The organism is Paenibacillus sp. FSL R7-0331, assembly GCF_000758645.1.
Taxonomy (GTDB): Bacteria; Bacillota; Bacilli; order Paenibacillales; family Paenibacillaceae; genus Paenibacillus_AQ; species Paenibacillus_AQ camerounensis.
The window spans coordinates 3,520,309-3,635,651 of the sequence record NZ_CP009284.1; the positions used below are offsets into that span (position 1 = coordinate 3,520,309).

Genomic DNA, 115,343 nt, shown 5'->3' on the forward strand with positions numbered 1-115,343 from the left:
CGGAGAATTGTTTTTATAGATGTTGATGGGACATTAGTTGATGATAATGGGAACGTGCCTGAATCCGCGCAAAAGGCCTGTAAGCAGGCCAGAGAGAACGGACACCTGCTCTACCTGTGCACTGGACGCTCTAAGGCGGAAATTTATGATGATATCTGGACTATCGGCTTCGACGGGCTGATCGGGGCAGGTGGCGGTTATGTCGAGTCAGGCGGCGAAGTCCTGTATCACAAAAAGGTGACAAAAGAGGATGTACGCCACATGGTCGAGTTCTTTGACGCCGCCGGCGTTGATTATTATCTGGAGTCCAATTCAGCGTTATATGGAAGCCGGAATCTGAAGGCTCATCTGGAACGGCGAATTTATGGCGATATTGAAAATGACCCTGCAGCCAGAGCGAGAATGGAGCTAACACCGCATCCTTTCATAACCGGCCTTACCTACGGCGAGGCTGATTTAGTTAAGGATGACGTAAATAAGGTATGTTTTCTGGAGAGCGACCTGCCCTTCGAACAGATCAGTCAGCAGTTTAAAGGGAAATTTGAGGTTATCCGGTGTACCGTTCCCCTCTTTGGAGAAGGCAGCGGGGAGCTAATGATACCTGGTATTCACAAAGCGGTTGCCATAGCTGATCTGCTTGTGCATCTGCAGCTAAAACAGGCAGACAGTCTGGCTATCGGAGACGGCATGAATGATGCGGAAATGCTGGAGTATTGTGCAGTGGGTATTGCAATGGGCAATGCCAAGCCGGGGCTAAAGCAGATTGCCGACGATATTACGGGGACGGTTGAAGAGGATGGACTGTATTACAGCTTTGTAAAATACGGATTAATTAACACTTGATCTCTAATGTTAATAAGAATATTGTCCATCACAAACCGTTTATCCTCAATTGCCAGTCCAGCGGATATCCTGTAGACTTCTACTGGATAATCACCGGGAAGGCATCCCGTCCCTGTGATTCAATTTCGCAATAGGGAAGGATTCGTAAATGACCTATAATCCGGATAATCAGCTTCCAGCTAAACTGACCATAACCATGTGGGATTTCTCCTGGTATACCATGACGCTCCCCGGGGAGCCTTATCATGATCTGGCGCCCCGGTTCGCCGAAGCGGTGGAGCGTGGTTACAACACTATCCGCATCTGCGCCATGCCGTTCCTGCTGTTTACCGCAGACGGCCCGCGGCCTGGTCCGCTGAAGTTCGGCAGTCTGGGCAAGGTTGGCCAGCGTACCAGATGGTACAACTGTCTCGGCGGAGCCGAGCTTGATGGACATGCCCATCTGCTTGAGCTGTTTAAGCAAGCCGAGGCACATAACTGCTACATCATGCTGTCTTCGTGGGAATATCAGCAGAGCCCGAGCTTCTTAGCCCATCCGCAGCTGCGTGACGAGCTGGCGGCAATTGCACCTGAGGACCGGTTCATGGCGATTGCCAAGTCCATGAGCCAGCTGATCCATTATGTAAAAGAGGCCGGCTACGGTAAACAGATTGTATATGCGGAGCTGCATAACGAGGTGGAGTTCGGACAGCTGACCGCTGTAGGAGCTGCCCAGGGCATCGCGTTCGAGAATGTGCCGGCTAACCTGAGAATTATGCAGCCATACATTGAGGAAGCGGTAGGGTACCTGCGGGAGAGTCATCCCGATACACTGATGACTGCAAGCTACACTGTAAATGAAGAATATCCAAAGGCTTATGTTGCCCGCAATATGCAGGTCGGACATTATCACCTGTATATCAAGGGTGTGCTGAATGAGCTCATGCTGACTGCGGGTCTGGATGATCACAGCATTCCTTTCCCGGGTCCCTTTGTACAGTCACTGCTACGTGAAGATGCTCCGCCTTTTGAAGAGTGGACCCTGCCTGCCGGACAGGAGTGGCGGATGGAAGGAAATCCGGTCGGTATGCGGCTGATCTATCTGCATGACTGGGCTGATCCGGACAAATGGGACCTGTTCCTGTATGACAGATACGGTGCCCACAAGATTGCGATGCTGCAGAAGGCAGACAAAGCCTTTGATGAAATTCATGAGTGGGCGGGACAGGCAGGTGTGCCGCTTGTAATCGGAGAAGGGTATGTCGGCTACACGCCGCTTATGGCCGGGTTTGAAGAAGGGCCTGTAGGCAAATTTATTGCTGAATATGCTATAAGCAAGGGGATGGCGCTGGGCTTCTGGGGGATGACGCTCTGCTCCAACTGTGCGCCGCATCACCCGTTCTGGGACGACATCGCCTGGCAGCAGAAATGGAACCGTTATATTATGGAAAGCTAAGTTAGACAGCGAGAATATAGGGCGGCTGCGCATGTTCAAGAATGGATGAACATGTGCAGCCGTCCTTTTTGAAAATATAAGAATTATATGTTTTACGCTATCAATAATCCTTATATTTCTCGCAGGAACGGTTACCGCCTTCTCTGAAGGACGGCATAGCCGTTTCTACTTGTCGCATTAAGCTTAATTTGCGTGTTATGAAGTATAATTCCGGCCCAGACCCAGCTCGGTTAACAGCTGTCTATAAGCGATGGAGGTGCGGTCAGCCGGAATATGGGCTTCAGCAGTCAGATCCAGCGGCAGATCCTCTGGTGTCTGGGCTTCAACCATGTCCCTGTCTTCCGAGAAGATCTGCAGATTGAATTTTATCGTATCCTCAACAGGCACGGTCTTATCGAAATTCCGGGAGATCGGGCAGAACAGCCGTGTATAACGGGCAGATACCGGAGAGGCGCAGTTCAGGATCATCAGCTTCCCGTCCTCCGGAAAATGTACCGTAAGCGAGGCGGCGAAGGGTGGGAATACCCGGAAGGCACGCAGCCACATGAAGCCTTCCGGCGCCGGATTCTCCTGGCCTTTGCCGTAGTTGCTGACGGTGCTCCAGTAATCCGCGAACAGCTCATTATCTTCCCGTCTTACCTTGTACTGCGGAACCTCGGTGTTGTCGGGATCAGCGAATGAATTGGAATGGACGTAAGCGAAATGGGAAACATCCAGAAAACCTTCCATCTGGCGGCCGGAAGAACCCGCGATGTCAAAGCTGGGCGGCAAAATATTAATGAAATCAGGGTCATCCCAGCCGGGAAACTCAGGGATTTGCTCTTCAGTACCGGCCAGCGACGTCCAGATTAACCCGTAACGTTCAATCGCTGGGTACGTGATTAGTTTAAGCTTAGGAGATATTTTGGCGTTAGGATGGGCTGGTACAGAGGTACAGGCTCCTTCGCAGTTATAGCGGAACCCGTGATACGGGCAGACGATTTCATCATTCTCGACCCAGCCCAGGCTTAGCGGAGCTCCTCGGTGAAAGCAGAGGTCACGGGCGATTACAACCTTGCCGTGGCTGCGGTAACAGACAAGCTTGACATCAAGCAGCTTCACGGATACCGGCTTATCCTGAATCTCATCAGCAATGGCTACCGGGTACCAGTACTCAGACAGAACCTGCCAGTCACTTGGTGTAAACGTACAGTCACGGGGAAGCTGCATTTGGAATTCGGCAAGCGCATTAGTTTTTGTCATGTAAGGTTCTCTCCTTTGAAATGAAGGTATGATGATGCAAGAAACCCCAGGCAGAAGAGGCGCAGTGCGATATAGATCCGTATTCAGGAAGTGCGAATACAGCTCTAACAGCCTATGCATCCTCTTGTAGCCTGGGGCAATTTACGGTTGCCTGGTCGAGACGCCCACTCCGATTAATGGGCTTATACAAGATGACATATGTTATTTAATGTGACATTTATCATATAAATCATAATAATTCAGCATGCTTGTTCTTGTCAATGTTAAATTTAATAACATATCATTCGCTGATTTTAATGAATGACAGTATAGGAATACAAAAAAATGCCCGCAGATTCTTACTGTTAGCTGTGCTGCTAAATAAGCTAATCAGAATAATCCGGGGCAATGCTATAGCTGTTTACCTGCTAGTTAACCCGTGGTGCAGCAAGCAGACTTTCTACAATATAATCGAGCTGTGCATTCAGCGAATAGATATCACTGTAATAGGACAAGCCGAAGTCGATGTTGATTAACCGGCCCGCTTTCACCGCAGGAATGCTGTTCCAGATCGGGTCCTGGGTGAGATCAGCCATTCCTTCATAGGAAGAGCGGAACATATAATCCCCGCTGTAGTCAGCAAGCACCTCGAAGGATACATCTTCACCAACAGCCTCCGTAGACGTTTCAACCTTCTCCTGAATGATTGCCGGAGCTTTCATGCCCAGATATTCATAGATAACCTGCGAGCCGCGTCCAAACTGCTTGCTTGTAACAACAGCCATGCTTCGCTTGCTGCCGCCCTCCATGATGGAGACGGTATGGTCTAGAATGCCTGCTTCCTGCAGCTTCTGCTTGCTCTCCGCAACCTTGGCATGGAATCCTTCGAACAATGTTTTTGCCTCGTTCTCTTTACCCAATGCTTCTCCGATAAAAGCTACCCGTTCTTCAGCTGACATTGTCTCATAAGGGACCATTACAGTAGGCGCGATATCCTTAAGAACCTCATAGGTTTCGTCTGAAGGAACGATGATCAGGTCCGGGTTAAGCGACAGTACTGCTTCGGGACTGGCTTCAAACCAGGTGCCCAGCTTTTGCACATCATTTAACTCCTTTTCAAAGGCGGCACCCTCCGAGACATCGGATACGCCGATCGGCTTAACTCCGAGGGCCAGCACATCGCCCAGAAGATAGAGAACTACTACACGTTGCGGATCAGCGGGAACCTCAATATCTCCTTTTACCGTAGTGATGGTACGGGTCTGTGCCTCAGATGAAGGCGTATCGGTGGCCGCAGGGGCGGTGCTTGCTGAAGGTGACGGGGACGTGCTGTTACTGCCGGATGCTGTATTGGTGTTCCCTGCCGCACAGGCGCTGAGTACAATGCTGAAGCATAACAGTAGGGTAATAAGTAATGACGGTCTCGCAGATTTAGACATGAATGACGCTCCTTCTGATTTGTATTGATAATGATTATCAACACTATACCCAAGAGAAGACGTGCGGACAATGTCAAAACCGGACGCCTCCGATGTCATTTCCGGCCAGGAGGCATCGGCTTTTACTGAGTTTTTATACCGTACAGGCGAAATCCCGAAATGCTTTTTAAACATCCGCCCGAAATAATAGGCATCCGGATGACCGATGGCTGTGGCGATATCCTGCAGGCTGGCGTCTGTACGGAGGAGCAGCTCACGGGCTTTTTCCATACGCAGGCTGATCAGATACTGGTTGGGACTGGTATGAAGCTTCATCCGGAATAGTCTGGACAAGCTCCGCGGGCTGCTTCCGGCAGCTTCGGCCAGCTTGTCCAGGCTCACAGGAAGGCTGAGATTATTCTCCATATAACGGATTGCCGTCTCCAGCACATCCGGTTTCAGCGGCTGAACACCCTGCACATGCAGCTGTCTTAACAGCTCATACACCCATTGATACAGCATTGTTTTTACATATAACTGCTCCAGCCTGCCGCCATTAAGCCAGTACTCATGCATAATCCTGAGCTTGTCGAGCAGCGGAAGCGGAGCATCCGGGCTGCACAGGTATTGGAGCTCGAACGGATTCTCACGGTCCATGATTGACAGCAAATGTTTCCGAGCAGGAAGGGCGAGCCTGGCCCTGTAAAGGATCAGATAATATTCAATAATCTCCTCAGCTTGCATCAGCTCAAAGGTTAAACCCTTACCGCCGTGGATTACATTTCCTTCGCTTATTTGATGACGGAAACCGTCCAGCGAAATCACTGCTTTCCCGCGGACTATGCATATAAAGGCGCTGCAAGGCAGGCGGTATCGGATCGTTTGCTCACCGGGGCTGTATGTACTTAGGCGGATATCCATAATTTCTACCGCAGCATGAGTCCAGAGTACAATATGTTCCTTCAGATTCATATAATTGTTGAGCCCCCTTGCTTTGTATAGAAAGTATAACTGATAATGATTATCAGCGACAACGGGCACAGGCATAATCTTTTTAAAAAAGAAATATCCTTAGTTCATTCCAAATAAATAGTTTATACTGGAGTGGCATTACCCAAGATTATCCATACCTTGTCTGAAAAGTAAGATTCCAATCGAATTTAAGGAGGTACAACTGTACATGCTGCTAGCCCCGGAAGTCGTAATTGAAGAATATGAACCCTTAAGACACGCCAAATCAATCGCCGAGATGTGGAACAGAAGCTATGAAAGCTGGGGAGGCGACAACTCCTACCAGACTGAACAAAGTGTCATTGAAGAGCACGAGAACGGGACCCATCTGAAGCTCTTTCTTGCCGTAGCCGGCGGCGAGGTTATCGGTTACTGCAGCTTTTCCCACTACAAGGAAGATTCTGGAGCGATGTATATCCCGCTCTTGAATGTACGGCCGGATTATCACGGGCGCAAAGTCGGCAAACGGCTTGTCCTCCGTGCCCTTGAGGAGACGATCTCCCTGGGCTGGCCCCGGCTTGACTTGTACACCTGGCCAGGCAATACGAAGGCAGTGCCGACGTATAAGAAAAGCGGGTTCTTCTGGGAAAAACGGGATGATTCCACCCATTTGATGAACTTTATCCCCTCTGTCCTGCAGACTGCAGCCGTAAAGCCGTTCTTTGAAAAGCTTGACTGGTATGCGGACAGCGTGCGTGAAATATCTGTTATGCCTGATGGACGTAAAGAAAACGGGTTTGACTACTTTACATATGAATGGCAAAAGGATGACCTGAAGCTAGTAATGGAATATGAACGGACCGGACGCGGCTTACGCCTGATTGAAACGGAGGATTACCGGATTCAGGCTTCTATTCCGCTGCAGCATCAGCTTCCCTTTGGCTGCAGCTATCCGGTAATCTATGAGGCTGTGAACAAAAGCGGCAAACCGTTAACCCTGCAGATCAAAGGAATCAGCAATCCGAAAATCAGCTTTGAGCTGGAGGACACACGGAGCGTAGAAGCAACGGAAAAGATCGAAGGGCAATTCTTCGTTCATCCGTTAGAAGAAGAACAGAATCCGTACCAGACACATCCGGTTATCGAGGCAGAGCTGCTGATCAACGGCTTGCCAGCGGTATTCAAGCTGGGAATTGAGCCGAAGTATCCGGTTAAGCTAAAGCTTGCTCTGCCTGACCGGTCCATGCTCTATAAAGGCGAAGCCTTTGAGCTGGATGTAACGGCGGAAAATGAGTACGCTGCAGAGACACAATTCACCTTCACCCTTCCGCAGGACTCTATTCTGGCCTTCAGCAGGCCTGATGTACAGATCACAGTTCCGGCGAAAAGCCGCACAACCGTGGCGGTTCCGGCGGTTCTTAAGGAATATGGCATCTGGAATCATAAGGCGGAAATCACCGCTGCTGCAGACCACAGGGAGCCTGCGGTTATTGAGCAGGAGGTCAGTCTGGTATTTGCCGGTACACATTCAGCCTTTGGCGGCAGAACGGAAAAAGGATGGATAGTTAACAGCGGGCGCTACTCGGTAAGACTGGATAAATTCAGCAATACACTGGAGCTTTTTGAAGAAAGCCAAAAGGCCATCAGCCTGCCGTTTCCGAAATTCGGCCACCCGTATACGAATGAGTTCAACAAGCTGACCGCTGAGCAGGTCACTCATTGTATGGAAGGTGAAGCTATTGTGCTGGAAGCCCGTTACAGGCTGGATGCTTTACGCAAGGGGCTACAGTTAACGATGCTGGTCAGACTGTACAAAAACGGGATTATAGAGCGTGTTCTTCAGATCCGTAATTCAGCTCAGACGGATTGGGCGGAGCCGCTCTATCTCAAGGAAAGCTTCGGCTTCAGTCTGGAAGGAGGCGTCATTCCTTACCGCGGCCGGTTCATTGATCTGAAGCACGGTGTGGATGCATCCAGTCCTGATTACTGGGATGTTCACGGACTCACAGAGAATTGGCTGTATGCGGATGACGGTTCGCTGCCGAGGGGTATCACCTGGCCGGCTGAACGCAGCTTGATCAAGGACAGCTGGCTGTATGCTGTTGAGCACCCGCTCGGCAACCTTCCTTCAGGCAGTACCATCCGGACCGAACCGCTGCGGATTGCACTGGGCACCTGGAGCAGCTGGAAGGATTTCCGGTCGTTTGCCCAGCTTCGCGGTTTGCCCCGTACTGAACAGCCCGGTACCGAACGGCAGCTCCGGCTAAGCCTGAACGGCGGGAACCCGTTCATAAGCGGGTCTGCCGAGCTGGCGCTGCATGAGCAGAAGATGAGTTTCTTAGAGGGGGAGATCATCCTGTCTTCCAAGGTGGACACTGCCTTCAAACAGAGTCTCACGGTCACCGCAGAGCAGCAGCTGGCTGAAGCCGTCCTTACATTCACACCCGCAGAGAATGTACAAGCGGATCTGCTTCAGGTACAGCTTGATATGGAAACCTTTGAGTCTTCGGAGAGCTATCTGATGTTACCTGTTAAGGGCAATGGCGTCGGGCAGAACAGCAGTCTGACAGAGCACGGCGAGGTGCTCACAGCAGATAACGGAATCATACAGATTCAGGTTAACAGCAGCTTTGCGCCTGCGCTGTATTCCTTGCAGGTTCAGGGAGAAGAATGGCTTGACTCCGCTTACCCGGTACCTCAGCCCAAGTCCTGGTGGAATCCTTGGACCGGCGGCGTGTTAGCCGGAGTAGAGGGGCTGTCACCGCGCAGTCTGCTGGAGGAGCCGCGGGAAGCTGCTTTTGCCGGGTTGACTGACAGCAAGGGCAATGCTTGGTCAGGTGTACGGGTTAGCATCAAGATTACTCATAACCGCAAGTTCCAAGGGCTTACACTCAATCATTACTTTTTGCTGCTGCCGGGTGTACCGGTGCTTGCTTCTGTAGTTCAAATCGTGCAGAATACAGGTGCACCGCTTCAACCCCTGACACTGCAAACAGCAGGCTTCTATAAAACCGGCAGCGTGCTGAAGAGCAGCAGGGGGACGGTGAAGAATGAGGCTGGTGAAACCATCACATACAAGGCCGGGAGAGTTCAAAATGAAACAAAAAGCTCGGGCGGCATCATTCATTACAGCTCTAATGAGCGGAGGCAGCGGCTGAGTCTGGCTTCCGGTCCGGACAAGGCAGCACCCGAGCTTCTGGTTAATACGCATGTTATTTCCTCTTTTATAACAGAAAAGCTGTTCATGAGAGACGGGGATACGTTATTCAGCACACCGCAGTTTTATATGATCTCTGATCTGGATATTCCGGATGAAGCCTTCCGGGATCTGTTATCCATCAAATTTAATCTGTAGCTATAAGAAAGGGACTATTCTATGAAAATCATCGACGCGCATGTCCATTATTCCAATATTGCGTCTTTTCACGAAACAGCACAGGAGCTGGCGAATATTGATTACTCGGAAAAGGGGCTGCTGGAGGAATTCCGGCGCTCCGGCGTTATCGCAGGTGTGGGAATGGGGGTTACGGAGACAGTAGCTGGAGCTTTTCCCGATAATGAGGCCTTGAGCCCGATGCTGCTGGATCTGACCGGACAGCTTCCGGGTAATCTGTACACCTGTGTCGGTATTAATCCGCTAACCCTGCATCAGAACGGGCAGCTGGAAGCGCTGGAGCAATCGCTGCGCCAAGATAATGTAGTAGGGATCAAGCTCTACGCCGGATACTACCACTTTAATGTCGGTGATGAGATTTATGCTCCGGTCTACAGGCTGGCGTCTGAATATCAGATGCCGGTAGTGATTCATGGCGGCCTTACGTATTCGGACAGAGGGCTGTTAAAGTACTCTCATCCGCTGTCGATGGAGGAGACATTCCTGAAGCACCGGGACATCACCTTTATGCTATGTCATCTGGGTGATCCCTGGGTAATGGATACTGCAGCACTGCTGGAGAAAAATCCGAATCTGTACAGTGATCTGTCCGGCTGGATTGTTGGCGACTCCGCCAAGGTAGACCGGCTGCTGGCCGAACAGACCTATACCGATCATTTCCGCAGGGCGATTGTATTCGCCGAGAAGTATGACCGGCTGGTGTTCGGCACCGACTGGCCGCTTGTGCCGCTGGAGGCGTACATCAAATTTGTGAAGCACCTGATCCCGGAAGCACACTGGGAGGATGTCTTTTACAACAATGCCTTGCAGGTGTTCCCTAAGCTGGAGCAGCTGATCGGCAATCTGAAATAATTCCGGCATATGCAGCCATACATGCCTGTTAAGAGAGGAAATCATCATGAAGAAGGTCATCATTATCGGAGCAGGTATTCTGGGAGCTTCAACCGCCTATCAGTTGGCTAAGCTCGGTGCAAAGGTGCTGATTATCGACCGCAAGGACAAGGGGCAGGCTACGGATGCCGCTGCCGGGATCATTTGCCCCTGGCTGTCTCAGCGGCGTAATCAGGTATGGTACCGGCTGGCTAAGGCGGGGGCGCGCTTTTACCCCGGACTGATCAGTGAGCTTAAGCTGGAGGGTGAAACCGAGACCGGATATGCCCGGGTTGGTGCGCTTAGTGTCCATAGGGACACGGACAAGCTTAAGCAGCAGGAGGAACGGGCAAGAAAGCGGCTGGAGGATGCGCCGGAGATTGGCGAATTAACCTGGCGGACGGAGCAAGAGACTCTTGAACAGGTTCCGCTGCTGGCTGAGGGCTATCATTCTCTGCAGGTCAGCGGTGCTGCGCGGGTGGACGGCCGTGCGCTGCGCGATGCGCTGCTGCGGTCAGCCCGGCGAAGCGGAGCCCGGCAGATAGATGGGGATGCTGGCCTGCAATTTGCCGGAAACTGCGTTACCGGAGCGGTGGTTGACGGGGAGATTTTCGCCGCAGATACTGTAATCGTCTGTGCCGGTGCGTGGGCAGCTCCATTGTTGCAGCCGCTCGGTATTAAGCTTAAGGTCAGCTATCAGAAGGGCCAGATCATGCACGTAAAGGTAGCAGAGCATACGGACACCGGCTCATGGCCTGTAGTTATCCCGCCTACGGATCAATACCTCCTGTCCTTTGATGGAGGCAGAATCGTCATCGGAGCAACACATGAGAACGATATTGAAGGCTATGATGCCAGTGTGACAGCCGGCGGGATTCAGGAGGTTCTGAACAAAGGGCTGGAGCTGGCACCCGGACTGGCAAAGAGCTCTGTTCAAGAGGTTCGGGTGGGCTTCCGGCCTTTTACCCCCGGATTTCTTCCCGTGATCGGTGCAGTACCGGGCTGGGAAGGCCTGCTTGCTGCCAACGGGCTGGGGGCCTCCGGATTAACGATGGGGCCGTTTATCGGAAGCCAGCTGGCGAAGCTGGCACTGGGACTGATCCCGGACATAGAGCTTCAGGATTATGATCTAAGCAAAGCCATAGAACAGCAGGGTTAGTATAAACAACAAGGAGGGCGATTCAGTAATGAGCATCGTGGATATCATCAAAACCCGGAGAAGTGTCAAGCAGTTCAATCCAGATCCGATCGGAGAAGCGGACCTTCTATCCTGGTTAGAGACTGCAAGCTATGCGCCCAACCACCGGATGAATGAGCCGTGGGAAATTGTGATGGTTGGAGCCGAAACAAGAGCGGAGCTGAAGCATAAGACGGACTTCGGCGGTGCGCCGGTTGTTCTTGCACTGTTGTCCAAGGCTGCGGCAACCCCGTTTGAGCGTGACGAGAACGTAATGGCGGTTTCTTGTTTTGCCCAGAATTTTCTGCTTGCCGCACATGAAGCCGGAGCAGGTGCTTATTGGGCTTCGTTAGGTGCACTTCCTCATAATCGGAGTATTCTCGGTGTGCCGGAGGATTATGATGTGATCGGGGTCTTTGGAGTCGGTTATCCGGCTGACATTCCGCCGCTCAAGCCGAGAACACCGGTATCCGTCAAAATGACCACCCTTCCTTAGATTTAAAAGCCGTGCTCAGCGCGGCTTTTGTGTTATTTGCCGGTTGTGGGGAGTTTTCTTTTTCTCCTACAGGATAACAATTGTTTTCATGAATTCGAACCTTCACGGGAACTCTAAAGATTGAGGAAACGCTCAAATTCTAAAGAGAATGAGGACGGTATTCATGAATCAGGCTTCAGGTAATAGTGATGCACAGGAAAAGAAACTGAAATGGTGGCAGTTAAGCTTATTGGGCGTTGCCGGCACAATCGGTACTGGTTATTTTCTGGGCTCAGGACTGGCCATTTCCATTGGAGGCCCGGCAGTGCTGCTTGTGTATCTGCTGGCGGCTGCCGGTACATATGTTGTTTTTGATGCGCTGGCCCAGATGACCGCACAGCATCCCGAACAGGGCTCCTTCCGCTCCTATGCCAAAAAAGCATTCGGGAGCTGGGCCGGCTTCGGCAGCGGGTGGGTATACTGGTTCTCCGAGCTGCTGATTATGGGCAGCCAGCTTACCGCTCTGTCGATTTTCTCACGGTTCTGGTTTCCAGCAGTGCCGATGTGGACCTTTGCAGCGGGTTATGCCGTGCTGAGCCTGGTCATCGTCTTTTTTGGAAACAAGGGGTTTGACCGGGTGGAAAATGTGCTGGCTGTGATCAAGGTGTCAGCGATCCTGATGTTTCTTGTGCTGGCTGCAGCGTTTCTTGCCGGCTGGATTGGCGGCGCTAAGTATACGCCGGACATGCCTAACGGCTTTAAGGGCTGGCTTCCTGCTGGAGGCATCGGCCTGTGGTCGGCCTTTATTTTTGCCTTCTATGCTTATGGGGGAATAGAAGTGCTTGGCATTATGGCGAACAGGCTGGAGAACCCCGAAGAAGCACCCAAGGCTGGAAAGGTAATGCTTCTCTCGCTTGCTGCAGTATATGTACTGTCTATTGGTCTTGCCGTCATTATGGTTCCTCTTAGCGCCTTTAATCCTAAAGAAAGCCCGTTTATGCTGGCGCTGAGCAGCGACCGGCTGGCTTTTGTGCCGCATCTGTTCAACGGCGTGCTGATTATTGCCGGCTTCTCGACAATGACCGCTTCACTGTATGCGATTACTTCAATGATGATTACACTGTCGCAGGAAGGGGATGCCCCCCGGATATTCGCCAAGAAATGGAAGGATAAATATCCGTTTCTTGCCCTTTGTCTGATTGCAGCCGGATTAACCGGTGCCATTATGATGTCGCTGTGGCTGCCTGACAGGGTATATGAATATATCACAACAGCTGCCGGGCTGATGATTCTCTATAACTGGTCATGGATTCTGCTGTCTTCCGGAAGGCTGCTTAAAGGAGGCAAGCTAAGCGGACTGAAACGCTGGAGCGGACTTGTCCTGATCGCTGCTGCGGTTGCGGGAACCCTGTTCCATAAAGTCAGCCGTCCGGGTTTCTACATCAGCCTGCTGATTGTAGCTGTAATTGCGCTCAGTGACTTTATTGTCCAGCGGGTGAAGCGCAAGCATGCGGTTTCCTCTGCGCAGAAGGATACAGAACATCTGGATGTTGAAATAGCCGGACATCACAGTCTCCCGGGCTCTGAATTCAGGATAAAAGGGATCAGGCTGCGTAAAAGCAAGGTCTAGTGGAAGAACAGCAGCCGGGCAGCCTGTACCCCGAAGTACAGGCCGAAACCGATGAGCGACAGGCCGGATAATACGGAAATAGCCCGCAGCACACGCGGAGTCAGTAGTCTGCGGAACATGCTGGATGCGGCAGCCATCGAAAAATCCCACAGCAGGATGCCCAGCACAATTCCTCCGCTATATATCAGCAGCTGCTGCATTGGGAACTCGCTGGCTGCTCTTGCCAGCACAGAACCGTAAATACCCAGCCAGAACAGGATGGAGAGCGGATTGAACAGGGACATCAGGAAGCCGGACAGAAAGGATCTGAACAGCGAAGTATCGCTGCTGTCTCTTAGACTGGCTGTCGATACCTCACCTGAGCTCCGGATGCCGTCGAATCCCGTGTAGACAAGCACGAAGAAGCCGAACAGCCACAGAAACGCTTTGACATACGGCGCATCCAGCAGATGAATCATGCCGAAATAAACGAGCAGCATATAAATGATGTCTGCACATACAGCGCCAAGCCCGAGTATCCAGGCGTGCAGGAATCCGCCGCGCAGGCCTTTATCCAGCTGGGCTGCATTTATAGGTCCGAGGGGTGCGGAAAGGGATAAGCCAAGCAGCATATACGAGACGAATGAATGAATATTGTCCTCCTCCTTTACTAGTACTAGCCTATTCGGAAAAAGATAATAATTGACAGAATCTTTTCCTCTATTATCGATTGCTGTTCAGAACGTTAGTTCGTATAATAAGGATTAATACGAACTAGCTGAAGAAGAGGTGTTTGGATGAAAAGGAGTATTATGGCTTATTGCCAGGGCAAGCAAGGGGCGGTCAAGGAGTATCCCTTCGGTCCGGAACCGGAGGTTTATAAGGTGGGCGGTAAAATGTTCGCGTTTATTTATGAAGGAGAGGGGGATACATTCAGGATTAATCTGAAGTGTGATCCGGTTATAGCCGGGAATCTGCGGGAGCAGCTTGAGTCCGTCAAGCCGGGCTACCATATGAACAAAAAGCACTGGAATACCGTTATCGTTGACGGCTCCCTGTCCCTCACAGAAATTCATGATATGATCGACCACTCGTATAGTCTTGTAGTCAGTAAGCTTCCAAGAAGCCAGCGGGATCTGCTGCAGGAATAGCAGTAATGGCGCCTGTCTCTGCTCAAGTGCTGAGTAAGGCTGAACGTATCCGTTTATATGTACATATACAGAAGGCGGATGACAGGAAGTCCGACAACAAGAGAGCCGAGGTGCATTCGATTGAAAAAGAGAACCGCTGTATCCCTGCTGGCAGTCTTGTTGACAGCAGGCTGCTCGGCTGCGGCAGACGAGCAGCAGCATTCGTCAGAAGCCCGGCAGGAGAGCCCGGCTGATCAGCATACCTCTGCACAATCCGCAGCACCTGTCACTCCTGAGACATCGGACAATGCGGGAGCAGCGGTTAATGAGCCTGAGGTTGTGGCCGCAAATCTTGAAGTGCCGTGGTCCATTGCCAAAGCCGGCGATATCTTCTATCTGACCGAGCGTCCCGGAAATATTGTCAAAATAGACAACGGGCACGTTGAACGGCAGGAGGTGCAGCTGGTTAAAGAAATCGCGGCTGCCTCAGAGGCAGGGCTGCTGGGGCTGGTGCTTGATCCGGATTTTACCGGCTCGGGACTGGCGTATGCCTATTACACCTATACTGACAGCTCAGGTCAGTTCAACCGGATTGTGACGCTTAGACAGGATAATGGAATCTGGAAGGAGGAGGAGCTGCTTCTCGATAAGCTTCCAAGCGGCTCTGTTCACCATGGGGGAAGGCTTGCCCTTGGGCCGGACGGCAAGCTGTATGCTACAGCAGGAGATGCCGGTGACAGAGATAGTGCCCAGGACACCGGTTCATTAGGCGGCAAAATCCTTCGGCTGAATACCGACGGTTCGGTGCCGGAGGATAATCCGTTTGCGGGTTCCTATGTCTACAGCTATGGGCACAGGAATGCCCAGGGGCTTGTCTGGACCGGAGCCGGCGTGCTGTATGCAAGTGAGCATGGCCAAAGCAGCCATGACGAGGTGAATGAGATAGAGGCCGGGCTGAATTATGGCTGGCCTGTGATAGAGGGCGATGAAGCGCGTGAAGGCATGGTCACTCCGTTGTTCACATCAGGCAGTGACCATACATGGGCTCCATCCGGGATGGCTTATGCAGAAGGCGTTTTATATACAGCAGCGTTGAGAGGGACTGCCGTTCTTGCATTCGACCTCGAAACGGGCGAAGAACGTGAGGCCATAACCGGATACGGCCGGATCCGCGACGTGATGATCGACGGTGATATGCTCTATTTTATTAGCAATAATACCGACGGGCGGGGAAGTCCCGCGGATGAGGATGATAAGCTGTACCGCGTGCCGCTGCCGGCATTGTGAGTGGCTGATTGAGCTGATCGGGGCATGTGCGCTATTCATGAATAACAGCCGCCCGGATGCTCAGATTACCGGAATAACCAAGGTCATGAATTGACCTTGGTTTCTTTTTTGAATATAAAAGGCTCAGCATCAAAAGTTGCACTCCGTTAGCGCACATCGCAACCTACTCCTCCATCATTCCGGTTATATAGCTATCCTTCAGCGACCTGTCCGCAGATTCCTTGTTCTGACTATAGGAGCGCTTGTAAATGCAGGAGTAGATCACATTTAATACATATTCGAAGGCCATTTGCGAAGAAAAGGTGCCGATCTTCGCATGCTTTACTTCATCTCCGGGAACATATATACAGGCTGTGCTGAGCTTCGCCAGCTCACTTTGATCAGAGGCTGTAATGGTGATAATGGGAACCTTCTGCCCGGCGAGATGCCTGGCTGCTTTTAAATAAATCGGCGAATTCCCGTGATAGGTCAGAAAAACCGCACAATCCTCCTCCGTCAAATTAACGGTGTGGTAGGCCCATTCGTACAGCTCGGTGGCAATCACAACGTATTTATTGATTTTGATCAGCTTATTCTGCAGGCTTCTGGCCCGGATCTGCGAATCCCCCAGCGCATAAATGAAAATCCGCTTCGCCTGATCCAGCATTTCTGCTGTCTGCGCCAGCACAGCATCATCCATATACGCGAAGGTTTTGCTGATGGTCTCCTTCATTAATTCGGCGATTTCCCCGGCTACCTGGAGCGGTGATTCCTCATGGCCAAAGGGATAGTTGGGATCGACCGTCGACGGGAGCTGATTCTCCTGCTGGAATTCACGGGCAAGCTTCAGGCTGAATGCCTTGAACCCGGACAAGCCGAGCTTGTGTGTCAGGCGGGTGATCGCCGAGTGGGAGGTATAGGTAGCTTTTGCAAGCTCCTGAATGCTTAGCTGCAGCATATTTTCCTTGTGCAAAAGGATGTAGGCTGCAATGCTCTGTTCGTTAGGTGTAAAATCCGGCATATCTGATAATTGCTTCAGCAGCTTCAACAAAGATCACCTCATTAAACATTTTGTTCAATCCTGGACGGGGCTGGATGCACCGTTTTGGTCGTTTGTACCGTTTTGACCGGAGAAGCTTCACACCTGTACAAGTTCCTTTATAATAAACGAAAAAGAACCCAGGGGGAATCAACATGCTAACCATCGGCTACATCGGCAACGGTAAAAGCACCAACCGCTATCATCTGCCTTTTGCCCTGAACCGGGATCACCTGAAGGTAAAAACCATATATGCCCGCAATCCGCACAAAGCCGAGTGGGACAAGGTTCCCGGTGTACTGTATACAGATGAGCTGGCTGCAGTGATGAACGATCCGGACATTCAATTGGTGGTTGTATGTACACATCTTGATACGCACTACGAATATGCCAAAATGGCGCTGGATCACGGCAAGCATGTGCTGGTCGAGAAGCCGTTCATGATGAGTGCAGAGGATGCGAGGTCTATTTTTGAATATGCCCGTGACAAGAAGCTGATTATCCAGTGTTACCAGAACCGGCGGTATGATTCCGATTTTCTGACAACGAAGCAGGTTATGGAATCGGGCAAGCTTGGTGAGCTTCTGGAGGTAGAGATGAATTACGACTACTACCGCCCGCAGACGCCGGAGTCGGTTACCAGTTTCTCCAAATACAGCAGCTTCTTATACGGGCATGGCGTACACACGGTAGATCAGGTCGTTTCAACCTTCGGGACGCCGGACCGGGTGCAGTATGATGTACGGCAGCTGCTCGGCAACGGCAGAATGAATGATTATTTCGATCTGGATTTCTACTACTCTTCGCTCAAGGTATCGGTCAAATCGAGCTTTTTCCGCCTCAAGCCGCGTCCGAGCTTTGTTGTATACGGGAAGAAGGGGGTGTTCGTCAAGCAGACGATAGACCGTCAGGAGGAGCATCTGAAGCTGTTTTATCTGCCAAAAGGGCATGACGACTTCGGGCTGGATACGCCGGAGCATTACGGTACGCTCACCTATCAGGATGATGAAGGCCATTATCACGAAGAAAAAGTAGTGTCGGCAAAAGGGGATTACGCCCGGCTCTATGATGATATTTATGAGACGATTGTGAACGGCGCTGATAAGTCGGTCGCTGACGATGAAACCATCGCCGTCATGGAATTGCTTGAGCAGGGGATTGAGGGGTGCAGCTGAGATGAAGCTTGGAATTGCAGGTGCGGGAAATATTGTTCAGGATTTGCTAAGTTTTGTGCAGGAAATACCCGGAATCAGTCTGGAGGCCATTTGCTCAAAGCCGGAGCATGAGGACAAATTATTAATGCTGCAAAAGAAACACGGTATCTCACGCATCTATCACAGCTATAACGGTATGCTGGCGGATGACGACGTGGACACTGTCTACATTGGTCTGCCGAACCACCTCCATTACACCTATGCCAAAGAAGCGCTGCTAAGCGGCAAGCATGTAATCTGTGAAAAGCCGTTCACCTCCAATCTCGAGGAGTTTCTGGAGCTTGAGAAGCTTGCCGTGCGCAGCGGGCTGATTCTGCTTGAAGCGATCTCCAACCAATATCTGGGCAGTTACCTGCTAATGAAGGAATATCTGCCCAAGCTGGGTCCGGTCAAAATAGTAGAATGCAATTACTCGCAGTATTCCTCAAGATACGATGCCTTCCGGGCTGGAGAGGTGCTGCCGGCCTTTGACCCCGGGATGTCCGGCGGAGCGCTGATGGATATTAATATTTACAATATACACTTCGTGGTCGGCTGCTTCGGCAGTCCGCAAAAGGTGCAATACTCCGCCAACATGGACCGCGGAATAGATACTTCAGGTGTCCTGCTGCTGGACTACGGCGGATTCAAATGTGTCTGCATCGGAGCCAAGGACAGCACTGCACGTAATGCTGTGAACATTCAGGGAACAGACGGGTATATTCACCTTTCGGGCTCGGCGAACAGTGTGGACGGTTTTGAATATGCTGCGAACAGGCAGCAGCCGGTCAAGGTAAACAGGAAAAACCATGAGCACCGGATGTACGATGAATTTATGGCGTTTGAAGCGATGATCCAGGGTAATGACAGGGAATCAGCGAACCGGATGCTGGAGCACAGCCGCAGGGTTATGCAGGTTGTGGAGCAGGCGAAGCAGTCGGCAGGCCTGGTGTTCGGGTCAGATCAGAGCAAATAGAGATGTAAGCCGTGCGGGCAACCGTACGGCTTTTGGCTGTAATGCTAAGATTGTATCTTTGTTAGTGTTGTTATTGTTATTATTATATAAATTGATAACGACACAGTGACAGGCTATAATGATACCCAGGACTATATATGATTAGGAGTGGGATTCTTGCATACTATGATCAATCTTGAAGGCAAGTGGAAGCTGCAGCTGGATGCAGACAAACAAGGGCTGGTATTGCCGTTCTCCGATACCATTGATTTACCGGGAACGACGTCATATGCGCGTAAAGGGCCGAAGAATGAGAAGACTCTGATCAGTGCCCTGACGGATGAATATCTGTTCGAGGGGCAAGCCTGGTTCTCCAGGGAAATTGAAATACCGGAAGAGCTGGCCGGCAAAAGCTGCAGGCTGTATTTGGAGCGGACCCGGATGACAACGCTTTATCTGGACGGTACGGAAATCGGCAGCCGGGATAGCCTGAACACCGCCCATATCTATGATTTGGGCAAGCTGGCGGCGGGCAGTCATACCGTGACTGTCTGCGTCAGCAACACAGGATATCCCACCAAAGGCGGGCATTTAACCTCAGAGGATACCCAGACCAACTGGAATGGCATTACCGGGCGGCTGGAGCTGCAATTTTTCGGGGAATCTTACTTAAGTGATATCCGGCTTACTCCTGATGTAGCTAACCGTTCAGTCCGGATTACAGCCATACTTGATGGAAGCGCTGAGACTGAGCTGAATATTTCTGCTGCAAGCTTTAATGGGGCTGAGGGAGCCGGTCATTCGGCCGCCAGCCAGTCCTACACCGTTGAACCGGGACCATTCAGCATTGAATATAGCCTGGGAGCAGATGCGCTGCTCTGGAGTGAGTTTGCGCCGAATCTCTACAAGGTGAATCTTACATTGAACAGCGGGGATAGCGCTCCGGAGGACCGTAATGAGCTGATCTTCGGCTTACGGGAGTTCAAGGCGGACGGCGATAAGTTTGCAATTAACGGACAGAAGACCTTTCTGCGCGGCAAGCATGACGGCCTGATCTTTCCGCTGACCGGCTATGCGCCGACTGATGTGGAGGAATGGGTGAGAATTCTTGGGATTTCCAAATCTTATGGAATCAATCATTACCGGTTCCACACCTGCTGTCCGCCGGAAGCGGCCTTTACGGCAGCAGACCTGCTCGGAATCTACATGGAGCCTGAGCTGCCGTTCTGGGGCACCATTACGGAACCGTCTGACGATAACCACAATCAGGCTGAGCAGGATTATCTGGTAAGTGAAGGTTATGCCATTCTGCAGGCATTCGGAAACCATCCGTCCTTTGTAATGATGTCTCTGGGTAATGAGCTGTGGGGCAGCAGAGCCAAGATCGACTCCATTTTGAAGGAATATAAAGCCTTTGACAGCAGACCGCTTTACACGCAGGGCTCGAATAATCACCAGTGGGTGCCGGAAATTCTGGAGCATGAGGACTTTTTCTGCGGAGTCCGGTTCTCCAGAAGCCGCTTGTTCAGAGGCTCGTATGCGATGTGTGATGCGCCGCTGGGTCATGTTCAGACCGCTGTTCCAAGTACGATGAAGGATTACGACGACCAGTTCGTTCCGCCGGCGCAGGTTAAGGGTGGAGACGAAGGCGCAGGAGCCGGCGGTGAGATCCAGATCCAATACGGCACTGAAGCCAAAACCGTCCAGGCGGACGACACCTCAGGTGAATGGATTCCGCATATTCCGGTTATCTCGCATGAGATCGGCCAATATGCGACCTTCCCGGATTTTGAGGAAATCGCTAAATACAGCGGACCGCTTAAAGCTAAGAACTTTGAAATCTTCCGGGAACGGCTGGAGAAGAACGGCCTTGGCCATCTTGCGGCCCAATACTTTGCAGCTTCAGGGAAGCTTGCGGCAGCCTGCTACAAGGAAGAGCTGGAGGCAGCCTTCCGGACCAGACGGCTTGCCGGCTTCCAGCTGCTGGATCTGCAGGATTTCAGCGGACAGGGTACCGCACTAGTCGGTATACTGGATGCTTTTATGGACTCCAAAGGGATGATCACGGCGGAGGAATGGCGGACCTTCTGCAATGATGCAGTCCTGCTGGCGAGATTCACGAAATTCAATTATGTGAGCGGAGAGCTGTTCCATGCGGATGTTGAGCTCAGCTGGTTCCGCAGCGCTGCGCCTGACAGACTGGAGCTGAACTGGGAGCTTGGCGGAGACAATGGAATTTTGGGAAGCGGCACTGTTGTAGCGGATAGTGCAGCTGAAGCCAATTATTATCAGATTGGTGTGGTTAAGTTGATGCTGCCTGCTGTTGCTGCAATGACAGCCGTTAAGCTGAACCTGCAGATTGCCGGTACAGACATCCATAAGAGCTATGACCTGTGGATCTATCCGGAACTGAACAGTACCGGACTGGACGGAGTGCATGTATTCAAGGAACTGGGAGCTGAAGCACAGGCGCTGCTGGAGCAGGGCGGAAATGTACTGCTGATGCCTAACCCGGATTCTCTGAACAATGCCGTTCAAGGCTTTTATAGTACGGATTTCTGGTGCTACCCGATGTTCCGCTCCATCTCTGAGAGTATGAACCGGCCGGTGCCGGTCGGCACGATGGGACTGCTGATTGATAACAGCCATCCCGTGCTCCGCAGCTTCCCGAGTGAAGAGCATTCAACCTACCCGTGGTGGAGCATCATCGAGCATTCGAAATCACTGATATTGGACGGCACGGATCAAAGCTGGAGTCCGGTTGTCCGGACGATCGACAATTTTGAACGCAATCATAAGCTTGGCTTCCTGCTGGAATGCCGTGTAGGTACCGGAAAGCTGCTAATCTGCCCGCTTGATGCCGATAAGGCAGCAGAAACACCTGAAGGCAGACAATTCCTGTCCAGCCTGACCGGTTATATGGGCTCTGAGGAGTTTAATCCTGCATATGTGTCAACGATAGAGGAGCTGCAGCGGATTATTCAATAAACGGATAGTGTCGGCTGAGGGTGCAGGAATTATTCCAGATCCTTGCCGCATAGTCCGGCCTGGTGCCATTTACCAGTTCTATGCCTGCGAAATAGTGTTAAGGTAGAGGACAGCAATGGATACGAGGTGATAGGTTTATGATTAAGAAACACTGTTTGTTCTGTGATGCGATTGTTCCCATTGAACGTGAAGGGGAATACGACCGCTATCTGGATTGCTCCTGCTCGCCTGGCGGGTACTATGATCTGCGTAAGGACAGCTATGATGAGATCAACGCACTGCCGCATTCCGCCAAGCGGGATTTGCTGCACATCATATCGGCTTACATTAGAGAGAAGACGGATCGCGGCGAGGCAGTATATTTGTCGGCCGGTGATCTGGAGCCAATCGCAGGCAGCCCCCGAACCCCTGTGACTATTGAGGATAAGGGGAGCCGGCTGCTGCAGTTTCTCTACAGGCATTCGGATGCTCCCGGTGATCCGGTTATGATTCATCCGCTGTCGTCCAGCTATAACCTGACCTATTCCCCTAATCTGCAGGAATTGGTCTATATCATAGACAAGCTTGGTACTGAACAGCTGCTCGTCCGCGAAGGGATGAATTTTCAGCTTACACAGCAGGGCTGGAATGAAGCCGCTGCAAGTGCAGGCGGGAAGAAGCTGAAGCCCTGCTGTGTGCTGCTGGGCGGAGATGAAGAGCATTACAGCCTGTGGCAGGATAATCTGCTGCCCGTAATCAGCCAATATGGTTATCTGCCGGATATTCTCAGGCATCCGGCCCCGACGGAGAACGGACAGTATACGCTGGGACAGCTTGCAGAGAGCCGGCTGATTGTTGCGGATCTGACCGGACGGCCTGCCGGTGTCTACTTCGCCGCCGGCTATGGGCTGGGGCTTGGTATTCCGGTAATCTGGACTGTGCACAGCAGCAGTGCCGCACAGCTGGATGTCCTGCTGCAGGACATCCGTCCGCTGGTATGGGATACAGCGGAAGAGCTAATTGTGCTCATCCGGCAGAAGCTTACTAAGTAACAATGGAACCGGTAAGATAGCCGGCTTAAACGTAGAACAGCCAGTATCGAATCTAAGAAGATTCGATACTGGCTGTTCCTCTATATCTTGAGTAGAACAAGTCAATAATTGAAGGAGGCGGAGGGGGGCGCAGTTATTAATTCAATTGCCATTCATGAAGCAGCATGATTGCAGCACCAGTCGCCACGGCTTCATCCCTTAGAGCGCCTTGCGTGAATACGGGACTGTATTCAGGATAACGGTACGTATTCTTTTTGGCTACTTCTACGGCTGTGGTGAACACCAGCGGATCTGCATTGACCAGCGGACCGCCGAGAATGACATATTCCGGATGGAAGGTATTAATCAGATTGGCCAGTCCGATGCCCAGATAATGCGCCGTTTCGGTAAACTGCTCCTTAACAAGGATATCGCCCTGTGCAAGCGCCTCAGCCAGTACAGGGAACGTAAGCCGCTCAGGAGCAAGGCCGGAGAGCAGGCTGCTGCGGCCTCCGGCAAGCTGGCTGCGGATGCGCTCCTCAAGTGAGGGGATGGATACATAGGCTTCCAAAGCACCGTAGTTTCCCTTCTCCCGCAGCCGCGGGCCTTCCGTACGGATAATCATTTGTCCGACAGCCCCCTCGGTGTCAACAGCACCACGGATAATTTGGCCGCCGGACATCAGGCCGGAACGGATATTAACCCCGGCATGGACATAGAGCGCATGCTCCACCTTCTCTTCACGGAAGGCCCAGTGCTCGCCAATCAGAGCCGTATTCGCACCATTGTCGAGTCTGGCCGGAACACCCAGCCGTGCAGTAAGCAGCTCACATACCGGAACATTCTTCCAGGAGGGGGAAGGAAACAGCTCGGGTTCCAGAATGACTCCGTTTTTTTGGTCAAGCGGGCCAACGGCACCAACACCGATCCCCAATAGCTGATCTGGTGTAATGCCTTCTCTGTCCAGAAACGTCTCAGCCGCCTCTCCGACAAGCTCTACCAGCCGCCCGGGCGTCATATGGGTATCCATTTCCCAGCGTGTCAGCGACAGTGTCTTCAGATGCAGATCGTATAGCCCAAGCTTGGAGTAGAGCCGTGATATTTCAAGCCCCAGCAGGTAGCGGTGCTTAGGGTTGGTCTGGAACAGAATCGGCTTTCTTCCGCCGGTAGAGCTGCCAAATCCCGAGACAATGATCAGCCCCTGGGAGATCATATCTTCAAGCAGCCGGGTCAGGCTGCTGCTGGCTACTGCGAAATGCTGGAGCAGATCGGCCTTCGAAACGGTACCATGCTCGAATATCCGCTCATATACCTGTTTTTTGATTGAAGGAGCAGTGTGCGTAATCATATGTATTCATTCTCCATTTCCAAGTCAAATAGTCGGGTTATTTCAAGTATAGCCGGGGACATCCGTTTTTTCTAGTCAATCCGCTGAAAGCTGTAAAATTTGCTTATTAAAAAAAGGATTTTCAGAAAATTTGTCGAAATTTTTCGGGTAGAGGGACATTTGTCATTGCAAACTCTGCCATTCCCTACTACATAATACGCATTTGCGCTGCGCGAAAGGAACGTCTCCATGTTTGCTTTTATCCGTACAAGTCTGATTGCCCGGATTCTCTGTGTCACAGCAGCCGTTATTCTGTGTATTACAGCCGGGAACATCGCCATTCAACGGGCGAACACCGGGTCTGCCGTTCAAGGGACCATCAGCAGCTACAACATGAGCATTGCCGGCAGTTATGCCGCACAGCTCGATGCCGAAAGGTACAGCAGCTTTCTGGCAGATCCGCAGGAGACGGACCTCTATTGGTCGCTGCGGAACGAGCTGGACCAATTCCGTGAATCCATCGGAGCCCGCTATGTATACTTTGTCAGGTTTGATGAAGCCGGCCAGCCGCTGCTCATGATTGACGGCAGGCCGGAAGGAGATCCGCTGGCCTCACCGATCAATGAGCAGACAGACATGCCTGCATCTGCGGTAGAGGCTGTACAGGCTGGAGAGAATGCCAGCTCAGAGCTGATCAAAAATCCGGAATACGGGGATTATATTTCAGCCTTTGTTCCGGTCAAAAATGATCAGGGTGAGCTGATCGGCGCACTGGGGATCGATACAGATGTGTCTGTCCTCAGCACTTTAACCGGAGATGTGCTGCTCCAGAGTCTTCCGCTCTACGGTATTATTCTGGCTGTTTCCCTCACTGCGCTGGCCGTTCTCGCCTGGTTCGTGACCCGGTCGCTGCGCCCGCTGCATACGATAACTGCAGGTGCAGAAGCGATGGCTGCCGGGGATCTGGCAGAAGCCTCCCTGATCCTGCACGGCCGGCCAGTCACCTCCAGGGATGAGATCGGTACTGCTTATCAGGCAATGCTCAAGATGTCGGAGGAACTGAATACAAGGGTAAGCGGTATGGTCTCCAACGTGTCCACAGCCTCGGATTACCTGTACGGGACATCGGAGACCTTCAGCAGAAATGCTGATGATGTGCTGCGGATGAGTGAGACGATCAACGGTAAGATCAGCGATATATTTGCCGGAGCCAATACCCAGACAGAAGGTGCGGAGAGCAGCGCACTTGCGATGGATGAGATGGCACAAGGCATTGCCAGGATATCGTCTGCGGCTGCTTTTGTATCCGGCTCTGCTGTAGAAGCGCTGGATAAGGTCAATACTTCTCAGGCAGCGGTGTCAGAGATGAACCGGCAGATGAAGTCCATCGCTGAATCTGCGGATGAGACACTGAATATGGCCGGCTTGCTCCAGAGCTATGCAGCAGAGATTGAAGGAGCGCTTGCTGCTATCAGGCAGTTCGCTGACCAGACCAAGCTGCTGGCGCTTAATGCATCCATTGAGGCTGCCAGGGCCGGCGAGCATGGGCGCGGCTTCACCGTCGTTGCCGGTGAAGTGCGTAAGCTGGCGGAGGGCTCCTCGGCTGCAGTGGAGCGTGTTGCGGATCTGCTGACCCAGATAGGCAACGCCTCTTCGGGTATCGGTACACGGATGGCTGAAGCCTCCAGGGAAGTAACGGAAGGTGTACATATGTCAGCCGGGGCGGAGGCTGCGCTGCTTAAGGCCTCCGATGCATTCCGTGAAGTGGCGGAGCAGATCATTGATGTCTCTGCTACAGCCCAGCAGCTTTCTGCGGGCTCAGAGGAGGTTGCCGCCGCAGTGGGAAGCATGGCTATGATTGCCGGAGGTGTATCAGAGCAGACCCGTCAGATCCGTGAGTTGACGGATCTGCAGCTTGAGAAGATTAGAGAGGTATATGAGGCCTCAATGGTAATTAGTACGAACACCAGCGATATGCGGGAAGCAATCCGCCAGGTCCGGGTGTAAGTACCGGAATCTGTCTATTGCTCTACGGCTGCAGCCTCCCGAACAGGAAGGTGCAGCCGTTTTTATATACCTGCCCGGCGCGTTTGTGTGCGTCCAGTCCGGTATTCACTTCAGGCTGAGCATGTTATAGTAAACTTTGGGAAACGGCAAACCTATCATTGCCGATAACAATAACAGGAGTGGATTCCATTTATGATCTCTCGCAAAATTTACCGGGGAATATGGAAAGAGGGACAAGCGGCGGACGGCCTTGCAGCCCTGCAGGAAGATTCTGCAGCCAAACAGCTGGTTGAGGAAGGCAAGCTGATGACAGTAGCTGCGTTTTCCTGGCAGAACAACGTTTTTCTCTATTATGAATGCACCGGAACAGAGATAGAGCCTGCCTTGGTGGCTGGTACAGCCGGACCCTATCTGATTGACTGGGAAGGAGAGGCGGCTCCCCGGAAGTGGATTGAAATGATTGATGTCTTTCACTTCAATGAACCGGCCGGCTATGAGCATTGGCTGCGTAAGGCGGCAGTGGAGCGTCGCGGGGGCAGAGTTGCCCATCTGAAGCGTGAAAAGGCAGCCAGCTATATTTATTATCATTACCAGCTGCAGGAGGAGCGGGCATTCCACGGTAATAAATACGATATCATCGCTATGCATGAGAATCTGCTGTTCGGCTATCAGGAATTTCCGTCAGTAGTGGAAGAGCCTGTAGTCCCGGGAAGACTGAATACCACAGGAACCCCGGTACCGTGGGAAGACTCCCGGATGGATCTGCATTTCCAGCCCTGGGAGGACGACGGCTATTTGTATTTTAAACCGGTTGAGACCGTATTCGCCTACTACATAGAAGGCTAAGCCTCGAATAGAAGAGTTGTAACCGCTTCATATATTGCTGCAGGAGGTCGATCGGACAGATGAATGAGAAGATGAGCAGCTCCAGAGTCACAGGTTTTCTTAGGGCAGAGGGCAGAACGGTTGTGAACGGCAAGGGCGAAGAGGTGCTTCTCACCGGCTGGGGGCTTGGCAACTGGCTGCTTCCGGAAGGCTATATGTGGACTACTGATGGCAACAGCAGATTTGACCGTCCGGCACGGATTGAAGCTGTAATTCGTGAACTGACGGGGACGAAATATGCAGAGCAGTTCTGGACAGTATTCCGTAACCGTTACATCACTAGAGATGACATCAGGCTGATGGCAGAGCAGGGCTATAATTCTGTGCGTATTCCGTTCAACTGGCGAGTTCTAATGGAAGAGGAGCCGGGAATCACCTGGAAAGAGGAGGGGTTTCGGCTCATTGACCGTTGCCTGGACTGGTGCGAGGAATATAAGCTCTATGCCTTTCTGGACCTGCACGGGGCTCCGGGCGGCCAGACCGGTGCGAATATCGACGACTCCGTTGATGATGTGCCGAGACTGTTCACGGATACGGACAGCTGGAACAAGGGGATCGCTCTGTGGGGACAGCTGGCAGAACGGTACAAGGACCGCTGGATTGTCGGCGGCTATGACCTGCTGAATGAACCGATCAAAACGCCGTCTGCCGGACAAGATTTCGATTATCTGGTTCCACGGCTTGTCCAGTTCTATGAGGAGGCTGTTGCCGTTATCCGGGCAGTGGATGATAAGCACATGCTGTCTATCGAAGGGCATCACTGGGCGACGGACACAAGTATTTTCCATAAAAAGTATGATGACAATATGATCATTCATTTTCACCGGTATGCCTGCTACCCGGATCTCAGCTCCTTCACGGAATTCCTTGAAGTGTCTGAGAGATTGAATGCGCCGTTATGGCTGGGGGAGAGCGGTGAGAATCTGAACGAGTGGTATACCGCCATCTATCCGCTGGCTGCGGAACTGAATATCGGCTACAACTTATGGCCGTGGAAAAAGATGGACAACACCAGCTCGCCATATTCCGTGCATCTGCCTGAGGGATGGAACTTGCTGATCGATTACACGAGAGGCGGTGCCCATCCCGGTTACGAGCAAGCCCATGCCATTCTGGATCAGTATCTTGAGCATATCCGGGTTGAACACTGCCGGTATAATGCCGATGTAACCTATGCTGTGTTCAGAACGCCGGGCTGTACCGTCCGGGCAACCGATTTTGACCAGCTGCCGGGCAAAGGGGAGGCGTTCAGCGGGCTGCGAATAGAAGGAAATCCCTTTAAATACCGGACAGGGACCGGGATGCAGATTGTCGAGGAAATCGGGCGGAAGGATTTGACTAAACGTTTCTTCTTCGACATTTTGTGGGACCGGTTCGCTCTTGAGCTTGAAGGCGGAGAATTCGCCGTCTACACAATCAATGATACCCGGGAAGAAAGCAGCGTCTCCTTCACCTATAGCAGTGATGAGCCTGCGGATGTAGCTCTTTTTCAGGATGATCGGGAAATAGCTTCATTGACACTTCAGCCCGGGGAGAATAAGCAGACCATACCGGCGGTAGGGTTAACGGCTGCGGGAAGCTCAAAGGTCATGATTCAGGTCATATCAGGAACTATGCGGCTCGACCGGATTATTTTTGCATAAAAAATAAGCAGCGCTTCTCCGTCATCAGGGGAAGCGCTGCTGTGCGCTGGAATGTTACGTAGTAGTATGTTGCCGCCGCTGAAAGTACAGTCTGATAGGCAGCCTATTGCATAAAGCGGAAGCTTTTTTGACGGCCGTCTCCGAAATAGAGGATGTTATCCAGCTCTGAAGCCTGAAGTCCGCCTTCCTCATTCAGTACATCTCCGGCAACATACCGGCCCTTAATTTTAGCGAGAATGTTAGTAATTCCCTTGAACTGGTCATGCTCTATAACATCGATCAAAGTGCATTCAATCGCAACCGGGCATTCCCGGATAACAGGTGCGTTGACGGTATTAGCCTGCTCATGTGTCAGATCAACATGGTCAAATTTGCTGATGTCCTGTCCGGAATGCGCACCAACGTAGCTGACAGCGTCCATAAGTGTACGGCCTGGGATATTAATGACGAAATCACGAACCGCTTTGATCTGGTTAACGGCAAACCCTTTGCTGCTGAAGCCCAGCATCATCATGTCCTTAAGTGAATAAGAAGAGGAGATCGGCGTCACATTCGGCTTACCGTCCGCATCATAAAAGCTTACAAGGATAACCGGGAACCCATAGTACATTTTCTCATAATCAACAGCTACCTTTTCCATTTATACAATCCTCCTGAATATGTATACCGCGTAGAGCGGCTTCTATACAAAAGGATAGCGCAAGCCGGAAAGAAGCAAGGGTGACCAGACGCACAGGTCTAATTGTTCTCCAATTGCAAAGCCGGACCAAAGAACTCGTAATGAATCTGCTCTTCCTTCATCCCGAGCGTAATCAGCTCCCGGATCATGGCTTCCATGAATGGAACAGGTCCGCACACATAAGCGTCTCCGGTAACATCCACATAGCTTTTCAGGATTTCGCCTGTAATCACACCGTCAGGTCCGCCGGACAGGAAGGTCTTGGTCTTGGCGTTGCTCATAGCGGCTGCGTACTTCTCAACGTCATCTCGGAAAGCGGCGAGGGCTTCGTTGCGTGCAGAATGCAGGAAAACAACCGGACGGTCAGGTGTAGCTGTGGCAACCGTTTCGAACATACTCATCATCGGGGTAATGCCTACGCCGCCGGAGATGAACGCTACAGGTGTGGTTTTGGAGACATCGAGCATGAATTCACCGGCAGGGGCGCTGACTTCTACAGTATCGCCTTCGTTGACCTGACTGTGCAGGAAGACAGACACGACTCCATTTGGATCGTTTGCTTCCTCACGTTTTACGGAAATGCGGAATTCATCCGCTTTTGGCGCCTGGGACAGACTGTACTGACGGATCATCGTATATTTCTCGCCGGGAATTAGCACACGCACAGAAATGTACTGGCCTGGCTTGTAATCCGGAACATTGGAGCCATCCGCAGGCTTCAGATAAAAGGAAGTGATATTGCCGCTCTCCTGCACTTTACGGGCAACCTTGAACGGTTTGAAGAAATTCCAGCCGTTTTCCTGCTCACGGGCTTCTTTATACATGCTGTCCTCAACCCCGATAAAAGCGCCGGCGATAACGCCGTAAGCTTCTTCCCAGGCCTGCAGAATCTCAGGTGTGGCAGCTTCGCCGAGTACTTCCTTAATCGCTTTCAGCAAAAATTCACCGACGATCGGATAATGCTCCGGCTTGATGCCGAGGCTGACATGCTTGTGGGCAATCTGGACTACCGCAGGCAGAATGTTCTCCAGGTTATCAATGTGTACGGCTGCAGCATACACTGCGTTCGCAAGTGCGGCCTGCTGACGGCCCTGGGCCTGGTTGGCGTGGTTAAATACATTTAACAATTCCGGGTGGGCTTCGAACAAATTACGGTAAAAGACAGTTGTGATGGTTGTTCCGTGTTCTGCCAGTACCGGCGCTGTCGACTTAACAATGTCACGTGTGTGCTGTGATAAAATAATGTTCATCCCCTCTCAATTCATGCAGGATTAATATATACTGAATTTTAATTAAAAGATATATTTAAAATACCACTTTAACAAAATAGACAAATTTATTAATATTGTTTGTAACATATATCACTTACTAAACACGCGGATCGGAGGCAGGACATGAGGCTGACTTTATATACAGACTACTCCTTGCGGATTCTTCTGTATCTTGGAGCGAAGGAGCGGGAGGAGCTGTCAACGGTACAGGGTATTTCGGATGCGTATCAAATCTCTAAGAATCATCTGATGAAGGTTTCCCATGAACTGGGTAAGGCGGGATTTATCGAAACGGTAAGGGGAAGGGGAGGCGGAATACGTCTGGCGAAGGACCCCTGCCGCATAAATATCGGGGAGGTCGTCCGGCGGATGGAAGATGATCTGTATCTCGTCGAATGCTTCCAGCCTTCAGGCGGGCATTGTCCGATCTCCCCGGTGTGCGGTCTTAAAGGCGTACTGGGCAAGGCGCTCCAGGCCTATCTGCAGGTGCTTGATGAATATACACTGCAGGATTTACTGATAAACAAAGATGACTTGCGGGCTCTTCTTGTGCAGCCGGATCAGGCTACTTCTCCCCGAACAACAGACGCTCCTCATCCCGGCTATGAACAGCATTAACAACCAGCAGGGCGTGGAGCTGTTGAAGCACTTCCGGTGTGAGTCCTTCCTGCGCAAGAAGGGCTTTGGTATCACTGACAATAATCCGCATTAATTCATGATCACGGGCAAGCCGGATAACCGCGTCCTTAAGGCTCGGCTGCTTCTCTTCCATCTCCTGATAAAAGCCGTCCTCCTCCGCATCAGCGTGGCTGAGAATCCGAGTCTCCCAGTATTCCAGCAGATGCTCAGCCGCCTGGCGGGCCACCTCGAATTCTTTTGCCTCAAGCAGCTCCTCTACTTCCTCGGTTTTACTTATTGCACCGGCCAGACCGCCCTCATGAATGGCATGATGGGCATGCTGCTGGCGTAATGAAGGTCCTCCCATGTCGTTCATCCTCTCCTTATTTTTGAATCAGTATAGCATATTCGCGGGTAGTGAAATCCCCGGTAAGGTATTCCCCGTACAACAAAGAGGGAACTCCCTATGCGGGCTTCCCGCAGTGAAGAAATAGGCTTGCAGCGGCGCATTTCCCGGCTTTGGGAGAGGCGTATTTGATGTTTCAGCAGATCAAGGGAATTCCCGTGGCGCAATAGGTGTTTCCCTAATGGGAACTGCCGGCCTGCAGATCCATAATGGTATTAATTGAATGATTGACTAGATTCGCTTCATTCGCAAAGGAGTGTTCGTAACCGATGAAGAAGAAATTCGGCCTTAACTTTTTTAAACCGATCGAGAGCTATTCCGGGAAATGGTCCATTCTTGAAGAGAAAAATAGAGATTGGGAAGATATGTACCGCCAGCGCTGGTCTCACGATAAAGTCGTCCGTACCACACACGGAGTAAACTGTACCGGCTCCTGCAGCTGGAAGGTGTTCGTGAAGAACGGAATTATCACCTGGGAAAATCAGCAGATCGACTATCCTTCCTGCGGTCCGGATATGCCGGAGTTCGAACCCCGCGGCTGTCCGCGCGGAGCCACCTTCTCGTGGTATGAGTACAGCCCGCTGCGTGTGAAATATCCTTATGTACGCGGTAAGCTGTGGCGGCTGTGGCAGGCTGCCCTTCAGGAGCACGGTAACTATATTGATGCCTGGGCAAGTATTGTCGAAGATCCGGAGAAAGCCAGCCAGTATAAAAAAGCGCGCGGCAAAGGCGGACATATCCGCGTAGCCTGGGACGATGTGCTGCATCTGATCTCGGCACAGCTGATCTACACGATCCGCAAGTACGGACCGGACCGGATCGCCGGCTTTACGCCGATTCCGGCCATGTCGATGGTCAGCTATGCTTCAGGCGCCCGCTTTATCTCGCTGCTCGGCGGCCAGATGCTGAGCTTCTACGACTGGTATGCCGATCTGCCGCCGGCTTCCCCGCAAATCTGGGGAGAGCAGACGGATGTGCCGGAGTCCTCAGACTGGTACAATTCCGGCTATCTGATCATGTGGGGCTCGAATGTCCCGCTGACACGCACACCGGATGCCCACTTTATGACTGAGGTCCGCTACAAGGGAACCAAGGTTGTCTCGGTTGCACCTGACCTGGCGGAGAATGTGAAATTCGCCGACAACTGGCTGGCACCGAATCCGGGCACGGATGCGGCAGTAGCCCAGGCCATGACGCATGTCATTCTGAGTGAATTCTACCAGGAGCGGCAAGAGCCGATGTTCCTGAATTATGCCAAGCAATATACGGATATGCCGTTCCTGATTCTGCTTGATCCGCATGAAGATGCCTGGAAGGGCGGACGCTTCCTGCGGGCAAGCGACCTCGGAGACAGCACGCCGCATTCTGACTGGAAGCCGGTCATCTATGATGAGGCAGCCGGTAAAGTGATTGTCCCTAACGGCACGATGGGCCAGCGCTGGGAAGAAGGCAAGAAGTGGAACCTGATTCTTGAGAATGAAGACGGCAGTAAGGTTGAGCCGGCCCTCAGTATTGAAGGCCATGGCGAGGAATGGACAGAAATCGTATTCCCGTTCTTCGACAATGCCGGCAACGGCACGTTCCGCCGGGTGATTCCAGCCCGCAAATTGCGGCTTGCTGACGGAACTGAACGTTATGTAGCGACTGTCTATGATCTGATGCTTAGCCAGTACGGGATTGCCCGCACGGACAGCCCGCTTAACGCCAAAGACTATTATGATGAAGCGTCCCATTATACTCCGGCGTGGCAGGAGAGTATTACGACGGTGAAAGCAAGCGTCGTAGTGCAGATCGCCCGCGAATTTGCACAGAACGCAATTGATACAGGCGGCCGATCCATGATTATCATGGGCGCAGGTATTAATCACTGGTTCAACAGTGATACCATCTACCGTTCCATTCTGAATCTGGTGGTCCTGACCGCTTCGCAGGGCGTTAACGGCGGCGGCTGGGCGCATTATGTCGGGCAGGAGAAATGCCGGCCGATTGAAGGCTGGTCGACTGTAGCTTTTGCGAAAGACTGGCAGGGTCCGGCACGGCAGCAGAATGCGACCTCATTCTTCTACTTTGCAACCGAGCAGTGGCGTTATGAAGAGAGCGGCACCGATTCGCTGAAATCTCCGACCGGCGGTGAGCTTGCCTACCAGCATCCGGCTGATTACAACGTACTGGCAGCACGTCTTGGCTGGCTGCCCTCCTTCCCTCAGTTCAACAAGAACAGCCTGCTGTTCGCGGAGGAAGCTGCACAGGAAGGCAAAACGTCCAACAGTGAGATCATCGGCCATGCGCTGGAGGAGATCAAATCACGGAAAACCCGCTTTGCAGTGGAAGATCCCGGCGCACCGGAGAACTTCCCGCGTTCGCTCTTTATCTGGCGTTCCAATCTGATCTCAAGCTCCGCCAAAGGCCAGGAGTACTTCATGAAGCATCTGCTGGGCGCTTCAGACGGACTGCTTGCCGAGCCGAATGAAGAGCAGAAGCCGGAGGAAATTATCTGGCGTGAGGATGTAGAAGGCAAGCTGGATCTGATGGTTGCGATGGACTTCCGGATGACGACCACTCCGCTCTATGCAGATATTGTGCTGCCGGCGGCAACCTGGTACGAGAAAACGGATCTTTCGTCCACGGACATGCATCCGTTCGTTCATCCGTTCAACCCGGCGGTCAATCCGCTGTGGGAATCGCGTTCGGACTGGGATATTTACCGCCAGCTATCTGAGGTGTTCTCCGAAATGGCGAAAACCCATCTGCCGGGCGTATACAAGGACCTTGTCTCATCGCCGCTCGGACATGACTCGATCAGTGAAATTTCCCAGCCGATGGGTCTGGTTAAAGACTGGGCTAAGGGTGAAGTTGAGGCTATTCCGGGCAAAACGATGCCTAACCTGAGTATTGTGGAGCGTGACTATACCAAAATTCACGATAAATATATATCGCTTGGACCAAATCTGGCTGTCGGAAAGGCCGGCGCGCACGGCGTCAGCTTCTCGGTTGCTGAAGAATATGAGGAATTAAAGAAGCTTAGCGGCGTTTACTTTGATGAATCGATCAAAAACGGCCTGCCGAAGCTGCAAACGGCCCGCCAGGCGGCAGATACGATTCTGCATCTGTCCTCGGCAACCAACGGACGTGTATCCCAGAAGGCCTACGAATCGGCCGAGAAGGATCACGGGGTTCCGCTGAAAGATATTTCAGCAGACCGTGCAGCGGAGAAGATTACCTTCCAGAGCATTACTGCACAGCCGCGTGAGGTCATTCCGACACCGGTGTTCAGCGGCTCGAACAAGCAGGGCCGCCGCTATTCGCCGTTTACTACGAATATCGAACGTCTTGTGCCGTTCCGTACACTGACCGGAAGACAGCATTTCTATATTGATCATGAAATTTTCCTGCAGTACGGGGAATCCCTGCCTGTATTCAAGCCGACACTGCCGCCGATGGTTTTCGGACCGCGTGACAAGGCAGTCAAGGGCGGCCAGGATTCACTGGTGCTGAGATATTTGACACCGCACGGTAAATGGAATATTCACTCCACCTACCAGGATAACCAGCATATGCTGACCCTGTTCCGCGGAGGCCCGACGGTATGGATCAACAATGACGATGCGGCAGCCCATAACATTGCCGATAATGACTGGCTGGAAGTATACAACCGTAACGGGGTCGTTACTGCACGGGCGGTGGTCAGCCACCGGATGCCAAGAGGCACCATGTTCATGTACCATGCCCAGGACAAGCATATTCAAGTGCCGGGGTCGGAGATTACCGATACCCGCGGCGGAAGCCATAATGCGCCAACCCGGATTCACCTGAAGCCTACCCAGATGGTCGGCGGATACGCACAGCTCAGCTACGGTTTCAACTACTATGGTCCGATCGGCAACCAGCGGGATGTCTACGTAGCCGTACGCAAAATGAAGGAGGTTAACTGGCTTGAAAATTAAAGCGCAAGTTGCAATGGTAATGAATCTGGATAAATGCATCGGCTGTCATACCTGCAGTGTTACCTGTAAAACGACCTGGACCAACCGCAAGGGTGCGGAATACATGTGGTTCAACAACGTGGAGACGAAGCCCGGGATCGGCTATCCGAAGCGCTGGGAGGACCAGGAGCTCTACAAGGGCGGCTGGCAGCTGCGCAAAGGCAAGCTTGAGCTAAAGTCCGGTAACAAGCTGTCCAAGATTGCCCTCGGTAAAATCTTTTATAACCCGGATATGCCGGAAATGAAGGATTACTATGAGCCATGGACCTATAACTACGAGCATCTGACTAACGCGGGGGAACAGAAGCACTCACCTGTAGCACGGGCGCATTCGGCTGTAACCGGCGAGAAGATGGATCTGGAGTGGGGCCCGAACTGGGAGGATGATCTGGCAGGGGCGCATGTTACCGGTCCGCTTGACCCGAACATCCAGAAGATTGAGGAAGAGATCAAGTTCAACTTCGAGAAGTCGTTCATGATCTACCTGCCCCGCCTCTGTGAGCATTGCCTGAATCCGAGCTGCGTCGCTTCCTGTCCTTCAGGAGCGATGTACAAACGGGACGAGGACGGCATTGTCCTGGTTGACCAGGAAGCCTGCCGCGGCTGGAGATACTGCATGACCGGCTGTCCTTACAAGAAGGTATACTTCAACTGGCAGACCAATAAGGCCGAGAAATGCACCTTCTGCTTCCCGCGTGTGGAGGCAGGGCTGCCGACGGTATGCTCTGAGACCTGTACCGGACGTATCCGCTATCTGGGCGTGCTGCTCTATGATGCTGATAAAGTGCTTGATGCGGCTTCTACGCCAAATGAGCAGGATCTGTACAAGGCGCAATGTGACCTGTTCATGAATCCGCATGATCCGGAAGTGATTGCCCAGGCGAGAAAAGACGGTATCTCCGAGGATTGGCTGGAAGCTGCCCAGAATTCTCCGGTCTACAAGCTGGCGATCGAGCACAAGCTGGCCTTCCCGCTGCATCCGGAATACCGGACACTGCCGATGGTCTGGTATGTACCGCCGCTTAGCCCGATCATGAACTACTTTGAAGGCAAGGATTCACTGAAGAATCCGGATATGATTTTCCCGGCGATTGAAGAAATGCGCACGCCGATTCAATATCTGGCTAATATGCTGACTGCAGGTGATACGGAGACGGTAAAAGAAGCCTTGCAGCGGATGGCAATGATGCGCTCGTACATGCGCGCCCAGTCGTCAGGCCAGGAGTTCGATCTGAGCCGTCTCGACCGTGTCGGCATGACTGCTCAGCAGACAGAGGAAATGTACCGGCTGCTGGCGATTGCCAAATATGAGGACCGGTTCGTCATCCCGACCTCACACAAAGAGCAGCATATGAATCCTTACCGTGCACAGGGTTCTGCGGGCTACGGCAACGGAATGGGCGATATGGGCACAGGCTCCGGCTGTGACGGCTGCGGTGCTGCCAGCTCCATCGGCGAAAGCCTGAAGACCGGCAAAGACATGTATGAGGAGAATTTCTACGGGGGGATTTGGCGTGATTGATCTGACCCAATTGTACAGCTACAAGGAATCCTTCGGTTATTTCGCCCTGCAGCTCATGTATCCCGAGAAGCTGGATTTTCATCCGGCTTTTCTGGAGGAGGCGTTCAGCCAGGATCATCCCGGCTACGCCCATGTGCACACGTACTGGACACTTATGCAGGACTACAGCCTGGAGGAGATTCAGGAGAGCTATGCAGCCACCTTTGATTTTCAGAAGGACTGCGCTTTGTATATGACATATTTCAAGTTTGAGGATGCCAAGGAACGGGGACAGATGCTGGCTAAGCTGAAGCTGCTCTATGAAATGTTCGGACTGGAGATGCCTGAAGGGGAGCTGCCCGACTTCCTGCCGCTGATGTGCGAGTTCCTGTATGCCGCAGAATGGCTGGACAATCCGGATGCACCGGAAAACTTCCGGATGCTGATAGCGATCCTGGAGGATGGCACGTTCCATCTGCTCAAGGCGCTTGAGAAAAGCAACAGTCCCTATTTCCATCTGGTGAAGGGGCTGCGCGTAACATTTAAAGCTTGTGCAGAACAGGAGGCCCTGAGCCAATGAATATGTACGGTCAGTTTTTATGGGTCATTTTCCCTTATATGTGCCTGGTGGTTTTTATATTCGGGCATATCTTCCGCTACCGCAAGGACCAGTTCAACTGGACGGCCAAATCCAGTGAGTTTATTGAGAAAAAGCAGCTGAAGTTCGGCAGCATCCTGTTCCACCTCGGGATTATGCCGGTTATTCTCGGCCATATCGGCGGTCTTGCCGTTCCTAAGTCATGGCTGGAGGCTGTCGGCGTCAGTGATCATATGTATCATATCGGAGCTGTGTATATCGGCGGAATCTTCGGTTTTGCTACACTGGCAGGCATGCTGATTCTGACCTCGCGGCGCTTTACGATTAAGAACGTCCGCAGGCTCAGCTCCGCATCTGACCTGATTGTCAATTCGTTGCTTCTATTTATAGTGTTTATGGGGATGTACTCCACCATTGTTACGAATGCCGTACAGCCGGAATTTGATTACCGTGACACGATTTCCGTCTGGTTCCGCGGACTGTTTATGTTCCGTCCGGACCCGTCCCTGATGACGGATGTACCGTTCTCCTTCAAGCTGCATATCCTATCCGGCTTTGCCATCTTTGCCTTTTGGCCGTTCACCCGGCTGGTCCATGTCTGGAGTGTTCCGTTGAATTATATAGGCAGAAGTTATATTCTATACAGAAGAAATAAAACGAATTAAAGGAAAGAATAACGGTAGTTCTTTCCCTGTTCAAATAGGAGTGGAAACGATGAGTAACAAGGTGGATTACCAGGGGGAGCTTGACGAGATCCGCATGGCGCTGGGGTATGACTTCATATCCCTGGCGCTTGCTGAACCGGCTGAATACGATTATGTGATCCGTTGGAAATACGCCTCCGGGAACACGAATGAACGTTACAAACGGATCGTTCTGCAATCAGGCAGAGGGATAGCGGGAATTGTGTTCAAGACCGGAAAACCGTTTCTGCTGCCTTCTGTAGAGAAAGATGTACAGCCGGACTCCTTATTTACTTTTCCCATTACCAAAATGGAGAATTTAAGCAGTATAGCCGCTGTACCCGTCTGGAGTGATGCCCGTGTAGCCGGTGTGCTGCTGGGCGGATTCCGAGGGGAGCGGCAGGTTACCCCGGAGATGGTGCAGGCACTGGAATTTACGGCACGCAGAGGAATCGGAGACTTGAACGGGAAGGAATTGTTGCTGAGTTGATTACACCCGGTAAAGATCTGACAAACCAGCTGATGAGCAGGCTCTTCGAGAACAGCACTGAAGCCATGTTCTTTTTTGACCGGGAAGGCAAGGCGCTCGCGATGAATCCGGCTGCTGAGAAAATTGTCGACCAGGATATTCTGAACCAGCTCAATCAGGGAAATCCCCTGGCTTTATGCGGTACCTGCCGGGGCTATACAAGCGAGACGGAGCTGCGTACCTGTCTGAACTGTTATTTTAATACACCGGATACGGATAACTTCACCTCTTATCAGGTTTATCTTGAGACGAGGGATAAGGGGATCGTCCCATACGCTGCCAGTTTTCATACCATTGATGCCGAGCAGGGAATTCGCGTTTTTATGCTCAGGGATTTAACGAGACAGTTCAAGACCCAGGAGAAGTTCTACCAGAACAAAATGATGAAGCATGTAATCGAAGCCCAGGAGAATGAGCGCAAACGGATCTCCCGGGAGCTGCATGACAGTGTAGCCCAGGAATTAATGAGTGCGGTCATTGACCTGCGGGTGCTTAAGTATATGACTGCTGACGAGCAGCTCCTGCGGAAGGTGAAGCAGACCGAGGTATCCATGACCCGGCTGCTCAGCGATATCCGCAATCTGTCTGTTGAGCTGCGGCCGGCGGCGCTCGATGATTTCGGGCTGGAGGCAGCCTTCCGTTCCCATTTCAAGCGGATGGAGCAGAGCTACGGGCTGATGATTGAGTTCGAATCCCGGCTGTCCGAGAAGCGCTATGGCAGTGAGATTGAAACCGTCGTCTACCGGGTATGTCAGGAGGCCGTGCTCAATGCGCTTAAGTATGCCCAGGTGGATAGTGTTAAGGTTACATTATCTGAACGGGACAGCTTCCTCCGGCTCCAGGTGGAAGACCAGGGCATCGGCTTTCATCCCGGCGACGAGCCCGCCGGAACCGGACTTGGCCTCTTTGGCATGCAGGAGCGTGCAGAGCTGGTCGGCGGAACGTTCAGCGTAGAATCGCAGCGGGGCCGGGGGACGAGGATTCTGCTGCTGGTTCCTGCAGGAAAGCTACAAGGGAAGGAAGGTGCGGCTGAATGAAGATCGTTATTGCTGATGACCATGCCATTGTCCGCAGCGGTTTCGCGATGATCCTAAATTTTCAGGATGATATCGAGGTGATCGGTACGGCGGCGGATGGCAGAGAGGCCTATGCACTGGTAGCCAAGCACCGGCCGGATATCCTGATTATGGATCTCAGCATGCCTCCGGGCGAGAGCGGGCTGATTGCAACCGGAAAGATCAAGGAGGATTATCCGGACACCCGGATTCTGATTCTGACCATGCATGATGACGAGGAATATCTGTTCCATGTGCTGAAGAACGGAGCATCAGGCTATGTGCTCAAAAGTGCTCCGGATGAGGAGCTGCTGCTGGCTATCCGGACCATTTATGAAGGCGGAACGTACATCCACCCGAAGATGGCTACCTCGCTGGTCCGTGAATTCATCAAAAAGGACAAGAATGTAACGACAGAGGATCTGTTCGAGCTGTTATCCAAACGGGAGCTGGAGATTCTGCCGCTGATCGCCAAGGGCTACGGCAACAAAGAAATTGCCGAGAAGCTGTTCATTTCGGTGAAGACAGTTGAAGCACATAAGGCGAAGATTATGGAGAAGCTGAACCTGAAGAGCCGGCCCGAGCTGGTTGAATATGCTTTGCGTAAAAAAATGCTGGATTTCTGACCGGCGAATGGAGGCGTAGCCGCATGTCTGAGATTGCAGGCCTGCAGTTTTCAACACCTGCCATGCGCATTCTTGAGAATGAACACCGCTATTTATCCTATCTGATGGGAGAATGGCATGCTGCCGTGCTCTGGTTCGAACAGGATAACATCAGTCTGGATGAAGGCAGGGTAAGACTACAAGAGCTGCGCGTGGCGATTATGGACTTTGTAATAACCCTAAAAAAGCATACCGAAAAGGAAGAAGAGCATTTCTTCCCGCTGCTGGGCCAATATATCGGCTTTGATCAGGGGCCGCTCGCCGGGATTCAGGAGGAGCACCGCGAGATTGACGGTTACATCGGGCATTTCCTCCATCATACCGGGAAAGAGGCTCAGCTGTTCTCAGTTGAGGATCTCCGGGCTGCCGTCAGAGATGCGGGGGAAGCGTTTGAGGTGCTGACCGTGCATTTTGTCAAAGAAGAAACGGTAGTGTTCCCGATGGCTGAGACCCTGCTGAGTCCCCGTGACCGTGAGCGGCTCTCCAGCAAACTGAATACACTGATTACTTGAGATAACAGCTGTTCCTTCCCGGAGCAGCTGTTTTACTGTACGAGTGCGGCAGAGATGCCGCCTTATTTTATTTTCAGGGATTACCCTGACAGGGACAGGGGACTCCCCTATATCTGATACGGGGGATCGGCAGATACAATGAGATCAGGAAAACTTCACTATATACAATCAGGAGAATAATTGGCGAAAAAGGTGAGAATGAAATGATCAAAAAAATGCAGTTGCCGCTTCAAACACTAAACCTGATAACCGGATTTATGGTATGGGTAATAATCTCTTCCCTCATGCCCTTTATTTCCGAGGATATCAGTATCCCGTCAGGCAAGCTGGCTATGGTTACTGCCATACCGGTGGTGCTCGGCTCAGTCCTGCGGATACCGCTGGGCTATTATGCCAACATTTTCGGGGCGCGCGTCATCTTTATGTGCAGCTTCATCCTGCTGCTGTTCCCGGTCTATTTCATCAGTGAGGCGACCACGATGGCACATCTGATTATCGGCGGAACCTTCCTTGGGATTGGAGGCGCGGTATTCTCAGTAGGGGTAACCTCGCTGCCCAAATATTATGCCAAGGAAAAGCACGGGCTGGTGAACGGGATCTACGGGATCGGAAATCTCGGGACTGCGGTTACCACTTTCTCAGCACCCATGGTCGCTGCACAGATCGGCTGGGGTCCTGCAGTGAAGCTGTATCTGATTCTGCTGCTTATCTTCATCGCCCTGAATTTTTTTATCGGGGACCGTCATGAGCCTAAGCTGAAGACGCCGATTATCGAACAGATTAAAGGGGTAGCCAAAAATGAGAAGCTCTGGCTGTTCTCGTTGTTCTATTTCATTACCTTTGGTTCCTTTGTGGCATTTACGATCTATCTTCCGGGCTTTCTGGTGTCCAGCTTTGGGCTGGAAAAGGTGGACGCGGGCATGCGTACAGCCGGATTTATTGCTGTAGCTACCTTCTTCCGTCCAGTCGGCGGCTGGCTGGCTGACAAGTTTCAGCCGCTGTTTCTGCTGATCGGCACCTTCAGTGTCTACACTGTTGCTGCAATTATATTGGCTTTTATGCCTTCCATGGGGCTCTATACCGCCGGGTGTCTGGCTATTGCCGTATGTGCAGGAATCGGAAACGGGGTTATCTTCAAGCTGGTTCCGCTGTATTTTAACAAGCAGGCGGGGATTGCCAACGGAATTGTATCGATGATGGGCGGTCTGGGCGGCTTTTTCCCGCCGATTATGCTGTCGATCATTTATGCGGCAACCGGCCAATATTCAATCGGCTTTATGCTGCTGTCCCAGGTTGCACTGGCCAGTCTGGTGCTCGTGGTATGGCTGTATTTTCAGGACAGGCTCGCGCTTACCTCGGAAGTGTTCAATTCAACCGGCCAGGGCATTATGGTTACAGATATAACAGGCCAGATTAAGTCCGTAAATCCTGCCTTTACGAGGCTTACAGGCTTTACAGAGGCTGAAGTGCTTGGCAGGCAGCCAAGCGTCCTGAAATCAGGCCGCCAGTCCAAGGATTTCTATAATCTGATGTGGAATGAGATCAGGGAGAAGGGCATGTGGCAGGGAGAAATCTGGAATAAGCGCAAGAATGGCCAGGAGTATCTGCAATGGCTCAATATCAGCGCTGTGAAGGATGAGACAGGCGAAGATGTGCGTTATGTAGGTACGTTCAGCGATATTACGAATAAATAACCGGCCGCAGGGCCGGGTTCCAGTATAGCGAGGTTAGGAGCAGATGAAGGTGGAGAAGACTAGAAATCCAGTCAGCGTGGCAGAAGCAGTAGCCAGAGTGATTGCCAAAGCCGGCCGCACCGGCACGGAAAGTGTACCGCTTGCCGAAAGCTATGGACGCATCCTTGCTGAGCCGCTGACCGCGACGCATGATGTGCCGCATTTCACACGCTCGCCGTATGATGGCTATGCCATCCGGTCAGGTGATTCTGCTGAAGCATCCGGCGGTAACCGTGTACCATTCACTGTGGTGGATCATATCGGCGCAGGCCAGGTATCAGAGGTACATGTAGGCGCATATGAAGCAGTCCGGCTGATGACAGGGGCTGCACTTCCTCCAGGTGCGGATGCGGTAGTTATGTTCGAGCAGACAGCCGAAGACGGTCCGAAGGGCTTTACGATCCGTAAAGCCTTTGCTGCCGGAGAGAACCTGTCCCTGCAAGGCGAGGATATGCAGGCAGGGGAGCAGATAATCCCGGCAGGCAGCTTCATCCAGCCCGGCACGATAGCACTGCTGGCCACGTTTGGTTACGCGCAGGTCAAGGTAGCCAGACGTCCGGTTGTCGGCATTCTGTCGACGGGAACAGAACTGCTGGATGTGACTTCTCCGCTGGAACCCGGTAAGATCCGTAACAGTAACGGCCCGATGATAGCCGCGCAGCTTGCCCGGATGGGTATCCCGTTCAAAATGTATAAAACAGCCGCCGATCAGATCGAGGAGTGTCTCCTGACAGTAGAAGAAGCGCTCTCGGAAACCGATTGCCTCATTACTACAGGCGGCGTATCTGTCGGAGATTATGATTTTTTGCCTGAAATCTATTCGCGGATCGGGGCAGAGGTGCTGTTCAACAAAGTGGCGATGCGTCCGGGAAGTGTAACTACAGTTGCTGTCTCGGCGGATAAATACCTGTTCGGACTGTCGGGTAATCCATCAGCCTGCTTTACCGGCTTCGAGCTGTTCGTCAGGCCTGCCCTGCTGCAAATGACAGGGGCGGAGAAAGTGTATCTGCCCTATACAAAGGCAGTGCTTGCTGAGGATTTCTGCAAAGCAAATCCGTTCACCCGGTTTATCCGGGCGGTGTACGACGGCTTCTCGGTGCGGCCAGCCGGATTCAATAAATCCAATGCTGTATCCTCGATTGCACGGGGGAATTCCCTGATTGTGCTTCCGGGAGGAACAAGAGGCTATGCCTCAGGAACTGCTGTGGATGTACTGCTGCTGGGTGTTGAAGAAGGAACTGATGAATGGCTTGTGTAAGCATGCAGGAAGGGAGAACCAGACAGATGAGAACATTACCCGTACAAGATCAATTGCGCCGTCCGATCCGCGACTTACGAATCTCCGTAACAGACCGGTGCAATTTCAGGTGCTCCTACTGCATGCCCAAAGAGCTATTCGGGGATGACTATGCCTTTCTTCCCGGCAGTGAGCTGTTGAGCTTTGACGAAATCCGCCGGCTGACCATGCTGTTCGTCTCCCTCGGTGTAACCAAAATCCGTCTAACCGGCGGTGAACCGCTTTTGCGGCGTGATCTTCCTGTGCTTGTTGAAGGCCTGCGAGCGATGGACGGGGTGGAGGACATGGGCTTGACCACTAACGGAGTACTGCTGGGACAGCAGGCAGAGCCGTTATACGCAGCAGGACTGCGCAGGCTCAATGTCAGCCTCGATGCACTTGACCCTGACTTGTTCGGGCAAATGAACGGTCGGGGCTTGAAATCCGGGGTTATTCTGAAGAACATCGAACATGCTGTAGATACCGGGTTCGAGGTTAAGGTGAATATGGTTGTGCAGCGGGGTGTCAACGAATCGCAGATCGAACCGATGGCGCGTTATTTCAAGGAAAAGAAGATTACACTGCGGTTCATTGAGTTCATGGATGTCGGCAATGACAACGGCTGGAGCTTTAAGAAGGTGGTCACCAAAAAGGAAATACTGGAGCGCCTCCAAACCAGCTTCGATATGGAGGCGCTTGGCCATAGTTACTTTGGTGAAGTTGCTGAACGTTACCGTTACAAGGACAGCGGGGCAGAGGTCGGCTTTATCACTTCAGTCTCGGAATCGTTCTGCTCCTCCTGCACACGGGCCAGATTGTCATCCGAAGGAAAATTCTACACCTGCCTCTTTGCTTCCAGCGGTCTGGATCTTAGAGCCATGCTCCGCAGCGGAGCAGATGACGACAGCCTGCTGAAGGCTATCCGGACAGTATGGGAGCAGCGGAGTGACCGTTACTCCGATGAACGGACAGAGCAGACTGCCCGCAGCAGAACTAAGATCGGTATGTCCTATATCGGAGGCTAGCTTAAACTGTCATCATCCTCTCAATATGATCTATCTATTACAACATGTTACCCGTAATCGCTTGTCCGTAAAACACATTCATAAGACTGGAGACGATTGTACCTATGAACGGAGCTAAGCTGCTGATTCAGATGCTGATCGAAAAAGATGTGGAGACGATATTCGGATACCCGGGCGGTGCGGTACTGCCGTTGTATGATGCGTTATATGATTGTGACAGGATTCAGCATGTTCTGGTCCGTCATGAGCAGGCGGCGGTCCATGCAGCGGACGGCTATGCCAGGGCAACCGGACTTACAGGTGTGGCGCTGGTTACCAGCGGGCCAGGTGCTACCAATGCAGTGACCGGTATTGCTACCGCGTTCATGGATTCAGTACCGCTGATTGTTTTTACCGGTCAGGTGTCAACAGAGCTTATCGGTCTCGACAGCTTTCAGGAAGTGGATATTTACGGGATGACGATGCCGATAACCAAACATAATTATATTGTCAGGGAGGTCGCTGACCTGCCGCGAATTATACATGAAGCCTTTTATGTGGCGGCAACCGGACGGCCCGGACCGGTACTGATTGACCTGCCCAAGAATGTGATGAATGCGGAAGTGCCGGACAGCCGTTATCCTGCTGAAACGATGAACCTGCCGTATATACGCGGTTATCAGCCGGACCATTCCATTGCCCAAGCTGATATTCTGCTGGCTGCGGAGCAGCTAAGTAGCGCGAAACGGCCGCTCATCCTGATCGGGGGCGGATGTATGACGGATAATACACCTGCGCTGGTCCGGACATTTGCGGAGCAGTATCATTTACCGGTGGCCAGTACACTGATGGGTCTGGGCGCATTCCCTTCCAGTCATCCGCTGCATCTGGGCATGGTCGGGATGCATGGCAGTGTGGCTGCTAACCGTGCGCTGCAGAGCGCTGATGTTGTGCTGTGCCTCGGCGTCCGGTTCAGCGACCGTGTTACCGGCAACCGTAAGGCCTTTTCACCGGATTCCTACAAAATCCAAGTGGATATTGATAGCTCCGAGCTGAACAAGAACATTGAGATTGACCTTGCCATTACCGGCTCATGCGGTGAAATGCTTGAACGGCTAACAGGTAACATACATACAGCAGTATTAATGGACTGGGAACGGCAGATTCAGGACTGGCGCAGCCGATCGGCGAAAGTGAAACGCAAGACAGAGCAGAAGCTTGCCCCTCAGGAAGTAATCACCTGTCTGCAGAATGCCTCAGCCGGCGACGCTATTATCGCAACCGATGTAGGCCAGCATCAGATTTGGACAGCAACGCATTATCAATTTACCCAGCCTCGGTCGTTCCTGACTTCAGGAGGACTGGGTACCATGGGGTACGGCCTTCCGGCGGCAATCGGAGCTGCAGTAGCTTATCCGGACCGGCCAGTCGTCTGCATTACAGGGGATGGAAGCATTCAGATGAACATGCAGGAGATGATGACAGCCGTTGATTTGGGCCTGAATGTCAAGGTAGCCATCTTCAAGAACGGCTATCTCGGAATGGTGAGACAGTGGCAGCAGCTGTTTCTTGGCAAGCGTTATTCCTCAGTGCGGATCAGCTCACCGGATTTCGTTGCACTGGCCAAATCCTTCGGCGCACATGGCTTCAGTGCCCGCACACTTGATGAGGCAGAGCAGATTATTGATCTGGCGCTTCATACGGACGGCCTTGTTATCATGGAGTTCGATATTACCGAAGAGACGAATGTGTACCCGATTGTCCCTCCGGGATCAAGCAATCAGGATATGATTGTGGAATAGTCTGGTAATGTGTACTTAAAGAAGGCTGCTTGTCTATCGAAACACCGATAGACAAGCAGCCTCTTCTTTGTTATCGTGCACGTTCTAGAAGTACAGGATCAGCACACCTGCATATAACATGGCCGAAAAGAAGATTTCGGTTATACCGGTACGTTTTGCGGTAATTCCTGTCTTGGGCAGTACAGCTGCCCGCAGCAGCAGAATAAGCAGAGGCACTAACAGCGAGGGGAAGAGCAGCAGGCCTGCCGCTGCAAGCAGCAGATGATAAGCAACAGACACATAATAATAACGGATATTGTTCCGTTCCCGGATAATCGTTTTGACATACAGGGCAGTCCCGGTAAAGTACAGAGCAGACAAGAGGAACAGCTCTGTTGCCGTACGCCAGCTCTCTCCCTGTCCGACATAGAAGACCGGATAAATAATCAGGGAAAAGGCTATAATCGCTGAGATGTCGTTCACAAGTGCGCGTTCATTTTTTCTTTTGGCAAAATAGAGATTGACCGCGAAGAGCGGCAGCAGCGGCAGCACAAACCAGATCAGCTCAGGCTCGGCGATAACCAGATAACCGGCAAAAGGGATCAGCAGAAGCCCGTACAGCTTAAGCGGCTTGGCATAGCGCTGGAATCTGCCGGTTTTGACCCCCTGGAGCAGCGGGAAGCTGAACAGATAGATCAGCAGCCAGCAGATGAACAGCGGGATATGTATGGCTTTTCCTGCAGATGAAGCAATGCCGAACAGAAAGGGAAGGATCAGCATCGCCCACGCGCCGTGCTGGTTAGGGATGTATTGTTTCATATAGAGTACTCCTCCGTTTACCGGATTTTCTTCTATTATATATTTGCCGGCAAAACGGCTTGAGTGACCCGGCACACAATACCGCGATCTCACTGATATTTGTTAGAAAATTATCCATTGACATAGATGCCGATCACTCCTTTATCGACGCAGTTCACATCATATGTTATTATGATACCCTGATAACGTGTTAACGAACTAAAGCGCGTATGGACATTTAATTTTACTAGGGGGATTAGAGAGATGAGACGCAAGGGAGTATGGGTTTTATTAACAGTAATGATTATAGCGGTGCTTGCAGGCTGCTCCGGTTCAGGGAAAGATGATAACAAGCTGGTTATCGGGATTGATGACAAGTTTGCGCCAATGGGCTTCCGTGATGAGAACAATGACATCGTAGGATTTGATATTGATTATGCCAAGGCTGCTGCCGAAAAGATGGGCAAAGAGGTTACCTTCCAGCCGATCGACTGGTCTGCCAAGGAATCCGAGCTTAACAGCGGACGCATCGACATGATCTGGAACGGCTACACCATTACGGATGAGCGTAAGGAAAAGGTGTTGTTCACCAGACCGTACCTTGAAAACAGCCAGGTGGTAGTCGTGCTTGCCGATTCAAAGCTGACAGCACTTGCGGATCTTGCCGGCAAGGAGCTTGGGCTCCAGAGCCTGTCGTCCGCCGCTGATGCACTGGGTGCCAGTCCGGTCAAAGCAGAGGTTGCCGGTGTATCTGAGTTCCCGGATAACGTGCTTGCCTTGACTGACCTGAAATCAGGACGTCTTGACGGTGTAGTTATTGATGAAGTTGTAGCCAGATATTACATGTCCATTGAGCAGAATACATATAAGCTGCTGGATGAATCCCTCTCCCCTGAACAATACGGTGTGGGCATTAAGAAGGACAATCAGGCTTTGCTGGATGAACTGCAGAAGGCGCTGGATGAGCTGAGCAGTGACGGTACAGCGGCTGAAATTTCTACTAAATGGTTTGGCGAAAATAAAGTATTGAACTAGACAGCTTCCTTAGGAGTCGGTAGACGAAATGAGTATCGATTATATTATCCAGATTGCCGGGCCGATGCTTGAGGGGGCACGCACAACCGTGCTGCTGTTCCTGATCGTCATCGTTCTGTCCATCCCGCTCGGGATGCTGGTTACACTGATGGCCAAAAGCCGGATTAAACCGCTGTCCTGGCTGGCCCACACTTATATTTATGTTATGCGCGGTACTCCGCTGCTGCTGCAGCTGCTGTTCTTCTGCTTTGGACTGCCGCAGATCCCGGTCATCGGCGAGTATCTGGTTATGGACCGTTTTGTCGCAGCTGCCCTCGGCTTTATCCTGAACTATGGAGCCTATTTCGCAGAAATATTCCGCGGAGGACTGCTGTCCATTGATAAAGGACAGCATGAGGCGGCCAAGGTGCTCGGACTCAGCAAATGGCAGACCTTGCGCAAGGTCATTCTGGCCCAAATGTTCCGGGTTGCCCTGCCGGCAGTGGCGAATGAGTCAATCACACTCGTTAAAGATACAGCGCTGCTCTACGCTGTAGCAGTACCGGAGCTGCTGAATTATGCCAAGACTGCAGTAAACCGGGATTTTACAGTGACTCCGTTTGTTGTAGCAGGTATCATCTATTTGCTGATGACACTCGTGCTGACGCTGTTCTTCAAGCTGCTTGAGAAACGTTTCAAATTTGAGTAGAAGGGCTGTCCGCTTATGAGCAGTATTATTGAAGTAAAAAAACTACAGAAATCCTTCGGCAGTCTGGATGTGCTGAAGCAGATTACCTTTGAAGTCAACCCCGGTGAAGTTGTAGCTGTAATCGGACCATCCGGCTCCGGTAAAAGCACCATGCTGCGCAGTCTTGTACACCTCGAAGAAATCACCGGGGGCAGTATCCTCATTCATGGCAAAACGCTGGCGGAAAACGGAAAATATGCCGGAAATGCAGTCATCAGAGACATTACCGCAACAATGGGCATGGTGTTCCAGCATTTCAATCTCTTTCCTCATCTGACGGTACGGGGAAATCTGGAGCTCGCGCCAAGAACGCTCAAGCGGGAGAGCAGCCAGATTATTGCTGCCAGAAGCATGGAGCTGCTCACCAAAGTTGGGCTTGCTGATAAGGCGGAGGTATACCCGTCCATGCTGTCAGGCGGACAGAAGCAGCGGGTAGCGATCGCCAGGGCACTGATGCTTAATCCGGATATCCTGCTATTTGACGAGCCGACATCGGCTCTTGACCCTGAGCTGACAGGCGAGGTGCTGCGGGTAATCCGGCAGCTGGCTGAGGAGAATATGACGATGATCATCGTGACCCATGAGATGAGCTTTGCCCGTGATGTGGCGGACCGGGTGTTCTTTATGGACAACGGGGAGATCGCCGAATCCGGCACACCGGAGCAGATCTTCGGCAGCCCGCGGCTGGAGCGGACACGGACCTTTTTGAATCAGGAGTAGCAATAAGCGGTTCTAAGAGAGTGCATAGCGCAGCTATGCACTTTTATTTGTCATTTTCTGCATGAATGAGCATGCATTGTTTTGACAGCGGGGACCGGGAGTGAGAAAATGTATTTTCGGGACAACGGTGACAGGACAGGAATACCGTAACTGAGCCGCTGCAGAAATTTGTTTTTGGAGGTATAACATGAATCAGCGTTTTCGTATTACCCGTTCAATGCAGGAGGACACTGTTGTACAGGCGATCACCCTGGAGGAATGCAAACAGTATTTCGCTGGAAGAGCTGACTTTTTTTATTCGCAGACCTTTAGTGTTAAAGGACCGGAGAGCACTATGACCATTGAGGGCGATTTCTTTATGTGGAAGCATGGTGAAGCAGAAATTCCTTTCCGGCTGTATTCAGGAGACCTTTATGTGGCGGTAGCTGCTGAGGCTGTCGTTCCTTTGATGATTGAGATTGCCACTGATCTTGAGGCGGATATAGTAGAAGGATAGACAGTGTAGTGCACCGTTAACATTTTAATACAACAGAAGGAGATTACTATGCAGCTGATTGAACCGCATCATATACAGTCGCGAATTAATGAGTTATCCGGACGGGATCTGTATCTTCATCTTGAGCTTACAACTGGAGCGTATGCTAACCATCTGGACAGCAGCCGCCATCCGGCATCCGCATTTATCAGTAATGCCGTTATCCGTTATACTCAGGGCTCCATCTCCGGCACCGGCCCGTACCGGATCGGGTTAAAGACCGGTCAGGGCTGGATTTATGCCGAAGGGCTTACTCATATAGATGAGCTGGATACGAAGCGTCTTATTCTGGCCGGACATGACAGCATGGGCAAGCTGGTTGTTGCACTGCAGCTGAGTCTGGAGGCGTTCTGATGAAAATGGAGGAGAAGACATTCATGAATACTAATCTAAGTGTTCAGCGCATTTTGGCTGTGCTCCCGCATCCGGATGATGAGTCCTTTGTTGCAGCGGGAACATTGGCTAAATACATAGCTGAAGGCGCACAGGTTACCTTTGCCTGCCTGACTCTTGGTGAAATGGGCCGTAATATGGGTATTCCGCCTTTTGCCAACCGGGTGACTCTGCCTGCTATCCGCAAAGTCGAATTAGAAGATTCCTGTCGGGCTATCGGTATCCAGGACCTCAGAATGCTCGGTTTCCATGACAAGATGATAGAATTCGAGGATCGGGAGCTGCTGGATGGGGCTATTATGGCATTGCTGCAGGAGCTGAAACCGGATATTGTGATTACATTCTACCCCGGCTACAGTGTACATCCCGACCATGATGCAACCGGGGCAGCTGTTGTCCGGACCATCGGCCAGCTTGCGGAGGGAGAACGGCCGGTTGTGCTCTGCAGCGCATTCTCCAGCAATCATGAGCAGATGATCGGCAGAGCAGATGTAACGGTGGATGTTACAGCGTTCCTGGTTCCTAAGATGGCTTCCATTCAGGCTCACCGTTCACAGTTCCAGGCAGCTGAGCTGGTGGGCAACCGGGTCCTGACTCAGGAAGAAATTATCAGCCGTTACGGTACTGAGCAGTTTTGGACTTACCGGTTTAGTTAAGCTTATCTGGACGCCGGCAGGCTGGGAGTCTTAGGCTCGAATTGGCTCCATGGAATAAGGTTCTCCATGACAATAGCCAGTATGACGCCAACGACCAGACCGTTGGAGGCGACCGGAGTCAGCAGCGGAGGGAAGTCAGCAAAGGCAGCTGCGGGAATATTCATGATTCCGATTCCGGTCAGTACCGGGAGTGCTACACGGTAAATCGTTTTGGAATTAAGTGCAGTGCGGCCCAGGGTATTCAGCGCCGTGCCGAACATCTGCAGGTAGGCGACAAACAGCACTGCGCTGCCGACAGACATCGGAAGCAGCGCCAGCCAGCTGCTCAAGGCCGGAATGAGGCCGACCAGCATAAGCAGGGCTGCCCCGATAATCAGAGCTGACCGGCGCAGCACCCTCGTATTCTCCAGGAATCCGATAGAGGAGGCGAATGTGCCGAACGGAATCAGTCCGAAGCAGGCACCGGCAACCGAAAACAGATTAGTGAACAGCAGCGAGCGGATATACTGCTTCTCAGTAGCTTGCTGCTGGTACAGCTTATCTGCGGCCAGCAGACTGGTTAATGTATTGGTCATGTTAACAAGCCCGGCAAGCAGGCCGACAATGACGATGCCAGGCTCAAAGGACGGCTTGCCCCAGGGCAGCCATTGCCAGACAGCCGCCGCACTTACTGCTTCGGCAGTTCCAGTGCTCCCGGAGCTGCCGAAGCAGATGACGTAGGCTATCCATCCGGCTATGATGCCAAGCAGCAGGGAGAATTGGCTAAGCTTGCCTTTGGCCTTCAAATGGATGAAGGAAACGAACAGAATGATGACGAGCGACAGTCCGGCGAGCTGCAAGTCCCATTTGCCGCCGGTGCTGTAGCCGATCATACCTTTAAAAAAGGTATTGGCCAGCTGAAAGGTAAGCAGCAGCAGATATATACCCATCACGACGGGGTTGAACAGTCGCTGCAGCAGTTTAAGAAAGCCCAGTAGTGCCAGCAGACTACCGGTTACGCCGGCCAGCAGAAAACCTCCGGTCAGGCTCGCTGCCACGGATGCAGGATTCATGCCCATCGCCGGAGCAGAAGAGATGATTCCCAATACCAGCCCCCACCAAATGCCTGCCGGACCATCCATCAGAGCATAGCGGTGCCCCCATAAAGCTTGGACCATACATAGCAGGCCGGTCAGAATAAAGGAACGCTGCATAGAAGAGGTAATGTCGCCTGCAGCCATTCCCAGCGCATGGCCCACTGACAGAGGGACCAGCACGGTATTGGTAAACAAAAAGAAAAGCCACTGCACGCCTGCGGGCAATAAGCTCAGGTGGTCTTTGTACTTGTTCCATTGCATGATTCTTTACCAGCTTTCTGCGTAAGTTTACATAAGCATGGTATCATGGAGTGAACTATATGAATAATATTATAAATATAGCAAAAGTATATGATAATCATATACTTTTCATTTTATTAAGGAGCTGAGCCTATGGATATCAGGCAGCTGCGGTATTTCATAGCCCTTGCGGAGGAACGTCAGGTCACCTCTGCGGCGCTGAAGCTGCACATGTCCCAGCCTCCGCTGAGCCAGCAGCTGAAGCTGATGGAGACGGAGCTTGGCGTGCAGCTGTTTCACCGGAACGGCCGTCAGCTGGAGCTGACTGCTTCCGGGAGAACGCTATATGAGCATGCCCTGACGATTACCCGTCTGATGGATGAAGCGAAGGCAGAAACGCGTGAAAGCGGACAGGGTATCCGCGGCAGGCTGGCAATCGGGGTGAATACCTTGTCCGATTCCCGTCTGCCCGGCGCGCTCAGCCGGTTCCGGGATAAGTTCCCGAAGGTAACGTTCAAAATCCAGCAAAATGAAACAAATACACTGATTCAGCTGGTCCGTGATAAGCTGCTTGATCTGGCAATTGTCCGTCTGCCAATTGATCTGGAGGATTTTGACTGCCTGATGCTTGGGGATGAACCCCTCTATTTTGTTACAGGTGGTACAGTCCCGGATGCGATGACCCGTTCGGACGAAAGGGTATCTTACGAGGACATTACCGGATACCCGCTGCTCCTTCCGAGTACTGAAGGATTAGGCCTGTATAACTTGATCCTGGAGCATTTCCGCTCCCGGGGACTGTCCCCGCGCATTATTGGAGAATGCTCTGACATCGGAATGCTTATCGGGCTGGTAGCTTCCGGGTTCGGTGCTTCCATTTTGCCGGAGACCTCACTAAGCAGACATGCCAGCCGGAGCATCCGCTATTACCGGATTGATGACCCGCATGCGGTATCAAGCTCTGCTGTCATCTGGCTGAAACGGCCGTTCCTGAGTAAGGCAGCTGTCAACTTTATCGGAATCCTGCGCGCAGGCGCTGCCGGTTCAGAAGGATCAGCAGAAATGCGATAGCTGTAAGAATAACGGCAAGCACCCGTAAGCCGCCGGAGCTGAGCTGCCCTCCCATGACCAGGCCTGTCAGCAGGGAAGACAGGATGGTCCCGAAATACCTTGAGGTATTGAATACACCGGATGCAACACCGATAATTTCTGGCGGTGAGCTTTGAAACAGAGCGGCCTGCAGTCCGACGCCGCTGAGCCCGCTGCTTAGGCCGAAAGCAGCCAGAGCTATGCATATGCTTGCAGCCGGGGAGCCTTCATTCATCATTACCAGCCATAGAGAACCGAACGTCATCAGAGAAGCAGACAGCATTAGAGCAGGTCCCGGCCCTGAGCGGTCTACCCAGCGTCCGGCAACCGGGGCAGCTAGAAGTGAGCATAGGCCGAGGCTTAGCATTAAAAGGCCTGTCTGGATGACACTGACTCCCCTTACCGTCTGCAGGTAAGAGGGAACTCCGAAGAACAGCGCATAGAACAGTACATTAACCAGCATGTACTCTATATTGACCCGGGTCATTGCGGGATAACGGGCAAAGGTGCGCAGGGGAATGAAGGGCGAAGCCGATTTTAGCTCATTCCATACAAAAACGGTAAGCAACCCCAGTCCGCCTATTACCGTAAGGATCTGCCATAACGCTGCGGTTCCGTAAGATTCAAAGGACAGCACACCGAGGAGCAGGGATGTCAGCCCGGCCATAAAAAGGATGATTCCCTTAACGTCCATGATTTCCAGCCATTTAGTAAACGGCAGGTCTTTAAGCAACGACGCCTCCGGATGATCCTCAGGAATACTCCTCCAGGCCAATACAAAGCCGGCAGCTGTAAAGGGAAGGTTGACCCAAAAAACGGCTTTCCAATCCCACCAGGCTATAATAACGCCTCCAACAAAAGGCCCGACTGCCGCAGCACCTGACAAAAAGACGGACAGCACAGACAAGGCAGCAGCCTGATTCTCCTTAATATGTACCCGCACAATGGCCATTCCGACTGCAACCATCATACTTGTCCCGACGGACTGGATAATACGGAAAACAATCAGCCAGCCAAATCCCGGCGAGAAGGGGGCCAGCATGGAGGCTGCAAATGCAACAACAAGTCCCGCGAGGAAAATGCGGCGGCGGCCAAACAGGTCGCTGGCTTTGCCCATAACCGGCTGGGCGATACTGCTGGCAATGTAAAAGGCAAACACTACCCAGGATACAGAAGTATAATCAAGCTGATAGACTTCCTGCAGTCTGATTAACGCAATTGAGATCATAGAAGAATTCAGCGGATTCAGCAGGACTCCCAGTCCAATTGCAATCAGTAACCACCTGCTGTTTACCTTCATATTAAAGCCCTCCCCTTAATTAATGTATAGTCATCGTATCTGAAAACCAATATTTACTCCAATGCATTTTATGTTATGATTTCAGTGACTGAAAGGAATGAAGGGAGGCGCTATGGAGCTTCTGCAACTGCAATATTTTGTAACGGTGGCCCGGTTAGAGCATGTTACCGAGGCTGCGCAGAGCCTGCATGTTACGCAATCCTCACTGAGCAGAACCATTGCCCGGCTGGAGGAGGATCTTGGTGTTCCGCTTTTCGACCGGAACGGCAGGCGGCTGAAGCTGAATGAATATGGCAGCAGATTTTTACAGCGTGCGGAGCGTGCTTTGTTTGAACTAACCCAGGGCAGGCAGGAGCTGCAATCCCTTGCAAGCCTTGAACCGGATACGCTCGAGCTCGCTGTGACCGCGGCGAGTGCGCTCCCTAATATTCTGCGGGTCTTTCGTCAAAAGCGCCCGGACATTCGTTTTCATGTCCAGATGCTGACAACCCGGGAGATGACCGACTGCCTGCAGAGGGGCGAAGTGGATTTCTGCCTGTCTTCACCAGCCTTTGAAGCGGAGGAGATTGAGACACGGATTGTATATATTGACCCGCTTCTGGTTGCAGTACCGAAGGGGCACCGGCTGGCAGAGAGGTCTGTTATCGGCCTGGCGGAACTGAAGGATGAATGTTTTGTCGGTGTCAAAAAGGGTTACGGAACCCGGGATCTGGCTGATTCCGTATGCAGCGCAGAGGGATTTACACCGCATTATGTGTATGAAGGAGATGAGCCGTCGAGGCTGATTCAGCTGGTGGAAGCGGAAATCGGCATTGCTTTTATTCCCGGAACGGCACAGGATGTACGCGGAGCGGTAAGTTATCTTCAGGTAGATAACGGCAGTCTCGTGAGAGAAATCGCTCTTCTGTGGAATAAAGGAAGATATCTTTCGCCGGCAGCCTGCGATTTCCGTGAAGTTGTAACCGGATATTTTGCCGGATTGCAGTAGGCGTATAATCTTGAGAGATTTATTATTAATATTTAGCAGGTGGTGCAGACAGTGGACAAGACAGTGGATCAGCAAATATATGTCCGTTTCCCCGAGGAAGCCGATGCTGCGGCTCTAACGGATATTTACAGGCGTAACCGGGCATTTTTCGAGAAATATTCTCCGAACGCCATTGATGAATTTTATACTGAGGAATATCAGCTTCAGCTTATTGTGAACAGCAAGTCAGACCGTGAGACAGACCGGAGGTATGACTTCGTGATTTGCCGGCGGGAGGATGGCAGTGTGATCGGCAGTGTCGGCCTGTCTTTTGTAGTGAGAGGCGCTTTACAGAGCTGCATGATCGGCTATAGCCTGGATCAGGATTACAACGGCAGGGGGTATATGACCGATGCGGTGAGCATTGTTGTGCAATACGCCTTTGAGGAGTTGAAATTTCACCGGATTACGGGGGAGGCTTCCCCTAAGAATCCCGGTTCAATCCGTGTCCTGGAGAAGGCTGGCTTCCACAAGGAAGGCATCGCTGTCCGTAATGTTAGGATTAACGGCGTGTGGGAGGACCATCAGGTGCTGGCGATACTCAATCCTGCAGATTAGATCAGAACCGGATTTCCTCCGGCAGTTAATGGTACAATACCTGTGTCTGCTGTAACTAACACCAACCGGAGGGATGCTTAATATGAGCGGGTCAAGTCAAGAGTATATCGTTATTTCAGGGGCGAGGGAAAATAACCTCAAAAATGTATCGCTAAGCATCCCCAAACGGAAAATTACAATCTTCACCGGTGTCTCCGGCTCCGGTAAGTCTTCGATTGTCTTTGATACGATTGCTGCGGAATCCTCACGGCTGCTGAATGAGAACTTCAGTATGTTCGTGCGTACCTTTCTGCCTAAATTTCCGCAGCCGGATACGGACGCTATCGAGAACCTCAGTATGGCAGTTATCGTGGATCAAAAGCGTCTGGGCGGAGGCTCCCATTCCACTATGGGGACGGTTACTGATATTTCTCCTATCCTGCGCCTGCTGTTCTCACGGGTCGGCCAGCCGCATATCGGCCCGGCCAATATGTTCTCCTTCAACGATCCGCAGGGCATGTGTCCTGAATGCAGCGGGATCGGCAGAAGATTAGGAGTCGATATGGACAAGGCGCTTGATCTGTCGAAGTCTTTGAACGATGGCGCAATACTGTTGCCCGACTATTCGGTAGGCGGCTGGGAGTTTAATATGATTGTCCAGGCCGGAGATTTTGACCTTGATAAGAAGCTAAGTGACTATACGGAAGCGGAGCTGGATCAGCTGCTCTACGCCAAGGCAAGAAAAGTAAAGATGGATTTTGCGGGTAAGGCCACCAATATTACTGTAGAGGGCGTCCTTGAAAAGTTCACCGGTAAATATATCAGGCAGGATGTCAAAATGAAGTCTGAACGAACCCAAAAGATGGTAGCCCCCTTCATTACGGAAGGAAAATGTCCGAGCTGTCATGGGGCAAGGCTCAGCCAGGCGGCACTCGGCTGCAGAATCAACGGCAGCAACATTGCGGAGCTGTCTGCAATGGAGGTTGGCCGTCTGAGCCGCGTTATTCAGGAGATCAGTGATCCGGCAGCAGCGCCTGCCGTCAAATCGCTGAACGAACGGCTGCAGCATCTGGTGGACATCGGGCTTGATTATCTGACACTGGACCGGGAGACGGACACCCTGTCCGGCGGAGAATCCCAGCGGGTCAAGATGGTGAAGCATCTCAGCGGAAGTCTGGTGGATGTTACTTATATCTTTGATGAGCCGAGTGTCGGACTGCATCCCCGGGATGTTCACCGCCTGAACGAGCTGCTGCAGAAGCTGCGCGATAAAGGGAACACGGTGATTGTGGTCGAGCATGATCCCGATGTCATCAGGGTGGCGGATCATATCGTGGATGTCGGTCCGCAGGCAGGGAGCCGAGGCGGAAATATTGTGTTCGAAGGCAGCTACGGGGGGCTGCTGGAGTCCGGAACTTTGACAGGTACACATCTGAAGCGCCCGCTGCAATTGAAGCAGCAATTCAGGCAGGCAAGCGGAAAGCTGCCGGTTAAGGATGCCTCGCTGCATAACCTGCAGAATGTCTCTGTCGATATACCTGCTGGAGTGTTAACGGTGGTTACCGGAGTTGCCGGGTCAGGTAAAAGCACATTGATTAACGATGTATTTCTAAGCCTGCATCCGGAGGCTATTGTGATTGACCAGTCATCTATCGGTGTATCCACCCGCTCCAATCCGGCAACCTATACCGGCATCATGGATGATGTGCGCAAAGCATTTGCCTCAGCCAATAAGGTCAGTCCCGGCTTGTTCAGCTTCAATTCCAAGGGGGCCTGCGAGAATTGCCAGGGACTCGGTGTGGTGTATGCCGACATGGGAATTCTGGATACAGTGAAGCTGCCTTGCGAGGTATGCGGGGGAAGACGGTTCAAAGAAGAGGTCCTTGCTTACACGCTGAACGGCCGGTCGATTGCTGAAGTGCTTGAGATGACTGTGGAGCAGGCACTGGAGTTCTTTGAACTGAAGGAGGTACGTCGGAAGCTGCAGGCACTTAGCGATGTCGGCCTGACCTATATTACGTTAGGCCAGCCGCTCAGCACTCTCTCAGGCGGTGAATGCCAGCGTATTAAGCTGGCCAGTGAATTGCATAAGCAGGGAAGCATCTATGTGATGGACGAGCCGACGACCGGGCTGCATATGTCTGACATCGGCCATCTGCAGGAGATGCTTGACCGGCTGGTGGATGCCGGCAATACTGTGATCGTGATTGAGCACAATCTGGAGGTTATCAGCCAGGCTGACTGGATTATCGACCTGGGGCCGGACGGCGGCAGCCGGGGCGGACAGATTGTGTACGAAGGTACACCTGACCGGATTGCGGAAGCCGCAGAGTCCATTACCGGTAAGTACTTGCATTAGATGAATTGGATAGCCCCATCTGAACCGCTTTTTTCCGCTGGCGGCTCAGATGGGGCCATTTTGCGCAGGAATAACATTGATCATGTCCGCTCCATCTTTGGACCACTCCAATTCATTGCAAGTCCGGTTAAAGATGTATTATGATGAATGCAGCATATTATGGAAATACATTTATAAAAGCCGGAGGATTTGTTATATGGCAGCACAGCGCTTGAATAGCATGGACGTAAAAAAAATGAACCGGAATGCCATATACCGTTACCTGTATTATAATCCTTCGACTTCCATTCAGGAGATTGCCTCGGCAGTGAACCTGAGTCTTCCAACGGTTACCCAGAATCTCAAAGAGCTGCAGGAACGTGAGCTGATTATGGAGACAGGGTTGTTCGAATCCACCGGGGGACGGAAGGCGAAGGCCATGGCCTGCAACAGTGAGGCTAAATTCAGCATCGGGCTGGATGTGACCCGGAACCATGTTGGAATTGTTGCTATTGATCTCAGCGGAAGGATCGTGAAGAATGTCCGTCACCAATATCCTTTTGCCAACAATGAGGTTTATTTTCAGGGAGTGGGCAGGCTGGTAGGAGATTTCATAGCCGAGTGCGCCATTGACCCTGGCAGAATCCTCGGTGTTGGCATTGCACTGCCTGCAATTCTCGAAGCAGACCGCCAGACGGTAAGCTATGCCACGGTCATTGATTTCGAAGGGGGGAATGTCCGGCAGTTCGCCGGGCATATTCCGTACCCATGTGTACTGAGCAACGATGCCAATGCAGCCGGATTCGCCGAATTGTGGGGGGAGCAGGACTTGAATAATGTTGTCTATCTCTCTCTGAACAACAGTGTGGGCGGCTCCATTATAGTTGATAACCAGATTTATGCCGGCCAGAATCACCGCAGCGGTGAATTCGGCCATATGACGATTGTACCTGGTGGACATACCTGCTACTGCGGGCAGAAGGGCTGTATGGATGCTTATTGCTCGGCCAAAATCCTATCAGACAGCACACAGGGCAGCATCTCTGAATTTTTCCGGCTGCTGCGCACAGGTCATGAGCCGCAGACGGCCCTTTGGGAAGAATATCTTGTCTATCTCGTGGTGGCAATCAACAATCTGCGGATGCTCTACGATTGCGATGTCATTCTGGGCGGCTACGCCGGGGCTTACATGGAAGAGTACATCGGTACCATTCAAGAATTGTTAGCTGGTAAGAACACCTTCGAAGCGGACGGCTCCTATCTGCGGGTCTGTAAATACAAGCTGGAGGCCACAGCAGTAGGTGCTGCACTGGAGCTTGTGTCCGGGTTTATTGATAATATCTGATCACTTAGGTCTCAGCAACAGCAGAAATGTACCGGAATAACGGTGCAGTCTGCTGCGCATGGGGCTTTTTTGTGTTTATTTTACAGCAGGAATTGAATCCGGTTACATCTATATTGGATTTTTGTTGACTTCAAAGTAATTCTGGATATAATCTTATTTAATATGTTTTATAAAAGTATATTAGTAAAGAACGCGGAATAGGTAATAGCTTATCTCAACATAGCGTATTGCTTGCGAAAGCCGAAGCGTTGGAAGTTATAGTCTAATATATGGAGGAGAAATCATAATGAAGAACAGAGCCTTTTATATGACCGGACTCAAGAAAATGGAAATGAGAGAAATAGAGATGCCGGTGCCAGCGGAGGGCGAGGTTATCGTCAAGCTGGAATATGTGGGCATTTGCGGCTCGGATGTGCATTATCTGGAGCATGGCCGGATTGGTGATTTTGTGGTTGAGGGGGATTTTATCCTGGGTCATGAATGCGCAGGCAGGGTGGTACAGCTTGGCTCCGGGGTCAGGCATCTGAAGGTCGGAGACCGGGTAGCCCTGGAGCCGGGAATTACCTGCGGCCAATGCGAGTTCTGCAAGAGCGGGAAGTATAATCTGTGTCCTGATGTCGAATTCCTGGCGACCCCGCCATATCACGGCTGTCTGGTGGACTATATCGCATTCCCGGAAAATATGGCGTTCAAGCTGCCGGACAACGTGTCCTCGGAAGAAGGAGCACTGGTGGAGCCACTGTCCGTAGGACTGCATGCCGCCTCCCAAGGGGGTATCAAGCTGGGTGACCATGTTGTGATTCTGGGTGCAGGCTGTATCGGGCTGGTTACGCTGCTGGCCTGCAAAGCCTTCGGGGCTACGGATATCGTCGTGGTCGACATAATCGGGAAACGGCTGGAAGCGGCCAAGCGCCTCGGCGCTACGCAGGTTATCAACGCCAAGCAGGAAGATGTACTCGAAGTAATCGCTGCTCTGACTGATGGACAGGGGATGGATAAAGTAATCGAAACGGCTGGCAGTGAGCATACGGTGAAACAGACACCATATCTGGTCAAACGGGGCGGCAGTATAGTACTTGTAGGCCTTGCGGCTAAGGATATCATAGACTTTGATTTCATGCAGATTATGTTCAAAGAGGCGGACATAAAGTCGGTCTTCCGCTACCGCAACCTGTATCCCGCCGCAATCGGCGCGATTTCAGGCGGAAAAATCAACGTTAAAGGCATCGTTACACACAAATTCAGCTTCGAAGAATCCCAGAAGGCGTTTGATTTTGTCATCGGCAACAAGGAAGAGGTTGTTAAGGCAGTCATTAAAATGGGATAATCCCGGACTTATTACTATTACTACTGTGCATCTGCAAGCCCAGCCGCCTGATCGACGGACTGGGTTTTTTTGAGCTGAAAAATCCAAAAAATTTAAAATAATGTTGACAAATTTCTTTGGGTTAAATATATTGTACCTAAGAATAAAAGTTTCCCGAAGGAAACAAAAGTTGTTCTATGAAAAAAAGTTAACAATAATGAAAATGTTTGTCCATCATAAACAAATGGATAGACGGGGCAGAAAACTACATAAAACCCTAATCTGGAGACAGGAGACGATACTGTGATTGAGATCAACAATTTGAACGTGGATTATTTCGGCAATCCGGTTCTGGAGAGCATAGATCTGAACATCCCTTTGGGTTATTCAGTCGGCATCATCGGGCCAAACGGCGCAGGTAAATCAACCTTTATCAAGGCGCTGCTGGAGGTTGTCAAAAAACGGAGCGGCTCCGTAAAGATTGAGGGGACGGATATATCCGGCTGGAAGCGGCGTATTGCCTATGTACCTCAAAAAAATGATATTGACCTGACCTTTCCGATCACGGTACGCAACACAGTGCTGACCGGTACTTACCCGGGCTTAAAGCTCTTCCGGCGTCCAGGCAAGAAAGAATTGGAGACCGCGGAACGTTGCATGGCTATGGTGGATATCAGTGATCTGGCGAACAGGCAGATCAGCAATCTGTCGGGGGGCCAGCTGCAGCGGGTCTTTATAGCCAGGGCGCTTGCCCAGCAGGCAGAGCTCTTTTTTCTGGATGAACCGTTCGTCGGGATTGATCTGGTCAGTGAGACCATCATCGTCAAGCTGCTGAAGCAGCTCCGCGAGGAAGGCAAGACAGTACTAGTTGTGCATCATGACCTTCATGAGGTCGAGGACTATTTTGACAAAATTATTATTCTCAACAAAAAGCTGATTGCCTTTGGAGATGTGAAAGACACCTTTACAACTGAAAATATCCGTAGTGCGTATGGGGCTTCCCTTGGCAATGTAATGATTAAAGGGGCAGGTGACGGCCATGATTAACGCTCTATCGGGCTGGCTGGATATTCCGGTCTATGCGCTTAATGCCGGATTGTCTGCGGTGATTCTGGGTATTGTGTCGGGGGTGCTGGGCAGCTTTATCGTACTCCGCAAAATGTCGCTGATGGGCGACGCCTTATCCCATGCTGTCCTTCCGGGAGTGGCACTGTCGTATATTCTGGGGATCAACATTCTGCTTGGTGCATCTCTGTTCGGACTGCTGGCAGCCATTCTGATTCAATTTATAACCAGCCGCAGCAATATCAAAAGCGATACCTCGATCGGCATCATTCTCAGCTCCTTTTTTGCACTCGGTATTGTCCTGATTACCTTTGCAAGAAGCGGCCTGGACCTGACTCATATTCTGTTCGGCAATATTCTTGCAGTTCCGCAGTCGGAGCTGACCCAGTCCTTTATCATCATGCTGGTGGTTATCGCAATGATTACCCTGCTGTACAAAGAGCTGCTGATCAGCTCCTTTGACCCGGTGGTCGCCAAGGCCTATGGACTGAGAACAGGCTTCTATCATTATCTGCTGATGACACTCCTGTCGGTAGTGACGGTATCCTCCTTATCACAGGTTGGGATTGTGCTGGTTATTGCGATGCTGGTCATACCGGCAGCCACCTCGTATTTATGGACGAAGACGCTGTTTCACATGATTCTGCTGGCTTCGGCAGCCGGGGCGGTATCCGGGATAGCCGGTGTAATCATTAGCTTCCGTTATAACCTGCCTACAAGCGCCACAATTGTTCTGACCGGAATGGCACTGTTTGTGATCTCCTTTATTTGTTCGCCTAAAAACAATTTCCTGGGGAAAGGATTGAAAACAAAATGAAAAAAATGCTTCTGCTTCCGCTGTCACTGTTGCTCCTGCTGCTTGCCGCCTGCTCTAATACAAATACTAATACTGCCACGGGGGGAGAGGGAGAGGATAAGCTGCAGATTGTAGCGACTTATTCGATCATCGCGGATATGGCAAGAAATATTGCCGGCGATAAAGCGGAGGTATACAGTCTTGTACCTGTCGGAACGGACCCTCACATGTATGATCCGCTGCCTGCTGACACCAGCAAGGTTTCGGGAGCAGACCTGATCTTCTATAACGGCTTGAATCTGGAGACAGGCAAGGGCTGGTTCCAGGATCTGCTTGATGTGACGAACAAAACAGATGTTTCGTTTGCCCTGACGGATGAGGTGGCACCAATCTATCTGACGGAAAAAGGCAAGGAAACGCAGGTTGATCCCCACGCCTGGCTGGATCTGCAGAACGGGGTCCGTTATGCTGATGTCCTGACTAAACGGCTGATCGCAGCCGACCCGGACAACGAAGAATACTATCTCAGTAATCAGGAGGCTTATGTACAAGAGCTGAACGAGCTGGATCAGTATGCAAAGGATGCAGTACAGCAGATTCCGCAGGATAAGCGTATTCTGGTGACAAGTGAAGGGGCGTTTAAATATTTTTCAAAGGCTTACGGGCTGGAATCCGCCTTCATCTGGGAGATCAACACCGACAGTCAGGGAACACCGGAGCAAATGAAGCGGATTATTGGAATCATTGAAGACAACAGTATTCCTGCACTGTTCCTGGAGACGAGTGTCAATCCAAAAACAATGGAGACGATTTCCGCGGAAACGGGAGTGCCGGTTCACTCCAAGATCTTCACGGATTCAGTTGCCAAGGAAGGTGAAGAAGGAGATACCTACCTGGGCATGATGAAGTGGAACATCGATAAGGTTGTTGAGGGCTTGTCAGGGAAGGAATAAATAACAATTCTTGTAAAACAAACAAGACCGCCGGGTGACCGGAAGGTCTTGTTTGTTTTTATGTGATTACTACGTCCGAATAGCCGGCAACAATGTTCAGCGAGCCTGTGCTGGTGTCAGCCCAGGCTCCGATGTAGCCGCCGGGCGGAACCGAGGTAATATCGATGTAATCACCGATGAGCGGTACCGGGGTCGGACTGACACCGTTGGGATTAAAGGATGAATTAGTGATTCGGGTGTTGGTAAACGTCTGGCCGCCGTTGATCGACCGGGCTACGTATACATCGAGCAGGAACCCGTTAACCTGGTTACTGTAGTAAATGATATTGACTACACCGAGCAGCGGATCAACATCAATAGCCGGGAAAAAATTCTGTGATCCGGCAGGTGCTCCTGTTACACTAAGCGGATTGGACCAGGTCGTTCCTGTATCATCGGAAAACGACATCAGGACATCGGAGTACCCTTGCCGGAAATCCTGCCATACAGCATAAGCACGGCCGCTGAATTGGCCGCTGGAGCGGTCGGTTGATACATTTGCAAAGGTCAATACCCGGAAAGCATAGCCAGGAACGGGAAGGACAGTCGGTACCGGAGTGATCAGTGAAACCAGTACAGGATCTGCAAAGGTTGTTCCCCCATCCTGTGATAATCTAATCAGGAAACGGGACGGTAAATTGGTTGTGATCCACGCACCGTATACATTGCCGACAAGATCAATTGCGACGTCCGGACGTTCTACCTGATCATCAATGCTTGAGAGCATGATCGGCTGGTTCCAGGTGGTCGCACCGGCCTGCAAACGGCTGAAGAAGGCGGTAGAATTTCCGCCGTTGGCAACATTAAACTGGTGGTTGTAAGATACATAAATGTTACCCAGATAAGGGCTGGACTGACCCGCGTCCATAACGACATTGGTCTCATCATTATTGATATAGGTGCCGAATCCCCAGTTGACAATGACAGGAGGGCTGAAGGTGGTCCCGTTATCAGTAGAGGTATAAATAACTGTTGTTCCATCCGAGGCACCCGGGAACACATGGGCCGTTACTACAAAGGTATTCGGAAACCCGTAAGCGACAAAGGGAGCTTCAGCTCCGGTGAACCCCGGAGGCAGCGGCAGTGTAGACGATGTCCAGTTAGCTCCTCCGTCAAGGGAGCGGTAAAGTCCGGTCTGGGGGGTTCCTGAAGTGGTGTCGACTGCCACTGCAATCATGACTTGCGGAAGCAGAAGATTAGCGGCAATCGAAGGCTCAAACTTTGCAAACACCCCTGATGTTACCGCAAAGTTAAAATTAGTCACGAAATCACTCCTTACTATACGTCTGATGTACTTGTTACATAATATGGTCATTTACAGGTTTAGAGTGTACACATGACCAGCTGGATAAAATCCCGCGAACACCCCCAGTCTTATGACTCAATCAACAGCCGTGAACAGGAATAGAATGATAGAAAACAGAAAGGGAGTGAATGAAGATGCCTTATTCAACAGGAATTATTACAAATACCCGGGTTACCGGAACAGCGGCCAGTTTTATTGCGGTCAGTACACGTAACCTGAGTAGTGCGTCGGCTACTATTTTGGTCGAGATTTTTGCAGTCCCGATGTCAACCCTTACGCTGACTCCGATTTATGTCTCAAGCTATAATGTTGCTCCGCTTTCCTCAGACATCAGAGAGTTCTTCATTGCGGGTAACGTTGCCTATGAAGTACAGATTGACAATACCGATCCATTGTCGGTGGTTGCCTTCTCTTCCTACGGTCTAGACGAGTCTGGGAACCTGGTCATTGAACAACGGGTACTGCAGTCAGAATTTACAGAAATACCTGCTTTCTCGCTGCCAATCTAGTGAATTCTATGGATTTCACATTCAGCGGATACTGTCCTGCATTCGGGACGTTTCCGCTTTTTGATATGTCTGTAAGGAAGTGAGGTCAATTCACACAGGCAATCCGCCAATTCCGCAATAAACTAATAACAAAGCTGTTCAAAAAGGGGGCGGAAGGATTGGCGGATGTTGGAGTTGTAATGCCTGTGTATATCCAGAAAACGGATTTCCTGCGGCAGGCGCTGGATTCTGTGCTGAAACAGACCTTCAGCGGATTCCGGCTGGTCATTGTTATTGACGGGGCACCGGAGATGGAAGCGCTGGTTAGCTGTTTTTCTGCCGGCGACCCTCGGGTATTAATTATCTCTTATCCTGATAATGCTGGAGTGGCGCACGCGCTGAATACCGGGTTTGATGTTCTGCTTGGAGATCCGGAAATCCGCTATTTGACTTGGGTATCCAGCGACAATGTCTATGATCCCGCCTTTCTGGAGGTGCTGCGGACAGCACTCGTTAAGGGTCCGTCTGAGCTTGGGCTTGTCTACAGCTCGTTCAGAAGCATTGATAATGACGGAATCCAGCTTGACGATGAGCACAAACTGGCGGCACTGCGGCAATATCAGGGACAGCCCAAGGCTAAGCTGCTCGATTCATCCATTATCGGAGTCTCATTCATGTATAAAGCAGAGGCTGCCCGAAAGGCAGGCGGATACCGCATGCAGCCGGTGGAGGATTATGATTACTGGCTGCGGCTGGAAGAATTCTGCGACATCCGGTTCCTGCCGGTGGAGCTGATGGATTACCGGGTTCAATCTTCACATAGCGTCTCTGCCCAGTTAACCAGTAAGGAGAATCACCGCAGATGGAGATATACTTATCATTTAACCCGGCTGCAGGCCCGCGGCCGCCGCGGGATTCCGCCTGCCTTGACTATACTGTACGTTGTGCAGGCGCCTGATCCGCATCATGACTATGCACTCGAGAATATATATGAACAGACTTTCAGCAATTATATATTCCGGATTATCGATGTGTCCGCTGATAATCAGGCATCGGCAGGATTAGCAGGTATAAGCCATCCTATAACCCAATTTGTATGGATGCCGGGCGCTTCGGTTCAGCATGCGTTATACCGGATGCTGCTGGGAGTTAGTACGCCCTATGTGCTGCTGTTCGGCCCAGAGCTCTTTACAGCTTACATGGATATTGAGTACCTGATGGCAGGTCTTATAAAAAATACGGAAACCTCTATCTCCAATTATTATACGCCGGACCACGCCAGGATCGGTTACCGCAGCAGGGGGGTATCTTCAGTGAAGCAGTCGCTGACCAATGAGCTGTTCAAAACTGACGCGCTGCAGGAGCTGTATCAGCTGAATATGCTGCATAATCCTGCGGGAAATGAGGGATAGCGATGAAGATTTTATTCACATTCTACAATCCCAGCGGGGGAATGGAGACGTTAAACAGGGTGCGCTGTGAAGCTCTGGCTGCGCAAGGAATTGAATGTCACCTGCTTTACACCCATCCTGGTGAAGGGCAGAGGAACATCCGGAATATCCCCGTCCATATTATCCGCAGTGATGAAGCGCTCGCTAATCTGCTGGCAGCCCATGCCTTCGATCTGATTGTTGTATGCACAGATATTGACCTGGCCGTAAGAATCCGCGGGCATGGGTATTCCGGCCTGCTTATATTTGAATTACAGGGGCTTGGAAGGATTCAGGAAGCCCGGGCAGTTATCGCTGATTTCTCAGGAAGAATCAGGAAATATACCGATGCTCTTCTATACCCGGAGACTGCCCATTTGCGGCAGCTGCTCCGGGAGCATCTGCCGGATATGCCGCATTACTGCTTCGATGACCCTGTGGGGCTTGTTAACTTTGAGTACACTGCCTACCCGCCGCGGAAGTATCCCGTGCTTGCCTGGGTAGGCCGGCTGCAGGCGAATAAGAACTGGAGGGAGTTTCTGCAGATCGGACTTGAGCTGTTGAAGATCCGGCCGGAATTGTATTTGTGGATGTTCCAGGATGATACGCTGTTTGACCCTGATGAAAAAGCAGCCTTCGAGCAATTTGTAGCAGAGACGGGAATAGCTTCCCGGCTGATTCTGTATTCTAACGTTGCGCATGAACATATGGCAGATTATTTAAGCATTATCGGAGATTCCGGAGGGCTGCTGTGCTCGACCTCGGTTCTGGAGGGCTTCGGTTATGCGGTAGCGGAAGCCATGCTATGCCGCTGCCCGGTTCTGTCTACAGACTCTGACGGGATACGCAGGCTGGTTATGCATAATCAGACAGGTAAAATATACAGGCTGGGCTTAATCTCCGAAGCGGCTACAGCCGCTGCCTCCCTGATGTTTGACCAGCCGCTGAGAGCTTCAATCCGGAGGAAGGGGGAGCAGCATATCCGCCGCAACCTGAACCCGGAGCTGTATATAACCCGGTTTTTGCAGATGTATTCCACGCTGTCCAAGCGGAACAAACTGTAGGACTCCTGAATATAAAGGCTCCAATTCCCCCTCCCTCCAGGCTGATGCTTAGAGCAGGGGGTTGTTTGGTTATAAATAGCTATCACATAATGTTATTGACCGGAGCCGCAAGGATATCTACAATTTAATATACCGGACAAGACAGGGCATCATATGCAGCAGAAAGGGGCTCTCAAGACAATGGACTGGAGCAGCATTATCACACTAATCGTTTCTATTATTACACTACTTAATATCCTTTTGGCCGGAGTTGTCGTTTTCATCGAGCGCAGGGATATCGGGTCCACCTGGGCCTGGCTGATGGTCCTGTTTTTCATCCCCGTAGGGGGATTTATCTTCTATGTGTTCTTCGGAAGACAGCTCAAGAAGCGGAACTTTTATGAGCTCAGCGCAGAAGAACGGATCTACCTGCAATCCGCCATTGATGAGCAGGTAATGACCGTTGATTATCAGGGAGGACTGACCGCCAAGTATGCGGATTTGCTTAAAATGAATTTGCGCTCCTCGAACGCGCTTATTACATCTGACAATGAAATTGAAATTTTCGATGACGGTGAAGCCAAATTCAATGCGATGTTTCAGGATATCCGTAATGCCAAGAAGGAAATCAACGTGCAGTATTATATTATTCAGCCGGATGACCTTGGCCGCAGGCTGAGGGAAGAGCTGACTGCCAAAGCAAAAGCAGGGGTCAAGGTGAGACTGCTCTATGATGAGATCGGCTCGCGCCAGACCTCACGGGCTTTTTTCAAGGATCTGATTGATCATGGGGGCAAGGTGGAGGTGTTCTTCCCGTCCCTGTTCCGGCTGATTAATCTGCGGATCAACAACCGGAATCACCGCAAGCTGTGTATTATTGACGGAGAAATCGCCTACATCGGCGGGTTTAATGTCGGGGACGAATACCTTGGACTGGACAAGAAAATGGGCTACTGGCGCGATACGCATTTCCGGATGAAGGGCAGCGCGGTGAATCAGATTCTTGGCAGGTTCCTGCTGGACTGGAATAAGGCTGCGCCCCGGGGCGAAGAGGAGTCTGAGCAGCTCCCTCTCCCGATGGAGAAGCATACAGGCAGCAGTGTGGTGCAGATCATCTCCAGCGGGCCCAATTCCCAGACAGAGCACCTGAAGAATATGTACCTGAAGCTGATCGCATCGGCCAAGAAAAGTGTGTATATTCAGACGCCGTACTTTATACCCGACGCCAGCTTTATGGATGCCTGCAAAATAGCGCTGCTCTCCGGGGTGGATGTGCGGATTATGATCCCGAACAAGCCTGACCATATGTTCGTCTATCCGGCTACACTGTCTCATGCCGGTGAGCTGCTGCCTTATGGAGTCAAAATCCTTCAGTATGAGAAGGGCTTCATGCATGCCAAAACCATAGTCGTAGACCAGGAAATCGCCTCAGTCGGCACTACGAACATTGATACCCGCAGCTTTCGCCTGAATTTTGAGGTCAATGCCCTCGTATGCGATGAAGGCATTGCCGGCGAGCTCCACGAGCTGTTTCTGAAGGACAGCATGTCCTGTACCGAGCTTACACTGGAACGCTATGAAGCACGGCCGAAGATGATGAAATTTAAAGAGGCTGTTGCCAGGCTGCTGTCTCCGATTCTATAAGCATAGCAAAAGGGTGTCCCGTCTCGGGACACCCTTTAAATTTGCGTACAGCTAACCCTTAAGAGGCTTGTTCAAACTGGCTGTTATAGAGCTCTGCATAGAAGCCGTTCTTCGCAAGCAGCTCATGATGATTGCCGCTTTCCAGAATGTCACCGTCCTTCAGCACCAGAATAACATCGGCGTTCTTGATGGTTGAGAGCCTGTGAGCGATGACGAACGAGGTTCGGCCTTCCATCAACTGATCCATCGCCTGCTGGATCAGCAGCTCAGTCCGCGTATCCACGGAGCTGGTTGCCTCATCGAGAATAAGCATCGGGGCATTCTTAAGCATTGCCCGGGCGATCGTAAGCTGCTGCTTCTGGCCTGCGGAGAGATTGACCTTGTCATTCAATACCGTATCATAGCCCATGCTCAAAGTCTGAATGAAATGATGCAGGCCGACAGAACGGCAGGCTTCTTCCATTTCAGCATCAGTCACGCCTGTTTTGTTATAGACGAGATTTTCTCTTACCGTGCCTTCAAACATCCAGGTATCCTGCAGCACCATACAGAAAAGATCGTGAAGGTTCTCTCTGGTCAAGCTGCTAATTGGAGTGCCGTCGATGTATATCTCCCCGCCGGTCAGCTCATTGAAGCGGATCAGGAGGTTAATCAGTGTCGTTTTACCGGCACCAGTCGGGCCTACAATGGCAATCTTCTGGCCCGGCTGAACCTCGGCGGAGAAGTCCTTGATTACCAGCTTATCGGTATCCTCATAGGCGAACTGCACATGTTCAAAGACTACATGGCCATCAGCAGCGGTGAGCCTGGTATCCTTGTGATCTTCATTATCCATTTCTGCGGCATCCAGAAATTCAAATACGCGTTTGCTGGCAGCAGAAGCTGCCTGCAGATTCTGTGCGGCCTGGGCCATTTGCGCCAGCGGCTGGGTGAAGAACCGGACATACATAATGAAGGCGACAATCACACCAAAGGAGATTGAGCCGTTGATCGCCAGGACAGCGCCGACGACACAGACAGCCACATATCCGAGATTCCCGATAAAGGTCATCAGCGGCATCATCAGGCCGGAAAGGAACTGCGCTTTGAAGGCGCTCTGCTTCAGTGACTGGTTCAGTGAATCAAAGGCTCCGCGCATCTGCGCCTCACCGTTGTAGGCTTTTACTACAGTATGGCCGGTATAGACCTCCTCGACATGCCCGTTGATCTTCCCGAGGAATTCCTGCTGGCTCTGGAAGTATTTCTGTGATTTCTTCATGATTACCGCCATCAGGCCAAAGCCGATTACAGTAGCAGCAATGGCGGTGAAGGTCATGAGCACATTCGTCTTGAACATCATGACCATCGAGCCGACGAACAGGGCGACAGCAGTAACCAGCGTGCCGACACTCTGGTTCAGCGCCTGCCCGATCGTATCCACGTCATTTGTAACCCGGGACAGAATATCACCGGTTGTCGATTTATTATAGTAGGAGATCGGCAGACGGTTCATTTTGTGTGACAGGTCTTTTCTCAGGCTCTTGGATACCTTTTGTGTAACCATTGACATGATAAGTCCTTGTCCCAGGGACAGAACGGCGCTGAGTGCATAGATGAATATCAGGAAAAATCCGATTGAGGCTATAGCATCCAGATCGATGCCGGCCGCGATACCTGCAGTGATCAAATCCGTCAGCTCAGAGAGCTGGTCCGGCCCGAGCAGTGTAAGAATCGTACCCGCTGCAGCGCTGATAACCGCGATAAGAATGACGGGAATATACGACCGGCAATATTGGAGCAGCCGGCTCCAGGTGCTTGGCTGGTCTGATTTCTTGTTCATTAGGCAAGCTCCTCCTTCGACAGCTGTGAATAAGCAATTTCCTGATAAATGCTGCAGGATTCCATCAGTTCATCATGGGTTCCCATGCCGGCGATTTGTCCGGCCTCCAGTACGATGATCTTGTCCGCATCCTTTATCGTGCCAATCCGCTGTGCAACAATCAGCATCGTGGTGCCGCTTGATTCCTTCTTCAGCTCACTGCGCAGCTTGCGGTCTGTCTTGTAATCAAGCGCTGAGAAGGAGTCGTCAAAAATCAGAATTTCCGGACGGCGGGCAATGGCCCGTGCAATGGATAAACGCTGCTTCTGTCCGCCAGAGAGGTTGGTTCCGCCCTGGGCAATATGCGCATCGTAGCTGCCGTCCATTTTCTCAACAAAATCAGCAGCCTGGGAAGTATAAACGGCATCAACGACATCAGAACCCAGATCACGCCCGTTATCGCCGAAGGCAATATTGGAGGTTACGGTTCCGCCGAACAGTACTGCTTTCTGTGATACATAGCCCATTTTGTTACGCAGTGCACTCTGTTCATATTGATTGACATTAATGCCGCCGACCAGGACTTCTCCTGAGGTAGCATCGAAGAAGCGCGGAATCAGATTGACGACGGTGCTCTTGCCGCAGCCTGTTGAACCGATAAACGCTACGGTTTCACCTTTGGCGGCTGTAAAGCTGATATCCTTCAACACATAATCCTCGGCATCCGGGTATTTAAAGCTGACATTGCGGAATTCCACTTCACCGGCATGTCTGGAAGGGGAGGAGGTAAGCTGGCCGTCTGTCAGGCTCGGGCGTGTATCCAGCACCTCATTAATCCGCTTGGCTGAGACATGTGCACGCGGCATAAGGATAAAGATGATGATCAGCATCATGAAGGCCATGACGACCTGCATGGCATAGGAGGAGAAGACGATCATGTCGGAGAACAGTCCCATTTTGGCGCCTGGACCGGCATTCTGGATCATCACTGCACCGATCCAGTATATCGCTAGGCTCAGACCGCTCATGATCAGAGTAATGCTCGGCATCATTGCTGATAACACATTGTTTGCGAATAGATTGGTCCTTGTCAGCTCGTTGTTCGCCGCGCCGAATTTGTCCTCCTGATATTTCTCGGCGTTGTAAGCGCGAATGACACGAAGTCCGGTCAGATTCTCTCTGGCTACCCGGTTCAAATTGTCTGTCAGCACCTGTAGCTTCTGGAATTTTGGCAGCACCAGCACTACACAAATACCGACGATGACAATCAGCACGCCGACAGCAGTGCCTGTGGCCAGCGACCACTCCCAGCTCTTTCCGGTAATCTTGAGAATCGCCCATACAGCAAGCAGCGGAGCCTTGATCAGCAGCTGCAGGCCGATGACAATCAGCATCTGTACCTGAGTGATATCATTCGTTGAACGGGTGATAAGGCTTGCGGTGGAGAAGCTGTTGATTTCCTCCATGGAGAAGGACTGGACCTTGTTAAAAAGCTTGGATCGGAGTCTGGCAGAGAAATTAGCGGCAATTTTGGCCGCGATTCCGGCAACAATAATGGAGGTGGCGAGACTGCCCAGCGCACAGAGCAGCATCCAGCCGCCGGTAGCCATTATTTCAGTCATTTCACTTCCGGGTGTTTGAATTAGCCGGGTAATATCGCTCATATAATCGGGCAGCTCCAGATCGAGCCATACCTGGGTAACGATGAACAGGACACTGACTATGAACAGGCCCCATTCTTTCGCTTCCAGGTTCTTAAGTAATTTAATCATAAGCGTTACTCCTTTATGTGATGTTGCTAGTAGCATAACGGAGGAAGATAAACTGAACATTAACTTTTCTGAAAACAAGCAGAAACGGCTTAACCTTCCTAAACAGGAGAGTATCCGTTTCTGCTTGAAATATAAAAAAAGCCCTGAAAAACCGTAGCGGTTCTTCAGGGCCTTAGTCAGGTTGCAGCAGGCAGGGTTACAGTAAATGCGGTGCCTTGGGATAATATGCTGTCACAGGTGATGGTGCCGCCATGCAGGTTAACGATAGTGCTGACAATCGTTAACCCGAGGCCGTTGCCGGCGGTAGAGTGAGAGGTATCCTGCTGGTAGAATTTATCGAATACCTTCGGCAGGGCCTCCCCGGATATTCCGGCTCCATTGTCCCGGAATATAACGATGATGCCTGCGGTCTGTTTTTTCATGTGAATCGAAATTTCTCCGCCCTCTGGAGTGAACTTTATCGCATTATCCAGCAGGTTGAGCCAGACCTGGTTCAGCAGCTCTTTATTGCCCTCCAGCTCATAATCATGAATATCCGCATTCAAGGTAAGCTGTTTTTTTTCAAACTTGGCGGCAAGCAGCAGGACGCACTGACGGATCTGTTCCCCGGCATTGAACCGCCTTTTGTCGGTCAGGATGCTCTGTGTCTCAATCTTGCTTAACTCCAGGACGTTCGAGGCAAGCGCGGCCAGCCGGGCTGATTCCTCAATGACGATATCGAGATATTCGTCCCGCTCCTCCTTGGGAAGGTCGTCGTGCTTAAGCATTTCGGCAAAGCCCTTTATGGATACAATCGGCGTTTTGAATTCATGAGAGAAGTTATTCACAAAGTCAGTACGCAGAATCTCAATCCCGCCCAGCTCCTCAGCCATCCGGTTGAAGTTCTCCGACAGAATCCGGAATTCAGGCGGGCTTGTAAGCTGGAGGCGCATGGAGAAGTCTCCGCTGGCCAGCCGGTCTGTAGCATCGATAAATGTACGGATGGACCGGACCATTTTACGGCTGCTGAACGCAGATATGGCTGTGCCGATAATGATGCAGGAAATCAATATCAATAGGGGAACAAGCGTCCCGTCCATAATAATCTGCTCATTGATCAGTCCAAAAACATCAGCAAGGTAGAATAGAAGTCCAGTTACAATGACTGTAACCAGGAAGATGAGGAAGACCGCAAAGGAGAAGATAAGCGGCAGACTGAGCCTGCTGCCCAGGCGTTTGCCTATTTTACTGCCTAACTTGCTCAAATCTTCTTCACCGCCTTGTATCCGAGACCGCGCACAGATATGAGCTCAAACTCGGGGTACGCTTCAAAACGCTTCCGCAGCCGGTTAATATGCACATTCACAGTCGTATCTGCACTCTCATTATCCATGCCCCAGATTTCATCCATCAGCTGGATGCGTGTGAAAATCCGGTCGGGATAGGACAGCAGCTTGTATAGCAGGTAAAATTCCTTTTGCGGCAGGGTCTGCCGTTCGTCATCGCGGGTTACGGTAAGCGCCTCATAATCCAGAATTACCTTACCGACCGTGAGCCTGCGGGCAGTGGCAATCTGAGAACGGCGCAGCAGTGCCTGAATCCGCAGCAGCATTTCTTCCGTATCGACCGGCTTGGTCATATAATCATCGGTGCCCAGCCGGAAGCCTTTTTTCTTATCCTCCGGAAGATGCTTGGCAGTCGCCATCAGAATCGGGATCTGGCTGTCCGCTGCCCTGACCTCTGAGGCAAAGGCATAGCCGTCCATATTGGGCATCATAATATCCAGAATGATCAGATCAATGTGCTGCTGCTCCAGTACATCCAGTGCTTTCTGGCCATCCTCGGCTGTAAAGACGTTGTAGCCTTCACGCTTCAATACTGCTTCAAGCAGTCTTCTGACATGCTTATCATCTTCCGCCACAAGTATGCTGATCATGTTCTCACTCCGCCTCCAGGTTTGATTGCTTCAGAGAAATAGTATCATCTTTGATTCGGACCTAACAAGCTGCTGCATAAAAATCAGCAATGCGCCTAAACCTATAGGGGTCAAATACTAGGCTCAAAGGAGATGCGCGCATTATGGTTAAACAGACCAAGGCTACACCGGTAACGAAGGATAAGCCGGGAAAAAAAGACTCAGATGTCCTGCGGGTAGGCAAGCGTGAGCCGGAGTTTGCAGAAGAGCTTACAAGCAGCGATATTGAGTCTGCCTTCAAAAATCCGGTAACCGGCGAAGAACGTATGTACTAGGAATGTTAAAAAACAGCTGCAGGCCAGGACGCTATTTAGATCCGGGGCTGTAGCTGTTTTGTATAAACCGGGATCAGCACAGGGTGTCACTGAATCTCTTCTGCACTCAGATGCTCAATCAGCATCCCTGCAAAGCGGCGGGCAATCCGGATGTCCTGCAGACCGGCTTTCTCTTCCTTTCCGGCAGTCAGGCATATTTTCTGCAGCAGGGCGATCATCGAGGTGAATATAAACTGGGCGATCTCCAGCGGAGCGGGGTCCTTCCGCAGCGAATGATCCTTCATACCGGTCTCCAGCGCGTGCAACAGAAAATGCTGCTCCTTCTCACGGCTAATAAATGCTTCATACTTAGCCTTAAGAGCCAGGTCTGTTTCATAGGCCTCATAATGCAGATCAAACAGCAGAATGAACCGGATGTAACCCGGATAAGCAGCAGCATATTCAATCCATGCATTCAGCATCAAGATAAGCTGTTCTTTGCCGCTCATGCCGGCAGAAGACGCTTTTTGAATAGATCCGGTCATATTCTCCAGAATTTCCACCTGTACCTCAAAGACCAGCTCATCCATTGTCTGAAAATGCTTATAAAAGGTCACCCTGCTTATCCCTGCAAGGCTGCATATATCTTTTACGTTAACTTTCAGGAAGCTTTCTTTGATAAAAAGCTCCTTTGCTGCTGCAATCAGGTCTTCACGGTTTTTGTTTTTGAGATTCATATGCCAGTTTTCAGTCATGGGCAGCCATCCGTTCCTGCTTAATTATTGGAGCGCGAGCGGTTAAGAAGAGTGCAGACATCAGAATTACTGCTCCTAAAAGGTAAGGCATATAGATGTGCCAGTCAAACAGCTGACCCGCAATTACCGGACCGAGAATACTTCCGATGCTTGTATAAGTCGTGGTCAAGCCGGCTGCATAGCCCTGGCGGTCCCCGGCAGAGTTGGCGATAAGAGTACTTAATGTCGGCCTCATAAAAGCGTTAAATGCAAAGAACAGGCCTGATACCAGCAGCAGGTACACCAGATTCACCTTGACAATCATAAGCAGCAGGGCGGCGGCTGTCATAATGAGTGAGATTCGGATGAGCTTCATTTCGCCGAGCTTCTTGATGAACCAGTCAAGCAGCCACACCTGGACTACAATGCCGATCACAGCACCGACAGTGATCAGAATTGATATTTGCGCAGCATCATAGCCGTATTTCTGTTCAACAAACAGCGCATATACCGTTTCATAGTTCATCAGGCCAAAGGTGATGATCAGGATGAGCAGCAGATACCCGAAATAAGAGGTACGGAAGGAGCTCATAAGCATGCCGCGGATAGAATCCCGGGAGCCAGCCGGCTTAGCTGCGGTCCGCAAGGATTTGGGCAGTGTTTCAGGCATAAAGAAGCTGAGCAGCATCGCTATAAAGCCCAATCCCCCGGCAAAAAAATATGGAATCCGAATCCCGAGCTCTGCAATCAGCCCGCCTAGACCCGGTCCAAGGACCATCCCCAGATTCATAGCAGCACCCAGATACCCCATTCCCTTGGCACGGGTGTCCGGAGTGGTGATGTCGGCAACATAAGCCATATTGGCCGGAACCATAATGCCGACTCCGATTCCGCCGATAAACCGGGCTATGTACAGAAGGGTCAGCGTGTCTCCGACAGCGAACATGAGGTCGGATACGACGGTCAGCAGCAGCCCGGCAATCAGCATCGGCTTGCGGCCAAGACGGTCAGAAAGCTGGCCTCCGATTGGGGAAAATATAAATTGTGCCGCTCCAAAGGCGGCGATGAGATATCCGGCAGCTGCTCCTGCAGCGTTGAACTGCTTCAGATATTCGGGAAGAATAGGGATGACCATGCCTTGGCCAAGCAGAGCGATAAAGAGATTCAGCATTAAAATAAATAGCGGAAATTTGGCAGACTTAGATAAGCTGCTCATGTAAGAGCCTCCCTTGGTTTACACCGTGATAATATTAACATAGTGTAAACCATAATAAGGCATTAACCGGGAACTTTCAAGATAGAATTTGGCGGTTGGATGAATGCGGATTATAAAGTGCCTGATCAGGGTAAACATTGTTAATTCATATGCTACCCAAAATACATGAACGGAGGCTGACAAATGACACAACCGAACAGTAACACCGGAGCAGCAATTCTCGGGATGGGTACGGCTCTGCCGCTGTATTCGATTGCACAGGCAGATGTAGCCGAGCTGATTGCCTCGTCACTGCAGGACAAGCCGGAGCTGGCCCGCTTCGCCAGGAGGGTATTTAAAGCCTGTGGTGTGGAGAACCGGTATACCTGTGATGACAGTTATATCGGCACAGCGGAAACCTGCCGTTACTTGCCATCTGGAGACAGCACGGATATTCCTACAACGGAAGAGCGGATGAAAAAATATCAGCAGGAGGCGCCTCCGTTAGCTCTTGAAGCTGCCAAAAGATCGCTGCAGGATGCGGATCAGTCTCCGGGAGATATCACCCATCTGATTACTGTCAGCTGTACAGGACAATACCTGCCGGGGCTTGATGTGATGCTGATTAAAGAGCTGGGCCTGTCTCCGCGTGTGAACCGGCTTCCGTTACTGTTTCAGGGCTGTGCGGCCGGACTAAAGGCAATCCAGATGGCCCGTGATGTTGTACTTGGGGCTCCCGGCTCCAGAGTGCTTGTTGTCTGCGTTGAGCTGTGTACGCTTCATTTTCAGCCGGTGAAGGAACGGGAAGCATTGTTTGCCGCGTCTTTCTTCGGTGATGCTTCTGCTGCCTGTGTAATAGGTGAGCCGGAGGCGCGCCACAAGCATTGTCTCAGTCTAAGCAAGGGCTATTCTGTACTTCTCCCGGATTCCACAGCGGATATGACCTGGGAGGTAGGCAATACAGGCTTCGACCTCTACTTATCCCCGCGGATTCCGAAGCTGCTGGGAACCCATCTGGAAGCGGAGCTCGGTCTGCTCCTTGGGGGGAACCCGCTTCCGGATCTTTGGGCTATACATCCCGGCGGACGCGGGATCGTTGATTCTGTCCAGGAGGTTATGAGCCTTAGCGATGAACAGACCCGTTACAGCCGGGAGATCTTAAGAACAGCCGGTAACCTGTCCTCCGCCACCATTCTCTTTGTGCTTGAATCCATGCGCCGGGACATGCAGGCCCGTAATGAGACAGCGAAGGAAGGAGTTGCCATGGCCTTCGGACCGGGACTGACCGCTGAGCTTATGTCCTTCACCTATGTTCCGGCTTATTCACCGTCTTATCAGGAGGCAGGCCATGCCATTTTTTAGAGCTTTATCCGTCAGGGCCAAGGAAGATGAGCTGATGGATGATTTCTCCATGGGCGGAGAGGAGCTTCGCGAAGCCCTGAAGCATCTGCGGCGGCTAAACCGGATATTTGCAGCACCCGGTCCGACGAAGGACGGGGTGGAGAAGCTCTGGCAGGCCATCGGGCGTCCGGATGAGCTGACTATTCTGGATGTTGGCGCCGGCTCTGGTGATGTGAATGTGAAGCTGCTGCAATGGGCGGACAAGATGGGCATTAACCTGAGAATTACGCTGGTCGATATGACAGAGGAGGCCTGTGAGGAAGCCAGAAAGCTATTCCTTGACGAGCCGCGGGTAAATGTGATGCGGGCGGATCTGCAGGAGCTTAACGATGCCTCAGCGGATATTGTAACTGGCTCGCAGTTCGTGCATCATTTTGACGGGGAGCAGCTGGTGGATATGGTGGCTCACATGCGGAGAGCATCCAGATACGGTGTAGTTATCAATGATATTCACCGGCATGCTGTATCCTATACGGCAGTGTGGGTGATGACCCGGATAATCTCGCGTAACCGTTACATCCGGCACGACGGGCCGTTGTCGGTTGCCAAAGGCTTCAAAGGCGAAGACTGGCAGGAGCTGAAGCATAAGCTTCAGGCAGAAGCAATGACCTATACCTGGAAGCCGCTGTTCCGTTATTCAGTGGTAATCCCTAAGCAGGTGAGCAGCCAATGATACAGGAGATAGATGTTATTGTAGCCGGAGCGGGTATTGCCGGCAGCAGCAGTGCCCTTCAGCTGGCGCGTCAGGGGCATCGTACCCTTCTGCTGGACCGCCAGGCATTTCCCCGGCATAAAACCTGCGGGGAGTTCATGTCCCCGGAGACAAAGGAAATGCTTGAGGTGCTGGGCATTAATCTTGGAAGCCGTACACCTGTTCCGGGTATTATGCATAACGCCCGCATCATCCTCCCTCACGGCGGGGAGATCATTGCACCGCTGCCGGGAAATGCAACGGGGATCAGCCGTTATGAGCTAGACCGGATTCTCCATGAGAAAGCACAATCGGCAGGGGCCGAAATTGTAACTAAAGCTGTAGTTACCGGTATTCGTAAGCTGGACGCCACTCAGTACGAGGTAGATACACGGCAGGGGGACGGCAAGGTCACCTACCGGGCCCGCGCAGTTATTGGAGCCTATGGAACTAAGAAGCCGCGAGGTGTGGCCTCCGCCGCACAAGGAACCAGAGATGAGACGGTCTATATCGGAATCAAATCCCATTACAGCGGGATAACCATTCCTGAACAGGTAGAGCTGTACTTCTGTGAGGGCGGTTACATCGGATTATCGCCGATTGAGGAGGGGAAGGTGAATGTTGCGGCACTGCTGACCCTGGACTCCGTCCAGGGAAGCGGCAAATCGGTTCAGGAAATATTGCAGACTGCAGCCCGGTCGAACCGCCGGCTGCACGATAGGCTGGGGAAGGGAGCCCCTGTACCGGAAACTCAGGTCTCTATCGCCCCGTTACACTTGTCGGACACACCTGAACCTTGGTCGGAATTTCCTCATATCGGTGATGCCATGCTGATGATCCCGCCGCTATGCGGTGACGGAATGTCGATCGCCTTACGCTCCTCCCTTATCTGCTCAGGCTGGACGGACAGGTATCTCAAAGGTATGATCAGCTATGACGAATGGCAGACCGGGTATTCAGCAGAAGCGGATAAAGAGTTCACCCGGCTGCTGAAGCGGGCCCGGAGAATTCAAAAGCTGGCCTTTGCGAGAACCAATCGTCTCTATCCCGGACTGGCCCGGATGTTCCCGGGATTGGCCAGGTATGTTGTCACAGCGACACGGTTATCTGAAACCGGGATGATCCGGTAAAGAGTAGCCTTACAGGTTGATTTAGCCGCCCCAAGGGGCGGTTTTTTCATTGTCTAGGAAATGATACAATGCAAAAAAATGTGGATAACTCCGATGAAAAATAAAGGAGTGGTGGACGTGAAGAATCAGGAGACATGGAAGAAACGACCTGATACCAACCCCCACATTGTATTCGTTTTTTCGCATACATTTGGCCAGTTTGCCCTCATGGTGGCAGAATGTATTCGTTTTTTCGCATACATTTGGCCAGTTTGCCCTCATGGTGGCAGAATGTATTCGTTTTTTCGTATACAATGTGCCGTTTACCCTCATGGTGGCAAAATGTATTCGTTTTTTCGCATACATTTGGCTAGTTTGCCCTCTTAGTGGCCTATTGTATTCTGTTTTTCGTATACATTAGGCCAGGGTATGTGCCTATATTCGCTATTTCAATACAGCTGCCAGCTGCCAAGAACAATGAACTCCTTAAGTGGGTAAGACCAAATTAAAGATAAGCAGCTGCTAGAAGTCAGCAAATTAGGTTCTTAAGTACTCTATATATAGATCCACCCTTCGGGTGGATTTGTTCTTGTCTTTTATTCAACATACACAATAATAAATTATTATATATAAATACAAATATATTGAATAACGATAAAACACATGTTATTATACTGACAACAATAATGAAGTGAGGCGAACAGACTGCAATGTTCAGATCAGACAGGAATTCATACATACAGTTGCTGCATTTCGGCTATCATCAGGCCATGAGCTGTATTTTCCCTGTGGCGATTTTCGGAACCCTGGCGCTTTCCGGCACCATGGATCTCCCGTTTATCCACCGCTATGATGCCATTCTGCTCGTCCTGCTCACCGTCCAGTACCTGATGTACCGCAGCGGACTGGAGACCTTTGATGAGATTAAGGTCATCTGTGTATTTCACATCATCGGTCTGCTGCTGGAAATATATAAGGTAAGAATGGGGTCCTGGGCTTACCCTGAGCCGGCCTTCAGCAAAATATTCGGCGTGCCGCTGTACAGCGGATTTATGTATGCCAGTGTCGCAAGCTTCATGTGCCAGATCTGGCGCAGGCTGAGAATGGATATGACCGGCTGGCCGGGACTGATTCCGGCAGGGCTATTAGGCGGAGCGATTTATCTGAACTTCTTTACCCATCACTACATTGCAGATTTCCGCTGGTGGCTGACCGGGCTTGTGCTGATAGTCTTCTGGCGGACCTGGATCATTTACCATGTACGCAGTGTTACGTACCGCATGCCGCTGACACTTGCTTTTGTAATCGTGGGCTTTTTTATCTGGCTGGCTGAGAATATTGCAACGTTCTTTAACGCGTGGAAGTACCCGGATCAGCATCAGGTCTGGCAGATGGTCGGCTTTGGCAAAATCAGCTCCTGGTTTCTGCTGGTTATCATCAGCGTGATTATCGTTGCCCAGCTAAAACATGTGAAAGAAGGCAGGAACAGATAAAAGCCTGCACAATAAGTGCAGGCCGGTATAACCATGTTCAATTCATGTTAATTCAAAGTGACGTTCACGTTAAGGCTTTCATCCCGGATATCACCGACGATTTCTTCCAGCAGATCTTCCATGGTAACAATTCCGGTAATGGCACCTGAAGTGTCCGTTACAGCTGCCATGTGAACCCGGGTCGTCTGCATCCGCAGAAGCACATCCCGCAGGTTCTTGCTGGCCGGAAACTTCGGAATATCGTGAATGTAGGACTGCCAGTTCGTTGCTCTTCCGGCAGCAACACTGGTCAGCATCTCTTTGGTGTTCACATACCCTGTGAACCGCCCGGTTCCATCAGCAGCGACTACGGGATAACGGGTGTAATCATGTTCGCCCAGAACCTGAATCAGCTGCTCTACAGACATTCCGGCCTGAAGCGTAATTACGTTAGATACCGGAACAATAATTTCGCCGAGTGTCCGTTCATCAAAGGCAAAGATGTTGTTGAGATAGACCAGTTCCGTTTTGTTAATCTCGCCGCTTTCGTAGCTCTGGTCAACAATCCATTTCAGTTCCTCCTCGGAATGGACCGTTTCATGGCCGGCCGGCTTGACTCCGAAGATACGGAGCAGCAGCCGGGCGGAGCCGTTAAGAGCTGTAATGAACGGGTACGTGATTTTACCGAACCAGAACAACGGCGGAGCCAGCAGCAGTGTCATTCTCTCGGCATACTGGATGGCAAGGGTCTTGGGTGCAAGCTCGCCGATAACCACATGCAGGAAGGTGATGATCGACAATGCGATCAAATAGGAGAGCAGGGTGGATAATGCCGCCGGCACTCCCATCTGGTCGAACAGAGGATGAAGAATCCGTTCAACCGTCGGCTCACCCAATGCCCCGAGCACCAGTGCGGTAATAGTGATACCGAGCTGGCAGGCAGACAAATAGTAGTCGAGATCATGTGCCACTTTTTTGGCGGTTACTGCTTTTTTGTTGCCTTCACTGATTAGTTGGTCGATACGTGACATACGTACTTTTAGAATCGCAAACTCGGCTCCGACAAAAAAAGCGGTAAGGCCGATAAAGATCGCAACCATTATTAAATTTATCGTTATAACTCCGTCCAAAGTTTTCCCTCAGCGTGAGGGATTCACCTCCAAAGTAATAGATAAGTCAATTATTCTTAATGCTGTACCTGCGGCTGATTGTAGTGGAGAATGACTTGCTTGATCTGGAAATTATCCATTTCCATGATCGTCCAGCTCTGTCCGCCGGCTGTAAATTCATATCCCGCTTCAACAGACGTGCCTTCACGGAACTGAATCCAGCCTCCGATAGTATCGATTTCCTCACTATCATCAAACGTAAAGCCGAACTGCTCCTCAATATCCTCAAGCAGCACACGCCCGCTGATAACATAGGTCTGTTCATCCATCCGCTGAATTTCTGACACTTCGTCAGCATCGAATTCATCGCGGATCTCTCCGACCAGCTCCTCCAGGATATCCTCCAGTGTAAGAATCCCGGCAGTACCGCCGTATTCGTCTATGACCAGGGCCATATGCATCTGCTCCTGCTGCATTTTCAGCATCGCTTCCTTGATCGGCGTTACCGAGGATACGGTAGGAAGGCTGCGGACGAATTCCTTCAGATGAGGCTCGCGGCCGGCAATAATGTGCGGAAGCATCTTTTTCACATTGACCACACCAAGCACTTTGTCTTTGTTCCCGGTCTCAATAACCGGATAACGGGTATAGTTATTGGTGTCGAGAATGCTGATAATATCTTCATTTGACATGTCATATTCCAGCGCCACCATCCCGGTTCTCGGAATCATGATATCCTTGGCTATACGCTCATCGAAAGAAAATACGTTCTCCAGATACTCCAGCTTTTGTTCGTTAATTTCGCCGCCTTTGAAGCTCTGAGCCATAATAATCCGCAGCTCTTCCTCCGAATAATGGTCCTCATGGCCGGCGGGCTTAACGCCGAACATACGCAGAATGACCCGGGAGGTTCCGTTCAGCGCCACGATAAAGGGGTGCATAATTTTACCGAACCAGTAAAGCGGCGGAGAGAGCATCAGTGTAAGCTTTTCAGAAAACTGAATGGCCAGTGTCTTGGGCGCCATCTCTCCGACAACCACGTGGAGGAAGGTTACAAATATAAAGGCAATTGCATAAGACGCTATAGAAGACGAAGCTTCAGAGACATTTAAATAATCAAATACAGGATAAAGTATACGCTCTACCGCCGGTTTACCGATTGCACCAAGCCCCAGAGCCGTTACAGTGATACCGAGCTGGCAGGCGGACAGATAGTAGTCCAGATCACCGACCACTTTTTTTGCGATAATTGCTTTTTTGTTGCCTTCATCAATCAGCTGTTCAATCCGTGACATCCGCATTTTAACGGCTGCAAATTCAGAAGCTACAAAAAAAGCTGTCATTACAATTAAAACTGCAAGGATAATTAGGTTAGTTAAGGTTATTAAATCCAATCCTTTCCCTCAAAAGAGGGATTCACCTCCAAGTTGAATTAAGGACGTATTTGTGATTCGAACGTAAGCGCCGGGTTATTCATACAGCCGTGGAAGCGGATCAATGTAGGAGCACAATCCATTTGCAATATCGCCTTCCCATTATTGTTCGCCCCCCTTCATAAGATATACGAATGAGTATAACATAACTCAACCCTAACCATCCAGTTGCACGTCATGGTTTGGATTGAGTGAAGCCGTATTATGAAATGCGCGTAAGCTGGAGAGGATATAACTTGAAATAGATAAATGGGGTTTCCTGATTTATAACCTTTGAATACGGAAATAAATCAGGAAGGGGGTACAGCAGGGTAGGGGGAGTTTTTTTCGACACGGAAAATTCAATTGAACGAATCTATAAAGGAGCTATATGAGCACATAGGTAGCTCTTAATGGACCGTGCACACCGACTACCAGCTGCATTTCAATATCAGCGGAATTGGAAGGGCCGGAGATAAAGTTGATGGATGAGCCGACCGGCTCGCCTGCCTCAATGCGGCGGTTCAGGTCAGCGGCAGCTTGAGTAGAGCGCAGCACAATCCGTTCCTTTTCAATAACGGCAATATAATGCTCAGGTAAAAAATGCAGGGAGCGCCCCTGATCAGGCCTGCTCTCAATAACGACGGTGCCTGACTCGGCAAGTACATAGTCGGCAAAAATGATAGCCGTATTAGCGGCTTCAGCTATGCTGATATTTCCCTCCCGGCCTGCAGCCTCCGACCATACGGCTGAACCCGGAAAGCTGAGTCCATAGCGGCTAAAACGCAGGTCTCCCGAGGTCATCACGGTACCGCCGCCATTGGCTGCAATCAGATCACTCAGCGTCTGCTGCAGAAGCTCAGGTGTGGATTCAATAAGCTGGGTATGGATGAAGAAGCATTGCTCCTTTAGGATATCAATCAGATCGTCAGAAGTAAGGGTTCCATAGCTGTCGGGAATCATTCCCTTGATATCTGGACGCTTAACGCCGTACGCGCGCTCCCGGCCGAGACTGGAAGCCACTCTGTTCAGAAAGGACTCCCTGTTGTTGTTTTTGTTTATAGCAGTCATTGTTGTGTACCTCCCTGACGTTCCTTCATCCAGGTGCGGAAGCTGTCCGCCTGCTTAACGGGCTGATTCAGATCCCGGACACCGACCCAGCCCTGGATCAGCCCTGGTCCCCGGACGATTCTGCCGTGCTTACTCATCATCCGGCTGCCCGGATTAGCCAGACGCAGCACCTTGCCGAACATAGAGGGGGAGGAGAGCAGGCGTCCGGCTGCCTTCATCTGGAAGCGTTCGGCCGCCCCGGTCCGCTTCTCCTTGACGATATTTTGCCGGTGCATGATCAGCTGCTCGTGCAGAGGAATTTTGACCGGACAGACGTCGGTACAAGCCCCGCACAGACTGGAGGCAAAGGGCAGCTCCTTGTAATCATCATATCCGCCGAGCAGAGGTGTAATGACCGCTCCGATCGGGCCGGGATAGATGGAGCCATATGCATGCCCGCCGATATGCCGGTAGACCGGGCAGACGTTCAGGCAGGCGCCGCAGCGGATACATTGCAGAGCTTCGTTGAATTCGCTTCCGAGAATCTCAGAGCGTCCGTTATCGACGACAACCAGGTGGAATTCTTCCGGACCATCGCTTTCTCCGGCTCGCTTGGGACCCATGACGGTGATATAACTGGTCAGCTTTTGCCCGACAGCACTCCGGCACAGCAGATTGTCCAGCACCTCCATTTCCTCCATGGTCGGAACAATCCGCTCCATCCCCATAACAGCGATCTGGGTCTTGGGAATTGCTGCAGTCAGATCCCCGTTGCCTTCATTGGTTACCAGATTGATTGCACCCATATTGGCTACGGCAAAATTGCACCCGGTGATCCCTACATCTGCCTCCAGAAACTTCTGGCGCAGCACTTCCCGGGCATGGCGGGCCAGCTTCTCCGGGCTTTCATCTCCTGTATAACCAAGCTTTTCTGTGAATACCCGCTTAATCTGGTTGCGGTCCTTATGAAGGGCAGGGGCGACAATATGTGAAGGCGGGTCCCAATCATCAATCTGCAATATATATTCGCCAAGGTCGGTCTCGATCAGGTCACAGCCTGCTTCGAGCAGCACCTTATTCATTTCAATTTCCTCAGTCACCATGGACTTGGATTTGACGATTTTTTGGGCCTGCTTCGAGACAACAACGTCCCGGATATAGCTGCTGGCCTCTTCCTTGGTTGCGGCAAAATAGATATGACCGCCTTTGGCCTCAATATTATCTGCCAGCTGGTTCAGATAGAAATCCAGGTTCTGCAGGGTATGCTGACGGATGGTCTGGCCGATAAGCCGCCAGGCTTCCCAGTCCCCGAGAGCGGTAGCGGCAGTAAGCCGTCTGGTCTTAAGGCTGTCCTGAGCGGAGCCTACGGCACTGCGCATAAAAGCATTACCGATACCGTCCGCCGTCCGCTCGCCGAACTCCCGATTATCTGTTTTCAGGCTCATGAGGAGATGCCTCCTTTGGCTGCGGCTGGTTCGCCGGTATGGTTCAGTACCTCAGCAATATGCATGATTTTGATAGGCAACCCTTTGCGGGACAGCCGGCCGCCGATGTTCAGCAGGCAGCCCATGTCTGCGCTAATGAGGATATCCGCCCCCGTTTCAATCACACTATCACATTTTTCATCCACCATTTGTCCGGATATTTCCGGCATTTTTACTGAAAAAGTCCCGCCAAAGCCGCAGCAGTTATCGCTGTTCTTCAATGGTTCGAGCTGTAGTCCGCGGACCTGTTCAAGCAGCTGATACGGGGTTTCCTTTTCACCAAGCAGTCTTGTCATATGGCAGGACCGGTGATAGGTTGCTGTTCCGTCAAGCCTTGCCCCGACATCCGTGATTCCCAGCACTCTGACGATGAATTGGGTGAATTCGTACGATTTCTCTTTTAAGGCAACCGCTTTCAATTCCCAGTCCGGATCACCTTTAAAAATCTTCGGGTACTCATGGAACATGGCAATGCAGGAGCCGGAGGGGCCGACGACATACTCTGAATGCTCAAAGGCGAGCATCATATTCTTCATAGCCAGCTTGGAATCCTCCAGATACCCGCTGTTATACGTGGGCTGGCCGCAGCAGACCTGCGAAGCCGGATAATCAAGCTCACAGCCAAGCCTTTCAAGGACTTCAACCATTGCTTTTCCCGCTGCGGGGGTCATTAGGTCTACTAAACAAGTCGAAAAGATGCTTACTTTCATTCCTGTTCCTCCAATCGCGACGTTGGTAGTTATAGCTTAACTCAAGAAGTCAATGAAAAACAACATAAAAACACATATAAAATGTGTATGTTGTTGACATAAAATGTTGTTAGCGTTTACACTGGAGAGGAAGTGATGGAATAATTTATCTTGAGGGGGAGTACAAGTGGAAAAGCATTTGATGTATATCAACGGCCAATTTACCGAATCAGAAACCCAAGAGTGGATGGATGTTACCAACCCGTCAACCGATGAAGTTATTTCACAGGTACCCAAAGCGACCAAAAATGACGTCGTGCGTGCAATCGATGCTGCAGATGCAGCACAGTCAGCCTGGGAAGAAACCCCGGCAGTAGAAAGAGGAAGGTATCTGCACGCCATTGCGGACGGAATCCGGACTGAGGCGGACAGCATTGCCAGGCTTATTTCCGAGGAAGTAGGCAAGACGCTGGAATTGTCCACAGTGGAAGTGAATTTTACGGCGGACTACCTGGATTATATGGCTGAATGGGCACGCCGCTACGAGGGTGAGATTGTCCAGAGCGACCGCGATAACGAGAATATTTTTGTGTTCAAACGTGCCATCGGGGTAACTACAGGGATTCTGCCCTGGAATTTCCCGTTCTTCCTGATTGCCAGAAAAATGGCACCCGCGCTGATTACCGGTAATACGATTGTAGTTAAACCTAGTGTGGAGTCACCAAATAATGCTATAGCTTTTACCAAAATTGTAGATAAAGTAGGTCTGCCAAAAGGTGTATATAACCTGGTGACAGGCAGAGGCGGCGAGGTCGGTAATGAGCTGGCCAGCAACCCGAAGGTGGGCATGGTCAGCCTGACAGGCAGCGTTCCGGCCGGACAAAAGGTAATGGAGGCGGCAGCCGAGAACATTATCAAGGTTAGCCTTGAGCTTGGTGGTAAAGCGCCGGCCATTGTAATGGCTGATGCGGATCTGGATCTGGCGGTTAAAGCGATCGTTGATTCCCGCGTCATTAATACAGGCCAGGTGTGTAACTGTGCAGAGCGTGTGTATGTGCATGAATCCATTAAGGATGAATTTACCGCCCGGCTGGTTGAAGCCATGAAGGCCGTGAAGTACGGCAATCCGTTGGTCGATACCGGCATCCATATGGGGCCGCTGATCAACAAGGCTGCTCAGGATTCTGTTCAGCAGAAGGTTGACCGGGCTGTCGAAGAAGGTGCGAAGGTTCTGCTCGGCGGTAAAAAAGTCGAAGGCACAGGCAGCTTCTTTGAGCCGACGGTCATTGCAGATGCTACGAATAAGATGGAGATTGTGCAGGATGAGATTTTTGGTCCGGTTATTCCGATTGTTACGTTCGCGACACTGGATGAAGCGATTGAGCTGGCGAATGACAGCGAATTTGGCCTGACCTCTTCCCTGTATACGCAGAACCTGAACGTGGCGATGAAGGTAATCAAGCGGCTGAAGTACGGGGAAACCTACATCAACCGCGAGAACTTTGAAGCGATGCAGGGCTTCCACGCCGGCTGGCGCAAATCCGGTATCGGCGGCGCTGACGGCAAGCATGGCTTGAATGAGTATCTGCAGACTCAGGTGGTGTACCTGCAGTATGATAAGTCGGTTAACTGATGAATTTCAGAAGGAACATTGAAATGCACTAATTTAATTATAGCTACAGGCTCCCGGGCATTCCGGGGGCTTTTTTGAGTTTGGTGCTTGTGGAGGGAGAGGTGATAGGTGAGTAGGGAGTAGGGGGTAGGGAGAATGGAGGGAGGCAGTTAGGGAGAGAAAAGTAGATAGTGGAGTAGATAGTGTAATAAATAGTAGAGTAGATAGTATATAGGAGATAGGAGATAGGAGATAGGAGATAGGAGATAGTAGGTAGTAGGTAGTAGGTAGTATATAGAGTTAGAGTGTTGTATGAGTTTAGTATAAAAAGGTAAATGCGGCGGCTCAGTCGGAATCAAAGGGAAAAATCCCTTTGGTGAAGCCAAAAGCGGAGGTTCGGTCGGAATTAAAGGGAAAAGTCCCTTTGGTGAAGCCAAAAGCGGAGGTTCGGTCGGAATTAAAGGGAAAAATCCCTTTGGTGAAGCCAAAAGCGGCGGCTCAGACGGAATCAAAGGGAAAAATCCCTTTGGTGAAGCAGAAAACGGCGGCTCGGACGAAATCAAAGGGAAAAATCCCTTTGATTCACTCAATACCAGTCTGCCCCGCAGCGGCTCTCCTCCGAGCAGCAGCAGATCTCCCAAAAAACGGCGCTTAAAGCCGCTTCTTCAGATAATACTTCGTATGACCTTCATTCGGGCAGTCCTTGATCTCACCAAAAATTTCGTAGCCCTGCTTCTGATAGAAATGCGGCGCTTGCCAGCTCATGGTGGTAAGCTCACTCACTTTGCAGCCGAGCTGACGGGCACGGTTCTCAATCTCAGCGAGCAGGGCAGCCCCAAGGCCGGTCCCTCTGCAGGTAGGATCGACTGCGAGCAGGTTCACATTCAGAATGTTCCAGGCTACATCTCCTGTGACTCCGCCCACAAAGCTGTCATTCTCGTATGCGGCAAAAGAGAGCATTGTCCGCTCATAGGCCGGAATGCTGTTATCCGCACCATGGCGGTGCTCTTCCAGTAACCTCGTTATTTCCCTCTGATTGTGTGCTGCATCCAATTCTGTGATGTTCAAGCATCTCACTCCTTTTGGCTAACTATAACATACTGTAGCAGCATATCAGAGAAAGCAGGTCGCTAGCCCGCTAAGTCTGCTTTCACCACATTATGCATAAAAGTCCTTAAAAAAAAGCGGGAAAACCTAAAAAAGTCGCATACCAATCACAGCACAGGTATCCTACAATGAAGTCAAATCCGCATACTATACAGAGAAAGTAGGAAAGAGACATGCTACAGAGTAAAGACCGCAATTGGGTGGATTCCGTAATCGGAAAAATAACAGCCAAGCTGGATACTGTCAGTGAAAAATCAAAACACAAAATTCCTTATACTACCGTTAACGGAACACATGATGACAAGGCGGCACATAATGTAAGCGGCTTCGATGCCGATGGCATCTGCTGGTGGACTAACGGCTTCTGGGGCGGCATGCTGTGGCTGATGTACCATGAGACCGGCAATGAAAAATACAAGGAAATCGCAAATATCTCCGAGGAGCTGCTCGACAAGTGTTTTCAGGACTTCTACGGCCTGCATCACGATGTAGGCTTCATGTGGCTGCCTACCAGTGTTGCCAACTACAAGGTGACCAAGAATCCGGAATCCCGCAAAAGAGCACTGCATGCCGCCAATCTGCTGGCCGGCCGGTTTAATCTGGCAGGGGGCTTCATCCGTGCCTGGAATGACCTGGACGAAGGCGATACCAGAGGCTGGGCCATTATCGACTGCATGTTCAATATTCCTCTGCTGTACTGGGCGACTGAGGAGACCGGAGACCCGCGGTTTAAACAAATTGCCATGCGGCATGCCGACACGGTCATGTCCACCTTCGTACGGCCGGACGGCTCGGTCCACCATATTGTCGAGTTCGATCCGTTTAACGGCGGGGTAGTCCGTACATTTGGCGGACAAGGCTATGCGGACGGCTCCTCCTGGACCAGAGGACAGACCTGGGCGCTGTATGGCTTCATGATGAGTTATATCCATACCGGCAAAGAAGAATATCTCCAGACTGCGAAGCAGATTGCCCACTATTTCATGGCTAATATTCCGGAGGACGGGGTCATTCCGCTCGATTTCCGCCAGCCTGCTGAGCCTAAGCTCGAGGATGATACGGCTGCGGCCATTGCCGCCTGCGGATTGATTGAGATTGCCAAGGCTGTTGGTGAGCTGGAGCGTGAGCTGTATCTGAATGCTGCGCTTAAGCTGCTGCGGGCACTCGATGAACGTTCCGACTGGTCGGACGAGAATGACTGCATCATCCAGAAGGGCTCCGAGGCTTATCACAAGCCGCGCAACCAGCATCACCATGCGATTATTTACGGGGACTATTATTTCATGGAAGCCATGTTCAAGCTGAAGGGAAATGACCTGTATTTGTGGTAGAAAAGCAGACCAAGCGGGCTGCCCCGACTCCAATTCAAAGTGAGGATATCTATACTATGAGCCACATCATCAAGAACCCGGTCCTGCGGGGCTTCAATCCCGATCCGTCCATCCTCAGAGTTGGGGATGATTACTATATTGCCACCTCAACCTTCGAATGGTTCCCGGGCGTGCAGATTCATCATTCCCGGGATCTGGTCAACTGGGAGCTGATTACACGCCCGCTTAACCGGGTCTCCCAGCTGGACCTGCGCGGCATTGGTGCTTCACAGGGAATCTGGGCACCATGCCTGACCTATGATAACGGCACGTTCTATCTCATATACACTGTAGTGAATTCCTTTTATGTAAAAATGTACGATACACCTAATTATCTGGTTACCGCGGCGGATATCCGCGGTGAGTGGTCGGAGCCGGTCTACCTGAACAGCTACGGGTTCGATCCGTCCATGTTCCATGATGAGGACGGGCGTAAGTATATCGTAAGCATGGTAACCGATCACCGGGTAACGAAACGCTACAGAGGGCATCTAGTCATTCAAGAGTACTCAACTGCGGAGCAGATGATGATTGGTGAGCCTGTAACCATCTATGCGAGCCATGATACATATCTGGAGGGTCCGCATATTTATAAGCGGGGCGGCTATTATTACCTGTTCGCTGCGGATACCGGAACAGGGGAAGGTCACGGCCAGAGCATGCTGAGATCCAGAGAGCTGTTCGGGCCTTACGAAGCTTACGAGGGCAATTCCCTGATGACCTCCAGAGACAATCCCGGGCTGCCGCTGCAGAAGGCGGGCCACGGCGATCTGGTTGAAACCCAGAACGGGGAATGGTACATGGTGCATTTATGCGGCCGTCCCTTAGAGAACCGGACGGAAAAAGGAGAGCGGAAATATACACTCGGGCGTGAAACGGCGCTGCAGAAGGTAGAGTGGACCGAAGACGGCTGGCTGCGCCTGGCGAATGGCTCGGTGCTGCCTGATACCGAGGTAGAAGCTCCTGACCTGCCGCTGCACCCGTTCCCGGTGAAGCCGGCAAGGGATGATTTTGACGGTGCTGAGCTGGATATCAGCTTCCAGTCTCTGCGGGTTCCGCTTGACGCCTCATTCTATTCTCTTAGCGAGCGGCCAGGTTACTTGCGGCTGTACGGCCGCGAAGGGCTCGGTTCAAAATTCCGGCAGAGCCTGATTGCCAGACGCTGGGAGGAGCATCGCTTCACGGCAGCGGCAGCGCTTGAATTCGAGCCCTCCAGCTTTAAGCAAATGGCCGGCCTGATCCTAATGTATGATACCCAGAACTATTACTATCTCCATGTTACACATCATGAGGATCTGGGACGGTGCATTAGCATTCTCTCCGCCGTTAACAACAGCTATTCCGAGCCTGCCGGATATGTACCGCTGCCGGATAACGCAAAGCGGATTCAGCTGCGCGCTGAGGTCGATTATGACAGACTGCAGTTCTCCTATTCTGTAGATGGTGAAGACGGATATGAGGTTATCGGGCCAGTGCTTGATGCGAGTACTTTGTCTGACGAAGCCTGCCAGGAGGGCTGGTTCACCGGGTCCTTTGCCGGCATCTGCTGCCAGGATTTAACCGGCTTCCGCCAGCCGGCCGATTTCGATTATTTTGAGTACTATAACAGGGATCAGGCGGGCATTGCTGATGGCCATGAATGATGTTTTTGATGTGAAGCGGTACGGCGCTACTGGTGACGGGGTAACGGTGGATACCCGTGCAATCCAGCAGGCGGTTGATGAATGCCATAAATCCGGCGGCGGGGCTGTCGTGCTAAGCGGCGGAACGTTTGTTTCGGGGACGATTGTCCTCAAATCGAATGTGAACCTACAGCTTAATCCTTCCGCAGTGCTGCTTGCCAGCCCGGACATCCGCGATTTTGCGGAGGACACCCATTATAACCGCTATATTAATGAAAAGGATATGGACAGATGCTTCATCTATGCGGAGGATGCTGTCAATGTCAGCATTTCCGGACAGGGTGAGATTAACGGCAACGCTGAGAAATTCCCTAATGAGGGCAGTATCTTCCGGCCGATGATGATGCGTTTTCTGCGCTGCAGCAACATTCATGTCACCGGACTGAGACTTTATAACTCGACTGCCTGGACGACCGCCTTTCTGGATAGTGAAAACATCTGGTGTGAAAATCTCGATATCAGGAACGATAAAAAATACAACGGTGACGGACTGGACTATGACGGCTGCCGGAATGTGTTCATTTCGGGCTGTAAAATCCTCGGTACCGATGATAATCTCTGTCTTCAAGCCGGCAGTAAGGATTATCCGATGAAAAATGTGCATATCGTCAACTGCCATTTCACTTCAATCTGCGCCGGTATCCGGATCGGGCTGAAGTCCATCGGGGATATATCGAGTGTCACGATCCATAACTGTACCTTCGAAAATGTCTGGCGGGAAGGAATCAAGATTGAATGCACGGAGGGCGGCAGCATTAGCGATATCGTGGCTTCCGGGCTGGTCATGCGGAATGTATCCCGTCCCGTCTTTATTCTGCTGAATAACCGGCTGGAAGAGATCGGCTCCTCCATCGGCCTAGAGCGCATGCCGGAGATCGGCTCGCTTGAACGGATTATGCTGTCAGATATCATCGCCACTGACGATGAAGAGATGTACAAGACCCATTACCGGTTCACAGATGACATTATGGGCAGCCCGTCCTTTAACGGTATCCGTGTTGATGCGTGCAGGGAGCATCCGATCCGCGATCTGACCCTCAGAAATATCATGTATACTTGCGCCGGTGGCGTACAAAATGCTGTTATACCTGCTGCTTACCCGCAGGTTCATGATATGCGGCTGGAGCATCCTGAGGCAGTTGCAGAGAATTACTATCCTGACTGGAGCCGGACCACCTTCATGGATATCCGGAACGTAGAGCGGCTTACCGTGGACGGAATCAGATTCCATGCGCTGCGGGAGGATACACGGGAATCCTATATAATAGAAGGAAGTAATACGCTCAAGCTGGATATTATGGAATATTAGCTGCGTCAAGGGTGTGACCGGTAGCATAAGGACAGCTGATAGAGGATGATAATGTGAATGGATTATACGACAGATGCTTTTATAAAGACCTTGTATCAGGAGACTGAAACGGCTAGAAGCAGCCGGAATTCCTGCCTGACACAGGAAGAACAGCGGGATCGGCTGATGGGCAGACTAAAGCAGGCACTGGGAGAGCTCCCGGAGACTTCAGGTCCTCTTAATCCTGTACTGCTGGAGCGTGTTGAATATAAAGATTTTATTCTTGAGCGCATTACCTATTCTACGGAGGAAACTCTACATGTACCCGTTATCGTGCTGGTTCCCTTGACAGGCAACGGGCCGTGGCCGGCTGTAGTGGCCTGCCACGGACATGGCAACGGCCAGCTGGATGCTGCCGGACTGAATTCGGATTACAGGGAATTAGAGGAGACGGGTATACACAACCGGTTCGCTGTCCAGCTGGTCAAGCAGGGGATGATCGTCGTGATCCCTGAAATCCTGGGCTTTGGAGTGCGCCGGGTGGCAGAGGAGATGAAGAACGGTTCCAGTCCAAGCTCCTGCAGCACCCTGGTTTCACAGCTTATGTTATTTGGCAGGACACTTGCCGGAATGAGAGTCTATGAAGCGATGCGGGCGGTGGATTATCTTTCGATGCGCCCGGATACTGATTCTTCCCGTATCGGGGTATTCGGCTTCTCCGGAGGCAGTCTCATTGCGGCCTATGCAGCCGCGCTGGATGAACGGCTCAAAGCAGCTGTGCTGTGCGGCTGGACTAACACCTTTGTCGGCAGCATACTGGCTATGCATCACTGCATTGACAATTATCTGCCCGGGATATTGCAGGTTTCTGAGCAGCCGGAGTTGGTGGGTTTAATCGCCCCCAGAGCCTTGTTCATTGAATCGGGCGTCCATGATGCCATCTTTCCTGTGCCGCACGTACATTCTGCCCTTTCCCGGCTGCAACAGATATATTCCGGCTGCGACTCCGAATCCCGGCTGTCCTATGATCTTCACCCTGGCAGCCATGAGATTTCCGGAAAAGTCTCCGTGCCGTGGCTCTACCGGATGCTGACCACTAATGAAATAAATCTGAACTTTATAGATTGAACTTATGAGGAGTCACATGCAATCCCAAAACAGCAATATTATTAGTTAAATCTATATAGTTAGTTGATTTGCGCCACTGCTTCATTCCACATGAAATCACAAAAAGACTCAGCCTGAGCTGGCTGAGTCTTTTTTGAATTCCGCCGCAAGCTGCTCTAACGCTCAGACCGTCCCCGTAATCTCAATAAACTTGCTCGCCGCCGTAGTCAGCGGCATGTTGCGCATAGTCATAATACCCACTTGGGCGGGAGGCAGCTGAACATCCAGCTTAATCTCGAACAGCGAGCCTTCCTCCAGTTCCTTGGAGACAAACTCGCGGGTTACGAAGGAGATACCGAGTCCTTTGCGGGCAAATTCGATCAGCAGTCCGACGCTGCCAACCTCGATTTCCGGCTTTAGCTCATAGCCGTAGCCCCGGAAAAGGTCACTGACGGCTGTACGCGCACGGCTCCTGCGGGAGAACAGAATAATCGGATGGCGAAGCAGCTCTTCGATGGTAAGCACCTTATCCTTCAGCTCCGGATAATGGCTGCTGCCTGCCACGAAGCAGTCCTGCAGCTGCAGCCCCTGCCATACTTCGAGCTGGGGATCGGCGATCGGAATGCGGACGACGCCCAGATCGACCTGGCCCTCTTTTAGATATGAGATGACTTCCGGGGTGGTTCCGTGGATCAGGTGCAGCCGGATGCCGGGGTAACGCTGGTGAAAGGTTTCAATAAAGGGCAGCAGGTAATGCTTGAACAGGGAATCACTTCCGCCGATGCGCAGTTCTCCGTTATCGAGATTTTTGAGCTCGGCCATTTTTTTCTCAGCTTGGGTGATGAGAATATGCGACTGCTCAATGTAGGAGTAGAGCACGGCTCCCTCCGGGGTAAGAGTAACGCCTTTGGAATTGCGGTTGAACAGGGTAAGACCGAAGCTGTCCTCCAGCTGCTTGATGGCATGGCTGACGCTCGGCTGGGTGATAAACAGCACTTTGGCAGCCTGAGAGAGGCTTCCTGTTTTGGCAGCCCAATAAAAAACCTTGTATAATTCGAAATTGTTCATAGACACAGTCTATAGCTCCTGTACAATATATTAATTACTTGTATAGCTCGTATTTGTATTATAGTGGAACAAGGAAAGATAAACCATAGCAGAAGGAGAATCGAGATGGAGGCGACCACATTTGTTTTATTCGGAGCAACAGGAGATCTGGCCCGCAGAAAAATATACCCTGCACTCTACAACCTGTTTCTCGACCGCAAGCTTCATGATTCCTTCGCTGTAATAGGACTCGGCAGAAGAGAAGTTGCTGATGAAGCTTACCAGGCCATGGTGGAGCGCTCGCTCCGGGATTTCTCCCGGCGTGAAGTTAAGGACACAGCGTCCGTACGCAGCTTCCTGAAGGCCTTCCGATATAATGTGCTGGATGTCGGGCACACTGAAGATTATGTGAATTTGCTTGAACGGGTGGAGCAGCTGGAGGCAGGCATGGGCAGTGCTCCTAACCGGATGTTTTACTTATCGGTGGGGCCGGAGTTCTTTGAGCCGATTGCCCTCAACATTGAAGCCAGCGGTCTCGGTGCAGCCAAAGGCTGGAAACGTCTTGTCATCGAGAAGCCCTTCGGGCATGATCTGAAGTCTGCGCAGGAGCTGAATCAGACGCTCAGCAAAGCTTTTACCGAAGAAGAGATTTACCGGATTGACCATTACCTGGGCAAACCGATGGTGCAGGAGCTGGACGTATTCCAGCAGACCAACCCGGTGCTGCACGCGCTCTGGAACAACCGATATATTGCTAATGTTCAGATTACCGCTGCCGAAACGGTCGGAGTGGAGGAAAGAGCAGGTTATTATGATCATGTTGGCGCATTGCGGGACATGTTCCAGAACCATATGCTTCAGCTGCTGATGATGCTTGCGATCCGCCTGCCGAAGGACAGCTCTGCGGACGAGGTCCGCTTCAAGAAAAAAGAAGTGATGGAAGCCCTCGAACCGCTGGATGAAAATAATATCGAAGCCAGTGTTATCCGTGCCCAATACACCGCTGGTGCAATTAAAGGCTTAGCTGTTCCCGGCTATCGTTCTGAAGCAGGTATTTCCGCCGGTTCGGTGAACGATACGTTTATTGCCGCCAGACTGCAGATTGATGATCCGTTCTGGAAGGGCGTTCCCTTCTATATCCGGACAGGCAAGCGCATGAAGGAGAAGTCGACGCGGATTGTCATCGAATTTAAAGAGCCGCTGAAGCAGAGCTCAACCGTAGAAGAGGATGATATTCCCAATCTGCTGGTGTTCGAGATCAGCCCGAATGAAGGTATTACTTTGCAGCTGAAGGCCAGAGATCCGCGGAACAAAGGCAAATTCAAGGCCGTACACATTGACTTCCATACCAGCTCCATTGAGGTGCCGGAGGCGTATGAGAACCTGATCTATGATGCGCTGCAAGGCGACCCGTCGTTCTTTGCCCACTGGAATGAGGTTGAGCTGTCCTGGAAATGGGTGCAGCCGATCCTTAACGCTTTTGCCGGCAATTCTGTGCCGTTGTACTCTTATGCTGCAGGTTCACACGGACCGGCTGAGTCTGACCAGCTGCTGGCGCAGGACGGCCATCACTGGTGGCTGGATGCCCCGGTTGACGCGGAAAGCGAAATAGCTCTGCCGGATGCTTCAAATTTTTAAATCAAATATTGATAAAAATGAACTTGAAGTATACCAAATTAGGGAAGAATACTCCTTAAAGATTGCCAAAAGTTCATTTCATATAGTTCAACTACAAACTGGAGGTTACCACAATGAAATTTTTTATCGACACAGCAAATGTAGAAGACATCAAAAAAGCATACAAAATCGGAGTCCTGTCCGGGGTTACCACCAATCCGTCGCTCGTTGCCAAAGAGGGCGTGAAATTTGAAGACCGCATTGCCGAAATTCTCCAGACTGTACCTGAAGTGGAATCCGTATCCGCTGAAGTAACGCCTGACGCTGTAACTGCAGAGCAGATGATTGCCGAGGCCGATGAGCTGATCAAGATCAACAATTATGATAAAAATATTACGATCAAGCTGCCGATGACTCTCGCGGGTCTTGAAGCCTGCCGTTACCTGACCCAAAAAGGCGTAAAAACCAACGTAACGCTAATCTTCACCGTGAACCAGGCGCTGCTGGCCGCCCGTGCAGGTGCCACTTATGTATCTCCGTTCCTCGGCCGTCTGGATGATATTTCTGAGGATGGGGTTCAGCTGATTGTAAAGGTTGCCGAGCTGTTCCGCATTCATAAGCTGGACGCTCAGATTATCGCAGCTTCCGTCCGTCATCCGGATCACGTTACCCGTGTAGCCATGGCTGGTGCGCATATCGCCACTATTCCGTTCAGCGTAATTGAACAGATTTCCAAGCACCCGCTGACTGATCAGGGGATGGAGAAGTTCGCTGCCGACTGGAAGAAGGCTCCGCAGGTTTAATAATCCGGAATATGAAAGGAAGGTCTATTAAAGATGAGTAAACAGCAGATCGGAGTAGTCGGCTTAGCCGTTATGGGTAAGAACCTGGCTATGAATATGGAAAGCAAGGGCTTTTCGGTAGCCGTTTATAACCGTTCGAGTGAGAAAACGGATGAGCTGCTCGCTGAAGCAGCTGGCAAAAACTTCGTCGGTGCCTACAGCATTGAGGAATTCGTGCAGTCGCTTGCGCTGCCGCGCAAAATTATGATTATGGTCAAAGCCGGCAAGCCGACTGATGATACGATTCAGCAGCTGGTTCCGTTCCTTTCGCCGGGCGATATTCTGATTGACGGCGGTAATGCGTTCTTCCCTGACACACAGCGCCGCAACAAGGAGCTGCAGGCTCAGGGCTTCCGCTTCATCGGTGCCGGGGTATCCGGCGGTGAAGAGGGCGCACTGAAAGGGCCGGCGATTATGCCGGGCGGACAGCAGGATGCCTACGAGCTGGTAGAACCGATTCTGACGGCTATCTCCGCAAAAGTGGACGGCGACCCGTGCTCGACCTACATCGGACCGGACGGTGCGGGACACTATGTCAAAATGGTCCACAACGGCATTGAGTACGGCGATATGCAGCTGATCGGCGAAGCTTACCAGCTGCTGAAGGATGTGCTGGGGCTTGATACCGCTGAGCTGCATGAGATCTTTGCTGAATGGAACCGCGGCGAGCTGAGCAGTTATCTGATCGAGATCACAGCCGACATCTTTGCCAAGGCTGACCCTGAGACGGGCAAGCCGATGGTTGACGTTATCCTTGATTCCGCCGGCCAGAAGGGTACTGGCAAGTGGACCAGCCAGAACGCGCTGGATCTCGGCGTGCCGCTGTCTATTATCACAGAATCCGTCTTTGCCCGCTTCCTGTCTGCGATGAAGGAAGAGCGTGTGGCGGCCAGCAAGCGTCTGCAGGGTCCTGAAGTCAAGAGCTTTGACGGAGATGCCAAGGCATTTATCGAAGCTGTCCGCAAAGCGCTGTATGCCAGCAAAATCGCCTCCTACGCCCAGGGCTTCGCCCAGATGCGCGTAGCTTCAGACGAATACAACTGGAGCCTGAATTACGGAAGCATCGCTATGATCTTCCGCGGCGGCTGCATCATCCGTGCCGGCTTCCTGCAGAATATCAAGGATGCCTATGACCGTGATCCTGAACTGAAGAACCTGTTCCTCGATGAATACTTCAGTAATGTTGTCCATAACTATCAGGACGCATGGAGAGACGTAGTAGCACTTGCGGTGAAACGCGGGATTCCGGTTCCGGCCTTTGCATCCGGACTGGCTTATTATGACAGCTACCGTTCGGCAAGACTCCCGGCCAACCTGCTCCAGGCACAGCGTGATTACTTCGGTGCACATACCTTTGAACGTGTTGACAAGCCGGGCAGCTTCCACTTCCAGTGGATGAGCCAGGGCGAATAATCTGATCGTTGTAAGAAGCCCGGGTCTCTCGACCCTGGCTTTTCCTTTTGAAGGGATCAAGACTTGATATGCGCTTTTATGCTATGATCTTGTTACCACAGGCAGGAGAGAGGTTATTATGAAGAACGCAAATGCCAATCTGATGAAGGAAATCAATCTGAATAATGTGCGCCAGGTGATGAAGCGTGCAGGGACTGCTACCAAGCCGCAGCTGGCTGCGCTGACGAAGCTTAGTGTGGTAACGGTTAACTCGCTGGTTAAGGAGCTGCTGGAATCTAACGAAATTGTAGAGGACCAGACGATAGCATCCGGCAGCGGCCGGCCGGCTCTCACTTACCGGTTCAATTATGATCACAGCCAGGCGCTGGTTATTTATCTAAAGGAGAATCAGGGGCAGCGTGTCGCTTCTGCAGCTGTTATCAATCTGGAGAACCGGACTGTCAGTCAGCAGGAATATGTGCTGCCTGCCTTTGAACAGCACTATTTAGCTGAGATCATCTCCAGCTTTCTTATTGCCTGTCCGCAGGTAAAAGTAATCGGGATGGGGATTCCGGGACAGATTGTCAACGGCAGAATCGTCGTGGCCAGCCATCAGGAGCTGCAGGGAGCTGCGCTGATTGAAGTGCTGGAGCAGCAGTTTCAGCTGCCGGTTATGGTAGAGAATGATGTCAACGCTGCAGTGTTCGGCTACCAGGCTTGCCGGGGAGAAGCAGACGGGCAATGTATAACGGGGATCTATTTCCCGAAGAAGTATCCGCCTGGAATGGGCATTTATCTGAACGGCAATATCATCAGAGGCAAAAACGGGATGGCTGGAGAGATTAAATTCCTGCCTCACCGGATTGACTGGTACGCTGAAAGGAGAGAGGAAGTGCTGCTGGAGGCGGCCAGCCGGATTATCCAGAGTGTGAACGCCGTTCTTGCCCCGGATCTAATCGTGATCTACCAGGAGATAACGGCTGCAGAACACTGGCTTCATTTCTGGAACGGCTATCAGGCCCGGGAACCGGTGCCTCATGATCCTAAAGTGATCCTAAGCAATACTTTTCAGGCGGATTATGAAGCGGGAATGCGCAGACTAACCTTGCACAAGCTTGACCCGGAAGCCATTCAATTTTAGTAATGTATTGACAAAAGGAGGAGGGTAGCGCATATTAAATAAAGACACTTTATAAATTAGTTGTAATAACTATTATGTTGAAAGAGGGATGGTATGGCAACCTGGTTTCTTGTCATTATTTATTTGGCCTTTATCAGCCTGGGGCTTCCCGATTCTCTGCTAGGCTCAGCGTGGCCGGTCATGCAGCCTGAATTGAACACTTCATTTGATTCTGCGGGTGTTATCGCCATGATTATCGCTGCCGGCACCATTGTGTCCAGCCTGGCCAGCGGGAAGATGATCGAATGGCTGGGAACCGGTAAAGTCACGTTGATCAGCTGCTTAATGACGGCAGCAGCGCTGTTAGGTTTCTCGGCGGCTCCGTCGCTAATGTGGCTGCTGCTGCTGGCGATTCCCTTAGGTCTGGGAGCCGGGTCGGTTGATGCGGCGCTCAACAACTATGTAGCAGCCCACTACAAGGCGCATCACATGAACTGGCTGCACTGCTTCTGGGGAGTAGGGGCAACAATGGGACCTATCATTATGTCCTTCTATATGGCGGGTCAGGGCTCCTGGCGCGGCGGTTATGCAGCGGTTGCTGTAATCCAGTTTGCGCTGGTTGTTATTTTACTCGTAACGCTGCCGTTATGGTCCAAGATCGCTGCTGTTCATGAACACAACAAGGCTGGCGGGGAGCCGGAAGCGGAACATCACAGGGCTGAAGCTGGTACAGCTGGAGCATCCGCCAAGACCAAGATATTTAGGATTAAAGGGGTAAAAACAACTCTGATCGCATTTCTGTTCTATTGCGGGGTAGAGATGACCGTCGGCTTATGGGGAGCCAGCTTCCTGGTAGGAGCCCATGAGCTGGATGCACAGACTGCTGCGGCATGGATCTCCATGTATTATGGAGGGATTACTGCCGGACGTCTGATCTCGGGCTTCATCACGCTGAAGGTGAGCAATAAGCTGCTGATCCGGTCGGGACAGCTTGTTGCCCTGGCGGGCGGAGTGATTATGCTGTTGCCGCTCCCGGATTATTTTCTGCTGGTCGGCCTGATTCTGATCGGCCTTGGACTGGCTCCGATTTACCCGGGGCTGCTGCATGAGACGCCTGCACGCTTTGGCAAGGAAAATTCTACACGGCTCATGGGCTATCAGATGGCTGTAGCGTATACAGGAACTACTTTGCTGCCGCCGTTATTCGGTTTTATTGCAGCAAAGACTACCGTAGCCATTTTCCCGTTCACAGTCCTGCTGTTCCTGGGCCTGATGTTTATGAGTGCCGAAAATGTTAACCGGGTAATCTGTGCCAAACGGACCGGAATTTAATGAGGAGAGGAAGCTGAGAGCAATGAATCAAAAGGAGCGCATGCTGGCCGGACTGCCTTATAAAGCTTGGCTGGATGGTCTGACGGAAGAGCGTACTGAGAATAAGCGGAAGGTTCAGCAGTATAATCAGCTGCGCCCGGATGAAACCGCCAGACAGGAGGAGCTTATCCGCAGCATTCTGGGAAAGGCAGGCAAAGGAGTACACATCGAGCCGCCCTTTTATTGCGATTAAGGCTTGAATATTGAAGCTGGCGATCATTTCTATGCCAATTTTAATTGCACCATACTGGATGTAGGTAAGGTTAAGATCGGTAACAATGTAATGTTTGCGCCTAATGTATCGCTCTACACAGCAGGCCACCCGATTCACCCGGATTCGAGGAACTCCGGCTATGAGTATGGCATTGCTATCACAATTGGGGACAACGTCTGGATAGGCGGAAACGTAGTCGTCACTCCCGGTGTTACAATAGGGAGCAATGCTGTAATCGGGGCAGGCAGTGTGGTTACTAAGGATATTCCGAACAATGTGATTGCAGCAGGCAATCCTTGCAGAGTCATCCGTGAGATTACAGAAGACGACCGCAAATATTATTTCAAGGATAGAGAGTTTGATGTCGGGGATTACCGGTAACATAAATGAATTTTAAAGGCTATACTGAAGTGCATCTGTATTGTTGGCGGCAGGCTGACGGGCAGGTGCACTTTTTCATATGAATAATTGTTGTATTTACAACAAACAAAAGATATTATAAATACTATCACAAAGGATTGGAGCTGCAGCCATGAAGGAAATTCTGCGCGAAATCGGGATGATTGCCAGAGCCCTGGATTCGATCAGCAATATAGAATTTAAAGAATTCGACCTGACAAAAGGACAATACCTGTACCTTGTGCGCATCTGTGAGCACCCGGGAATTATTCAGGAGAAGGTAGCCGAAATGCTCAAGGTTGACCGTACAACGGCAGCCCGGGCAATTCAGAAGCTGGAGCGGAACGGACTTGTGGAGAAGAGAGATGATCCGCACAACAGGAAGATCAACCGGCTGTTTCCCACTGCCAAGGGTGAGCAGGTTTTCCCTTTTATCCTTAGGGAACACGCACATTCGGATAATGTTGCTCTGGCGGGATTATCCGAAACGGAGACAGATGCTTTATTTCAGCTTTTGCACCGGGTCAGAAAAAATGTGGAGATGGACTGGGAGTCAGTGAAAAAAGGCAATAAACGCGAATATTGATTAGACAAAGCAAAGGAGCCGCTAACGAAATGAATATTACGATAAAGAAATGTATCCTGGACGATCTGCATTTACTTCAAGCCCTTAGTATTGAAACCTTCGAAGAAACCTTCAAAGACCAGAATTCTCCGGAGGTCATGAAGGATTATCTGGACAAGGCTTTTTCTGTTGAGAAGCTGGAGCAGGAGCTGATGCGTCCGGGCTCAGCATTCTTTTTTAGTATGGTAAACGGGGAGCCTGCCGGCTATCTGAAGCTGAACATCAATGAAGCCCAGTCGGATGAAATGGGAGCGGATGCCCTCGAAATTGAGAGAATCTACATCAGCAGCAGGTATCATGGACAAGGGCTGGGCAAGCACTTAATAAACCATGCACTGGGTTACGCAGTTCGGCATAACAAAGGCCGGGTATGGCTGGGAGTATGGGAGAATAACGGGTCGGCGATCGGGTTTTATGAAAAAATGGGCTTTGTCCGCACGGGAACGCATATCTTCCAGCTGGGGGATGAGGCACAGACAGATCTGGTTATGGAAAAGGTAATGTGAAACCGGAATTACTGTAATGAAAGGGCTTGCGGAAAGGCTGACGATATGGTAAGTTTTAGGAGTCACAATAAATCTAAACGTTTAAATGGCTAAAGGACGATGGTTCGGATGCTTAGATAGGAGAAGCCTATGAGGAAAACCAGCATCAAAGACATTGCACTCAAGGCCAATGTTTCCATTGCTACCGTCTCCTATGTGCTCAACGGAACCCGGAATGTGCGTCCTGAGACTCACCGGAGGGTAACAGAGGCCATAGAAGAACTGAATTATAAGCCCAATGATATTGCCAAGAGCCTGAAACGCAACCGGACGAATACAATTGGGGTAATTGCCGAGGATATCACGGTGTTCAATGCACCGGAGATTATCGATGGTATCAATGATTACGGAGACCGGCACGATCTGCAAATCCTACTCGTCAATCTCCGGCTGGATAAACGGATTGGCCGTAATTTCGGTGATACAGAAGTTTACAGTAAGTATGCCGAGAATGCCGTCTCCGAGCTGCTCCGCAAACAAGTGGACGGAATCATTTATATCGGGGTACACACCCGCGATTTGACCGGTCTGATTGATGTTGAAGGCAAGCCCATTGTGTATACCTACGGGTATACGCAAGACAACTTATCCATCCAGTTTAATGATGAACAGGCTTCCTATGAAGCGATGGCTTATCTGGTCAGCAAGGGACACCGGCGGATCGCGATTATCAGCGGTCTGATGGACTCTATTCCTTCCAGGCACCGGCTGAAGGGCTATTACCGGGCTGTCACTGAATTTGAGCTGCCGTTCGATCCCTTGCTGATTAAGATGGGAGATTGGGAGCGCGATTCAGGCTACCGGCTGACCGGAGAGCTGCTTGACCTGCCCGAGCCGCCTACGGCCATCCTGTCAATGAATGATGTTATGGTCGTCGGCGTACTCCAAATGGCGGGCGAACGCGGCGTCAGCATACCCGATGAGCTGTCGGTCATCGGCTTCGACAACCGCGAATTCAGCGACTATCTGCAGCCGAGCATTACGACGATGGGATTACCGCTGCACGAGATGGGCTTTCAGGCAATGGAATCGCTATATCAGCTGATCAATGGTAATCAGGTTCATGAGCTGAAGATGCCTGAATGCCGGCTGATTGAGCGCGGCTCCGTGAAAGACCTGCACAGTGATGTGAAACACAGCTAGAAACGGCAGTGCCGTCCTGAAGAGGACGGTGTCCGGTTCTGCGCGAAGGATAAGGATGAGTGATACGCGAATTCTGCAATTTCTTATCTTTTTAATACAGATGTGGTTTCACATCATTTCTTTTTTACACAATTTAAACGTTTAAATTGATGTCAGGATATGAAAGAGGTGATGGCGTGACTGCTGTACTGGGCAATGAAAAATATAAAATATCTTTAAACAGACGGGGAGCAGTGGAGTCTCTTGTCCTGCAGGATGACCCGTATGGTACGAACTGGGTCATTAACCCGCAATATCTGCAGCAGGCGGGATACGAGGATGAAGAAGATAAGCTGTTCGGGGAGTGGGAGCTGAAGCTGGACGGGAAGATGCTGCATAGCAGCAGCTATACTCCAAGCGTAAGTCAAGAAGGTTCCGGGCAGGCTGTTGTAGAATGTAATACTGGAAGCATTAAGCTTAGCATGGTATATACACTGGAAGATGAACAGCTGCACTGGGCGGTCCGGTTAAGTAATACCTCAGCTGCGACAACGCAAATTGAAGGGCTCCATCTCTGGTTCTCATTGGCTTATGTCATGTTCCGGGATGATAATGTTCTGCGCAATATGCATGAGTCCTGCGCTGTCTATCCGCACCTGGGTGGAGACTTCGCGAAGTTCGCTGCTGTGAGGCGCAGCAATGAAGGGCCGCATCTCGGAATCTATGGTGTAGATGGAAGAACTGTGGCGGCGGGTTCCTACTGCCGTTATAGTAACCGCTTTCTTGAGCAGGTATCACCTTCTCTGGACGGATTTCTCTACCACCGGCTGTCACTTGTCGAAGACGGAACCTCAATGAGCGGCTCTGCTGCTGCAGACTGGATCTACGGTGATGAATACAAGCAGCTCTGTCTCGCTCCGGGAGAGCTGAAGGAGTGGAAGTATACCTTCCAGCCATTTAATGACATGGAGGATTTCTACCTACAGGGTAAAGTACTTGGACATCCGCTCTGGAGCTACACGCCCGTGCTGCCTGCCGGAGGAGCATTTCAGGCGTCACTACATATACCGGATGGTCTGGCTGTTAAGGAGCTCCGCCTTTACAGCGCACCGGGAGATTCAGAAGATATTGTGCTGGAGGATGTTACAGCAGAGCTGCAGCTGACAGCCGCCGGTTCCGGCTCGTTCACCGGACCGGATTCAGGAGTCTTTTACACTTTGCTGCTTAAGGGCAATGTTCCGGGAGAGCACAAGCTGGAGCTGGTACTGGAGGACGGCCGCAGTGATATGCTCGTATGGAATGTGCTGGAGCCGGTAAGCACGCTGCTGGGGAAACGGGCGGAGTGGCTGTGCGCGAACAGCTATGCAGGCGCAGACGCGGCAGAACGTCCCCACGCTTTCCGGCCGCTGTCCAATCAGGGGGAATCCCTGGGGAAGCTTGCCTTTCTGCTGATGAACAACAGAATGACAGAACCGGTTCCACGACAAGTAGCAGTCGCTGAAAAAGCAGCAGCACTGGACATGCGCTTCCATTGGTTCGAGGATGGTGATTTCTCACGGCCCCGGGCGTTATACGGAGACTTTTACCGGATATACGACTTTGACTATATCGCACACGTTTTCTATCTGCTGTCCCAAATGGACGACGATCTGCTGGAGCTGCATCCTGCTCAGACATATCTGCAGTGGGCGGCCGAGGTTATGTGTATGCGGCTCGATCCGGACGCTCATCCCGGCAGCCGTGAGAAGGATGAATCCAGGTTAAACGGCGTGTTTATCCTCTATATAGAGGATCTGATCTCCGCACTGCGGGCAGCAGGACTTACAGTCTGGTATTCCCGGCTCCAGCAGCTGTGGGAAGCCTTCGGACGCTTCATGAACGTGGGGGTGCGCCATTACAGCGGGGCGGTTACAGAGCATTTTTATGATAATGCGGGTTTTGGCCCGACCTGCCAGGCCTTATGCCGGCTGGGAAATACGGCTGAAGCTGCGCGTTACGGCCAGCTGATTCTTGCCAACATCGGCTTCAGCAACGATTACCGGCTGCAGAACCCTGACCGGTGGTGGGAAGCCCTGTCTCCGATGATCCATTCCTTGTGGGGCGGGCTGGTAGCTTCGTCTGCGCTGGTGACTTATGAGCATTTGGGCGATCCGGCCTACCTGGAGGCCGCTTACCGGGCTACAATGGCTGTGTTCAACTGTTACGACTGGAATGTGCGGTCAACACCGCGCCGCCTGGCACCCGGCGAAGCCGCCTCAACCTACAGCGTTGCTGCTCCTAACCTGAATATGCCGGAGCTGTCGCGGAACCGCTTTGGACAGTCGGTGTTTGTAGGCGCAAGTGATCCGTTGTTCGCTGCCCTGTTCGCAGATGTGTCAGGTGACGACTGGGATATGGGGGAGGAGCTGGCGGCGTATCTGCTTGGCTTTGGAACCACCGCTTACCTGTACCGTGACAGCAACGGCAGGCTGAAGTGTGTCAACGGGTTCATTACTGTGGAGCAGGAAGGTTTGCTGATTACCAGCTACGCGGCCTATCCTTCCAGATATATGATGTTGGAGGATAACCTGGAATTCCGTGCGCCAGAAGGCACGCTGCAGCCGAGTATCCGGCTTAAACAGGGGCAATTTACTGTTTAGCAGAAAGAGTCCGGCTTGTTGAACTGCAGCAGCGCACGCTTTTGACGCTCTGCTGCATAAATCCAGTTTTTAAGTTAAACGATTAAACGCGTTTATCTTAAATTATATAGCTCTATCAAAAGGAGGAACAAAGATGAAGGTTGGCAAGCGTACACTGATGCTGTCCATGGCAGTGACAATGGCACTCACCGCGCTGACAGGCTGCACAGGTAATTCCGACAACCAGCAGGGCGGTACTAACAAGGCAGCGGAGGGAACCAAAGCACCGGCAAATGCCGGAGATAACAAGGACACCGCTGCAAAGGACATTACACTAGAGCTGCTGTATTGGGGGGATGATGTACAGAAAAAGCTGGTTGAAGCGGCGACAGAGAAATATACAGCCGATACCGGAATCAAGATCAACGCACAGGTGCTGCCGGCGGACGGTACCTTTGACACCTTTATCCAGACCCGGCTGCAATCCGGCGAGCTGCCGGACATCAGCTACATGGGGGAAGGGGATATCCAGAAATATAATGAAATGGGCATTCTGGCCGATATTTCAGATCTTTTGACGGACGGAAGCATTCCTGAGAAGCTGTCGGCCATAACCATTCATTCTCCTGAGCAAAAGGTAATCGGTGTGGGCCTGTCCAATCAGCTGGAGTTGCTCTTTTACAGCAAGTCCAAGTTCGATGAGGCGGGAGTTGCTTATCCTCCTACTAAAGTGGAAGAGGCGTGGGACTGGGATACCTTTGTGGCGAATGCCAAAAAGCTGACTAAAGATACCAAAGGCAAAACAGCAGCAGAGGAAGGCTTCAATGCGGATCTCACCGAGAATTACGGGCTGGGCTTCACCGCTGGCCGTGAATTCCATCATTTCTGGGCGGCAAATGCGAACGGCGGCGGTATTGTATCCCCGGACGGCAAGGAATTCCAGTGGGATTCCCCGGAAAGTGCAGAAGGCATTCAGAAGCTGGCTGACCTCGTCAACAAGGATAAGGTGGCATCTCCGTTCACGTACACCTGGAGCACTGGGATCGGTTCGGCGGTTGACGCACTCAGCGGCGGATATGCAATGGCAGTCAGCGGCTCCTGGGATCTTGCCAATATCAAGGGGAACGAAGACATCGGTGTTGGCGTCCTGCCGAAAATGAAGAAAGCGGCAACAATGAACGCCGGCGCTCCGCTTGTCGTATACAACACCTCTAAGAACATAGAAGAAGCCAAGAAATTCTACGCTTATATGGTTAATCCGGAGAACAGCCTGGAGCTGCTGAAAAGCGGGGCATGGCTGCCGAATCAGGCAGACTGGTATACCGATGCCGCACTGGTTGATAAATGGAGCTCTGAGCTTCCGGTAAGCGCCAAAGAAACCATTCTCAGCTACAGCACCACCAAGGATTCTATCGTACAATGGCCAGCCTATTACGTACCTGCTTATCTCAAGATGAACACGGAATACGAGAAGTCGATCGACCAGGCCCTATCCGGCAGCAAAAGCGTAAAGGAAATCTACGATTCCATCATGCCTGTCATCAAGTCTTTGTGGGAAAGCGGCAAAGTCTCCTAGCACTTATTATTCTCTTTATTTGAAAAGAGGGCTGTACAGATGAACCCAGAAAGCAAAACCAGTGCGACGCCCGTCCCTGTCCCCAAACAGGCCAAGGGTGCCGCCAAGGAAGCCGTTGCCGGTTATTTGTTCGCTGCGCCTGCCATCATCGGATTCCTCGTATTGACCTTGTACCCGATGCTGGCCAGCTTCATTTACAGTTTTCATAAAATAACGATTATGAGCGGTAGTCAGATCATGGAATGGATCGGGCTGGATAACTACATCTATATCTTCAGCAACCCCAGCTCCGAGTTTAAAAAATCTATAACGGTAACCCTCGTTTATGCTTTTGTGAATGTGGTGCTCGTTATTGTATTTTGCCTGATCGTTGCACTGCTGCTGAACCGCAGGTTCATTGGCAGGAATACACTGCGTGCGGTATTCTTCCTGCCTTCCGTAGTGCCGATGCTGGCGACAACCATTGTCTGGCAGATGCTGCTGCAAAATCAGGCCAAAGGCGGACTTGTCAACTGGATTCTGCTGCAGCTGGGGATAGCGCCCATTGAGTTTCTGACAGACCCGGTCCAGATTTTTAGTACCTTGTTCATTATGAGCCTGTGGACGTGCGGCGGGACCATCGTGGTCTTCATCGCAACACTGCAGGATGTTCCCGGCGAGCTGCTGGAGGCCATTGAAATGGACGGGGGCAATGCCTGGCACAAATTTCTGAAGGTTACTTATCCGACGATCAAGCCGGTGCTGTTCTTCCAGCTGATCATGTGCATGATGACCTCCATTCAGATCTATACCCAGAGTGTTGTGCTGTCCAGAAACGGAGCCCCTGACCGGATGACCTATTTCATTAACGTCATGATCTATGACCATTCCTTTGTGCAGGTCGGCATGCGCGGGCTGGCTTCAGCCGAAGCCTGGATCGTCTTCCTGATTACACTCGTTATTACAATTGTACTGTTCTACTTCCAGGGTGCATTGAAGCGGGACGATTCCATGGGCAAAAGGAGGAAGGTGAGACCATGACAACGGCTAATGCCTTGAAATATTCCAGCATTAAGCGGGCAAAAAGCAAGAGCAAAGCCATCCACCTGGCTTTAATAGCGCTCTCCTGCCTGCTTGGCATAGTCTTTGCATTTCCGCTCTATTGGCTGCTGCGCGGCGCTTTTGTCAGCCATACAGAGATTCTGGCCCGTCCGCCTGTTTTCTTCCCCAAAGAGCCCGGAATCGATAACTTCCGGCTGGGGCTGGAGCGGATTCAATTCCTGCGTCAGCTGTGGAACTCGGTATCCATTGTTGTCCCTTATGTCATCGGTACTGTGCTGACAACCAGCTTCGCCGGCTATGCCTTTGCCAAGCTGAGATTTCCGCTGCGCGGAATGTGGTTCGTGCTGGTCATCAGCAGCATGATGCTGCCAAGCGCGGTTACGCTGCTGCCGCAATTCTCGCTCTACACCTCGCTTGGACTGGCCGGTAAGCCCGCCCTGATTATCCCTGCCTTTTTCTGTGCCGGCGGTAATGCCTACTTCGTCTTTCTGCTGCGGCAATTCTTCATGACAATCCCTGTAGAATTAAGTGAAGCAGCCAAAATCGACGGTGCCGGCCATTTCCGCATCTACTCCAGAATTATGCTGCCGCTGATCCGTCCGGCGATGATCGTGGTCGCACTGTTCAGCTTTATCAATTGCTGGAACGAGTTTTTCTACACGATGATTTATCTGAAGACGGAGGCCGATTATACGCTGCCGATGGGGCTTTACATCGTTAACGGTATGCGGATTCCGAACTACGAGCAGGTCATGGCCCTTGCACTGGTCGTTACCGCTCCCTGCCTGGTGTTTTTCCTGATCGGCAACAAATATTTTGTTGAGGGCATTACGTTGACAGGAATTAAAGGTTAGAGAGGAGACTAAGCAATTATGGCAAAGAAGAAATGGTCACGCAAAATGTGGGTAGCAGCTTTATGTACAGCCGTTACTCTGAACGCGGGAATTGTCCCGGCATCGGCGAATTATACAACGGATTTTGTGCATGAAGGGGTAGGAACGGATTACGGTGAAGCTCAGTGGAAGCAAGGCAACCAGATCACCGCACAGCCGGTGGATTTCAGCCAAGAGACGATCGGGCAGATGATGCAGGCGATTGAGGACTTTGATTTTGCCAAGTTCGCTCAGGACAACAAGGATCTGCCGTGGATTGATTCCTTACTGGTTAATACAGGTGTTATTCCGGACGATGGCGGTGACGACGGGGGAGCGAACACGCTTTACAGCCGCGGCAGTGCGCTATATATGAAGACCCAGGATAATTCGAAGCTGGGATTCGTCGGTACAGTGCATTATGCGGATACGCTGAACAAAGATACCATGTACAGCATTTCACTCTCCACAGGCGGGCTATCCGAGGACAAAAGCAAGCGCAAAAATTATCCCAGCCACGGTGATCAGACCTACAGCAGCGGCGGGCTGGAGATCAATCAGCGCAAATTCATATCCGCGTACAACAGCGCTGTAACCCTTCTGAAGCTGACCAATAAGGGCAGCCAGCCGGTTACGGTTACAATGACGGTGAAATCCCCTTTTGTCAGCAAAGCGGAAGGCAATGAACTAATCGGCAACCGGGTTGCTGCCCCTTTAATGGTTGGACGAGCCGGTGAGCAGTATGTGGAAGCCATGTCTTATGTCGATGTGCATCTCAGCGGGGATGGTATGAGTGCTGCCGGCAGCGAGCTGGTTAAAGAAATTACCGTTCCGGCCGGCGGCTCGGTGGATGAGAAGGTGGTAATGGGCTGGCTGGCCGAAGAGATTCCCGCCTCCAAAACACAGTATGCCGCTTTCAAGGAAGCCGGTAACGAGCAGGCTTTTGCCGATCAGGTCACACAGTACAATGAGTGGTGGGCCCAGAATATCCCCTATATCGACATTCCGGATGAAAATGTGAAAAAGGTGCTTTACTACCGCTGGTGGTGTAACCGCTTTAATCTGCTCGAGGCTAACATTCCAGGAAATGACTGGCAGTTTCCGATGAACATGGAGGGCGTGCTCGGCTATAACAACGGCATCACAGTCAGCGTCCCTTGGGCGATGCAGGATCTGAAGTGGCTGCGTGATCCGTCCTATGCCTACGGTACCTGGCTGGCGCAGGGCGAATATTCCGAGAATGCCAACTATAAGAATAATCCCGGTCGGCCTAACATCTGGACCTGGGATATGATGCAGAACTCGTCGCAGGTCGGCTGGGAAGCTTACAAAATCTACGGCGGAGGCGATAAAGTGCTGAAGAAATTTGCTGACTTCTCCGCTAATGATGTGACGGGTACACTGGCCCATTTTAAAGGCAATGATCCGAATCTTGTCTATTACAATCACGGCCCGATTACCGGCAATGACGGCGATACCGTCTCCATGCACTGGAAAGGCAGCGGCAATTATGCCCGTCTGGACGGCTCGGCAACAGCATATGCCAACGCAGTGGCTGCGCAGCAGATGTACGAACAGCTCGGAGATACAGCGAAGGCTGCACAGATGAAGGAGATTGCCGGTAAAATCCGGCAGG

Annotated in this window: 96 protein-coding genes, 1 pseudogene and 1 riboswitch (2 of these 98 only partly in view); of the genes and pseudogenes, 72 read left to right on the forward strand and 25 right to left on the reverse strand. The window is 51.4% G+C overall.

Features of this window, described 5'->3' with window-relative positions:
* Positions 1-843, forward strand: partial view of a Cof-type HAD-IIB family hydrolase gene (locus R70331_RS14800; RefSeq protein ID WP_042176736.1) — the 3' portion only. 15 nt of this gene lie to the left of the window's left edge; 843 of the gene's 858 nt are visible here — the last part of the coding sequence; its start codon lies beyond the left edge, outside the window; it ends in the stop codon at positions 841-843.
* Positions 844-991: 148 nt separating this feature from the next.
* Positions 992-2,278 carry a cellulase-like family protein gene (locus R70331_RS14805; RefSeq protein ID WP_042176737.1) on the forward strand — a complete coding sequence of 429 codons (1,287 nt, stop codon included), beginning with the start codon at positions 992-994 and terminating at the stop codon, positions 2,276-2,278.
* Between the two features lie 195 nt (positions 2,279-2,473).
* Here the strand turns inward: R70331_RS14805 and R70331_RS14810 are convergent, their stop codons facing one another.
* Together R70331_RS14810 and R70331_RS14815 are read right to left on the reverse strand one after the other, a co-directional pair.
* Positions 2,474-3,520, reverse strand: coding sequence for an aromatic ring-hydroxylating oxygenase subunit alpha (locus tag R70331_RS14810; protein WP_042176738.1), 1,047 nt, complete (start codon positions 3,518-3,520; stop codon positions 2,474-2,476).
* A gap of 107 nt (positions 3,521-3,627) precedes the next feature.
* Positions 3,628-3,730: riboswitch (purine riboswitch) on the reverse strand.
* Positions 3,731-3,927: 197 nt separating this feature from the next.
* Complete coding sequence (locus tag R70331_RS14815) at positions 3,928-5,889, reverse strand: AraC family transcriptional regulator (protein ID WP_042176739.1); 1,962 nt, start codon at positions 5,887-5,889, stop codon at positions 3,928-3,930.
* 208 nt (positions 5,890-6,097) lie between these two features.
* On the opposite strand from R70331_RS14815, the gene R70331_RS14820 reads away from it, so the two are divergent.
* The 5 genes from R70331_RS14820 (at position 6,098) to R70331_RS14840 (ending at position 13,414) form a co-directional block, all read left to right on the forward strand.
* Complete coding sequence (locus R70331_RS14820; protein ID WP_042176742.1) at positions 6,098-9,223, forward strand: GNAT family N-acetyltransferase; 3,126 nt, start codon at positions 6,098-6,100, stop codon at positions 9,221-9,223.
* A gap of 21 nt (positions 9,224-9,244) precedes the next feature.
* A complete protein-coding gene (locus tag R70331_RS14825; protein ID WP_042176744.1) occupies positions 9,245-10,114 on the forward strand; it encodes an amidohydrolase family protein in 870 nt (289 codons plus the stop codon).
* A 46-nt stretch (positions 10,115-10,160) separates the two neighbouring features.
* Complete coding sequence (locus R70331_RS14830; RefSeq protein WP_042176746.1) at positions 10,161-11,291, forward strand: NAD(P)/FAD-dependent oxidoreductase; 1,131 nt, start codon at positions 10,161-10,163, stop codon at positions 11,289-11,291.
* Between the two features lie 28 nt (positions 11,292-11,319).
* Entirely contained in the window at positions 11,320-11,805 is a 486-nt protein-coding gene (locus R70331_RS14835) for a nitroreductase family protein (RefSeq protein ID WP_042176749.1), read from the forward strand.
* Positions 11,806-11,968: 163 nt separating this feature from the next.
* Entirely contained in the window at positions 11,969-13,414 is a 1,446-nt protein-coding gene (locus R70331_RS14840) for an amino acid permease (protein ID WP_042176752.1), read from the forward strand.
* Here the strand turns inward: R70331_RS14840 and R70331_RS14845 are convergent.
* The gene (locus tag R70331_RS14845) at positions 13,411-14,025 is read right to left on the reverse strand and encodes a LysE family transporter (RefSeq protein WP_042176754.1); all 615 of its coding nucleotides are present in this window, start codon (positions 14,023-14,025) and stop codon (positions 13,411-13,413) included. The two genes, R70331_RS14840 and R70331_RS14845, sit on opposite strands and share 4 nt — an antisense overlap.
* A gap of 165 nt (positions 14,026-14,190) precedes the next feature.
* Between R70331_RS14845 and R70331_RS14850 the strand changes: the two genes are divergently transcribed.
* On the forward strand, positions 14,191-14,544 hold the full coding sequence (locus R70331_RS14850) for an MmcQ/YjbR family DNA-binding protein (RefSeq protein WP_042176756.1): 354 nt from the start codon (positions 14,191-14,193) through the stop codon (positions 14,542-14,544).
* A 120-nt stretch (positions 14,545-14,664) separates the two neighbouring features.
* Positions 14,665-15,810, forward strand: a complete 1,146-nt coding sequence (locus R70331_RS14855; RefSeq protein ID WP_042176758.1) for a PQQ-dependent sugar dehydrogenase — start codon at positions 14,665-14,667, stop codon at positions 15,808-15,810.
* Between the two features lie 163 nt (positions 15,811-15,973).
* Here R70331_RS14855 and R70331_RS14860 read toward each other — a convergent pair whose 3' ends face one another.
* Positions 15,974-16,837, reverse strand: coding sequence for a MurR/RpiR family transcriptional regulator (locus tag R70331_RS14860; RefSeq protein WP_042176762.1), 864 nt, complete (start codon positions 16,835-16,837; stop codon positions 15,974-15,976).
* Positions 16,838-16,983: 146 nt separating this feature from the next.
* Here R70331_RS14860 and R70331_RS14865 point away from each other — a divergent pair, with 146 nt between their 5' ends.
* The 4 genes from R70331_RS14865 to R70331_RS14880 all read left to right on the forward strand — a co-directional run bounded on the left by R70331_RS14865 (position 16,984) and on the right by R70331_RS14880 (position 22,995).
* Entirely contained in the window at positions 16,984-18,003 is a 1,020-nt protein-coding gene (locus R70331_RS14865; protein ID WP_042176763.1) for a Gfo/Idh/MocA family oxidoreductase, read from the forward strand.
* Between the two features lies 1 nt (position 18,004).
* Positions 18,005-18,997 carry a Gfo/Idh/MocA family protein gene (locus R70331_RS14870; protein WP_042176765.1) on the forward strand — a complete coding sequence of 331 codons (993 nt, stop codon included), beginning with the start codon at positions 18,005-18,007 and terminating at the stop codon, positions 18,995-18,997.
* Positions 18,998-19,162: 165 nt separating this feature from the next.
* Positions 19,163-21,964: a DUF8487 domain-containing protein gene (locus tag R70331_RS14875; protein WP_231576512.1), complete on the forward strand. Its 2,802-nt coding sequence runs from the start codon at positions 19,163-19,165 to the stop codon at positions 21,962-21,964.
* 137 nt (positions 21,965-22,101) lie between these two features.
* Positions 22,102-22,995, forward strand: coding sequence for a hypothetical protein (locus R70331_RS14880; RefSeq protein ID WP_042176768.1), 894 nt, complete (start codon positions 22,102-22,104; stop codon positions 22,993-22,995).
* 136 nt (positions 22,996-23,131) lie between these two features.
* Here R70331_RS14880 and R70331_RS14885 read toward each other — a convergent pair whose 3' ends face one another.
* Positions 23,132-24,322 carry an ROK family protein gene (locus R70331_RS14885; RefSeq protein WP_042176771.1) on the reverse strand — a complete coding sequence of 397 codons (1,191 nt, stop codon included), beginning with the start codon at positions 24,320-24,322 and terminating at the stop codon, positions 23,132-23,134.
* 228 nt (positions 24,323-24,550) lie between these two features.
* Between R70331_RS14885 and R70331_RS14890 the strand changes: the two genes are divergently transcribed.
* The 3 genes from R70331_RS14890 (at position 24,551) to R70331_RS14900 (ending at position 28,836) form a co-directional block, all read left to right on the forward strand.
* Positions 24,551-26,308: a methyl-accepting chemotaxis protein gene (locus R70331_RS14890; RefSeq protein ID WP_042176773.1), complete on the forward strand. Its 1,758-nt coding sequence runs from the start codon at positions 24,551-24,553 to the stop codon at positions 26,306-26,308.
* A gap of 192 nt (positions 26,309-26,500) precedes the next feature.
* A complete protein-coding gene (locus tag R70331_RS14895) occupies positions 26,501-27,154 on the forward strand; it encodes a hypothetical protein (protein ID WP_052419067.1) in 654 nt (217 codons plus the stop codon).
* Positions 27,155-27,213: 59 nt separating this feature from the next.
* Positions 27,214-28,836 (forward strand): glycoside hydrolase family 5 protein, encoded by a 1,623-nt coding sequence (locus tag R70331_RS14900; protein WP_042176775.1) that lies wholly within the window; start codon positions 27,214-27,216, stop codon positions 28,834-28,836.
* Between the two features lie 103 nt (positions 28,837-28,939).
* Here R70331_RS14900 and R70331_RS14905 read toward each other — a convergent pair whose 3' ends face one another.
* Together R70331_RS14905 and hmpA are read right to left on the reverse strand one after the other, a co-directional pair.
* Positions 28,940-29,476, reverse strand: a complete 537-nt coding sequence (locus R70331_RS14905; protein WP_042176777.1) for a flavin reductase family protein — start codon at positions 29,474-29,476, stop codon at positions 28,940-28,942.
* A 98-nt stretch (positions 29,477-29,574) separates the two neighbouring features.
* Positions 29,575-30,756: an NO-inducible flavohemoprotein gene (hmpA, locus tag R70331_RS14910; protein WP_042182717.1), complete on the reverse strand. Its 1,182-nt coding sequence runs from the start codon at positions 30,754-30,756 to the stop codon at positions 29,575-29,577.
* Between the two features lie 153 nt (positions 30,757-30,909).
* On the opposite strand from hmpA, the gene R70331_RS14915 reads away from it, so the two are divergent.
* Positions 30,910-31,404, forward strand: a complete 495-nt coding sequence (locus R70331_RS14915; protein ID WP_042176779.1) for an RrF2 family transcriptional regulator — start codon at positions 30,910-30,912, stop codon at positions 31,402-31,404.
* On the opposite strand, the gene R70331_RS14920 is transcribed toward R70331_RS14915, so the two are convergent.
* The gene (locus tag R70331_RS14920) at positions 31,352-31,771 is read right to left on the reverse strand and encodes a hemerythrin domain-containing protein (RefSeq protein ID WP_042176781.1); all 420 of its coding nucleotides are present in this window, start codon (positions 31,769-31,771) and stop codon (positions 31,352-31,354) included. The two genes, R70331_RS14915 and R70331_RS14920, sit on opposite strands and share 53 nt — an antisense overlap.
* A 308-nt stretch (positions 31,772-32,079) precedes the next feature.
* Between R70331_RS14920 and R70331_RS14925 the strand changes: the two genes are divergently transcribed.
* From R70331_RS14925 to ilvB, 12 genes are all read left to right on the forward strand, one after another.
* Positions 32,080-35,754 (forward strand): nitrate reductase subunit alpha, encoded by a 3,675-nt coding sequence (locus tag R70331_RS14925; RefSeq protein WP_042176782.1) that lies wholly within the window; start codon positions 32,080-32,082, stop codon positions 35,752-35,754.
* Positions 35,744-37,315 carry a nitrate reductase subunit beta gene (gene narH / locus R70331_RS14930; RefSeq protein ID WP_042176784.1) on the forward strand — a complete coding sequence of 524 codons (1,572 nt, stop codon included), beginning with the start codon at positions 35,744-35,746 and terminating at the stop codon, positions 37,313-37,315. The genes R70331_RS14925 and narH overlap by 11 nt, the downstream gene beginning before the upstream one ends.
* On the forward strand, positions 37,308-37,874 hold the full coding sequence (gene narJ, locus R70331_RS14935) for a nitrate reductase molybdenum cofactor assembly chaperone (RefSeq protein ID WP_042176785.1): 567 nt from the start codon (positions 37,308-37,310) through the stop codon (positions 37,872-37,874). The genes narH and narJ overlap by 8 nt, the downstream gene beginning before the upstream one ends.
* Complete coding sequence (narI, locus tag R70331_RS14940; RefSeq protein WP_042176787.1) at positions 37,871-38,557, forward strand: respiratory nitrate reductase subunit gamma; 687 nt, start codon at positions 37,871-37,873, stop codon at positions 38,555-38,557. Before narJ ends, narI begins: the two co-directional genes overlap by 4 nt.
* 49 nt (positions 38,558-38,606) lie before the next feature.
* Positions 38,607-39,065, forward strand: coding sequence for a GAF domain-containing protein (locus R70331_RS14945; RefSeq protein WP_042176790.1), 459 nt, complete (start codon positions 38,607-38,609; stop codon positions 39,063-39,065).
* 32 nt (positions 39,066-39,097) lie between these two features.
* Complete coding sequence (locus tag R70331_RS14950) at positions 39,098-40,141, forward strand: sensor histidine kinase (RefSeq protein WP_042182719.1); 1,044 nt, start codon at positions 39,098-39,100, stop codon at positions 40,139-40,141.
* A complete protein-coding gene (locus R70331_RS14955; protein ID WP_042176792.1) occupies positions 40,138-40,785 on the forward strand; it encodes a response regulator transcription factor in 648 nt (215 codons plus the stop codon). The genes R70331_RS14950 and R70331_RS14955 overlap by 4 nt, the downstream gene beginning before the upstream one ends.
* A 23-nt stretch (positions 40,786-40,808) precedes the next feature.
* Positions 40,809-41,336 (forward strand): hemerythrin domain-containing protein, encoded by a 528-nt coding sequence (locus R70331_RS14960; RefSeq protein WP_042176794.1) that lies wholly within the window; start codon positions 40,809-40,811, stop codon positions 41,334-41,336.
* A 203-nt stretch (positions 41,337-41,539) separates the two neighbouring features.
* Positions 41,540-43,030: a nitrate/nitrite transporter gene (locus R70331_RS14965; RefSeq protein WP_042176795.1), complete on the forward strand. Its 1,491-nt coding sequence runs from the start codon at positions 41,540-41,542 to the stop codon at positions 43,028-43,030.
* Between the two features lie 43 nt (positions 43,031-43,073).
* Positions 43,074-44,327: a molybdopterin molybdotransferase MoeA gene (locus R70331_RS14970; RefSeq protein ID WP_042176797.1), complete on the forward strand. Its 1,254-nt coding sequence runs from the start codon at positions 43,074-43,076 to the stop codon at positions 44,325-44,327.
* Positions 44,328-44,353: 26 nt separating this feature from the next.
* The gene (gene moaA, locus R70331_RS14975; RefSeq protein ID WP_042182721.1) at positions 44,354-45,370 is read left to right on the forward strand and encodes a GTP 3',8-cyclase MoaA; all 1,017 of its coding nucleotides are present in this window, start codon (positions 44,354-44,356) and stop codon (positions 45,368-45,370) included.
* Positions 45,371-45,474: 104 nt separating this feature from the next.
* Entirely contained in the window at positions 45,475-47,151 is a 1,677-nt protein-coding gene (gene ilvB / locus R70331_RS14980; protein ID WP_042176799.1) for a biosynthetic-type acetolactate synthase large subunit, read from the forward strand.
* A gap of 84 nt (positions 47,152-47,235) precedes the next feature.
* Here ilvB and R70331_RS14985 read toward each other — a convergent pair whose 3' ends face one another.
* Positions 47,236-47,949, reverse strand: coding sequence for a YwiC-like family protein (locus R70331_RS14985; RefSeq protein WP_052419068.1), 714 nt, complete (start codon positions 47,947-47,949; stop codon positions 47,236-47,238).
* Between the two features lie 243 nt (positions 47,950-48,192).
* Here R70331_RS14985 and R70331_RS14990 point away from each other — a divergent pair, with 243 nt between their 5' ends.
* The 6 genes from R70331_RS14990 (at position 48,193) to bshB2 (ending at position 51,994) form a co-directional block, all read left to right on the forward strand.
* Complete coding sequence (locus R70331_RS14990) at positions 48,193-48,963, forward strand: amino acid ABC transporter substrate-binding protein (RefSeq protein ID WP_042176802.1); 771 nt, start codon at positions 48,193-48,195, stop codon at positions 48,961-48,963.
* Positions 48,964-48,991: 28 nt separating this feature from the next.
* A complete protein-coding gene (locus R70331_RS14995) occupies positions 48,992-49,651 on the forward strand; it encodes an amino acid ABC transporter permease (RefSeq protein ID WP_042176803.1) in 660 nt (219 codons plus the stop codon).
* 15 nt (positions 49,652-49,666) lie between these two features.
* Positions 49,667-50,410, forward strand: a complete 744-nt coding sequence (locus R70331_RS15000) for an amino acid ABC transporter ATP-binding protein (RefSeq protein ID WP_042176805.1) — start codon at positions 49,667-49,669, stop codon at positions 50,408-50,410.
* A 187-nt stretch (positions 50,411-50,597) separates the two neighbouring features.
* On the forward strand, positions 50,598-50,906 hold the full coding sequence (locus tag R70331_RS15005) for a hypothetical protein (protein WP_042176807.1): 309 nt from the start codon (positions 50,598-50,600) through the stop codon (positions 50,904-50,906).
* Between the two features lie 48 nt (positions 50,907-50,954).
* A complete protein-coding gene (locus R70331_RS15010) occupies positions 50,955-51,299 on the forward strand; it encodes a YojF family protein (protein WP_042176809.1) in 345 nt (114 codons plus the stop codon).
* 23 nt (positions 51,300-51,322) lie between these two features.
* On the forward strand, positions 51,323-51,994 hold the full coding sequence (bshB2, locus tag R70331_RS15015) for a bacillithiol biosynthesis deacetylase BshB2 (RefSeq protein WP_042182726.1): 672 nt from the start codon (positions 51,323-51,325) through the stop codon (positions 51,992-51,994).
* 2 nt (positions 51,995-51,996) lie between these two features.
* Here bshB2 and R70331_RS15020 read toward each other — a convergent pair whose 3' ends face one another.
* Positions 51,997-53,331 carry a uracil/xanthine transporter gene (locus R70331_RS15020; RefSeq protein ID WP_042176811.1) on the reverse strand — a complete coding sequence of 445 codons (1,335 nt, stop codon included), beginning with the start codon at positions 53,329-53,331 and terminating at the stop codon, positions 51,997-51,999.
* Positions 53,332-53,463: 132 nt separating this feature from the next.
* Between R70331_RS15020 and R70331_RS15025 the strand changes: the two genes are divergently transcribed.
* Positions 53,464-54,381, forward strand: coding sequence for a LysR family transcriptional regulator (locus R70331_RS15025; RefSeq protein WP_042176813.1), 918 nt, complete (start codon positions 53,464-53,466; stop codon positions 54,379-54,381).
* On the opposite strand, the gene R70331_RS15030 is transcribed toward R70331_RS15025, so the two are convergent.
* Positions 54,323-55,699: an MFS transporter gene (locus R70331_RS15030; protein ID WP_042176815.1), complete on the reverse strand. Its 1,377-nt coding sequence runs from the start codon at positions 55,697-55,699 to the stop codon at positions 54,323-54,325. The genes R70331_RS15025 and R70331_RS15030 overlap by 59 nt on opposite strands.
* Before the next feature lie 112 nt (positions 55,700-55,811).
* Here R70331_RS15030 and R70331_RS15035 point away from each other — a divergent pair, with 112 nt between their 5' ends.
* The 8 genes from R70331_RS15035 (at position 55,812) to R70331_RS15070 (ending at position 65,066) form a co-directional block, all read left to right on the forward strand.
* Positions 55,812-56,687 carry a LysR family transcriptional regulator gene (locus R70331_RS15035; protein WP_042176817.1) on the forward strand — a complete coding sequence of 292 codons (876 nt, stop codon included), beginning with the start codon at positions 55,812-55,814 and terminating at the stop codon, positions 56,685-56,687.
* 51 nt (positions 56,688-56,738) lie between these two features.
* On the forward strand, positions 56,739-57,284 hold the full coding sequence (locus R70331_RS15040; RefSeq protein WP_081947627.1) for a GNAT family N-acetyltransferase: 546 nt from the start codon (positions 56,739-56,741) through the stop codon (positions 57,282-57,284).
* 82 nt (positions 57,285-57,366) lie between these two features.
* Positions 57,367-59,622 carry an ATP-binding cassette domain-containing protein gene (locus R70331_RS15045; protein ID WP_042176820.1) on the forward strand — a complete coding sequence of 752 codons (2,256 nt, stop codon included), beginning with the start codon at positions 57,367-57,369 and terminating at the stop codon, positions 59,620-59,622.
* Between the two features lie 196 nt (positions 59,623-59,818).
* Positions 59,819-60,946 (forward strand): ROK family transcriptional regulator, encoded by a 1,128-nt coding sequence (locus tag R70331_RS15050; RefSeq protein WP_042176822.1) that lies wholly within the window; start codon positions 59,819-59,821, stop codon positions 60,944-60,946.
* A gap of 286 nt (positions 60,947-61,232) precedes the next feature.
* Positions 61,233-62,273: an NAD(P)-dependent alcohol dehydrogenase gene (locus tag R70331_RS15055; RefSeq protein WP_042176825.1), complete on the forward strand. Its 1,041-nt coding sequence runs from the start codon at positions 61,233-61,235 to the stop codon at positions 62,271-62,273.
* Positions 62,274-62,558: 285 nt separating this feature from the next.
* A complete protein-coding gene (locus R70331_RS15060; protein WP_197071488.1) occupies positions 62,559-63,299 on the forward strand; it encodes a metal ABC transporter ATP-binding protein in 741 nt (246 codons plus the stop codon).
* On the forward strand, positions 63,292-64,134 hold the full coding sequence (locus R70331_RS15065; RefSeq protein ID WP_042176831.1) for a metal ABC transporter permease: 843 nt from the start codon (positions 63,292-63,294) through the stop codon (positions 64,132-64,134). The genes R70331_RS15060 and R70331_RS15065 overlap by 8 nt, the downstream gene beginning before the upstream one ends.
* Entirely contained in the window at positions 64,131-65,066 is a 936-nt protein-coding gene (locus R70331_RS15070; protein WP_042176833.1) for a metal ABC transporter substrate-binding protein, read from the forward strand. Before R70331_RS15065 ends, R70331_RS15070 begins: the two co-directional genes overlap by 4 nt.
* Positions 65,067-65,124: 58 nt before the next feature.
* Here the strand turns inward: R70331_RS15070 and R70331_RS15075 are convergent, their stop codons facing one another.
* The gene (locus R70331_RS15075) at positions 65,125-66,369 is read right to left on the reverse strand and encodes a sialidase family protein (RefSeq protein WP_052419069.1); all 1,245 of its coding nucleotides are present in this window, start codon (positions 66,367-66,369) and stop codon (positions 65,125-65,127) included.
* A 176-nt stretch (positions 66,370-66,545) separates the two neighbouring features.
* Here R70331_RS15075 and R70331_RS15080 point away from each other — a divergent pair, with 176 nt between their 5' ends.
* The 4 genes from R70331_RS15080 to cls all read left to right on the forward strand — a co-directional run bounded on the left by R70331_RS15080 (position 66,546) and on the right by cls (position 71,016).
* Positions 66,546-66,920 carry a hypothetical protein gene (locus R70331_RS15080; RefSeq protein WP_042176835.1) on the forward strand — a complete coding sequence of 125 codons (375 nt, stop codon included), beginning with the start codon at positions 66,546-66,548 and terminating at the stop codon, positions 66,918-66,920.
* Between the two features lie 158 nt (positions 66,921-67,078).
* Positions 67,079-68,311, forward strand: a complete 1,233-nt coding sequence (locus R70331_RS15085; protein ID WP_042176837.1) for a glycosyltransferase family 2 protein — start codon at positions 67,079-67,081, stop codon at positions 68,309-68,311.
* A 2-nt stretch (positions 68,312-68,313) separates the two neighbouring features.
* Positions 68,314-69,393: a glycosyltransferase family 4 protein gene (locus tag R70331_RS15090; RefSeq protein ID WP_042176839.1), complete on the forward strand. Its 1,080-nt coding sequence runs from the start codon at positions 68,314-68,316 to the stop codon at positions 69,391-69,393.
* A 180-nt stretch (positions 69,394-69,573) separates the two neighbouring features.
* Positions 69,574-71,016, forward strand: a complete 1,443-nt coding sequence (gene cls, locus R70331_RS15095) for a cardiolipin synthase (RefSeq protein WP_042176841.1) — start codon at positions 69,574-69,576, stop codon at positions 71,014-71,016.
* 58 nt (positions 71,017-71,074) lie between these two features.
* Here the strand turns inward: cls and R70331_RS15100 are convergent, their stop codons facing one another.
* The 4 genes from R70331_RS15100 to R70331_RS15115 all read right to left on the reverse strand — a co-directional run bounded on the left by R70331_RS15100 (position 71,075) and on the right by R70331_RS15115 (position 76,501).
* Complete coding sequence (locus tag R70331_RS15100) at positions 71,075-72,835, reverse strand: ABC transporter ATP-binding protein (RefSeq protein ID WP_042176844.1); 1,761 nt, start codon at positions 72,833-72,835, stop codon at positions 71,075-71,077.
* Positions 72,835-74,586 carry an ABC transporter ATP-binding protein gene (locus R70331_RS15105; protein WP_042176847.1) on the reverse strand — a complete coding sequence of 584 codons (1,752 nt, stop codon included), beginning with the start codon at positions 74,584-74,586 and terminating at the stop codon, positions 72,835-72,837. Before R70331_RS15105 ends, R70331_RS15100 begins: the two co-directional genes overlap by 1 nt.
* A 176-nt stretch (positions 74,587-74,762) precedes the next feature.
* The gene (locus tag R70331_RS15110; protein WP_197071336.1) at positions 74,763-75,830 is read right to left on the reverse strand and encodes a sensor histidine kinase; all 1,068 of its coding nucleotides are present in this window, start codon (positions 75,828-75,830) and stop codon (positions 74,763-74,765) included.
* Positions 75,827-76,501 carry a response regulator transcription factor gene (locus R70331_RS15115; protein WP_042176848.1) on the reverse strand — a complete coding sequence of 225 codons (675 nt, stop codon included), beginning with the start codon at positions 76,499-76,501 and terminating at the stop codon, positions 75,827-75,829. Before R70331_RS15115 ends, R70331_RS15110 begins: the two co-directional genes overlap by 4 nt.
* Before the next feature lie 143 nt (positions 76,502-76,644).
* On the opposite strand from R70331_RS15115, the gene R70331_RS31550 reads away from it, so the two are divergent.
* Positions 76,645-76,815, forward strand: a complete 171-nt coding sequence (locus R70331_RS31550) for a hypothetical protein (protein WP_156131135.1) — start codon at positions 76,645-76,647, stop codon at positions 76,813-76,815.
* Between the two features lie 86 nt (positions 76,816-76,901).
* On the opposite strand, the gene R70331_RS15120 is transcribed toward R70331_RS31550, so the two are convergent.
* Positions 76,902-77,549 (reverse strand): TetR/AcrR family transcriptional regulator, encoded by a 648-nt coding sequence (locus R70331_RS15120; protein WP_042176849.1) that lies wholly within the window; start codon positions 77,547-77,549, stop codon positions 76,902-76,904.
* A complete protein-coding gene (locus R70331_RS15125) occupies positions 77,542-78,744 on the reverse strand; it encodes an MFS transporter (RefSeq protein ID WP_042176851.1) in 1,203 nt (400 codons plus the stop codon). Before R70331_RS15125 ends, R70331_RS15120 begins: the two co-directional genes overlap by 8 nt.
* Before the next feature lie 183 nt (positions 78,745-78,927).
* On the opposite strand from R70331_RS15125, the gene R70331_RS15130 reads away from it, so the two are divergent.
* The 4 genes from R70331_RS15130 to R70331_RS15145 all read left to right on the forward strand — a co-directional run bounded on the left by R70331_RS15130 (position 78,928) and on the right by R70331_RS15145 (position 83,417).
* Entirely contained in the window at positions 78,928-80,085 is a 1,158-nt protein-coding gene (locus R70331_RS15130) for a type III polyketide synthase (protein ID WP_042176853.1), read from the forward strand.
* Entirely contained in the window at positions 80,072-80,797 is a 726-nt protein-coding gene (locus tag R70331_RS15135; protein ID WP_042176855.1) for a methyltransferase domain-containing protein, read from the forward strand. The genes R70331_RS15130 and R70331_RS15135 overlap by 14 nt, the downstream gene beginning before the upstream one ends.
* Entirely contained in the window at positions 80,794-81,945 is a 1,152-nt protein-coding gene (locus R70331_RS15140; RefSeq protein ID WP_042176858.1) for an NAD(P)/FAD-dependent oxidoreductase, read from the forward strand. Before R70331_RS15135 ends, R70331_RS15140 begins: the two co-directional genes overlap by 4 nt.
* A gap of 689 nt (positions 81,946-82,634) precedes the next feature.
* The gene (locus R70331_RS15145; protein WP_042176862.1) at positions 82,635-83,417 is read left to right on the forward strand and encodes a DUF817 domain-containing protein; all 783 of its coding nucleotides are present in this window, start codon (positions 82,635-82,637) and stop codon (positions 83,415-83,417) included.
* Between the two features lie 47 nt (positions 83,418-83,464).
* On the opposite strand, the gene R70331_RS15150 is transcribed toward R70331_RS15145, so the two are convergent.
* The 5 genes from R70331_RS15150 to R70331_RS15170 form a co-directional block, all read right to left on the reverse strand.
* Positions 83,465-84,526, reverse strand: a complete 1,062-nt coding sequence (locus R70331_RS15150) for a hemolysin family protein (RefSeq protein WP_042176866.1) — start codon at positions 84,524-84,526, stop codon at positions 83,465-83,467.
* A gap of 56 nt (positions 84,527-84,582) precedes the next feature.
* Complete coding sequence (locus tag R70331_RS15155; RefSeq protein ID WP_042176869.1) at positions 84,583-85,899, reverse strand: hemolysin family protein; 1,317 nt, start codon at positions 85,897-85,899, stop codon at positions 84,583-84,585.
* 405 nt (positions 85,900-86,304) lie between these two features.
* Complete coding sequence (locus R70331_RS15160; RefSeq protein ID WP_042176871.1) at positions 86,305-86,988, reverse strand: LutC/YkgG family protein; 684 nt, start codon at positions 86,986-86,988, stop codon at positions 86,305-86,307.
* Complete coding sequence (locus R70331_RS15165; protein ID WP_042176872.1) at positions 86,985-88,412, reverse strand: LutB/LldF family L-lactate oxidation iron-sulfur protein; 1,428 nt, start codon at positions 88,410-88,412, stop codon at positions 86,985-86,987. The genes R70331_RS15160 and R70331_RS15165 overlap by 4 nt, the downstream gene beginning before the upstream one ends.
* Complete coding sequence (locus R70331_RS15170) at positions 88,409-89,161, reverse strand: (Fe-S)-binding protein (RefSeq protein ID WP_042176875.1); 753 nt, start codon at positions 89,159-89,161, stop codon at positions 88,409-88,411. The genes R70331_RS15165 and R70331_RS15170 overlap by 4 nt, the downstream gene beginning before the upstream one ends.
* A gap of 166 nt (positions 89,162-89,327) precedes the next feature.
* On the opposite strand from R70331_RS15170, the gene aldA reads away from it, so the two are divergent.
* Positions 89,328-90,773, forward strand: coding sequence for an aldehyde dehydrogenase (gene aldA, locus R70331_RS15175; protein ID WP_269322194.1), 1,446 nt, complete (start codon positions 89,328-89,330; stop codon positions 90,771-90,773).
* 630 nt (positions 90,774-91,403) lie between these two features.
* Here aldA and R70331_RS15185 read toward each other — a convergent pair.
* On the reverse strand, positions 91,404-91,820 hold the full coding sequence (locus R70331_RS15185) for a GNAT family N-acetyltransferase (RefSeq protein WP_042176879.1): 417 nt from the start codon (positions 91,818-91,820) through the stop codon (positions 91,404-91,406).
* A 212-nt stretch (positions 91,821-92,032) separates the two neighbouring features.
* Here R70331_RS15185 and R70331_RS15190 point away from each other — a divergent pair, with 212 nt between their 5' ends.
* The 4 genes from R70331_RS15190 to R70331_RS15205 are packed head-to-tail and all read left to right on the forward strand — an operon-like array spanning position 92,033 to position 97,327.
* Positions 92,033-93,190 carry a glycoside hydrolase family 88 protein gene (locus R70331_RS15190; RefSeq protein ID WP_042176881.1) on the forward strand — a complete coding sequence of 386 codons (1,158 nt, stop codon included), beginning with the start codon at positions 92,033-92,035 and terminating at the stop codon, positions 93,188-93,190.
* A 56-nt stretch (positions 93,191-93,246) separates the two neighbouring features.
* Positions 93,247-94,872 carry a glycoside hydrolase family 43 protein gene (locus R70331_RS15195; RefSeq protein WP_042176883.1) on the forward strand — a complete coding sequence of 542 codons (1,626 nt, stop codon included), beginning with the start codon at positions 93,247-93,249 and terminating at the stop codon, positions 94,870-94,872.
* The gene (locus R70331_RS15200; RefSeq protein WP_231576294.1) at positions 94,859-96,220 is read left to right on the forward strand and encodes a glycoside hydrolase family 28 protein; all 1,362 of its coding nucleotides are present in this window, start codon (positions 94,859-94,861) and stop codon (positions 96,218-96,220) included. Before R70331_RS15195 ends, R70331_RS15200 begins: the two co-directional genes overlap by 14 nt.
* Positions 96,221-96,277: 57 nt before the next feature.
* Positions 96,278-97,327 carry a dienelactone hydrolase family protein gene (locus tag R70331_RS15205; protein ID WP_042176885.1) on the forward strand — a complete coding sequence of 350 codons (1,050 nt, stop codon included), beginning with the start codon at positions 96,278-96,280 and terminating at the stop codon, positions 97,325-97,327.
* A 162-nt stretch (positions 97,328-97,489) separates the two neighbouring features.
* Here the strand turns inward: R70331_RS15205 and R70331_RS15210 are convergent, their stop codons facing one another.
* Positions 97,490-98,374 carry a LysR family transcriptional regulator gene (locus tag R70331_RS15210; protein ID WP_042176887.1) on the reverse strand — a complete coding sequence of 295 codons (885 nt, stop codon included), beginning with the start codon at positions 98,372-98,374 and terminating at the stop codon, positions 97,490-97,492.
* Positions 98,375-98,479: 105 nt separating this feature from the next.
* Between R70331_RS15210 and zwf the strand changes: the two genes are divergently transcribed.
* The 14 genes and pseudogenes from zwf to R70331_RS15280 all read left to right on the forward strand — a co-directional run.
* Positions 98,480-99,991, forward strand: a complete 1,512-nt coding sequence (gene zwf, locus R70331_RS15215) for a glucose-6-phosphate dehydrogenase (RefSeq protein ID WP_042176890.1) — start codon at positions 98,480-98,482, stop codon at positions 99,989-99,991.
* Positions 99,992-100,104: 113 nt separating this feature from the next.
* On the forward strand, positions 100,105-100,773 hold the full coding sequence (fsa, locus tag R70331_RS15220; protein WP_042176891.1) for a fructose-6-phosphate aldolase: 669 nt from the start codon (positions 100,105-100,107) through the stop codon (positions 100,771-100,773).
* Positions 100,774-100,806: 33 nt separating this feature from the next.
* A complete protein-coding gene (gene gndA / locus R70331_RS15225) occupies positions 100,807-102,225 on the forward strand; it encodes an NADP-dependent phosphogluconate dehydrogenase (RefSeq protein WP_042176893.1) in 1,419 nt (472 codons plus the stop codon).
* 118 nt (positions 102,226-102,343) lie between these two features.
* Positions 102,344-103,345, forward strand: a complete 1,002-nt coding sequence (locus R70331_RS15230) for an ROK family protein (protein WP_042176895.1) — start codon at positions 102,344-102,346, stop codon at positions 103,343-103,345.
* A 93-nt stretch (positions 103,346-103,438) separates the two neighbouring features.
* The gene (locus R70331_RS15235; RefSeq protein ID WP_042176897.1) at positions 103,439-104,656 is read left to right on the forward strand and encodes an MFS transporter; all 1,218 of its coding nucleotides are present in this window, start codon (positions 103,439-103,441) and stop codon (positions 104,654-104,656) included.
* A gap of 22 nt (positions 104,657-104,678) precedes the next feature.
* Positions 104,679-105,290, forward strand: a pseudogene (locus tag R70331_RS15240) (sugar O-acetyltransferase).
* 151 nt (positions 105,291-105,441) lie between these two features.
* Complete coding sequence (locus R70331_RS15245) at positions 105,442-105,894, forward strand: MarR family winged helix-turn-helix transcriptional regulator (protein ID WP_042176899.1); 453 nt, start codon at positions 105,442-105,444, stop codon at positions 105,892-105,894.
* Between the two features lie 29 nt (positions 105,895-105,923).
* Positions 105,924-106,439, forward strand: coding sequence for a spermidine/spermine N(1)-acetyltransferase (locus R70331_RS15250; RefSeq protein WP_042176903.1), 516 nt, complete (start codon positions 105,924-105,926; stop codon positions 106,437-106,439).
* Positions 106,440-106,568: 129 nt separating this feature from the next.
* The gene (locus R70331_RS15255) at positions 106,569-107,621 is read left to right on the forward strand and encodes a LacI family DNA-binding transcriptional regulator (protein ID WP_042176905.1); all 1,053 of its coding nucleotides are present in this window, start codon (positions 106,569-106,571) and stop codon (positions 107,619-107,621) included.
* Between the two features lie 176 nt (positions 107,622-107,797).
* Positions 107,798-110,239 carry a hypothetical protein gene (locus tag R70331_RS15260; RefSeq protein WP_231576295.1) on the forward strand — a complete coding sequence of 814 codons (2,442 nt, stop codon included), beginning with the start codon at positions 107,798-107,800 and terminating at the stop codon, positions 110,237-110,239.
* 133 nt (positions 110,240-110,372) lie between these two features.
* Positions 110,373-111,794, forward strand: a complete 1,422-nt coding sequence (locus tag R70331_RS15265; protein ID WP_042176907.1) for an extracellular solute-binding protein — start codon at positions 110,373-110,375, stop codon at positions 111,792-111,794.
* 39 nt (positions 111,795-111,833) lie between these two features.
* On the forward strand, positions 111,834-112,814 hold the full coding sequence (locus R70331_RS15270) for a carbohydrate ABC transporter permease (protein WP_052419071.1): 981 nt from the start codon (positions 111,834-111,836) through the stop codon (positions 112,812-112,814).
* Positions 112,811-113,689 carry a carbohydrate ABC transporter permease gene (locus R70331_RS15275; protein WP_042176910.1) on the forward strand — a complete coding sequence of 293 codons (879 nt, stop codon included), beginning with the start codon at positions 112,811-112,813 and terminating at the stop codon, positions 113,687-113,689. Before R70331_RS15270 ends, R70331_RS15275 begins: the two co-directional genes overlap by 4 nt.
* 18 nt (positions 113,690-113,707) lie before the next feature.
* A protein-coding gene (locus R70331_RS15280; protein ID WP_042176913.1) for an S-layer homology domain-containing protein crosses the window boundary here: on the forward strand, positions 113,708-115,343 show its 5' end (the start). 4,721 nt of this gene lie beyond the right edge of the window; only the first 1,636 of its 6,357 coding nucleotides appear in the window; the start codon lies at positions 113,708-113,710; the stop codon falls past the right edge of the window.

Bases quoted from the DNA above. Each gene is read 5' to 3' on its own strand.
- R70331_RS14805 (WP_042176737.1), top strand. From the start codon at position 992: ATGACCTATAATCCGGATAATCAGCTTCCAGCTAAACTGACCATAACC.
- R70331_RS14810 (WP_042176738.1), bottom strand. From the start codon at position 3,520: ATGACAAAAACTAATGCGCTTGCCGAATTCCAAATGCAGCTTCCCCGT.
- R70331_RS14815 (WP_042176739.1), bottom strand. From the start codon at position 5,889: ATGAATCTGAAGGAACATATTGTACTCTGGACTCATGCTGCGGTAGAA.
- R70331_RS14820 (WP_042176742.1), top strand. From the start codon at position 6,098: ATGCTGCTAGCCCCGGAAGTCGTAATTGAAGAATATGAACCCTTAAGA.
- R70331_RS14825 (WP_042176744.1), top strand. From the start codon at position 9,245: ATGAAAATCATCGACGCGCATGTCCATTATTCCAATATTGCGTCTTTT.
- R70331_RS14830 (WP_042176746.1), top strand. From the start codon at position 10,161: ATGAAGAAGGTCATCATTATCGGAGCAGGTATTCTGGGAGCTTCAACC.
- R70331_RS14835 (WP_042176749.1), top strand. From the start codon at position 11,320: ATGAGCATCGTGGATATCATCAAAACCCGGAGAAGTGTCAAGCAGTTC.
- R70331_RS14840 (WP_042176752.1), top strand. From the start codon at position 11,969: ATGAATCAGGCTTCAGGTAATAGTGATGCACAGGAAAAGAAACTGAAA.
- R70331_RS14845 (WP_042176754.1), bottom strand. From the start codon at position 14,025: ATGCTGCTTGGCTTATCCCTTTCCGCACCCCTCGGACCTATAAATGCA.
- R70331_RS14850 (WP_042176756.1), top strand. From the start codon at position 14,191: ATGAAAAGGAGTATTATGGCTTATTGCCAGGGCAAGCAAGGGGCGGTC.
- R70331_RS14865 (WP_042176763.1), top strand. From the start codon at position 16,984: ATGCTAACCATCGGCTACATCGGCAACGGTAAAAGCACCAACCGCTAT.
- R70331_RS14870 (WP_042176765.1), top strand. From the start codon at position 18,005: ATGAAGCTTGGAATTGCAGGTGCGGGAAATATTGTTCAGGATTTGCTA.
- R70331_RS14875 (WP_231576512.1), top strand. From the start codon at position 19,163: ATGATCAATCTTGAAGGCAAGTGGAAGCTGCAGCTGGATGCAGACAAA.
- R70331_RS14880 (WP_042176768.1), top strand. From the start codon at position 22,102: ATGATTAAGAAACACTGTTTGTTCTGTGATGCGATTGTTCCCATTGAA.
- R70331_RS14885 (WP_042176771.1), bottom strand. From the start codon at position 24,322: ATGATTACGCACACTGCTCCTTCAATCAAAAAACAGGTATATGAGCGG.
- R70331_RS14890 (WP_042176773.1), top strand. From the start codon at position 24,551: ATGTTTGCTTTTATCCGTACAAGTCTGATTGCCCGGATTCTCTGTGTC.
- R70331_RS14895 (WP_052419067.1), top strand. From the start codon at position 26,501: ATGATCTCTCGCAAAATTTACCGGGGAATATGGAAAGAGGGACAAGCG.
- R70331_RS14900 (WP_042176775.1), top strand. From the start codon at position 27,214: ATGAATGAGAAGATGAGCAGCTCCAGAGTCACAGGTTTTCTTAGGGCA.
- R70331_RS14905 (WP_042176777.1), bottom strand. From the start codon at position 29,476: ATGGAAAAGGTAGCTGTTGATTATGAGAAAATGTACTATGGGTTCCCG.
- R70331_RS14915 (WP_042176779.1), top strand. From the start codon at position 30,910: ATGAGGCTGACTTTATATACAGACTACTCCTTGCGGATTCTTCTGTAT.
- R70331_RS14920 (WP_042176781.1), bottom strand. From the start codon at position 31,771: ATGGGAGGACCTTCATTACGCCAGCAGCATGCCCATCATGCCATTCAT.
- R70331_RS14925 (WP_042176782.1), top strand. From the start codon at position 32,080: ATGAAGAAGAAATTCGGCCTTAACTTTTTTAAACCGATCGAGAGCTAT.
- narI (WP_042176787.1), top strand. From the start codon at position 37,871: ATGAATATGTACGGTCAGTTTTTATGGGTCATTTTCCCTTATATGTGC.
- R70331_RS14945 (WP_042176790.1), top strand. From the start codon at position 38,607: ATGAGTAACAAGGTGGATTACCAGGGGGAGCTTGACGAGATCCGCATG.
- R70331_RS14950 (WP_042182719.1), top strand. From the start codon at position 39,098: ATGAGCAGGCTCTTCGAGAACAGCACTGAAGCCATGTTCTTTTTTGAC.
- R70331_RS14955 (WP_042176792.1), top strand. From the start codon at position 40,138: ATGAAGATCGTTATTGCTGATGACCATGCCATTGTCCGCAGCGGTTTC.
- R70331_RS14960 (WP_042176794.1), top strand. From the start codon at position 40,809: ATGTCTGAGATTGCAGGCCTGCAGTTTTCAACACCTGCCATGCGCATT.
- R70331_RS14965 (WP_042176795.1), top strand. From the start codon at position 41,540: ATGATCAAAAAAATGCAGTTGCCGCTTCAAACACTAAACCTGATAACC.
- R70331_RS14970 (WP_042176797.1), top strand. From the start codon at position 43,074: ATGAAGGTGGAGAAGACTAGAAATCCAGTCAGCGTGGCAGAAGCAGTA.
- moaA (WP_042182721.1), top strand. From the start codon at position 44,354: ATGAGAACATTACCCGTACAAGATCAATTGCGCCGTCCGATCCGCGAC.
- ilvB (WP_042176799.1), top strand. From the start codon at position 45,475: ATGAACGGAGCTAAGCTGCTGATTCAGATGCTGATCGAAAAAGATGTG.
- R70331_RS14985 (WP_052419068.1), bottom strand. From the start codon at position 47,949: ATGAAACAATACATCCCTAACCAGCACGGCGCGTGGGCGATGCTGATC.
- R70331_RS14990 (WP_042176802.1), top strand. From the start codon at position 48,193: ATGAGACGCAAGGGAGTATGGGTTTTATTAACAGTAATGATTATAGCG.
- R70331_RS14995 (WP_042176803.1), top strand. From the start codon at position 48,992: ATGAGTATCGATTATATTATCCAGATTGCCGGGCCGATGCTTGAGGGG.
- R70331_RS15000 (WP_042176805.1), top strand. From the start codon at position 49,667: ATGAGCAGTATTATTGAAGTAAAAAAACTACAGAAATCCTTCGGCAGT.
- R70331_RS15005 (WP_042176807.1), top strand. From the start codon at position 50,598: ATGAATCAGCGTTTTCGTATTACCCGTTCAATGCAGGAGGACACTGTT.
- R70331_RS15010 (WP_042176809.1), top strand. From the start codon at position 50,955: ATGCAGCTGATTGAACCGCATCATATACAGTCGCGAATTAATGAGTTA.
- bshB2 (WP_042182726.1), top strand. From the start codon at position 51,323: ATGAATACTAATCTAAGTGTTCAGCGCATTTTGGCTGTGCTCCCGCAT.
- R70331_RS15020 (WP_042176811.1), bottom strand. From the start codon at position 53,331: ATGCAATGGAACAAGTACAAAGACCACCTGAGCTTATTGCCCGCAGGC.
- R70331_RS15025 (WP_042176813.1), top strand. From the start codon at position 53,464: ATGGATATCAGGCAGCTGCGGTATTTCATAGCCCTTGCGGAGGAACGT.
- R70331_RS15030 (WP_042176815.1), bottom strand. From the start codon at position 55,699: ATGAAGGTAAACAGCAGGTGGTTACTGATTGCAATTGGACTGGGAGTC.
- R70331_RS15035 (WP_042176817.1), top strand. From the start codon at position 55,812: ATGGAGCTTCTGCAACTGCAATATTTTGTAACGGTGGCCCGGTTAGAG.
- R70331_RS15045 (WP_042176820.1), top strand. From the start codon at position 57,367: ATGAGCGGGTCAAGTCAAGAGTATATCGTTATTTCAGGGGCGAGGGAA.
- R70331_RS15050 (WP_042176822.1), top strand. From the start codon at position 59,819: ATGGCAGCACAGCGCTTGAATAGCATGGACGTAAAAAAAATGAACCGG.
- R70331_RS15055 (WP_042176825.1), top strand. From the start codon at position 61,233: ATGAAGAACAGAGCCTTTTATATGACCGGACTCAAGAAAATGGAAATG.
- R70331_RS15065 (WP_042176831.1), top strand. From the start codon at position 63,292: ATGATTAACGCTCTATCGGGCTGGCTGGATATTCCGGTCTATGCGCTT.
- R70331_RS15070 (WP_042176833.1), top strand. From the start codon at position 64,131: ATGAAAAAAATGCTTCTGCTTCCGCTGTCACTGTTGCTCCTGCTGCTT.
- R70331_RS15080 (WP_042176835.1), top strand. From the start codon at position 66,546: ATGCCTTATTCAACAGGAATTATTACAAATACCCGGGTTACCGGAACA.
- R70331_RS15090 (WP_042176839.1), top strand. From the start codon at position 68,314: ATGAAGATTTTATTCACATTCTACAATCCCAGCGGGGGAATGGAGACG.
- cls (WP_042176841.1), top strand. From the start codon at position 69,574: ATGGACTGGAGCAGCATTATCACACTAATCGTTTCTATTATTACACTA.
- R70331_RS15100 (WP_042176844.1), bottom strand. From the start codon at position 72,835: ATGAACAAGAAATCAGACCAGCCAAGCACCTGGAGCCGGCTGCTCCAA.
- R70331_RS15105 (WP_042176847.1), bottom strand. From the start codon at position 74,586: ATGATTAAATTACTTAAGAACCTGGAAGCGAAAGAATGGGGCCTGTTC.
- R70331_RS15115 (WP_042176848.1), bottom strand. From the start codon at position 76,501: ATGATCAGCATACTTGTGGCGGAAGATGATAAGCATGTCAGAAGACTG.
- R70331_RS31550 (WP_156131135.1), top strand. From the start codon at position 76,645: ATGGTTAAACAGACCAAGGCTACACCGGTAACGAAGGATAAGCCGGGA.
- R70331_RS15120 (WP_042176849.1), bottom strand. From the start codon at position 77,549: ATGACTGAAAACTGGCATATGAATCTCAAAAACAAAAACCGTGAAGAC.
- R70331_RS15125 (WP_042176851.1), bottom strand. From the start codon at position 78,744: ATGAGCAGCTTATCTAAGTCTGCCAAATTTCCGCTATTTATTTTAATG.
- R70331_RS15130 (WP_042176853.1), top strand. From the start codon at position 78,928: ATGACACAACCGAACAGTAACACCGGAGCAGCAATTCTCGGGATGGGT.
- R70331_RS15135 (WP_042176855.1), top strand. From the start codon at position 80,072: ATGCCATTTTTTAGAGCTTTATCCGTCAGGGCCAAGGAAGATGAGCTG.
- R70331_RS15140 (WP_042176858.1), top strand. From the start codon at position 80,794: ATGATACAGGAGATAGATGTTATTGTAGCCGGAGCGGGTATTGCCGGC.
- R70331_RS15145 (WP_042176862.1), top strand. From the start codon at position 82,635: ATGTTCAGATCAGACAGGAATTCATACATACAGTTGCTGCATTTCGGC.
- R70331_RS15160 (WP_042176871.1), bottom strand. From the start codon at position 86,988: ATGACTGCTATAAACAAAAACAACAACAGGGAGTCCTTTCTGAACAGA.
- R70331_RS15165 (WP_042176872.1), bottom strand. From the start codon at position 88,412: ATGAGCCTGAAAACAGATAATCGGGAGTTCGGCGAGCGGACGGCGGAC.
- R70331_RS15170 (WP_042176875.1), bottom strand. From the start codon at position 89,161: ATGAAAGTAAGCATCTTTTCGACTTGTTTAGTAGACCTAATGACCCCC.
- R70331_RS15190 (WP_042176881.1), top strand. From the start codon at position 92,033: ATGCTACAGAGTAAAGACCGCAATTGGGTGGATTCCGTAATCGGAAAA.
- R70331_RS15195 (WP_042176883.1), top strand. From the start codon at position 93,247: ATGAGCCACATCATCAAGAACCCGGTCCTGCGGGGCTTCAATCCCGAT.
- R70331_RS15200 (WP_231576294.1), top strand. From the start codon at position 94,859: ATGGCCATGAATGATGTTTTTGATGTGAAGCGGTACGGCGCTACTGGT.
- R70331_RS15205 (WP_042176885.1), top strand. From the start codon at position 96,278: ATGGATTATACGACAGATGCTTTTATAAAGACCTTGTATCAGGAGACT.
- R70331_RS15210 (WP_042176887.1), bottom strand. From the start codon at position 98,374: ATGAACAATTTCGAATTATACAAGGTTTTTTATTGGGCTGCCAAAACA.
- zwf (WP_042176890.1), top strand. From the start codon at position 98,480: ATGGAGGCGACCACATTTGTTTTATTCGGAGCAACAGGAGATCTGGCC.
- fsa (WP_042176891.1), top strand. From the start codon at position 100,105: ATGAAATTTTTTATCGACACAGCAAATGTAGAAGACATCAAAAAAGCA.
- gndA (WP_042176893.1), top strand. From the start codon at position 100,807: ATGAGTAAACAGCAGATCGGAGTAGTCGGCTTAGCCGTTATGGGTAAG.
- R70331_RS15230 (WP_042176895.1), top strand. From the start codon at position 102,344: ATGAAGAACGCAAATGCCAATCTGATGAAGGAAATCAATCTGAATAAT.
- R70331_RS15235 (WP_042176897.1), top strand. From the start codon at position 103,439: ATGGCAACCTGGTTTCTTGTCATTATTTATTTGGCCTTTATCAGCCTG.
- R70331_RS15245 (WP_042176899.1), top strand. From the start codon at position 105,442: ATGAAGGAAATTCTGCGCGAAATCGGGATGATTGCCAGAGCCCTGGAT.
- R70331_RS15250 (WP_042176903.1), top strand. From the start codon at position 105,924: ATGAATATTACGATAAAGAAATGTATCCTGGACGATCTGCATTTACTT.
- R70331_RS15255 (WP_042176905.1), top strand. From the start codon at position 106,569: ATGAGGAAAACCAGCATCAAAGACATTGCACTCAAGGCCAATGTTTCC.
- R70331_RS15265 (WP_042176907.1), top strand. From the start codon at position 110,373: ATGAAGGTTGGCAAGCGTACACTGATGCTGTCCATGGCAGTGACAATG.
- R70331_RS15270 (WP_052419071.1), top strand. From the start codon at position 111,834: ATGAACCCAGAAAGCAAAACCAGTGCGACGCCCGTCCCTGTCCCCAAA.
- R70331_RS15275 (WP_042176910.1), top strand. From the start codon at position 112,811: ATGACAACGGCTAATGCCTTGAAATATTCCAGCATTAAGCGGGCAAAA.